Below are 87,206 nucleotides of genomic sequence, written 5' to 3'. Positions count from 1 at the left end.
AGGTTAGGATGGGGGGGGGTGGCTTTACGGTTTGAGGGAAAATCAAATTCGCGCAGCCCGTAGAGCCACCCTCTCCCCAACCCTCTCCCGCCGGACGGGAGAGGGGGTAGGCTGCAAGTCGCGGTATAAATTTCTGCCCAGCTACCGTCGTTCCCGCGTAGGCGGGAATCTACTTTTAACTCTCGGCAACTGTTTTTTAAACATCTGTTTCTTAGAATTTCCGATGGATTCCCGCCTGCGAGGGAATGACGGCGTAGGGGTGTTTGGCTTGGTTTGTTTATAAGAAAAGGTCGTCTGAAACCAAGTTTTCAGTTTCAGACGACCTCTTGTCGTATCGGCAACCTCGTTCCTTCCCCCGTCTGGCGGGGGAAGGTTAGAATGGGGGTGGCTTGGTAGCTTGAGGGAAAATCAAATTCGTGCAGCCCATAGAGCCACCCTCTCCCCAACCCTCTCCCGCTGGACGGGAGAGGGGGCAGGCTGCATGTCGTGGCATAGATTTCTGCCCAACTACCGTCATTCCCGCGCAGGCGGGAATCTACTTTTAACTCTCGGCAACTGTTTTTTAAACATCTGTTTCTTAGAATTTCCAATGGATTCCCGCCTACGCGGGAATGACGGCGGCGGGATGGTTAGCGTGGTCTGATTATGAAAAAAGGTCGTCTGAAACCAAGCTTTAAATTTCAGACGACCTTTTACCGTATCAGCAATCTTGTTCCTTCCCCCGTCTGGCGGGGGAAGGTTAGGATGGGGGTGGCTTTACGGCTTGGGGAAAAATCAAATTTGTGCAACCCGTAGAGCCACCCTCTCCCCAACCCTCTCCCGCCAGACGTGAGAGGGAGCAGGCTGCAAGTCGCGGCATAAATTTCTGCCCAGCTACCGTCATTCCCGCGCAGGCGGGAATCTACTTTTAAATCTCGGCAACTGTTTTTCAGACATCAGTTTCCTAGAATTTCCAATTGATTCCCGCCTGCGCGGGAATGACGGCGAAGAGGTGTTTGGTATGGTCTGCTCGTAAGAAGAGGTCGCCTGAAAAGAGAATTTCGGTTTCAGACAACCTTTAGGGATAAACCATGATTAGAGTTAGGTTTCATCCTCCTGAATAGGAAATACTATTAGCATCCCTTTTTCATTATAGATCCACATCTTTGTTTCATCACAAAATCGTTGCATTACTTTCTTCTGCTCATCCTTTGTCAGTTCTTCCCACTTAGAATCGTTTTCTTTTTTCCAATCGGGATAAATTTTTTTACTAAAATCATGCACGGTTATTTTAACAAAACTCAAATTAACATTGCTGTAAAATAGTCTCTTCCATTCAAAAAAGGATTGCCTCAAATCAGCATATGCCATATCAGCATTTTGCCAATTCGATGGTGATAAGAAACTATTTTGGAAATTGGCATAATTTAATTGAGCATTTTGTAAATTAACTGAGACTAATTGAGCATTTTGTAAATTTGCACCAAATAATTGAACATTTTGCATGTTAGCTTCAAGGAGTTGGACGTTTTGTAACTTGGCCATAGCTAATTGACTATTTTGGAGATTAGCCAATTGCAAGTCAGCTCCTCGAAAATCCACCCCAGACAAATCTAAACCTGACAAATCCCTAGTACTTTCATTTATTCCATTCAAATTAAATGCTATCCCAGCCAAACAAATATTGGGTAACATTTCGGGGAAATCGCGTAGATTTAGTTTTGTATTTTCCTGATTTAAGCTTAACAACATACGAGTTAAAGCTATTCCCATAGGGCTTCCTGCTTTTTGCCACAATTCAACCCTAATTTCTGATTTTTCTATCTCAGATAGGTTTTCTCTTTCCAATTTCTTCAAACTATCTTGCAGCATTGTCTGCCAAGCGGACTTCAACAGATTAAATGCAGGCAGGCGGAAACTTTCTCCATAATCGCCTCGAAAAAATGGTAACAGGTTATAGATAGCAGAAATCTGCAAAGCGACCGCGCCGTCCCGTTTGCTGAAAGTATCGAAACGGGCGGTATCCGGTTTTTTTGCATATTCTTCAGATTGTTCCGTCGTTTGTTCTGTAATTTCTGCCCCGTCTTTTGAGCTGCTTTTCTGTGTGGTTTTACTGACGGCTTTTATTTCTGGCAAATGCGCGCCACTAACCCATTCGGACAGTTTTTGAAATTCTTTCAGGTTAATGTCTTTGCGCTGGTTCTCGATTTGCTGTCTATTGTTTTCGTCGCGGAAATGCCAGATAACGAAAGCGACAGGGGCGGAAACAATCAGAATGATGAAGTTCCAATAGCCGACAGAATTGCCATTGCTATTGCTATTGCTGTTTTTAATAGCTACAAAATAAGCAAGCACAAAAATGATTACTGACATGGCTCCTGCACACAAAACTTTTACCGCATTGCTCTGCCCATCCAGCCGAGCCTTGCTTTTACTGATTGTTTCTGTGATTTTCTTCCAGATATTCCATTTCACCATTTTTCGTTCCCTTTATCGAATTTCAAGCCGTATCGCGTCCGGCGGCAGCCCGAATTTTATAGTATTGCGTGGAGGCAAAAAAGGAAAAGGTCGTCTGAAACTGAGTTTACGGTTTCAGACGACCTCTTGCCGTATCAGCAACCTTGTTCCTTCACCCGTCCGGCGGGGAAGGTTAGGATGGGGATGGCTTCGTGGCTTTAGGCAAAATCAAATTCGTGCAGCCCACAGAGCCACCCTCTCCCCAACCCTCTCCCGCCAGACGGGAGAGGGGGCAGGCTGCACGTCGTGGCATAGATTTCTGTCCACACGCCAATTTCAGACGACCTCTTGCCATATCAGCAACCTTATTCCTTCCCCCGTCCGGCGGGGGAAGGTTAGGATGGGGGTGGCTTTGTGGCTTGAGGCGAAATCAAATTCGTGCAGCCCGTAGAGCCACCCTCTCCCCAGCCCTCTCCCGCCGGACGGGAGAGGGGGCGGGCTGCACGTCGCGGTATAAATTTCTGCCCAACTACCGTCATTCCCGCGCAGGCGGGAATCTACTTTTAAATCTCGGCAACTGTTTTTTCAAACATCAGTTTCTTAGAATTTCTGATGGATTCCCGCCTGCGCGGGAATGACGGCGGCGGGGTGTTTGGCGTAGTTTATTCAATCAACGCAGGCTTAGAATAACTCAAGTAGCGTGGGCTTTGCCCACGAAATAATAAAAACACAACTATCCTTCGAATTAACATACGGCAAGTTTCGTGGGCAAAGCCCACGCTACTCGTTGCTGCAACTGCAACTTTGTTCCTTCCCTCGTCCGGCGGGGGAAGGTTAGGATGGGGGTGGCTTTGCGGCTTGAGGGAAAATCAAATTCGTGCAGCCCGTAGAGCCACCCTCTCCCCACCCCTCTCCCTCCGGACGGGAGAGGGGGCAGGTTGCACGTCTCGACATAGATTTCTGTCCGGCTACCGTCATTCCCGCGTAGGTGGGAATCTACTTTTAACTCTCGGCAACTGTTTTCAAACATCTGTTTCTTAGGATTTCCGATGGATTCCCGCCTACGCGGGAATGACGGTGATGGGGTGTTTGACGTAGTGTGTTCATAAGAAAAGGTCGTCTGAAACCCTCAAAAATCAGGTTTTCAGACGACCTTTTGTCTTGGCTTCAGATGTTATTTCTTCAATTCCGCCAAAATCTCGTCAACGGTTTTCTTCGCGTCGCCGAAGCACATGACGCTGTTTTCGTTGAAGAACAGCGGGTTTTGTACGCCTGCGTAGCCGGTATTCATCGAGCGTTTGAAGACGACGACTTCTTTTGCCTTCCACACTTCCAATACGGGCATGCCGGCGATCGGGCTGTTCGGGTCGGTTTGGGCTGCGGGGTTGACGGTATCGTTCGCGCCGATAACCAGCACTACATCGGTTTCAGGGAAATCGTCGTTGATTTCGTCCATTTCCAAAACGATGTCGTAGGGGACTTTGGCTTCGGCGAGCAGTACGTTCATATGACCGGGCAGGCGGCCGGCGACGGGGTGGATGCCGAAGCGTACTTCGGTGCCGTTTTTACGCAAAAGCTCGGTGATTTCGGCAACGGGGTATTGTGCTTGTGCCACTGCCATGCCGTAGCCCGGGGTGATGATGACGCTGCCGGCGTTGCGGAGCATTTCGGCGACTTCGGCGGGTTTGGCTTCGCGGTATTCGCCGATTTCTTCGCTGCCTGAGGCTGCGGCGGAACCGTCGGTACCGAAGCCGCCTGCGATGACGGAGATGAAGGAGCGGTTCATGGCTTTACACATGATGTAGGACAGAATCGCGCCGCTGGAGCCGACCAGCGCGCCGGTGACGATAAGCAGGTCGTTGGAGAGCATGAAGCCTGCTGCTGCTGCTGCCCAGCCGGAGTAGGAGTTCAGCATGGACACGACCACGGGCATATCTGCGCCGCCGATGGAGGCGACCAAGTGCCAGCCGAATGCGAGGGCGATCAGGGTCATCAGGATCAGGATGAAGCCGCTGCCGTCAACGGATACGAACACCAGCATCAGGATAAAGGATAAAACCAATGCGGCGAGGTTGAGCTTGTGTTTGGCGGGTAGTTGCAGCGGCGCGCTGCTGATTTTGCCGTTGAGCTTGCCGAACGCGACCAGCGAGCCGGTAAAGGTTACTGCGCCGATGAAGATGCCCAAATAGACTTCGACCAGATGGATGGTGTGCATATCGTGCGAAATGTTGCCCGGCTCGATATAGCTGTTGAAGCCGACCAAAACGGCTGCCAAGCCGACGAAGCTGTGCAGAAGTGCAATCAGCTCGGGCATTTCGGTCATTTCTACTTTTTTGGCTTTGTAGATGCCGATGGCGGCGCCGATGAGCATGGCGATGATAATCCAGCCGAGTCCGTGGGTGTTTTCGGAAAACACGGTAACGAACAAGGCGACCGCCATCCCCGCTACGCCGGAATAACAGCCTTGCTTGGCGGTTTCCTGCTTGGACAGCCCCGCCAGCGAGAAGATGAACAGTATCGCGGCTACGATGTACGCCGCTGTAACGAGTCCTGAAGACATGGTGATTCTCCAATTATTTGTGAAAGTAACTGTGTTTTTTAATCGGGTCGTCTGAAAACTGAATTTCGGGTTTTCAGACGACCCTAATACTTAGTGTTTTTCAAAGACGACTATGACAAATTCCCTCCGCACCAGATTGCCGCTTTTGCTGACCGCCCAATCGCGGCTTCGCTGTTCCCGAATACAGCGCAACGACAGGTTTTCCGACAGGGCGCGGATGTCGGCGGCATCGTAGAGCGCGAAGCTGTACGCGGCAAAAGGCAGTCTTGCCATAAAGTCTTTTTCGCAGAAATTCAGGCATAGCCGCCCGCCGGATTTGAGCACGCGGCTCAGTTCTGAAAGCACGCTTGGTGCGTCGTCCCAAAAATAGACGGTATTGACGGAAACGATTTTGTCGAAGCTTTCATCGGCAAAAGGTAGTGCGCCGCCGTCGTACAGCCGGTAATCCGCCAGCCCTGCTTCGAGAAACGGAGCATTGAATGCCTGCGCCTGTGCGTGCATCAACGAGGAAATTTCCAAGCCTGTGTAATGCAGGTTTTCTGCCTGCGACAAAATGTAGCCGAGCAGCCCGCCGTTGCCGCAACCCGTTTCTAGGATGCGGTCTCCGTTTTGCAGTTGCACCGCTTCAAACGAACCGAGAATCTGTGTCAGGTTGCGCAGGTTCATCATCTGCCCGAACGCTTTTCCTGCTTCGTCATGCGGGCAGCGCAGTTGGGCGGCGGTTTGTTCGGTGGACAGGTTCATAGGGTTCTCCGACTATCGGGGCGGTTGATTCAACGTCGTCTGAAAATCCGGAATGAGGGTTTTCAGACGACCTCTGTATCGGGTTGCCTATTCGCCGCCGAATTGTGCCAAAAATTCTTCTTCGGTCAGCTTGGGCGTGTCGTTTGCCAGTTCGTAATACGGGGCTTTGGCGTCGATGTAAATCTGCTCTTCCAATTTGAAATCGGCGTTGTCGGCAAACAGTCCGGCGAAGACGAAATAGCTGTCGTTTGGCAGGAAATGGTAGAACAGGTGTGTACCGCAGTTTTTGCAGAACGTGCGTTCCGCCCATTCGGACGAATGATAGCGGGCGATGTTCGCTTCACCGTCGATTTTCGGCGGCTTGGCGGCAATCAGCGAAAACGTCGCGCCGCTGCCCCAAGTGCGGCACATGCCGCAATGGCAGGCGTGGACGTGTTTGTCGTGTTCCACTTCTAAAGATACGTCGCCGCACAGGCATTTTGCTTTCATGGTCGAACTCCTTATATTTGAAAGCTGACTTCTAGGTCGTCTGAAACGGTGTTGCCAAAACTTACGTCGCTCGTTTTAGCGAAACTCGCTGAGCTCGTTTTCAGACGACCCCGCTGTCAGACAGCGGCTACAAACAGCCCGATGGTGCAGACAAATCCGCCCGTCCACATTGCCGAACGCAGGCTCGGTTTATCTTTCAGATAGCTGAAAATATAAGCGATGCGGAAGGCGATGAACGATACTGCCAAAAGGTTGATGGTCGCTTGTGCGGCGTTGCCTGTGGCGTGTGCCACCAAAACAGCGGCGGCAAACGGGGCGAATACTTCAAAACCGTTTTGCTGTGCGGCATTGGCGCGCGCCGACAAGCCTTGCGTACGGGCGAGGAAATCGCGCGGATTTCGGTTGTCCGACGGCTGAAAACCGCCCTGCGCTTTGGCGATGAAGGAACAAAACAGTGGCAGCAGCGATGCGATCAGGATGCACCAATAGGCTAAAGTCATGCTTTATCCTTTCCTAAACATATTCAACATCCGGCGCGTTACGAAGAAGCCGCCGAAGATGTTGATGCTGGCAATCAGGATGGCAATGAAGGCAAGCAGGGTAACGAAGCCGTTGCCTTGGCTGATTTGCAGCAGCGCGCCGACGACGATGATGCCGGAAATGGCGTTGGTCACGGACATCAGCGGGGTATGCAGCGAGTGGCTGACGTTCCACACAACGTAGTAGCCGATGACGCACGCGAGGACGAACACGATAAAGTGGTTCAAGAATGCGGCAGGTGCAACCGCGCCAACCCACAGTACCAACACGGCGGCGATGACGGCGGGCGTGAGTTTTTTCCACAGGGGAACGGGTTTCGGTTCGGGCTTGGCGGCAGGCGCGGCTTTTTCAGACGACGTTTGCTGCGGCTGGGCGGAAACTTGAATCGGCGGAGGCGGGAAGGTGATTTCGCCGTCGCGGGTAACGGTCATGTTGCGGATAATCACGTCTTCGAAGTCCAACGTGATTTCGCCGTCTTTGTTCGGGCTTAACAGCTTGGTCAGATTCACCAAGTTGGTGGCGTAAAGCTGGGAAGACTGTCCGGCAAGGCGGTTTGCCATGTCGGTGTAGCCGATGATTTTCACGCCGTTGTCGGTTACGAACAATTCGCCCGGTTTGGTGAGTTCGCAGTTGCCGCCCGTCGCCGCCGCCAAATCGACGATGACGGAGCCAGGTTTCATGCTTTCGACCATTTCTTTGGTAATCAGTTTGGGCGCGGGTTTGCCCGGAATGGCGGCGGTGGTGATGATGATGTCCACTTCTTTCGCCTGCTCGGCAAAAAGTTTCATCTCGGCGGCGATAAATTCGTCGCTCATTACTTTGGCGTAGCCGTCGCCGCTGCCGCCCGATTCTTGCGGGAAGTCGAGTTTCAGGAACTTACCGCCCATCGATTCGATTTGTTCCGCCACTTCCAAGCGGGTATCGAATGCGCGCACTACTGCGCCGAGCGAGTTTGCCGTACCGATTGCCGCCAGACCCGCCACACCTGCACCAATCACCAAAACCTGCGCGGGCGGCACTTTGCCGGCGGCAGTGATTTGACCGGTGAAGAAACGGTCGAAAGCATTGGCAGCTTCAATCACGGCGCGGTAGCCGCTGATGTTTGCCATTGAAGACAAAGCGTCTAAAGCCTGCGCGCGGGAAATGCGGGGCACCATGTCCATCGCCAGCGCGTTCACTTTCTTGGCGCGCAAGGCTTCGACCAGAGCCTCGTTTTGGCGCGGCCACAGGAAGCTGACGATGGTCTGCCCTTCTTTGAGCAGCGGCAGCTCGCCTTCGGACGGCGCGTTGACTTTGTAAAGCAAAGGGCATGCCCAAACCGTTGCTTTGTCGGCAACGGTCGCGCCTGCCGCTTGGTAAGCGGCATCATCCAAACTTGCCGCCAAACCTGCGCCGCTTTCTACAACGGTTTCAAAGCCCAGTTTGCTCAACAGGGCAACGGTGGCAGGCGTACAGGCGACGCGGGTTTCGCCGGATAATGACTCGCGTGGGATACCGATTTTCATCTCTGAATCCTTTTTTGGGTTGTCTGTATATAAATGTTAATATATTTCGGATAATCCCCTTATAGCGAATTTTCAATGGACTGGCAATAGTTAAGCCGACAATTCGACATTTCATCCTTGTATTCCCTTACAAATACTGCCGTCTGCGTTTAAAATCATTTTCCGATTACAGGCTCTGACCGCCGTAACACTCTTCGCTGTTTCACTATATAATCCGCATTTTTTGAGCCACCGCCATGCCGCACGCCCTCGTCCTTCAATTTCCTTCCGCCGAAGCCCTGCCTTCCGCCCTCCTCTCCCGCCTGCCCAAGCCTGATTACGCCGATGAAAAGCGTATGCGTTTTATTGTTGAGGAAGGGTTTTCTTTAAGCGAGGCGGACACGGCGTTACTGAGCAGCCGTCAAATCGACCACGCCGTGTTGCCCGATATGGCGTTCGGCGAACTCGGGCTGATTGTCAGCGATATGGATTCGACGCTGATTACCATTGAATGCGTCGATGAAATTGCGGCGGGCGTCGGTTTGAAAGACCGCGTGGCGGAAATTACCGAACGCTCGATGCGCGGCGAATTGGATTTCGAGCAGTCTTTGCGCAGCCGCGTCGCCCTGTTGGCGGGATTGGACGAGCGGGTTTTGGCGGAGGTTTATGAAAACGTTTTGCGGCTCTCGCCCGGTGCGGAATTTTTGTTGGACGAATGTAAGGCGCACGGCGTGAAATTCATGCTGGTGTCGGGCGGATTCACGTTTTTCACCGAAAGGCTGCAACAACGCCTCGGCTTCGAATACCAACACGCCAATGTTTTGGAAATTGAAAACGGCAAGCTGACGGGTCGTCTGAAAGGCAGAATCATCGACGCGCAGGCAAAGGCGGATTTATTGAGCGAATACCGCGACCGCCTCGGATTGCAGCCGCATCAGGTTTTGGCGATGGGCGACGGTGCGAACGATATTCCGATGCTCAAAGAAGCCGGCGTAGGCGTGGCTTACCGCGCCAAACCGAAAGCGCAGGCAGTCGCCGATGCCTGCATCAATTTCGGCGGATTGGAACGCGTCAGGGGTTGGTTTAAATAAACCGCCCGTATCGTTTGTCAGGAGTTTCCCTGTAAAGCAAAGGTCGTCTGAAAATTTTTCAGACGACCTTTTTGCTGTTTGAAATATCGTAATTACTGCGAACGGAACACCAAAGAGAACGCAGTAACAATACGCCAAAACGAAGCATCCACCCCTCTCCTAAACACGATCTTCTTCATCCCCCGTAACAACCTTATCCTTTCTTCCTAACAGACTGGAAACAGGCAATTAATCAATACAGTTATTACCGTTCTTAAAATAATTTGGCTATGCACTGAAAATATTGACTTAAATTAAACAAAATCGTTTTCTTATTCACAAACTATCTGACATTCTTTATACTACCAAAGTAGTAATTAACTACGCACAATGAACTAAACCAATAAAAGGAGCTCTAAGAATGAAACACCAGCTACTCCTTCTGCCGATTGCCTTAGCCGTATCCCAGGCTTGGGCGGACACAGACCCCGTTCCCGAAGAAACTGTTACCCTTTCCCCTGTCACCGTCACCGGCACACAACAACAAAAAGCCAATAGCGTTACTTTCAACCCCAAAGCTGCTTTGCAACCCCTCCCTGCCGGAGACGGGGCAGACCTTTTACAGTCTGTCCCCAACATGAGCATCATCCGCAAAGGCGGTAGCTCGGGCGATCCGTTGTTCCGCGGTTTGGGCGGTTCGCGCCTGTCGATTAACGCCGACGACCAGTTTATTTACGGCGGTTGCGGTATGCGTATGGACCCGCCGACTGCCTACATCCACCCGAACTCTTTCGACAAAGTCGTCGTGACCAAAGGCCCTCAAACCGTAACCCAAGGCATGGGTTTGGTCAGCGGCTCGGTGCAATTCATCCGCAAAGACCCTGATTTCAGCGAAAAACCTTACAACATCAACGCCTCCCTGACCGCTGGCAGCAACGACCGCCGCGACGGTTCGCTTGAAGCCGAGTTCGGCGGCAAATACGCCTACGTCCGCAGCAATATTTCCCATAACGAAGCCGACGACTACAAAGACGGCTCAGGCAAAAGCGTCCACTCCCATTTCAAACGCGACAGCCAAATGCTGCAACTGGGTATCACCCCGACCGAAAACACCACCATCGCCGGCACATACGAACGCAGCAGAGCCAAGGTCGCCTACGCCGACCGCATGATGGACGGCAGCAAATTCGACCGCGACGCATGGAATGTCCGCTTTACCCAACGCAACCTCACCCCTTGGTTCAGCGAACTCGAATTGCGCTACGGTGAAAGCGAAATCGACCACGTCATGGACACATACAGCCTGCGCACCATCCGCAATCCGGCAGGCAAACAGATTAAAAACGCCAACAACCCCAAACGCAACACCGACACAGGTCGTCTGAAAGCCACCTTCGATTGGGATAACCTCAACCTGCAAACCGGCGTAGATTATATGGACGACGTACACGTCGCCCGTATGGAGCGCGGCGGCGACGGTTACAGCCACAAGCCTTTTATGCCCAACCAAAGTTTCAAACAATGGGGCGTTTTCACCGAAGCCGCTTGGCAGCAAACCGACAAACAACGTTGGGTAGCAGGCTTGCGCCACGACCGTGTCAAAGCGGATTATGATTCCGCAGACGTAACCGATCCCGCCTTGAAACATCAGAAATTCAACTTGAATTCCGGTTTCTTACGTTGGGAACGTGATACGGATAACGGCTTGAAATACTACGCCGGCTTCGGTATCGCCGAACGCTCGCCCGACTACTGGGAACGTCTGCGCGCCAAAAAGAAAATCATCCATCCCGAACAAAACCGCCAAATCGATGCGGGCATCATCTGGAAACGTCCTAACCTCCATGCCTCCGTGTCCGTATTCGGCAGCGATGTCAAAAATTTCATCATACTCGAACGCCAAGGCACGGATTTAGGTGTACGCAACGTTAAAGCCTCGCGTTTCGGCGGCGAAGCCGAAGTCAAATGGACGTTTGCGCCCAACTGGGAAATCGGCAGCAGCCTCGCCTACACCCACGGCAAAAACCGTACCGACGGCAAACCTTTGGCGCAAACCCCGCCGCTCGAGTGGAACAACACCCTCGCCTTTGACAACGGCAAATACAGCGCAGGCGCGTTATGGCGTGTCGTAGCGAAACAAAACCGTTACAGCAAAGGTCAAGGTAACATCGTTGGTCAGGACATCGGCGCCTCTTCCGGCTTCGGCGTACTCTCGCTCAATGCCGGCTGGAAATTCAGCAAATACGCCACCTTGCAGGCCGGCATAGACAACGTGTTCAACAAAACCTATGCCGAATTCGTCAGCAAAGGCGGCGACCCTTCAGCAGGCACGCAAACCCTGCGCGTCAACGAACCCGGTCGTACCGCTTGGTTGAGGCTGCAAGCGAAATTCTGATGTTGAATTGAGAAAGTGAAAGGTCGTCTGAAAACCCGATTGTGGGTTTTCAGACGACCTTTTTGATGATGACTTTAAAGTCAAGCTGTTTTACAAGAGACGATGTTTTAGTGATTCAAATCATATTCAAACCATACGGAACAGTTGAAATATCGTACCAAGATGAAAGGTTGAACCCAAGCCCCTGTATTTTTACCCGCCACCACCCAGCAAATTTATAAAGGAACGAATCGGAAACCCTGTTCGTCAACCTCCAGTATGGAAGCGTAATCAGGCTTCCAATCCCCCAACACAATACGGGTGAAGCCGTCTTCCTGATGGATATGCTCACGATGGGTGTGTCCGTGAATCAACAATTGGGCATGATGCCGACGCACAATATCTGCGGTAAATTGCGGCTGAACGTCCATGATTTCCGCCGCTTTATATTGTTTGCCCTGCTTGCTGGTTCGGCGTATTTTACGGGCGATTTTCAGACGCAGGGCAAGCGGCAGGCTTAGGAACAAGTGTTGCAGCCATTTTTGGTGGACAATCTTTCTGAACTTCTGATAACGCGTATCATCGATACACAAAGTATCTCCGTGGCAAATCAAGGCGGAACTGCCGTATAAATCGACCACCGCATATTCGGGCAGCAACTTCATACTGGATTGCGCTGCAAATTGCTTCCCAATCAAAAAATCCCGATTGCCGTGTACGAAGAAACATTCAACCCCGCGCTGCACGACGGATTGAATCGCTTGAGCGACGGTTTGGGTCAATTCGGATTGCTCGTCGTCGCCTATCCAAAAATCAAACAAATCCCCCAAAATATAAACCGAACGCGCCTGCGGTGCTTTTTCGCGAATAAAGCGCAAAAACAATTCGGTCAATTCGGGATGGGATTCGCTCAGGTGCAAATCGGAAATAAAGTAAATCGGCATGGCGGGCAACAGGTGTGAAATCCTTGCCATTATAGGTTTTCAGACGACCTTTGTATATCGGCCGCCAAGGTATGCGGCATTGTCCCGCCCATTGCCGAATCCGCGTTAAATTTCTATTTTTATCCGACATTCCGACCAGCAATGATTTGAAAAACGCCAATCAGCCACATTGAACGATTTTTTGATAACTGTCTTCCTGATGCACATCGCTGACGGGAACGACGTAAAACAACTCGTTGCTGCGGACAAAACGGTTGACCAAATCCCTATCGATATCAAATACATGATGGCGCAAGCCATTCAAGCCGCGGAATATCATGGTTTTCCAATCCGCATACCCGTTGGCGTTGGGGCGGATATCGTTCATCGCGTCCAGCGCCAGCAGCTTGCGGTTTTGCTCTTCCTTGTTCAAAGGCAGGGAATAAACGGAGTGGAAATGAAAAGGCTGACCGAACATCGGCGGCAGGCTCAACATCGAGCCGGACTTGCCGATCGGAAAATCGTCGCTCAAGAAATGCAGCGTATGCAAAAACAGCGAACCTTTCCGATAATCCAGTTGTTTCAACGCCTCAACCGCAGCAATTGTCGTATATTGATGGTCTTTGTGTGCATCAATATTGGGCGACGGGCTGACAATGATGTCGGGCTGGAAGGTTTCGATAATATACGCCAGATTATTGACCAGACCGCGCCAATTCGAGCCGCCGTTCAAGCCTTTGGACAAAGGCGAAGTATTGGCACGGCGGAACAGATTGACATCCGCCGTATCCAGTTTGGTCGATTTCACATCGGCATCGGGATTCTGCTTCATGACTTGCAATGTACTGTCAAAATAGCCGAGCTGCAAAATATTTTCAGACGACACGCCCGCCAAAAGCGGCACGGTCAGGCTGTTCCATACGCGCATCCTGCCTTTTTGCAGATACTGCGCCTGCATTTGCTCGGGATTGCGCGCATACAGATTGTTGTAATGGAAGCTGCCGCCCTCCCCCGCGGTAATCGTAACCACCAACGTATCGGCAGCATGTTTTTCATATAATCCGTAAGCCGCCAATTCCGCATCATCGGCATGGGGCGCCAAGACCAGAATTTTTTTACCGCTCAAACACTCGCGCGGATAAACCGACAATTCAACTTCCTGATCAAGCAGGGACACGCGGTTGCCGCTTAATGTAATTATTCTGCTGCCATCGTCGAAGGTGTCGGTCAAATTGAGGTAGCGCGCACCGTTGCCACCATGTTCGACATACGCCCGCCATTCCCCGCGGTTGGTTTTGACGCCAATCCAAGGCATCACCAATCTGCCCAGCAACCCTGATTTCACGTTGATTCTGGCGATTACCGTATCATTCGCGCCGATGGTATCAGGCAAGATCAGCTCGCCGTCACGCAAACTGACTTTCGCCGACTTGGGCAATTGACCGTATTCGTAATCGCGGCTGACATCGTAAGCAAACTGTTTTCTGCGAATTGATGCCACAATAAAGGCAGCAATTACAAGTAGGCAAAGTATCATGCAAAATAATACTAACAATAACATTTTTTTCCCTTGTGATAATTTCCCTTATCTTATTATTTAAAAATGCGCCCGTCTTAACTTTCTAACAAACGGTCATTTTCAAAACCAAACGTCATCTTAAATAGTAATTTACAATTTGAAATCATACAGTTTTCAATTGTACGCCCCCTTCCGTTCGTAAGCAAACGCCCCTATCCAAGTTTCTAATTCCGCACCGTCCTTCCCGAATAAAATAGAAAGATGACACAACAAGCTGTCGCCACAATGCAAAGGTCGTCTGAAACCATCTATGCCATCACGTCCATCCTGTTTCTCGCCATATTTGAAACAAAAAAGCACGCACCAACCTTTCAGACGACCTTCTCTATTCTTGGATTTTAATAGAGTGCAAAAAAACAAACCGACCGCTTTATCTCGCGGTCGGTTTGTTTTTTCATTATAAAACGTCGTCTGAAACTGTTTTCAGACGACGTTTTGTCTTACCACATCAATATTGAAGGCTCCGGCGTCACCTGATAACCATCCTTGCGCAATTTCTCAATCAAGCCTTGTTCAGACATCAGGTGCATGATACCCACAGCAAACACCGTTTTCTTTTTAGCAGATATCTCTTTGATTTTCGGCAGCCAAATTTGATTGCGCTTAATCAGCAAATCGCTACGCTCCCAAGACAAAACGGGAATAGCATCAGGATATTTTTGAGCAAATTCCTGCTCAAATTCAGCTTCTGCCAAAGGTAATTCTGCAAAATTTCCCTTCTCGTAAAGGTCAAAGAGGTGTTTGATTTCCTGATCATTATACTCGTTCACTGTCATCAACATTTTGATCATCAACTTTTCCGGCTGGCTGGCAAACATTTGAGAGATATCCGTCACATCCTCTAAAGCGAGGCGTTTTTTGCCGGACTCTTGTGCCGCTTTCGACAACAAAATATCCACACCGGTATGGTTGCTGTATCCAGGCGGATGCAGACTTAAAGAAAATATGGACACCGCCCAAGGATGCATGTAGTCGATGTACAGTGCTATCTCAGCCAACTCCGGATTTTTCATAAAATCTTGTTGCAACCGTTCAAAATTCTTATCACCCAACTTGGATCTCAAAGAATCCTGACTATAACTATTCCGAATAAGCTCTTGATGTTTCTGTACCTCTGCATCATTGAGTTCCGGCAGCGTATCGACTTCGGTGACCAACTGTTCGGCTGATGCCAGCAGATTCTTTGCATCTTTAGACAAGGTGGCATTAGGCTTGCCGATATGAATAGTACCGACCAAATAAGAATCCGGCTGCCCCGATTTACTAATTTTCCAAACATTACTGGTTAATTTAGGAGTATCCAAATTCAATTCAGGACGGATAACAATAGTAGCCGCCTTTTTTGAGTCTGAGACAGGTACATCCGCAACTTTACATGCAGACAACGGCACAATCGCCAAACAAACAGCCAACAGAGACAATAATTTATTCATCTTTTCCTCTTCATCATTATGAAATGTGGTAACAGTATAGTGTATAGAGGGTTAAGTTTAAAATAGACCGGTATGTTAAATAAAATACCCGATTTTATTACCAGATTTGAAAACTATTTTGCCCCTTACCTATCAAACTGCCCTAATGAACAAAATGGCTTCTTTGCACACCCCGAACAACACCGGCTATTGATCCGTCAATAAGGAAAAGGTCGTCTGAAACCACCCGACTGATGATACAATTTCGCCTGAATATCCACTTCGGAACACGGTCATGAGTCTCTACGCCATCGCCCACATCATCCACCTCTTTTGCGCCATTGCCTTTGTCGGCGGCGTATTTTTCGAAATGCTGGTCTTGTCCGTCATGCACACCGGTCGCGTATCGCGCGAATCGCGCCGCGAAGTCGAACGCGCCATGTCCTACCGCGCCGTCCGCGTTATGCCGCCCGTCGTCATTACGCTTTTCATCAGCGGCATCGTCATGGCATTCAACCGCTACCTGCCCTTTTTGAGCGAACCCTTCGCCACCTCACTCGGCACGCTCCTCGCCCTCAAAATCCTGTTGGCAGTCAGCGTCCTCGTCCATTTCGCCATCGCCGTCGTCAAAATGGCGCGGCACACCCTAACCGTCGGCTGGTCCAAATACATCCACGCCGTCGTGTTTACCCATATGCTGTTGATCGTATTTTTCGCCAAAGCCATGTTCTACCTGTCTTGGTAAGCGGTTTTCAGACGACCTATTTACCATCAGAGGTCGTCTGAAAACAAAGAACAAATACAAAATAACCCGCAAAACCAGTATGACCAAGTCAGCCGCCCTACCCCCTCTTCCTCATCAGCTGGGGCTGATTATTCAAAATTAAAAGGCAACAAGGTTCATATATAGTGGATTAAATTTAAATCAGGACAAGGCGGCGAAGCCGCAGACAGTACAAATAGTACGGCAAGGCGAGGCAACGCCGTACTGGTTTAAATTTAATCCACTATAAAACCGATATATTTCTTGCTTCCCAAGCCTGAGGAAATTTGTCTCTTTGAGCAAGAGTGAGCAAAAATGTTGTATCGCTAAAATCCATTCATAAGAAAAGGTCGTCTGAATTTTGAACTGCCCCCCAAATCTTGGACACTCATAAAAGCCTATTCAGGCGCTCTGTGTAAGCTGGGTTCTGTATGCGACAGGACTCAGCTTTTTCAATTTCAAACTGCAACGCTCGCGGTTGTAGTAATCCATATAGTCATCTATCTGCTTCATCAATTCATCTACCGTCAATTCACCTGCGTTATAGAAACACTCCGTCTTCAACACCGCAAAGAAGCTTTCCATCGGCGCATTGTCCCAACAGTTCGCCTTACGCGACATGCTTTGAACCATGGAATGTTGGGCAAGCAATTTCCTATATCCCGCCGTACGGTACAGCACACCTTGGTCGGAATGCAGCATCGTTCCCTTATCAGTCAGACGGGGTGCGGCTTTTTCGAGCATTTCCTTCACCATTTCGCTGTTAGCATTGCGGCTCATGGCGTAGGCGACGATCTCGCGGTTGAACAGGTCCAATATCGGCGAGAGGTACAGTTTGCCGTCCTTTCCTTTGAGTTCGGTCACGTCGGTCAGCCATTTTTCGTTGGGCTTTTGGGCTTTGAACCGACGTTTGAGGAGGTGTTCCGATATTTCGCCCATGGCGGGATGGCGGTAGGCTTTTTTCGCCCGTATGAGGGCTTTCAGTTCCAACTGCTTCATCAACCGCGCCACTTTTTTGCGGTTCCAATCCAATGCTGCGGCAATGCGCCTTTGCCCGTAGCGTCCTTTATGCCGTTTGTAGGTTTCGACAAGAAGGGCTTTGTCGGCTGCGTCAGGGTCGGGTCGGTCTTGGTGGTGGTAGTAAAAGCTGCTTTTGGGCAGGTTTGCGATGTGCAGCAGGTATTTGAGCGGGTGTTGCGCCCTCAGTGCTTGGACGGTTTGGCTTTGTCCTTTGCGGTCTGTTTTTGGCTGAGGGCTTTTAACTCCTTTAGGTAGGCAACCTTTGCGCGCATATAGCACAACTCTTCGATAAGCTCTGCCTGTGTTTTTTCGTGGTCGGGTTTGTCGGCGATGAAGGGGTTTTTGCGGTGGTCGGTCATGGTTTTGGATTGGGGATGTTCGAGTGCGCCGATGCCGCCTTCCTGATAGGCGCGTATCCATCGTCGCAGGTGGGTTCTGGAAATGCCGTAATGATCCGCGGTACACTGTTGGCTGCGTATGTGCAGGTAGTGGAGTACGGCTTGGTATTTGAAGTGTAATGTATATTTGGTCATAAAAAAACTGCACCTTTTGAGTTGGAGGAGATGTGTCCAACTTTTGGGGTGCAGTTCATTTTTTCAGACGATCTTTTCTATGGATAAGCGGCAAACCGACTCTGCTATTTTGTTGGGCTTACCTGCCTTTTATTAAAAGGCGTCATCATCATGCACGATGACCTTATTGACATAAACCGGCTGCACCGGCGTTTCTTCATGCAAGGTAGGCGACTCTGTCTGTGGCACAGATGTTTCGGTAGTCATTGGGTTTGCTGACAACGTGTTGTGCACAGAATGAGTTTCTTCGCGTTGGATATCTACTTGCGGCGCCAAAGGCTCATGCTCTACCGATGGAGACTCCTGCTTACCGGTTTCAGGCTTCACTTCGGATACGGTAGTGGCCTCTACCGGCTGATTTTCCGATGGCAAAACCACTGGAGCCACGGGCTCAGATACGGACGAATGTTCCTCTACATCAACCACTTTTGTCGACACTTCTTCCACTATCGGAGCTTGCGTAGTTTCTGTTGTTACCCGTGTTTCTACTGTTACAGGCGCTTCCGTTTGGGCTGGTGTTTCTACGGTTTCAGAAATTTCAGTCTTAGTTGGCAGCGTTTCTACCTTTTCAAGTGGTTCAAATTGGGTTGGTGCTTCTACCGTTTCATGCGTTTCCGCTTTGACCGACACTTCTACCGTTTCAGATACCTCTGCTTTAGCCGACGTATCAATTTCCTTGTTTTCTACGGTTTTTTTCTCAATTGGCGCAGTTGTATTTGATACTTCCGGTGTCGCCGAGCCAGCATTTGTGCGATCAGATTTCTCGGTATCTGTCTGTTTGGCATCCTCAGTTTTCACACTTTCTTTAACAAGGTCGTCTGAATTTGTATTGTCTTCAGACTTTTTACTGTCTTCCAATTGATTAGTCTGTGTAACTTCAGGATAAGGAATCGGCTCTTCTGACTTGCCTGCCGTTTCTTCCGGTTTGTCCTGTTCTGCCTTAGCTTGTTGGGATTCCGTAGCCTTTAATTTCGAATTGTCTTGTTTAGACTCAGGCTTCTCTCCTGTCGAACCTGATTTCTGCTGAGTAAGCGGATACTCTCGAATAACGACTTCGGCAGGCGGGGTTTCGGTATGCGGTACATGGCAGCTCTCGCCCATTTTGATGAAATCAATCCCGGAAATCAAAAAATTGGTATTTTCCAGATTTCCTCTCAGCCCGACATAGATTGGTGTGTTTTCAGGCGTATTTTTTCTGACGCTGATGATTTCCGCTGCGGCTTCATAGCCGTTTCCGCTACCGGGGAGCAAAGTGTAATTGTTTTTCAAATCACAACTTCGAATCCGGACATAATTGTTTTGAGTGACCAACATGCCTTCCAGCTCTTTGGCAAAGGCGGTTTGAGCGGTTGCTGAAAGCAACACGCCGCAAGTAAGGAAAATGTGTTTAACCATATTTTATTTCTTAATTTTCAAAGTAATCTATTCACACCAAAGAAAGCTTATGTCCGGCTGCGTTTAACGGAAACCGTCCCCTCAGGCATAAAATAAGTGTCTATAACTACCGCACCCGCGTTTTCTATTTCGCATTCCAGCTGATAACATAAAACCATGATATTGTCTTTGGATTCAGTGAGGTGGATATCCAAGTTCCTTAATCTCGGCTCGTATTTCAACAAGGTTTTCCTCATAAAATACCGCAAGTCATGCGCGCTGGACGGCAGGTTTTTATAAACCATGCTGAGATCGGGAATCCCATAATCCGGCAGATGTTTCAAGGAACCGCTCCTGCTGTTAAGAATGCGTTGGATATTGTCCAAAACACTGCGAACCAACTGGAAGCTGCCCGGCAGGTCATCTATCGGCAAACCGTCGGAATAAAATCCGGTCAGTTTCTCATAGAGTGCGGCATCCATTATTTGACTTTCTTGACCGTCTCTTGAAGCAGGACTTTGTTATCCACCAATTCGATAACGACCGGTTTTTTATTGGTCAGCTGCTTTTTGGTAATCAACATTTTCCAAGTCTGCTCTTCCCCTACTTTGTTGTAGAAAGCGACAACACCGACATATTTGGTGTCTTTATTCAGCGTTTCATCAAAGCTGATGGTCTCCCCCGGCCGGATGGTATATTGCTTGTAACCTTCCGCCAGATCGTTGCTTAAGATGGTTTTGTCTTGATTGAGCAAATCACGATATGAGGCAACTTCATAATTTTGCTTGTCTTTCAATTGATAAACTCGGACGACTGTCGACAGCGACTGCCCGCGCTCGTTTTGATTCAAACCGTTTCGTGCGATCAGGTCGATTTTCAAAATCTTGAGTTTGGTATAAAAAACGCTTTTCGTTGCTTCAACCGTTCCATCTTTCATGCCTTGCCAAATCCCGCATCCTGAAAGCATGGCGCATAAAAGGGCTAATGAGCAGACTGACGTAATTCTGGTTTTTTTATTCATGATTTTCCGTTTTCTTGAAGTTAGTTTGAGTAAGTATAGTTCGCTATTTTTATTTGTTTGTCTTGGTACATCGCACCTAAACCGGTATTAATCCCCAATATTTGTTTTTTTTCCAAACGGCTTTTGGGTATCCATTGTTTTTTAATATTTAGGTAAACACTCGCATCAAAACGACGACCCAAATAGAGTTTTAATAATTCGAGCAATTTTTGGTGTAATTGCTGCTTTGGCAACAGAAGCTGCGCGTTGTCAAATGTATCAGGCGTAATTTCAATGCGCACCAAATGACTGTAATCTTTTATCCGCCCGCCCAAAGATGCACTCCCTCCGTCTAATCGCAAACCGGCTTTCCCCAGTTTGCGGTCCTTTTCCAAAATGACCCATTGCGGCTGAAACTCTTTTACGTTCACATCGGCAAAGGGAAGCAGATATCTGACGATGCTGACAATCCCTTCTTTGGTTCGGGTTCGCTGGTAAAAAATACTGAACAATCCCAAAATCCTGCTATCCAGCAGAGGATGCATGAATTTGCCGTTGACCATGCCTTGCCCGATAAGGTGCAGAAGTGAACGCGATAGGTCATCTTGCCCCTCCCGTTGAAACAGAAACGGATAACGGTATTTTTTCCATGCTTGGAAAAACAGGGTCGTGATTCGGTGGTTAAAGATATCTAAAAATGCCGCCAGGCTTTCACTGCCGTCTTTATGCGTCGCAATATCGTTCAGGAAGTAATCCGGCAAAACTGCATCGACGCCGTATAAACCTAAAAATGTCGTCCTGACGGTCGGCAAATCGGCTTCTGCGTCATATTCAACCGATGCGATTTCCCCCGAAGGGAAAGATAAAGATTTTACCCTTCTAAATCTTACGGTTGACTCGACAGCCTTTTCTTCATTTCCTTCGGCAAGAGTTTCTAAAACCCGGCAAAATTGGAAGAAATTCATCGTTGCCGCATTGCGTACAATAAACTCCCCCAATTTCTCTTGGAAGATTTCAGACGACCCGCTTTCGCGCTGCGCTTTATTTCTAGGAATCTCCCATAAAGGAAGCGTCTGCCTGCCGTTATTTTCTTTAGCGCTTTTGTGCGCCGTTTCTAAAACCGTGTGATAGTTGTTTTGCTGTCTTTCCATGTATATGTTTTCCCGGATGGCAGAGAAACAATGCTGAACCGGGTAAACAGGTTCAAATCAGCATACATTGCAAAAAATTCGTTCAATAATTCTCCGAACAAATAAATTTCCGCCTCACCGCTAAATGCGGTCGAATCAAATGTTACGGTAATATGAATTCCGCGGTGGACTGCGCCACGCTCGATTCTCTGTACTGTTTCATGTTTGACATCAACAATACCATTCAGTCTGCGCTTGTTCAGCTCGTCTTCAGTCCAGTCGTAAATGGACAATGCCCCTTTCAAACTGTCGACATTCAATAGTGATAAATAGTTGGGTGACAAATGGGACAATATACGCCATTGGAATCGATCCTCTGTCGGCGGATAGCAAGACAATGTCGGCGTGGTAAGGTTTCTGACCATTTTGACATTTGGTTCGGCGATATCGTCGTCTTGAATCTGGGTCTCCCTCAGACTTTTACGCGGCAAAGCGCCATTTGTCCCGACCACCTTCAATGAAAGCGTCTCGGTAGGCAATATGTCTTTTCTATCCCACAACAATCCGCCAAGCATGATAAATGTTTCATGTCTTCCTGATACGCCTTGCTTGACTTTGGTATGGAAATACCTTTCTGGCGCATCATATTTCATCAATCCGCCACGATGCTGGAATGAGGAAAAAGGAATATAGGGATAACGCTTACCTGTTTCATGATTAACCGCCTCTACCTCTTCGACGGAATAAACTTCAACAGCCATACCTTCATGTAGTAACGGCTTAACAGGATATTCGAACGCCTTATGATCTACTCGGATAGGCTCTGCTTCCATATCAAACAGATTGATGGCAGACACGCAGTTCAATTTCAAGCAGTCAGGAGGGAATCGAAGCTCTGAAGGGTATTGCTTGGAAAGAACCACATTCACGCTAAACTCATTAATCCGTTCCGACCACGCTCCGGCATCGATGCCTACTAAATCAATAAAGAAAAACTTTTGTTTGAAACAAAAATATTCCAGCAATAGTTGGTAGCCGCTGAAGCTGTTATTGACTTTCTCCCACAATCTTTCATCTTCAGCAAATCCGACTGCCTTAAACTGTATATTGTCGGCAGATGGCAATTCGGCATGATGAAGGCTGATTCGCGCTGTCTGATTCAACAAAGCATGACGCAATGCGAAGGCAATCGGTTCATCGGCGGAAATATAAATTCTGATTTTGGAAAAATCTAAATTTTCTTTCTGTATTTGTCGGTGGATACCAAAAGTTAATTTGATGACGCTTTGACCATTCGCATCATAATCCAACAATGTATGCAATATGCTCAAAGGCTGGAGCGCAACATCAGCAGTGGTCCGATACAAGCATCTGGTCAATCTATCGTTGATATTGATAGGTTCGGACTGAACGGACAATCCTTTTTTGACGACCTGTCCTCCTTGCAACTTTTTATTGTCCGGAATTAATTCCAAAACAGTCAGAGAAGGAATCATCCTCAGATAATGCGGCCACAGCATATGGACCAATCCCTCCGTCAATTCCGGAAAGTCATCATCTAATTTTTGTCTGATTCTCCCTGTCAAAAAAGCAAAGCCTTCAAACAGCCTTTCTACATAAGGATCACGTGTACCTACCCTGTCTAAATTCAGCATTGCGGCACGATCAGGATGGGCTTTTGAAAACTCTAATCCCGCCTCTTTGAGATACCGCATCTCTTCTTCATAATAGCGTAATGTGGGATCTGACATAATATATGCTTAATAAATTAATTCCAATGCACGGACAACATCCGCCTGCATCAATTCTGTCCGTAAAAATTCGAGCTGTTTGACAGCCTCAATATCTTTATTATCAAGGTTTTCACTTAATAGTTGATACCAAAGGGAATACACTTCAAACGTAAAATGTTTGTCCCACTCTTTAACTGTCAACACTTGCATCTGCTTCGAAGCTTGCTCCAACAGTTTCACAGCCCATTCCGCTTTTTGGGCGTTTACAGCCAACCGAGCCATCATCAACCATTTCTTAACCTGCCCCGAACCCGCCTGCCACTCTGGTAATGTTTCCAACCAAGCAAATGCAGCGTCTAAACCGTATTCTTGCGTTTTCAACAGCGCCTGTTGCCAGTAACTTTCTTGGTTTTCCTCCTGAGATGACGGTTCTAACACTGCCTTTTGAATGGCTTGGCTATTCGTCTGCTTGCGCGTAGACGACATGACTTTTTGTTCCAGCCACTTAAGCGTATCGGCCGATACAAACGGGAATCCGTTATCAAAACTTAAACCGGTCAGGCCTTCGCATCGGGTCAATAAGGATTTCAACTCAAATAGCGAAGAATCAACTTGGGAAAGATATAAACCACCTAATGCCTGCTGACCTTGCCATGCGTAATATTGCAAATCCAGCCAATAGTGATTAGCACCTTCCAAAAAAGCCGCTTCCACTTTATCGAGCAAATCGCGCCATTGCTGCTCCTGAACCAAACGATTCAAGTTTGCCAATAAATCTGCCCTCGGAGCCTTCAACCGCGTCTGACCGTTTTGATGCGGAGGAATGCCGTTTAATCCACCCCAACGGACGGCCCGAATCATCTTATTTGCAGACCAATAACCATCATCCTGCTCCCTCAAGTAGGCAGCGTTAATCCTGACTTGGTCAAGCAAGGCTTTAGAAGAGTTAACCTTTGTGACAGTCAGACTTTCAGACGACCCTCGACTCTCTTGATGAATTTGTGGCGTTGCCACTTGCTCAACAGGCGCACTGGTCTCCTGATTTTGACTTGAACTTGTTGGAGAAGATGAAAAACGAACAGATGACTCTTCAAAATATTGCAACAATGGAAATAAGCTGGGGCGTACTGCCTCTTCCCATCCCTCAAAGTAATTTTGCAACAACATCAAAGCCGATAATGTCCGCTTAAGCTCCGTAGAATCGGATAATCCTACTTCTTTAAGCGTATCCAACACCCTTTCACCGGACAACCAATTTAATGCATTACGTTTTTGTACCGGTTTTTTCGGCCACAGCGACTGATCGAATTTTTGCAGCAACCCGCACAAAATCTCCAAGCCGTCTGAAAAACCTGCCAAACCTCTGTCTCTCAGCGAGGCAAAAATGTAATAGGTTGCCACCCTCAGGTCTTTAGATTCACGCTTCAGCAGGCGTTCTGAAGCATCCAAAATCAATCGGTAATCCATACCCGAAAGTTTGGCCAACTCAATTTTGATGGCTTCAAAATCATCTGCATAGGCGACATCCTCGCCACAAGGATGGTTGTCTGAAACAGGCTCCAACCATTCTTGCCAGCGATGGATATTGTTATCGGTGATAGATGTACCTTCATCACCGAGTATCGGCTTTACCCATTGGGGTAATGTCATCATTATTTAACCTCAAAAATCTTATTCGGCAGATGGATATTTTTCAGATCCAACAGTCCCAACGGTCCCTTACCGGAATTGGTTCGCATATAGAAGCGCATCAATTTGTCTTTTTCCAATGGGAACTCGACCAGATAGGTACTTCCATCAATCGGTGTAACCCTAGATTTTTCAAGCATACGGATGAAACCGAAACGTCCGCTGATTTCCTGAGTTTTACGCATACCTTCTGCCTCGGTTTCCCAAGAAATACGCAAACCGGCATTGCTGACATCGCCCGGCCATTTAAATGGCTTCCATTCTGTCTGTTGGTTGAAATAATTCAATGATTGACCATCAACAACCAAGTCGAACTGAACAATTCCCTGAGTAGATGTCGGCTTAAGCTCAAAGCTGTAACCACCTTCTCCGTTAACGAAGAAATCCTCAGAAATCGCACTCAATTTATTCAACTGTTGCAACAGTCCAGAATTGACTTTCAATTCGCTTCCCGGCGCGACGATCCATTGATTGCCTTGTTTGGTCAAAACGCCTGCCAATTGAGTCGTTACAAACTGATTCAATGCACCTTTGTTGATATCCAAGTATTTTGCCAATACGGGAATCGAAACTTCTGTTTCTGATTTGGCAAACGGATATCTACCACCCAATTCGGACTGCATAGGATTAACAAAATTGCTTGCCCACAGATTATTGATATCTTTTTGGGCTACGCCTGCAATCGAATCCCATACGGAATTAAATGGCAAGACAAAAACGTTGCGCGCAAACGGCAGCAATCTGTCGCCCACACCAGCCTCAATCAAACGTGCATACTGCATACCTTCAAGAAATTCATTGTCTCCGCCATTCAAAACACCTTGTACGGCCGATCTGGCTACGCCACCGGTATCGGAAGAAGACGCCATTTGAATCAAGCGTTGTTTAATGGTCGTCACTCGCTCAAGGTAGCGCTGCAGGCTCAAATCGCTCTTCGGATTGATTTGTGCGTCAATCAATTGCAGCAGGTTTTCAAATTCTGCTTCCAACGGTCCTGCCAGATAATCATTGACTTTACCTTCCAGGGCGTTGATGTTTTCAGCCTGTGAATTTAATACCGTATCGGCAACTCTACGCGAGCGGGAAGACAGCTGTCTTGCCGCCGCACGTTTTGCAGCATCGGCAACCGCCGGATTTACGTCAATTTTTTTGCTGTCCAATTGGCTGCTTTCTTTTACAGCATGGAATAATGCCACCAATGGGGAACGCTGAGGATCTGCATAAACGTGGAACTGATTGACCGCATCCAAATTGGTCGTTCTTGGCTGCCATGTAATACTGTTCATCATGTCATACCAAGCCGCAGCATATTCTTTGAAATAACGCTCTTTCAGACTGTTGATGGCAGCTTCCGTTACCGGTGCCTGATGCAGGTTTCCACCCAACACCCAGTCAGTATTCTTGCTGTCTTTAACAGCTTGATCCAAAGCAGGCTTGACGTGTTTTTCCCAGCCTTCGACCGTATACACGCGAGGCAAAGGTTTGCCGACAGTCCAAATGCCTTTCAAATCCTTATTCAACAGCTCTGCCAATGTAATGGTTTTCAGCTTGGCATCCGTACCTTGTACGATGCGTTTGTATAACTGTTCACTGCCTTGGTCGCGGTTGATCCAATCCACCAGAATCTGACGGCTTCGTGATACCAATTCAGGTTGCTCGGTTTCAAGCCAACCGGAATGAGTAGCCATGCGAGGTACAAAGAATTGAGCCAAAATTTGTGCATCTTTGGTAGAAACATTCTGTGCTGACAACATTTCCACCAGTTTTTTCGTCAGGAATTCAGCATCTTTTTTGTCTTTGGTTTTCTCTACATGAGACGTCAGCATCAAATATGCTTTCAAGTCCTGATAAGAACTGTCTTGCAGCGCGAAGTCGTCCGGAATCTGCCCTTCTAGCATAGTCAAACCATCTAACTTATTCGCGAAGAATACGGTAGCTGGGCGGCTGACGACATCTTTAACCAAAATACCGTATTTACGATACGCGGCAGCCAACAACTCTTTTCTATGTTCATAGCCCAAGAACTTGGCTGTATATTGCAAGAAATCCCTGCCGGATTCCATTTCAGTAATACTCTGTTGCAGTTTGACTAATGCAGCAACTTTTTCCGAGCGTGATTTTGCCTTCTGAATGCTTTCCAAATCAGCATTCAGACGACCTATATCTTGATAACTGCTGTGCGCCCCCACAGCGAACACACTACCGATCAGCAAAGCTACGGCACTCATTGCCAAATAGGTTTTTTCCGTTTTGGACAAATGCAGTTTCTTACCTGAACCCAAAACAGACAGGTCGTTAAACGCACGGTAAATCAAATCTCCTGATTGTTCAGGATTATTGGTTTGAATAAACGAAACGCCGGCAACTGTATCCAGTTTTCCCAAACTCCGTTTTTCAGCAGCAATATGATCCGCCAAAGTTTGACTGTGGGCAGGCAACGTAGCAGACAGTTTCGCAATAGGTGTTTGGCGCAAATCTTCCTCAATCAGCTGCGTACCCAATGCTGCCAACTGGTTGGCAAACTGATCCAATTCTTTCGCCAACTCCGTTGCCGATACAGTCGAACCATATTTCAAAGCATGGCTGATGGCTGATGGCATTTCATCGGTTTCATTGGTCAGATACACCTGATTAATCGGCAGCTTCCATCCGAGTTTCTTCATTAACTCGGTCAATTGCGCAGCATTTTCGTGAATTGAGGATTTTGCTTGAAGAGAGACAATGCCTTCGGCTGGACGTTTACCCACACCCCTCAGATATTGCCAACCGCCTGCAGGCTCCATGGCTTGTGCATCAATCCAAATAGCCGATGCGGTTTCCACCCACAACTGACGGCGGATATCCGGCAAAGAGGCTTCCAGCAAGGCAGTATCTTGGGTGACCACAAAAATCCAAGGCTTACGGTGTTTTTTATATTGCTTGGTCAGCAAGTGGATATGTCTCAACTGCTCCCAGCGTTCCGTCACACCGATTAAATGGGTAGATTCCGCACTGTCACCGCTTAAATCTTCGGGATTCAGATGCTTCAAATTAGAATGTCTATCGGACACGCCTGACCAAAGCATTCGTGTCAACAGAGGGATAAAGAATATCAACGAGGTCACTACTGTGATACATGCCCAAACAACCGCTTTGGCTGCAGATGTATCGATTCCGAATTTATGACCTAAAAAGTAGAGTAAGACTGCACTGACGATGCTTAGAATAATAACCACTATGCCAGTAAAAATTGGCTTCATAATAACTTCCGAAAAATAAACTTAAAATCTAAAAACTTAATCTGTATTCTGAATACCAGAACTTTTGAATTATTGAGATGAAAGGCTGTTTACCAAACCTGCCCCGAATCAGGTATGCGCCCCTAAAAACCTGCGACACTAAAAGGATTATTCAATTTTGTATCTTATTTCCGACAATCTGGCACTTTAGCTCCTTGCAGATTCCCTTCCCCTAGTCGCTTCCGACAGTCGGCATACTGCTGATCAAAGCGCAGCCGCATGCAGTTTTACAACCGTCCACAGCAACATCACGCCCCTTAAACGACATATATTGACTGCCTTCGATAATCGGATTGGTTCCATGCCCGGGTATGGGGCAAGAAACCAAATCGCCTACCAGAGCGGCAGGCTTTCCTTCAATGACCATATCCGAAGACGCTTGAACCACAACGCCTCCATGAGTAGTTGAATCTCCCAGCCTGATAATACCTTTCATAGTTTTTACCTTTTTAAAAAATTTACTCATCATATCAAAAAATAAATAAATTAGTAACTACCGTTAAATATCAAATTCATACCGCTTATCAAAAGGGCTATAAAACAGGCAAATTTACGATAGTTTGAGTGCTAATCGATTTTTTAAAATAATGAATAAAGCCATTTCCATTCAAATATTTATGACAAATTAACTTCATACCGAATCAAGACAGGACAACACCCGACCGGTTTTAAAATTAACCCGCTCTAGAAAAAATATAGTGGATTAAAATAAAAATGAGACAAGGCGACAACGCCCGCCGTGTACGGGTAGTACATAAGGGCGTTGGCAACGCCGTATCATTGCAATTTTAATCCACTATAAACAAAACAATTTTCAGACGACCTCTTAAGGCAACCTGACTTGCTCATTTCAAAAATTAATTAACCGTCCACAATGGGACGGTTTTAAGTTTGAGGATAGGAGATTTAAGGAGAAAAGCGCTTCAAGGGCAGACTTCTTCAAGCTATTTTTACGCTTAAAGATGTTGTGTGATGAGAAACCCGCAGCCGTATCAGATGCTTGGTTTACGTTATGGCGCAACAATGGGTGGTGGATAGCCGTGTGCGTCAATTTCAGACGAGGCGAGCCACGGGGTATGAACGAGGTTGGCGGGCAGATGCGCCAACTCGGGGATATAGCGGCGGACGAATGTGCCGTCGGGGTCGAGCCGGCGGGCGGTTTGGATAATGTCGATAGAACGCCTGCGGGCGTTGCGGGCGGCGGTTTGCCAGTTGCCCTCGTTCAACGCGGGGTCAAAATCGGTTTGCTGCGCGGCAAACCAAACGATGCCGTGTTCGGACGGTTGATGCAGGATGCCGCACAAAAATTCCGCTGTTAGGGAGCGCAAGGCGGGATGCAGCCAGCCGCTCGATTTCAGGCTGCGCATGGCGGCATCGATAAGCGGGAAGCCTGTTTTCCCCTGCCGCCAACATTCCGTCAGGTCGTCTGAAAACGGTGCAGATTCGGCATCGGATTCAGGCTCGATGCGGGCGCGGTGATAAGCAAGCTGCTGATAGAAATCGCGCCGTATCAAGTTATCCAACCACGCATCTGCGCCCTGCCCTGCTGCCTCGACCGCTAACACGCGCGGCGAAATGCAGCCCGCGCTCAGATACGCGCTCAAGCGGCCGGTGCCTTTTCTGGCGGGGAAATCCTTCATAATCGGATAAAACTCGATATTTTCTTCAAACTTCTGCCATTGTTTATCCGCTTCATCTTCGCCGCCGCGCTGCGCGGAAACCATATCCTGTTGCCCGTTCCACGCTGGAAGCGGCGGCATTTCGGCTGAGGTCGTCTGAAAAATTTCGGTTTGACGGCAAACTGCATCCTGCCCGCCGAACCGCTGACGAAACAAAGCCAGCCACGCTTCTTTATAATGTGGGAAATCGGTGTAAGGTGCGCCGTGGCTGCCCATGATGTCTGCCTTGGCAAATACGGCACGGTCGTTAACGCGCTCGAACGCAACGCTTTGTCCATCCAAAATCCGCCAAATGCGGTTATCTTGCTCGATTTCAGACGACGTATAGGCTTCGTCGGCAATTACGGTCTGAACATTCAACTGCGTCGCCAAAGCCTGCAATTCTTCCACACGGTTCACCGCATACAAAGCCACGCCGCGCGCCGCCAGAGAGCCATGTAAAGCCGCAGCCGCCTGATAATGAAACCAATCCTGATGCGGATTGGGGATTTCAGACGACCCCTGCGCCACCCACACGCCTGCCACAGGCAATCCCCGTTTCACGGCGGCGGACAACGCGGCGTTGTCGCGTATGCGCAGGTTGCGGCGGAACCAGACCAATGTATGTGCTTGCATGGCGATGTCGTCTGAAAGGGATAAGGCGTTTGATTTTAGCAGAAATTTTAGAGTCCTAAGAAGGTGGCGGAAGGCGGGGAGGTCGTCTGAAAACGCTAGGACGCGCCATTCGCAAAAGCTGTTTGCTGTTTCAAACTGTGCGATACTCCCTATTCCGAACCTGCCCTAAAACTCAGCCCCCTCCCTCACTCAAATATAGTGGATTAACTTTAAATCAGGACAAGGCGACGAAGCCGTAGACAGTACAAATAGTACGGCAAGGCGAGGCAACGCCGTACTGGTTTAAATTTAATCCACTATAATCGGCAAACCGCAGGCTCATTGTTCTACCCCATCCTATCGCTCAAAAAATGCCAAACATCGCACACGCTTTCAGACGACCCCTCATCGCCCTATCTCACGACATTGCCGTTCGTCATACCATATCCCATCCCTTTCCCATTTCCGTTATATTCCGTCACTTTGTAAACCCGAAGGTCGTCTGAAAATATGTTGGGCAAACTGGATACTTGGCTGATGGAACACCCGAAACGGCATGATTTGCTCGGTTGGCGGCGTTTTGCGGTCGAATTTTGGTTTTTCGGACTGAAAGAAGCACGCGCCTGTTTATTTGCAGGTCTGTTTTTCATTGCCATGTTCCTGATTCCGAAAACAGGCTGGCTGGGGATTTCACGCTATGACCTGCTGCTGGTTTTTGCAGTCTCCGTACAGGCTGCGATGTTGTATTTCAAGCTGGAAACGTGGGATGAAGTAAAATCGATTACGCTGTTTCACTTAGTGGGCTTTGCTTTGGAGTGGTTCAAGACATCGGGCGACATCCAATCTTGGAGCTATCCGGACGAGGCGTATACCAAAATCGGCGGTGTGCCGCTGTTTGCGGGCTTTATGTATGCGGCGGTCGGCAGCTACATCATTCAGGCTTGGCGGCTCTTTAATATCAAAATCAAAAGCCATCCGCCGTATTGGTTGAGCACATTGTGCGCGCTGGCAATTTACGTCAATTTTTTCACCCATCACTATCTCGGCGACTACCGCTGGTATCTCGCCGCCTTTGCACTCGGGCTTTATGCGCGGACAACTGTTTTATACACGCCCTATGACACCACCCGGAAAATGCCGCTGCTGCTGTCTTTCGTCCTGATCGGTTTTTTCATTTGGCTGGCGGAAAATTTGGGGACTTTGTTCGGCGTTTGGCGTTATCCCAACCAAATCGGCGCATGGGCATCGGTGCATATCAGCAAATGGAGTTCGTGGGCTTTGCTGGTGATGATGACGTTTACCATCGTGGCGAATTTAAAACACGTCAAACACACCATCAGCGTTTCTAAAGATTAAGAAATGCCGCCATAAAAACTTTAGAACCAATCCGCACGACGCTACCGTTGGTGACAGCTTGAGGTCGTCTAAAAACGCATTGCAACCATTATCGATATTCCGATGACGCGGTTTGCTTTCAGAAGCAACGCTAAAACCAAAAGGTCGTCTGAAAACAGAAGTCCATACCGGATTCCGCTTTTCAGACGACCTTTATAGTGGACAGGAACGATAGACTTTCCAAGTCTGAAGCTCAACGCCACGCGGCGACAAACTCGTTCCAATGCTGCTTGTCCTGGGCCTGTCCGGTCAGGTAATGCTTCAGCCGTTTGACTTCCACTTCATACTCGTCCGCATCCAAAGCGCCGCTCATCAGGCGAAAGCGCAGGAACATCAAATAAGTGTTTGCCGCATCGGTTTCGCAATAATCGCGGATGTCTTTCAGACGACCTACGTGGAACGCCTCCCAAACTTTGCTGCCGTCCATGCCCAATTTGCCGGGGAAACCGCAAAGTTTCGCCATATCGTCCAGCGGCACATTGGCACGCGGCTGGTACAGAGCGAGCAAGTCCATCAGGTCGCAATGGCGGTTGTGATAGCGGCTGATGTAGTTGTTCCACTTGAAATCGCGGCTGTCGCCAAAATCGCCCTCGCCCATATCCCAATAACGCGCCGCCGCAATACCGTGTATCAGCGCGCGGTAATGCAGGACGGGCAGGTCGAAGCCGCCGCCGTTCCAGCTCACCAATTGCGGCGTATGGCTTTCGATAAGGTCGAAAAACTTGGCGATCATTTCCTCTTCGCTGTCGTGCATTTCGCCTATGGTGCCGACGTGTATTTTGTCCTGCCCCCAGCGCATACAGCAGGAAATGGCGACCACTTGGTGCAGGTGGTGCTGCATAAAGTCAGAGCCGTTTTGGGCACGGCGTTTCTGCTGGGCGAACAAGACCACCTCGTCGTCCGGCAAAGAAGCAGGCAGATCGTACAACAGGCGGATGCCGTTCACATCAGGCACGGTTTCAATATCGAAAGCCAAAATCGGGGTCATGGGCGACTCCTCAAATTCAATCAAAACAGATTAAAACAGACAACAGGATAACGGCATTGTGGCATGTTTCCGCATTTATTGACAGTCAAATCACACCGCCGACCCGCCATTCCATCTGCCTGTACACCTACCCAAAACACTGTCAAAACAGTAAAATCCCCCTTTTATCCCAATCCGAAACATAAGCCATGCTCACCTTCCAACAAATCATCTTCAAACTGCAAACATTCTGGGCAGACAAAGGCTGCACCGTCATCCAACCTTTCGACATGGAAGTCGGCGCCGGTACTTCCCACCCTGCCACCTGCCTGCGCGCGCTCGGCCCCGAGCCTTGGTTTGCCGCCTACGTCCAACCCAGCCGCCGCCCCAAAGACGGCCGCTATGGCGACAACCCCAACCGCCTGCAACACTATTACCAATTCCAAGTCGCCCTCAAACCCGCGCCCGCCAATATCCAAGACCTCTATCTCGATTCCCTGCGCGAATTGGGCATCGACCCCAAAGTCCACGACATCCGCTTCGTCGAAGACGACTGGGAAAACCCCACCCTCGGCGCATGGGGCTTGGGCTGGGAAGTCTGGCTCAACGGCATGGAAGTAACTCAGTTCACCTACTTCCAACAAGTTGGCGGCATTGACTGCACCCCCGTACTCGGCGAAATCACCTACGGCATCGAACGCTTGGCGATGTACCTGCAAGGCGTAGAAAACGTCTATGACCTCGTTTGGGCAAAAACGCTGGACGGCAACACCGTCACCTACGGCGACGTGTACCACCAAAACGAAGTCGAACAATCCACCTACAACTTCGAATACAGTGATGCCGACTGGCTGCTGCGCCAGTTCAACGACTACGAAGCGCAAGCCAAACGCCTGCTCGCCGAAGAAAACGCCAGCCTTGCCCTGCCCGCCTACGAGCTGGTCCTCAAAGCCGGACACACCTTCAACCTCTTAGACGCATGCGGCGCCATTTCCGTGACCGAACGCGCCACCTACATCGGCCGCATCCGCGCCCTCAGCCGTATCGTGGCGCAAAAATACGTCGAAAGCCGAGAAGCATTGGGCTTCCCGCTGATTAAATCCAAATCCTAATAGGTGTTGATATGTTCCGCAAAACGCTTGCTGCCGCAGCACTGTCCCTCGTTTTCTCTGCAAATGTTCAGGCTGCCCCTTTATCGTTTCAATCCAAAACCTTGGAAGCCAAATCCTGTGACGGTAAAGACAGAGATGGCAAACCCCTTTGCCATCAACTTACCGTCGGCTATCCGATTACGGGCGACAAGCATTTGGATAACTGGGTCAGAAAACAAATGGGGGGCAAACTGCCTACGCAGAAATCGGTTCAGACGACCTTAATACGCGACAAAGACGTAAAGGAGACCAATAAGGAAAACCAAAAACTCCACAAAGCCGGTGAGTATCCTTGTGCTTTGGACTATATAGATACGTTGGAACTGGAAGGCTATACGCCCAATTATGCCGTTTTCGGAAAAGAAGACTGGGAATACAATTGTGGCCCGCACGGATACGGCGTGCACACGCTGACAGTATTGAAGCGCGGCATTGCTAATCCAAAGCCTCTTCAATTGAACGACATCTTATTACCCAATCAAGAAGGAAAACTGACACACCTGCTTGAAGAAGCCTATGTCAAATACCTGAAGGAAAATAGTGGTGACACCGAAGAAGAAGCACGTAATTACATTAGTGGATACAATAGTGACAAATTTTCCGCTACGGAAAACTGGCGTTTCGATAAAAACGGTTTGACTTTCCTGTATCAAAGTTACGAAATCGGTGCATATGTTTTAGGCAGACCTGAGTTTACTATCCCCACTAAGGATTTGCAGGGAATCGTGAAACCTGAAATCTTGAAGGAAGCGGAGCATTTCATACAACCCAAAAAATAATTAAGGAACCGGTGTAGATTATCTCCCCTCAGCTTCTGACCGATTCAAGTATTTGCAGTTAATCGTCAAAAAAGGTCGTCTGAAAACCTAATTTGGTTTTCAGACGACCTTTTAGCTTTGGCAAATCAAGCCTGACGGTTTATCGTTTGCCACGCGCCATAAGCGTTTATAGTGGATTAACTTTAAACCAGTACGGCGTTGCCTCGCCTTGCCGTACTATCTGTACTGTCTGCGGCTTCGTCGCCTTGTCCTGATTTAAAGTTAATCCACTATAGTTTATTTGAACCACCGCGACAGCGCCGGAATCCGCGACAGCAAAGCCGTATCTAAAATCCAAATCACAGCGATGGCGGCGATGGCGGTCGGGAACAATACCGCCACAATCAACAGCGGCACAGCCATTGCCCACCATACCGGCAGCTCGATTTTCTGCGCCGGAGGAACCAGTCCGCCCGCTTTGGCAGGGCGGCGTTTCCACCACATCACGCAGCCGCTGACGCAGATGAAGATGACCGCCAAGCAGAACAAAACGTTCGCCAACACGCTCCACCAGCCCAGCGTCCCCATGTGCAGCGCGATGCTGGCCGCCATGAATTTGCCGAAGAAGTTGTAATCGTCGAAACGGATGTCGGCCAGGATTTTGCCGCTGTATTGGTCGATGTGCACCGTGCGGTCGGCGGTCGGGCTGATCATGTCGTAGCTCATCGAATCCTGCGACAGCGTCCACACGCCCGTTTCTCCTTTGGGCAGGTTGAGCTGGTAGCGGCCTTTGAAACCGATTTCGCGGGCGAAGCGGTCAACCGTTTCCAAAGTCATCGGTTCGCTCAGATTGATGCCGTTTTCGCCCTTCGTCGTACCGGAAACAGGCATGGGCGTGAGTTCCAGAATCCACGGTACTTCTTTGGTTTTGCCGTCGTTCAACACATCGCCGTGGGTCGGCACGACGGATACGGGGTTCGGTTCGACCCCCCATTTGCCGGCGGGGAATTGGCTCCACGACTGAACGAACTTACCGCCCCAAATGCCCGCCCAAGCAACACCCGACAGGCAGAACAACAATAAAATCAAAGAAACCCAAGTGCCGAATGCGCCGTGCATGCTACGCCACCACGAGCGTCCTTTGCCCGTTTGCGGCACAAGCATGGATTTCAGGCTGCGCTGTTTCGCCCACCACAAATAAATCCCCGTAATCATCATCAGGATGGTCAGCGACGCGGCGGTTTCTATCAGATAATCGCCCACCGTGCCGAGCATCATATCGCCGTGGATTCCGTCCATCGTGTGATACCAGCCCTCATTGCGCGGCATGGAACTGACGACTTTCGCCGTGTAAGGATCGACGGCGACCATGGTCGCTTTGTCGTCGTTGTTCACGCGGAACACGGCAACCATATCGTCGGCGCGCGGCGCGATATATTGCACCACCGAAGCGGTTTCAGGGTTCACAGACTGCCGCGCCGCTTCCGCCTGCGCCGACAAAGGCTGCACCTGCGCCTGCGGGGTAACGTGTATACGCTCACCCTCTTTGCCGGTAATGTTGGCGAATAGCAGCATTCCCAACCCTGTGATGGCAAGCAGTGTCAGAAAGGGGGCGACCAGAAGTCCGAAATAAAAATGCCACCGCCACACGGTCAGATAGCGGCGGTTCGCTTGTTGTTCGGAACGAGGAGTAGGTTTGGTTGTGTCCATAAATTCTCTCTGTTGTTTTGAGCGGATTGAAATAAAACGCCAAGCTCCTGCCTTGCCTGTTTATTTAAATCCACCGAGAAAAACAGCAATCGAAATACGCATCGCTGCCATTTTTTACATAACGGTCTTCAATCGGGCATTGGCAGATTCAGACTAAAAAGTGAATCTACAACAATAGATTATAAACCAAAAGCACTAATACTTTATGAGTATAATTAAATTTTCGGATATTAACAATTTTTGCAAATAAAGCCGTAACAAAAGACGATACCTTGGGAAAGACAATAAAGAAGAAAAAATAGTTCGACATAAACACAGACTTGTCTCAAACCATCAGGCAGCAAAAGCCATCCCAAACCTCAAGCACGCCCAAACACACCTCAGATTTCCACCCATATTCAATAAATACCGCCAAGTCCGTTTTATGACAAAGGTCGTCTGAATCAAACTATACTTTCAGACGACCCCTATTCAATCACGGAGCTTATCCATGACCATCCGTCTGACTACATTATCCCTGATCCTTGCCGTCGCAGCCTGCACGCCTACCGCGTCCCCATCGGCAGAAACTTCGCCAACCGTTACCAAAACCGCCATCGACACCGCCTACTGGACAGAACAGCCCTATTGCAGCGGCCGCTATCAATTGCGCCTGCCATCCAAACGCCGTCATGGCAGTACGCATCTTGGTTACAACGGCTGGAGCGTGATGGTCATGTTTAATGATTGGAATAGAAACGTTAGGACTATCAAGAGGTTCAAACATAGTGGGTATGATGGAACCGATATTGTCGTCGATACCCGCACTCTGATTCCGGATCGGGCGATGATGCAGGTAACGCGCGGGGGATTCCATTGGGAAAATATTATCGGGAAGGACGGTATGCCCTACGAAGCCGACTTATATTTCAAGCTGGATAATGATGACGCTTATATCGTACGCAGTTTTTTCTATATCCCCGCCGAAAACGGCAAAGCTCCTGCCAACTGGAAAGCCCAAGAAAAAGAAGCGATCAACACCATAGAGAAAAAATTCCGCCAAGAAATTCTCAGCGGTTTGAAAACAAGACAGGAATTTGAAGTGCCAAATAAACACGGCATCTGCTTGATAGGCGGTTTTATCGCCGATGACGGTAAAAAACCGTTTGAAGTTCATAGCACCGTCGAATTTGCCAAGCAACATGATATGAGTCTGGAAATCATGCATGGTGACGTGTTGAAAGCAGGTGAGCCGACGCTGTTGAAACGCAAGGTTAATTTAGATAAGGGTGTAATGGTTAAAGCCCTAACGCACACCATCCGCCAAGGAAAACGCACCATCAACGGCATGTCCGGCGAGGAAAAATTGGTGAAATGGGGCGGCAACACATATATGTTCTTTTGGGAGCGTGACGGCGGTGATCCGCGTATCATGATACAGTTCGGCGCGGAGAAGAAAGACGGGACGAAGCGCAGCGAAGCCGAAGTGCTGGCGATTTGGGATACGGTTTTGCCGACTTTGAAACCTGTGAAGCAATAGCGATGAAAAGGTCGTCTGAAAACGCAGCCTCCATGGCATCAAACCTTGAGCATGGTTTTCAGACGACCTGCTTCTATCTTTCCCTTGATCATCTATACGCTCAGCCAATCCCAAAAATAAAAAAGCACGGTAATCAACCGTGCTTTTTGTAAAACAAAACTGCTTATTTGTTTTTGTGCGAACGAAGATAATCCAAGGTTTTGAGCTGGGCAATCGCTGCGGCTAAGGCTTTGTGCGCTTCAGCCAGCGATTTATCGTCTTTGGCTTGAGAAATGCCTGTTTCCGCCGCCTTCTTGGCAGCTTCCGCGCGCTCCCGATCCATCTCGGAACTGCGTACGGCAACATCCGCCAACACAGTAAGTTGGTTGGGCTGCACTTCCAGCACTCCACCGGAAACGGCAACAAGAACTTCTTCGGCTTCGCCCGGCACGGTCAAACGCAATGCACCGGGACGTACCAAACTCATAATCGGCTCGTGTCGCGGATAAATACCGAGCTCACCTTGAACAGTCGGAACCACTACAAAACTGGCTTCGCCTGAATAGATGTTCTGCTCGCTACTTACCACTTCAACTCGCATGATGCTCATGCCGACCTCCTTAGTTTAAGGTTTTCGCTTTCTCGACCGCTTCTTCGATACCGCCTACCATGTAGAAAGCTTGTTCAGGCAGATGGTCGTATTCACCGTTCAAGATAGCTTTAAAGCCGGCAATGGTGTCACGCAGCGATACATATTTGCCGGGAGAGCCGGTAAATACTTCGGCAACGTGGAACGGTTGCGACAGGAAGCGTTGGATCTTACGCGCGCGCATCACGGTCAGTTTATCTTCGTCTGACAATTCGTCCATACCCAGAATGGCGATAATATCGCGCAATTCTTTGTATTTTTGCAGAGTAGATTGTACGCCGCGGGCTACGTCATAGTGCTCTTGACCCAATACCATCGGATCCAGTTGGCGTGAAGTAGAGTCAAGCGGGTCAACTGCAGGGTAAATACCCAAAGATGCAATATCACGGCTCAATACGACGGTAGCGTCCAAGTGGGCAAATGTCGTTGCAGGAGACGGGTCAGTCAAGTCATCCGCAGGTACATATACGGCTTGGATGGAAGTAATGGAACCTGTTTGGGTAGAGGTAATACGCTCTTGCAGACGACCCATTTCTTCAGCCAATGTCGGTTGGTAACCCACCGCTGAAGGCATACGACCGAGCAATGCGGATACTTCTGTACCGGCCAGAGTGTAACGGTAAATGTTGTCCACGAAGAACAATACGTCGCGACCTTTGCCGCTTTCGTCTTTTTCATCACGGAAGTATTCGGCCATAGTCAAACCGGTCAAGGCTACACGCAGACGGTTACCCGGAGGTTCGTTCATCTGACCGTAAACCATCGCCACTTTGTCCAATACGTTGGAATCTTTCATCTCATGGTAGAAGTCGTTACCTTCACGGGTACGTTCCCCCACACCGGCGAACACGGACAAACCGCTATGGGCTTTGGCGATGTTGTTAATCAATTCCATCATGTTTACGGTTTTACCTACGCCGGCACCACCGAACAGACCTACTTTACCGCCTTTGGCAAACGGACACAGCAAGTCAATCACTTTAATGCCGGTTTCCAGCAGCTCGGTAGTAGCGGACAACTCATCAAATTTCGGAGCTGTCTGATGGATGGCACGGTGTTTGTCGGTATCAATCGGACCTGCTTCATCAACAGGTGTACCCAACACATCGACAATACGTCCCAAAGTACCTTTACCTACTGGCACAGTAATCGGCGCACCTGTATTGCTTACAGTCATGCCGCGTTTCAGACCGTCCGAACTACCCATTGCAATAGTACGAACCACGCCGTCGCCCAGAAGCTGTTGTACTTCCAAAGTCAGGCCGTTCGCATCCAATTTCAGGGCGTCGTAAACATGCGGAATGGCATCGCGCGGAAACTCCACGTCAACTACCGCACCAATAATTTGTACGATTTTGCCTTGGCTCATTATCGTATCCTAATTTCCTGTTCAGGTTTCAGACGACATTAAACTGCCGCTGCACCTGCTACAATTTCTGACAATTCCGTGGTAATCGCAGCTTGACGCGATTTGTTATATACCAAACGCAACTCTTTAATGGCATTGCCTGCATTGTCGGTGGCCGCTTTCATCGCCACCATACGCGCAGCTTGCTCTGATGCCATATTGTCACTCAATGCTTGATAAACCACAGACTCTAAATAGCGGCGAACCAGATATTCCAACACAGCGATAGGACTTGGTTCATAACGATATTCCCAACTGAATGAAGAATAGTTATTCTCGTCTTCTATCACATTTTCGCCGATCGGCAGCAGAACCTCCAACCGTGGTTCTTGACGCATGGTATTAACAAAACGCGAATATACCAAATGTATTTTATCTAACTCATGCTTCTCGTAACGTTGGAAGATTTCAGTCAATGGACCAAGCAGCAATTCCATTTTTGGGGTATCCCCCAAATTAATCGCACTGGCAATAACGTTCAAACCGATGCTTTGACAAGCGGCTAAGCCTTTACTACCTAAACAGACAACATCAACTTCAATGCCCTGCTCTTGGTATTCTTGGACTTGCGCTAAAAATTTCTTCAAAACATTCGCGTTCAAACCACCGCAAAGACCTTTATCAGAGGTGATTAAAATGAAACCCACCCGACGTGTTTCACGATGAGGTGCCAATAATTTAATACCATGATCTTCATTGGTTTGCGCCAAATGACTCATAACTGTCCGCACTTTTTCGGCATACGGACGCGCTAAGCGCATCCGTTCCTGAGTCTTCCGCATTTTAGAGGTTGACACCATTTGCATCGCTTTAGTGATCTTTTGGGTATTTTGAACACTACGGATTTTGGTGAGAATCTCTTTTCCGACTGCCATTTCAGACTCCTTTCATTTCAGCTCTTAGGCTTGGTAAGCATAAGAAGATTTGAAAGAATTCATGGCTTCAGTCAATGTTTTTTCACTTTCATCGGACATCGCACCTGATGCGTTGATTGCTTCTAAAACACCAGGATGCTGAGTGCGTACAAAGCTCAAAAATTCCGCTTCGAAAGCCAATGCCTTGGGTACTGGTACATCTTCGTAAGAACCATTATTAATGGCCCACAAAGTCAAAGCCATTTCGGCTGTATCCAAAGTGCTGAATTGTTTTTGTTTCATCAATTCAGTAACCACTTCACCGTGTTGCAGCTGTTTGCGTGTAGCTTCATCCAAATCGGAAGCAAATTGCGAGAAGGCTGCCAACTCACGATATTGAGCGAGTGCCAAACGGATACCGCCACCCAATTTTTTAATTACTTTAGTTTGCGCTGCACCACCTACGCGCGATACCGAAATACCGGCATTAATCGCAGGACGGATACCAGCGTTAAACAAGTCAGTTTCCAAGAAAATTTGACCGTCGGTAATCGAAATCACGTTTGTCGGTACGAATGCAGATACGTCACCGGCTTGGGTTTCAATAATCGGCAATGCAGTCAAAGAGCCTGTTTTACCTATCACTTCGCCATTAGTCAGTTTTTCAACTTCGTGTTCATTTACACGAGCCGCACGTTCCAACAAGCGGGAGTGCAGATAGAAAACGTCGCCAGGATATGCTTCGCGTCCGGGTGGGCGGCGCAGCAACAGGGAAATTTGACGGTAAGCAACAGCTTGTTTGGACAAGTCATCATATACGATCAATGCGTCTTCACCGCGGTCGCGGAAGAACTCGCCCATAGTACAACCTGCATAAGGTGCGATATATTGCAGAGCGGCAGCCTCAGAAGCAGTCGCAGCAACCACAATCGTGTGTTCCATTGCACCATGCTCTTCCAATTTGCGTACTACGTTAGCAATAGAAGATGCTTTTTGACCGATTGCGACATAAATACAAATAACGCCTGTACCTTTTTGGTTAACAATAGCATCCAATGCTACGGCTGTTTTACCTGTTTGACGGTCACCAATGATCAGCTCACGTTGACCGCGACCAATCGGAACCATTGAGTCAATGGCCTTCAGACCAGTTTGCATAGGCTGGTCAACCGATTTACGGGCAATCACACCTGGTGCAATTTTTTCAATGGGTGCAGTAGAAAATGTGTTGATCGGACCTTTGCCATCAATCGGACGACCCAGTGCATCTACAACGCGACCAACCAATTCACGACCGACAGGTACTTCCAAAATACGACCGGTACAAGTAACTGTGTCGCCTTCTTTAATATGTTCGTATTCACCCAACACTACGGCGCCGACGGAGTCACGCTCCAAGTTCATCGCCAAACCGAAAGTGTTACCCGGGAATTCGAGCATCTCACCTTGCATTGCGTCTGACAAGCCATGAATACGAACAATACCGTCTGTTACAGAAATAACCGTACCACGGGTACGTACTTCTGTATTTCCAGACAGATTTTCAATTTTAGCTTTAATCAAATCGCTAATTTCAGCAGGATTAAGCTGCATGAAAACTCTCCTAATTTGTCATAGTCGCATACAGGGCATTCAATTTACCCTGCACCGACAAATCCAAGACCTGGTCACCCACTTCAACTTTGACACCGCCGATTAACTCAGGCGCAACTTCAGTTGTAATTTGCAACTCACTGTCAAAGCGTTTTTTCAATATTTCAGCCAACTCAGCCAGTTGATCTTCAGTCAATGGATAAGCGCTGTAAATTACAGCAGACTTAGTATGATTGAATGACAAGGTTAAAGCTTGATATTGAGCATAGACTTCAGGCAATACGGGCAAACGTTTTTGCTCTGCCAAAACAGTAATGAAATTTTTCAATTCATCACTTTTTAACTCAACGAGTTCGGCAAGCACATTTACCTTTTCAGAAGTATTTGTTTCAGGTCGCTCAATCAAAGAAATGACTTTCTCATTTTGAACAACCGCGGCTAATTCTTCCAGTCCGCCCAACCAAGACTCAATTTGGTTTTTTTCCTGCGCCAGATTGAATAATGCTTTCGCATAAGGTCTGGCAATCGTTGCGAACTCAGCCATAAGATTACAGCTCCTGTTTTAAGGCACTGAGCAACTGCGCATGTTTGGAAGTATCAACTTCACTGCGCAAAATAGACTCGGCACCTTTAACTGCCAACGCAGCAACTTGTTCACGCAAAACTTCGCGTGCACGATTCATTTCTTGCTGCGCATCGGCTTTAGCTTGTGCTGTAATCCGCACCGCCTCGACAGAAGCTTGTTCTTTCGCTTCTTCTACGATTTTGGCGGCACGTTTTTCGGCGTTAGCTACCATTTCGGAAACTTGGTTACGCCCTTCAGCCAAGAGTTCTGCAACTTTCTTCTCTGCCTGTTCAAAATCGCTCTTACCGCGCTCGGCAGCAGCCAAGCCTTCGGCAATTTTTGCGGCACGCTCATCTAATGCTTTTGCGATCGGCGGCCACACAAATTTCATGGTAAACCAAACCAAACCGAAAAAGACGATGATTTGAGCGAATAAGGTTGCATTAATATTCACGTTAGTTAACCTTCGTACTAGTGTTAATCAAACAGACCAAAGTCTAAACAGACCAAAGTCTGTACCTAGACGGAACACGCCGTTTGATTATGCACCAAATGGTTTAACGAAGGCGAACAACAGCGCAATAGCCACACCAATCAGGAATGCAGCATCAATTAGACCAGCGATCAGGAACAATTTAGTTTGCAGCGGACCAATCAATTCAGGTTGACGCGCAGAAGACTCCAAATATTTGGAACCAACCATTGCGATACCGATAGAGGCACCCAATGCACCCAATGCTACGATCAAACCACATGCAATTGCTACCAAACCCATTTTTTACTCCTTGAGAAAACAAAGAAAGTTAATGAAAAACTACCTAATAATTAATGTGCATCATGAGCTTGTCCGATATAGACAAACGCCAAGGCCATAAAGATAAATGCCTGCAGGGTAATCACCAAAATATGGAAAATTGCCCATGCCAATCCGGCAAGGATGTGGAAACCAAACAGAATCGGATCCAACACTTCAACGCTTCCAGATGATGCCCAAGCACCACCCAGCAAAGCAATCAGGAGGAACACCAGCTCACCGGCATACATATTACCGAACAACCGCATACCGTGAGAAACTGTTTTAGAAAGGAATTCAACAAGATTCAAAAGAAAGTTGGCGGGAGCAAGTTTGGCGCCAAACGGAGCGCTGAACAACTCATGAATCCAACCACGAACACCTTTGATTTTAATATTGTAATAAATACAAATTACCAAGACACCGATAGCCAACGCCAAAGTAGTATTCAAATCTGCAGTCGGCACAATGCGCAGCAATGCATGATGGTTACCTGTAATAATGTTTTGCCACAGCCACGGGAACAAATCCACCGGCAGCATATCCATGGCATTCATCAGGAAAATCCATACGAACAGGGTCAAGCCCAACGGAGCAATGGCTTTTCGGGATTGTTCGTTGTGAATAATGCTTTTACACATATCATCCACAAATTCAAACAAAATCTCGACAGCAGCCTGAAAACGACCGGGTACACCTGCTGTCGCCTTCTTGGCTCCACGCAAAAGTAGGAAACTGCCGATTACGCCCAACAATACAGAGAAAAATATTGCATCGATATTAATAAAAGAAAAATCAGCAATATTGTCCAAGCCCTGTCCTTTAGCTACATCGGAAAGGCTGGTTAAACTTTGCAAGTGGTGCGTGATGTAATCAGTAGCAGTAATTTTGTCACCTGCCATAATGCTTCACTCTCAACGATACTAAAAAAACCAAATGGCTGACACCGAGCAATCCGAACAAGAACGGAAAGAATATCAAAGACTGATGCCAAACCATAAATACGGCAAGCATCATCACCAGCGACAGCACTACTTTTAAAACTTCCCCAATAATGAAAGCCTTACCATGATACAAAGGATTACGTTTGGAAAGTTTTAAAAGTAAAACTGCGAAAGCGGAAGGGACAAGGTAGGAAAACCCACCTGCAACAGCAGACCAAAATCCTGCCAAACCTGAAAATGCGGCGCTAATCAGCGCAACCGCTGTCAAAACCAGAATTTGTAAGATGAGAATCTGCTTCATAAAAACGGGAAATCCCGACAGTAATGCGAGGCTAAATATAATCAAGAAGCCTATGTACGTCAAGCAATATGTTAATCTTTGTGAGTCTATATCTGACTTCACCTTAACGTAAGGCAAAGAATTCGCATTATATCACGCATTACATACAATTACAGACATTGGTCGGCTGAATTGTCGATATTTCCATCTTAATTTTAAAAGAAGGTTATCTGAATGTTTCAGACGACCTTCACCATCAAGCTTTATGAAAGTTTCTTATTTATTTTGCTTAAAATAAAACAAGGCAAGTTAGCAAACATCCGGGCAATGAAATTAAGAAATCTAAATCTTCTTTGCTCAAAAGTCCGTGACTCAGCGCATGACCGATGTCAATATGAATCATGGCTCAACAACTGCCCTTCCCTCTTGTTTCAGACGACCTCCTACTCTCAAACGTCGTCTGAAACCCGTTTCCACTCCAACGCCGAGTCGTACAAGGCTTTTTTGCCTTCTCCGGTAATTTTGGCGGCAAGTTCGGCGGCCTGTTTGGTGGGCAGTTCGGCGGCGAGGATTTTCATAACGTTTTGCGCGGCTTCGGGCAAGGTATCGTGTTTTTCACGAAGCGCAGGATGGAGGATGAGCACCATTTCCCCGCGCGCTTGATTGCCGTCATTTTTTAGGGTCGCCTGAATTTCAGTAACCGAGCCGCTAAGAAAGGTTTCGAAGGTTTTGGTGATTTCTCGGGCGAGAGTCAGGCTGCGTCCGGGGAAGAGAGCCGCCATGTCGGCAAGGGTGGCTTCGATACGGTGCGGGGTTTCAAACATCACAACGGGAAAATCAGCCTGCGCCCATTTGGCGAGCAACTTCTGCCGTTCGCCGGATTTCGGCGGCAGGAAACCGTTGAAATAGAAATTAGGTTCGGTAACGCCTGCGACGCTCAATGCGCCCATGATCGCGCTCGCGCCGACAACGGGGACAACTTTAAACCCTGCCTCGCGCACGCGGCGGGCGAGTTTCGCACCGGGATCGCAAACCGCAGGCGTACCCGCGTCAGAAACTTGTGCGACGGTGAGGTCGTCTGAAAGATGGTTGATGATTTTGTCCGCCATCTGCTGTTCGTTATGCTCGCGCACGCTGACGAGCTTGCCCTGTATGCCGTATGCACTCAGAAGCTGTGCGGTAACGCGCGTATCTTCGGCACAGATGATGTCGGCTTTTTGCAGGACGGCGAGCGCGCGCAGGGTGATGTCCGCCAAATTGCCGATGGGCGTGGCGACAACGTATAATGTCCGTTTTTCAATACTGTCGGCGGCTTTTTGAAGGTGTTTTTGAAACATGGCTTTATCAGGTCGTCTGAAAACAATATAACGATATTATACGGGGTAAACTTCCATGCGTCTGAACCACAAACAAGGGGCGGCGGGCGAAGATAGCGCGCTGGCGTTTCTTCTTTCGCAAGGCTGCAAACTCGTGGCGCGTAACTGGCACTGCGCTTACGGCGAAATCGATTTGATTGTCAAAAACGGTAACATGATTCTGTTTGTTGAAGTAAAATACCGCAAAAATCAGGGTTTCGGCGGTGCCGCATACAGTATTTCGCCGTCTAAGTTATTGAAACTGCAACGGTCTGCGGAGTATTATCTGCAACAAAACGGCATGACGGATACCGCGTGCCGCATCGATGCGGTACTGATAGAAGGAAACCGCCCACCCGAATGGATAAAGAATATTACAGGTTGACGATATGACGACTTTACAAGAGCGCGTTGCCGCCCATTTCGCCGAAAGCATTCTTGCCAAGCAGGAAGCCGAAAAAGTGCTGGTCGAGCCGACTGCTCAAGCAGCCGAATTGATGCTGCAATGCCTGATGAACGACGGCAAAATTTTAGCCTGCGGCAACGGCGGTTCGGCTGCCGACGCGCAGCACTTCGCCGCCGAAATGACCGGACGCTTTGAAAAAGAGCGGATGGAACTTGCCGCAGTCGCGCTGACGACGGACACTTCCGCGCTGACCGCCATCGGCAACGACTACGGTTTTGACCATGTGTTCAGCAAGCAAGTGCGCGCGCTCGGACGCGACGGCGACGTTTTGGTCGGCATCTCTACCTCCGGCAACTCCGCCAACGTTATCGAAGCCATCAAAGCGGCACATGAACGCGATATGCACGTCATCGCCATGACCGGCCGCGACGGCGGTAAAATCGCCGCTATGCTCAAAGACACCGACGTACTGCTCAACGTCCCCTACCCGCGTACCGCCCGCATTCAGGAAAACCATATCCTGCTGATACACGCCATGTGCGACTGCATCGACTCCATGTTGCTTGAAGGAATGTAAGCCTTTTTCAGACGACCTTTTTTTAAAGGTCGTCTGAAACATATCCGCCGAACCCATCATCAAGGAAAAAATATGAACATCAAACGCCATACCGCACCCGTTCTGACCGCCCTCCTCCTCAGCCTGACACTCAGCGGCTGTGTCGGCGTACTCCTCGGCGGCGCGGCAGTCGGCACCAAATCCGCCGTCGACCGCCGCACCACAGGCGCGCAAACCGACGACAACGTAATGGCAGTGCGCGTCGAAACCACTGCCCGCTCCTACCTGCGCCAAAACAACCAAGTGCAGGGTTATACCCCCAAACTCAACGTCGTCGGCTACAACCGCCACCTGCTGCTGCTCGGACAAGTCCCCACTGAAGGCGAAAAACAATTCGTCGAACAAATCGCCCGCGCCGAACAAGCCGCCGAAGGCGTGTACAACTACATCACCGTCGCCCCCCAAGGACGCACCTTCGGCGACGTAACCAACGACACATGGGGCACATCCAAAGTCCGCACCGCCCTTTTGGGCCTCAAACCCACCACGCAGGCGCGCGTCAAAATCGTGACCTACGGCAACGTGACTTATGTGATGGGCATCCTGACGCCTGAAGAACAAGAAAAAGTTACCCAACGCGTCAGCACCACCGTGGGCGTACAAAAAGTCGTTACCCTGTATCAAAACTACACCCAGCAGCCATAGGATTGTTCCTTGACTGAGAGGTCGTCTGAAACCCAATTTTGTTTCAGACGACCTATTACGATACAATCCGCCCGATTGATTTCATTTTTACCGATTTATCATGTCCAAAACCCCTAAATCCTCATTTCAACTCAAACCCAAACATTTAATCAGAGCCTTTTTCGGCGTCTGCATCATTGCCGTTGCCGCCTTGGTCATCGGCGTCATCAGCACCATCAAAAGCCACGACTCCCAAGAACGCGAAGCCATTAAAAACAAACCCGTTCCCAAAGACACCCCTGTCGAAGTCTGGCGTCCCATCGGCGCTCCCGAAGAGGACAGAACCAAGCCTGCCGCCAAAGCCGAGCTTGACGACGACGAAAAAACCGATTCCCGCAATCCCGTCATCCCGCCTAAAAACAAATCAAACGGCAAAAACAGCAACACCACCCCGACTGAGGACGAAGCCTCAGAAGATAAACCCGCCAATAACAAAGCAAACGCCAAACCCGCTGTAACCGAAACGCCCGATACCGAAGAAAAAACGCCGCGCAGCACACCCGCCGCAACAGGCAACAGACGTACTCCGTCGGAACAACCGACTGAATCCAAACCTGCGGCAAAACCCGAACAACGCCAACCCGAAGCAGCCAAGCCGGCACCTAAGCCGACTCCGAAGCCTAAGGCTCCTTCCAAATCCAAAGAAGTCATCGACAATCTATTCTAGTGCGGACTGGCGTTCGGCTTTAATCTGAACTTCCGGCATCAGTCGCGAATCCAAAAAAGCCGAAACGTCCGCACGCCTCGTTGCAGTGTGCCAAAAGCAAGCTGCCGACTCATCCCCTTCCCTTTCAGACGACCTTTGTGCCGCACTAAGGTCGTCTGAAACCATCAAGGAAACAACATGAACGAAATCATCATCAAAACCCCCGAAGAAATCGAGAAAATGCGCGAACTGGGCAAACTCGTCGCCGAAGCCCTCGACTACATCGGACAATTCGTCAAACCCGGCGTAACCACCAACGAAATCGACAAACTCGTTTACGACTACCACGTCAACGTACAAGGCGGCTATCCCGCCCCCCTGCACTACGGCAACCCGCCCTACCCCAAATCCTGCTGCACCTCCGTCAATCACGTCATCTGCCACGGCATCCCCGACGACAAGCCGCTCAAAGAAGGCGACATCATCAACATCGACCTGACCATCAAAAAAGACGGCTTCCACGGCGACTCCAGCCGTATGTTTACCGTCGGCAAAGTCTCCCCCATCGCCCAACGCCTGATTGACATCACCCACGAATCCATGATGGCGGGCATCGCTGCCGTCAAACCCGGCGCAACCTTGGGCGACATCGGCTACGCCTGCCAACAAGTTGCCGAAAACGCAGGCTATTCCGTTGTACAAGAATTTTGCGGACACGGTATCGGACGCGGTTTTCACGAAGCCCCGCAAGTCCTGCACTACGGCCGCAAAGGACAAGGCGTCGTCCTGAAGCCCGGCATGATTTTCACCATCGAGCCGATGATCAACCAAGGCAAACGCCACCTGCGCATCCTAAACGACGGCTGGACGGTCGTGACCAAAGACCGCTCCCTCTCCGCCCAATGGGAACATGAAGTTTTAGTGACAGAAACCGGCTACGAAATCCTGACCATCAGCCCTGCCACCGGCAAACCCTAATCGGGCAAACCATCATCCTGTTTTCAAAGCAAAAAAGGTCGTCTGAAACGCAAACAAGGTTTTCAGACGACCTTTTTAAATTGTCCCTACCAGAACTCAACAGCAGAATAATGCTTCTGCACCATCCTCAGCCAAATCAATCATTATCAAAACCCATTCTCGACTATCCAATTCAAGGCTAAACATCGGACTGAAATATAAACATATCCGCTCATTTCCACTGCACTCTCTCTACAATTTCATGCAAAACAATTATGTATTATAAATAATGTCAAACGCAACATTCCCGATACGACTGTTTATTTATGTAAAATATTATTCTTGCTAAATTACTATCCTGTTGTTTTAAATGTTTTTTCTTCTATAAAATATTTAACTTGGAAATATTTAGCCAATTTATGAAGAATTCTACAAAACTTCTTTCGAATATACTGTCTAACAATTCAGTATAGATAGTTTTTTATGTCGCAATTAATGATTTCCTCTGTAAGGAACCTTGCTACTGAAAACTAATTTGCGCCCCTTCCCAATGTGAAGAAGCAGATTCTTGCTTATCAACAAACAATACAGAAGAAAAAGGAATTTTCATGAAGTCGTTTGAGAAAATTGACAACATCCGCGATATCCGCAAAAAACTCGGTTTGAACCAAATGGACTTTTGGAGCCGTATCGGCGTAACCCAATCCGGTGGTTCACGTTACGAATCCGGTCGCAATATGCCCAAACCTGTACGCGAGCTGCTGCGCTTGGTACACATCGAACGCGTTGACTTGGCAAAAGTAAACCGCGACGATTTGGCGATTGCCTCCCTGCTGAAAAACCGCGACCCTGAGTTGTACGCTTCCTTGAAAAAAGAAGCCAAATCCGACAAAGGCAAATAAGCCCGTTTCGATTTGTTTCAAAAAGGTCGTCTGAAACGATATTCCGTTTCAGACGACCTTTTTGCGCTATAATCCGCAATTATTTTTTAAACAGACGTTTGCCCGCAAACCCTTTTACAGACAGCATTTTTTACCATGTTAGACAAATACAATCCCGCCGAAATCGAATCCAAACACTATCAAAACTGGGAAACCCAAGGTTATTTCCAGCCCGATATGGATTTGACCAAACCGTCTTTTTCCATCCAACTGCCGCCGCCCAACGTAACCGGCACGCTGCACATGGGCCATGCCTTCAACCAAACCATTATGGACAGCCTGACCCGCTACTACCGCATGAAAGGCTGCAACACCGCCTGGATTCCCGGCACCGACCACGCGGGTATCGCCACGCAAATCGTGGTTGAGCGTCAGCTTGCCGCGCAAAACGTGTCCCGTCATGATTGGGGTCGTGAAAAATTCTTGGAAAAAGTGTGGGAATGGAAAGAAGTTTCTGGCGGCACAATTACCCAACAAATGCGACGCGTGGGCTGTTCTGCCGACTGGACGCGCGAGTATTTCACGATGGACGATGTGCGTGCTGAAACCGTGACCGAAGTGTTTGTGCGCCTGTATGAGCAAGGCTTGATTTACCGCGGCAAACGCTTGGTGAACTGGGATCCCGTGCTTGGTACAGCAGTATCGGATTTGGAAGTGGAAAGTGTGGAAGAACAAGGCTCTATGTGGCACATCCGCTATCCGCTGGCGGACAATCCCGCCGAAGCCGTTATCGTGGCGACCACCCGTCCCGAAACGCTGCTGGGCGACGTGGCCGTAGCCGTCAATCCTGAAGACGAACGTTATACCCATTTGATCGGCAAAGAACTAATCCTGCCGCTGACCGGCCGCACCATCCCCGTGATTGCCGACGAATACGTTGAAAAAGACTTCGGTACCGGCTGCGTGAAAATCACGCCTGCGCACGACTTCAATGACTACGAAGTCGGCAAACGCCACGACACGCGCCTGATTAACGTGTTCGATTTGGAAGCCAAAGTGCTGGCAAACGCCGAAGTGTTCAACTTCAAAGGCGAAGCGCAACCAGGCTTTGCCCTGCCTGAAAAATACGCTGGCTTAGACCGCTTTGCCGCACGCAAACAAATGGTTGCCGATTTGCAGGAACAAGGCTTGTTGGTCGAAATCAAAGCGCACACACTGATGACGCCGAAAGGCGACCGTACAGGTTCGGTCATTGAGCCGATGCTGACTAGCCAATGGTTTGTCGCCATGTCCGCTACGCCAAACGGCGGCGAGCCTGACAGCGAATTCAAAGGCCTGAGCCTCGCCGACAAAGCCAAAAAAGCCGTCGACAGCGGCGCGGTACGCTTTATCCCTGAAAACTGGGTCAACACCTACAACCAATGGATGAACAACATCCAAGACTGGTGTATCTCGCGCCAACTGTGGTGGGGTCATCAAATCCCTGCATGGTACGACAACGAAGGCAATGTGTACGTCGCCCACAATCAGGCGGAAGCCGAAAAACAAGCCGGCAAAACAGGATTGACCCGCGAAGAAGACGTATTGGACACATGGTTCTCCTCCGCGCTCGTGCCGTTTTCCACGCTCGGCTGGCCGTCTGAAACCGATGAACTCAAAGCCTTCCTGCCGTCCAACGTCTTGGTAACCGGCTACGAAATCATCTTCTTCTGGGTGGCGCGCATGATTATGATGACCACCCACTTCACCGGCAAAGTACCGTTTAAAGACGTGTACATCCACGGTATCGTGCGCGACCACGAAGGCAAAAAAATGTCCAAATCAGAAGGCAACGTCATCGACCCCGTCGATTTGATTGACGGCATCGACTTGGACAAGCTGCTGGTGAAACGCACGACCGGTCTGCGCAAACCCGAAACCGCGCCGAAAGTGGAAGAAGCCACGAAAAAACTCTTCCCAGAAGGCATCCCCAGCATGGGCGCGGACGCATTGCGCTTTACCATGGCAAGCTACGCCAGCTTGGGGCGTTCGGTCAACTTCGACTTCAAACGCGCCGAAGGCTATCGCAACTTCTGCAACAAAATCTGGAACGCCACCAACTTCGTCTTGATGAACACCGAAAACCAAGACTGCGGCTACGGCGTAACCGCCACCGAACCGCGCGGCTACTCCTTCCCCGATATGTGGATCATAGGTCGTCTGAATCAGACCATCGAGCAAGTAACGCAAGCCTACGAAACCTACCGCTTTGATTTGGCGGCGGAAACCCTGTACAGCTTCGTATGGAACGACTATTGCGACTGGTATTTGGAACTTGCCAAAGTGCAGCTTCAAACCGGCTGCGCCAGCCGCCAGCGCGCCACACGCCATACCTTATTGCGCGTACTCGAAGCCGCCCTGCGCCTACTGCATCCGATTATCCCCTTCATCACCGAAGAACTGTGGCAAACCGTTGCCCCCATGTGCGACGCCAAAACCGCCGACAGCATCATGCTCGCCCGCTTCCCTGAAGCCGACCGCGAACAAATCGTTCAGACGACCTTCGAGCAAATGACCGTGTTGCAGGATTTAATCGGCGCAGTCCGTAACCTGCGCGGCGAAATGGGCATCCAGCCCAACGTGAAAGCCCCACTGTTTGTCGAAAGCGCGGACGACTTGGCAGACTACCTCAAGTACCTGCCGATGATGACCCGCCTGACCGAAGCACAGCAAGTCGCCGCCCTGCCCGAAAGCGAAGACGCCCCCGTCGCCGTCTGCAACGGCGCGCGCCTGATGCTGAAAGTCGAAATCGACAAAGCCGCCGAAACCGCCCGCTTGAGCAAAGAGGCCGAGAAGCTGCAAAAAGCCTTGGACAAACTCAACGCCAAACTCTCCAAACCCGGCTACACCGAAAAAGCCCCCGCGCATCTGGTGGAAAAAGACAAAGCCGATTTGGCGGAGTTGGAAGACAAAATGGCGAAAGTTCAAACTCAGTTGGCTAAGTTGAAGGACTAAATCAGCCCTGCATTTGAAGAACAAAGGCTACCTGAAAACCAAAAATGGTCTTTCAGGTAGCCTTTGTTTCGTTTGGTTTTACCTACTCTGCTGCAGCCTTCAACTCCATCGCCCGGGTATAAAACGCGTGGGCATCCATTCCCGCCTCTGCAAAGGCGGCCATCGGAATAAAATAGACGATGTTACGGTCAATATAAAACAGCAGGAATGCTTGGTCTTCGATGATACGTTCCACGCCTGCCCAATGATGGAAATGCCTGCTGCGCCCTGCCTCCTCCTGAGTAAGGCCTTCGGCTGAAAGGATGACGGAGAAACGTCGCCCATCCAGAGGATGGCTGACTATGCGGGTAAAGCTGCGATATATCCAACGCTGCTCGAAATACGTTACCATGGTGGTGGCGTAGATGAGACCCGCCATTATCCATAGGGAGCTGCCGTCGTCCCCAGCTTTATACAGACAGTACTCCAAACTGTCAGTTTGCGAATCGGCAAACAGATAGCAGTTTTGAATATAAGTATTTAAGTATTGTTGATGCCGTTAAGCAACCAACAAGCAAAGACGAATAGACTACCCCACACCAGCAGGAACGCAGCCGAACCAAACCAATATTTGCGCCGCCAAGCAGGCTCTATATAACGCAAAAGCCGCTTTCCCGCATAGCGTCTGTCTTGATCGGTAGGAGAGAAGGATATTTGCAGGTGTTCAGTTTGCTGGAGGTCTGTGTCCATAGCGTATCCCAAGATTGCTGGTTATTCAGGCAACCCCATTTTATGTGAAATAAGCCGCGTAGGACAGTTTTATCGATGCAAAACCGACCTTTCCTACGGCTTAAACCTTCTTGAAAAGGTCGTCTGAAACTTGGTTTCCGTATCTTTTATCACTTTTAGCGGGCCTTCCCACTACGGTCAGCGCGGTTTACCGCATACGCTGCAATCGGGATTTTTATGGACGCGGAATGTCTGCCATTTGGCAGTGAGTGCGTTGTAAACCGTCAGTTTGCCGTGTGCCGGTTCGCCTGCGCCGGTGAGGATTTTGAGGGCTTCGGCAGCTTGGGTGGCGCCGATGATGCCGACCAGCGGGGAAAACACGCCGAACAAGGCGCAGGCGCCGTCGTCGGCGGTATCTCCGTCAAACAGGCAGGCGTAGCAAGGGCTGTCAGGAAAATCGGGACGGTACACGGCAATTTGTCCTTCAAAACGCACGGCAGCGCCGGAAACCAGCGGGGTGCGTGTGGCGACGGCGGCGCGGTTGATGGCTTGGCGGGTGGGATAGTTGTCGGTGCAGTCGAGGACGATGTCGGCGGTGCGCATGAGTTCGATCAGGCGGGCTTTATCCAGTTTCTCGGTCAATGCGGTAATGTCGCACGCGCTGTTGACGGCTTTCAGACGACCTGCCATCACTTGCGCTTTGGCTTGTCCGATATCGGCTTCGGTGAAAGTGGTTTGGCGTTGGAGGTTGGTGTCGTCTATGGTGTCGTGGTCGGCGATGATGAGTTTGCCGACGCCCGAAGCGGCAAGATACGGGAGGGCTGCCGCACCCAGCCCGCCGCAGCCGACGACGAGGACGCAGGCAGCAAGCATTTTTTCCTGCCCTTCGATACCGATTTCGTCGAGAAGGATGTGGCGGCTGTAACGGAGCAATTGTTGGTCGTTCATAATGGGTCGTCTGAATGTTGTATCACGGATGGAATCGGCAAAACGGGCAACGCCGTCCCGATGTTGGCCTCCTGTTGTATCCATCCGTATGCCTCATGCCAAAGGTCGTCTGAAACCTCAAACCGGTTTTCAGACGACCTTTTTGTTTGTTCAATCAGAAATCGATGTTTTCGTAGGCATCGTCGAATACGAACGGACCGCGTTCGCCGCCGCTTTCGGATTCGAGGTGGATGCGGGTCATCATCATGGACTGGTCGACTTCTTTCATCATGTCGTAGATGGAGATGAGGGCGATGTTGACGCCGGTAATGGCTTCGGTCGTGATGCTTTTGCCGACTTCCGAGGAAACGGTTACGGTGGCTTTGACGTAGGCGAGTTCGATATCGACATCGAAATCGACGCGGACGTGTTGCAGGGGGAGGGGCTGGTAAAGCGGGACAAGCAGCCCGACCTGCTTGATGCCTTGGACGGCGGCGATACGGGCAACGTTGAGGATGCCTGCGTTTTGGGTGGCGTTTTCCGCCAAAACTTTGATGGCGGAAGTACTCATGTTGATGGAGCCGCCTGCTACGGCGGTGCGGACGGTGGGTTGGCGTTTGTCGTTTTCGCGTACGGAATTGAAGTTGAACATACTGTGCCTGCGTGAAAATAGGATTTTATGTCGTAGTATTTTACGGGATTTCTGCGCTTCGGACTATGCTGCGGATACGAACGGCAGAATAATCGGACTGAAATGCACGGACGGTTTTGTTAAGGAATTAACGGCTCGGCTTGTGCGGACGCGGGTTACATCAAGTTTCAGCGTTTTGCAACACCTTTTCCGATGGCGGTTTCAGACGACCTGCTATACAATGTTTTACGTTTGTTTTTGAGATAAATAAATAAAGAGAGAAAATCATGCAACTGCATATCCTGAACAATCCCAAGGACGCCGCTCTGGCAGCAGACGCGGAATTTTTAAAACAGTCTTTGTACAAACTTCTGCACGAAGAAGCTTCGCCTTTGGTGGTGGAAACGGTCAAGCTGTTGTCCACTTCGGACGACAGCGCGGCTTTGATTGAGAAGGTTTTGCCGCAACTGGACGAACAGCAAACCCACGACCTGACACTTGCCTGCGGTCTGTTTGCGCAGATTCTGAACATCGCCGAAGACGTCCACCACGAACGCCGCCGCCAAATCCACGAAGAGGCGGGACACGGCGGCGCGGAAGGCAGCTTGGCGGAAACGGTACGCAAACTCAAAGCGGCGAAAATCGGCGGCAAGGCGGTTCAAAAACAATTAAATACGACCAATGTTACCGCCGTTCTGACCGCGCACCCGACCGAAGTGCAACGCCAAACCGTGTTGAACTTCAACCGCCGCATCCGCGCCCTCCTGCCCCGCCGCGAACGCTGCACCCATGCCGACGCGCTGGCGGAATTGCGTCGCGAAATCGACACTATTTTGCTGGGCTTGTGGCAAACCAGCGAAACGCGCCACCACAAACTCAGCGTCAACGATGAAATCAACAACGGCGTATCCATCTTCCCGATGAGTTTCTTCGAGGCGCTGCCCAAACTCTATCGCAGCATGGAACGCGAATTTCAGACGACCTATCCTGATGTTGACGTGCCCGACATCTTAAAAATCGGCGGCTGGATAGGCGGCGACCGCGACGGCAATCCGTTCGTATCTGCCGAAACCTTGCGTTTCGCTTTCCGCCGCCATGCCGACGCGGTGTTCCGTTTTTACCGAGGCGAACTCGACAAACTCTACCGCGAGCTGCCGCTTTCCGTCCGCCGCGTCAAAGTCAACGACGACGTGATGGCGTTGTCCGACGAATCGCCCGACGAAGAAATCGCCCGCACCGAAGAGCCGTACCGCCGCGCCATCGCCTACATTATGGCGCGCGTCATGGGCAAAGCCCGTTCGCTCGGTTTGGGCATGGGCTGCAAATTCGGCTTCATGATGCCTTATGCCTCCGCGCAAGAGTTTTCAGACGACCTCCACAAGCTGCAACGCTCCCTACGCGACAACGGCAGCGCACTTTTGGGCGAAGGCAGGCTCGCCGACCTGATCCGCTCCGTGTCCGTGTTCGGCTTCCACATGATGCCGCTCGACTTGCGCCAACACGCGGAAAAACACGCCGATGTCGTTGCCGAACTCTTCAAACACGCCGGTTTGGAAGACTACGCCAGCCTTTCCGAAACGGAAAAACAAACCGTCCTGCTGCGCGAGCTGAAACACCAGCGGCCGCTGTCCAGCCCGTTCATCACTTACAGCGAACACACCCGCCGCGAAATGGCGATTTTCAACGAAGCGCGCAACATCAAAGACGAATTCGGTGAAAACGCCGTTACCCAAAGCATCATCTCCAACTGCGAACAGCCCAGCGACCTGCTCGCCCTCGCGCTGCTGCTTAAAGAAAGCGGTCTGTTGACAGTTGAAAACGGCAAACCGCAAAGCCGCATCAACATCGTCCCCCTCTTCGAAACCATCGAAGCCCTCGAAAACGCCTGCCCCGTCATGGAAACCATGTTCAGCAGCAAATGGTACCGCGACCTGCTGCAAAGCCGCGACAACATTCAGGAAATCATGCTCGGCTATTCCGATTCCAACAAAGACGGCGGCTACGTGACCAGCTCTTGGTGCCTCTATCAGGCGGAATTGGGCTTGGTCGAACTCTTCAAAAAATACGATGTCCGTATGCGCCTCTTCCACGGCCGCGGCGGCAGCGTCGGACGCGGCGGCGGCCCGTCTTACCAAGCCATCCTCGCCCAACCCGCAGGCAGCGTAGCCGGACAAATCCGCATCACCGAGCAAGGCGAAGTCATCACCGCCAAATACGCCGACCCCGGCAACGCCGTGCGCAACCTCGAAACCCTCGTCGCCGCGACGCTCGAAGCCAGCCTGCTGCCCGATCAAAAAGACCCCGAACCCGCACTCATGCAGGCATTGTCGGACGTATCGTTCAAATACTACCGCGAGCTGATTACCCACCCCGACTTCATCGACTATTTCCTGCAAACCAGCCCCATACAGGAAATCGCTACCCTCAACCTCGGCAGCCGTCCCGCCAGCCGCAAGACCTTGGCGCGGATACAGGATTTGCGCGCGATACCGTGGGTGTTCTCATGGATGCAAAACCGCCTCATGCTGCCCGCGTGGTACGGCTTCGGCAGCGCAGTGGAAAGCCTGTGCGAAGGCAAACCCGAAACCCTCGCCGCCCTGCAGGAACACGCGCAGCACAACCCATTCTTCCAAGCCATGCTCTCCAATATGGAACAAGTCATGGCGAAAACCGACATCACCCTCGCCGAAAACTACGCCGGCTTGAGCGAATCGCCCGAAAAAGCCGCCGTCATCTTCGGCATGATTAAGGAAGAATACCAACGCAGCCGCAAAGCCCTGCTCGACCTTTTGCAAACCGACGAACTCTTGCGCGACAACCGCAGCCTCGCCCGTTCGCTCGCCCTGCGGATTCCGTACCTGAATGCGCTCAACGGCCTACAAGTCGCCATGCTCAAACGCCTGCGCAAAGACCCGCACGACCCGCACACCCTCCTGATGGTGCACCTGACCATCAACGGCGTGGCACAAGGTTTGCGCAATACAGGTTAAGGCAGCACGAAAAAAGGTCGTTTGAAAACCGTTTCAGACGACCTTTAGACCAAGCGCAAACCGTAACGCGGGCTTTATTTGAGAAAGCCCATACTGTTCTGCTGCATCACTGTGTTTACCGGGGTATGGCAGCCGCTTCGGCGTTGCGGATGATCAACGTACTGACACGCCTTAGCGCGGTATAGTGGATTAAATTTAAATCAGGACAAGGCGACGAAGCCGCAGACAGTACAAGATAGTACGGAACCGATTCACTTGGTGCTTCAGCACCTTAGAGAATCGTTCTCTTTGAGCTAAGGCGAGGTAACGCCGTACTGGTTTAAAGTTAATTCACTATACTGCCCCATATCGCCGCACCATAACATTTCAGACGACCCCGAGGTCGTCTGAAACACAAAAACAGCTTACGTCAAGGGAGCCATCATTATGTCTGACATTGTCTTTATATTGTTATTCGGCAGGCTTCAACCCCACAGGACAACCGACTCATCCGACTCGCCCGTCCCCTTTTGGCATTCGGCGGCAGGCTCGGCTTTGATTTATTTATGCATACGCATAGTGACAATCATCGTTCATGATTCGATTTCCAAAGCCATTGACAGCCTCCCCCTCATCCTGTTTCAAACCATCTGCATGTTCGGCTGCTTGCTTTTGTATTTCAAAATGTTGCGTACCACGACCAACCCGAAACGCCGCCGGTTTATCTATTGGGGACTGGGCATTCTTTCAGGTATAGCCTTAACCCTACTGACCGAAAAATTGTTTTCTTTGGCAAACTTATTTATTATGCATTGACTGGAGGGGCAATAGGATGAATGCCGCTCCTCTTTTTCAGACGACCTCGAGGTCGTCTGAAAACAAAAACATCTTACTCCAAGGCAATAATCATGTTAGACATTATATTCATATTAACATTCGGCAGACTTCAAGCCTCAGGAACACTAGACTTTCCCGACAAGCTCTATCCCATCTGGAAATGGGCGGTAGGCGCGGGTGTACTTTATGCCGTGATAATGACACTGATAAGCTACGTTTTTTACTCATTCTTCTCTCCCTTCAGCTTGTTACTGACTGCCGCCGTGTCATCTGCCTGGTTCGCACTCTATTTCAAACTGCTGCGCACCACCACTGACAAACCTACACAGCACCGATCTATTTACTGGGGTGTCGGCATCGCTTCGGCATTTTTACTACCCTTCGCTCTAGGCTTTCTTAACGCATTGGTGCCCCTTCCGCAATAACCCTTTTCAGACGACCTTTTCCACACTTCCGCATACCATGCCGACCAAACCGCCCGCCTACCACATCACGCACAAAATCCGCCAAACCCGCCGCATCTCGCGTAAAAGCATTGCTTTTCTGTTCCTGCTGGCAGGTTCGGCACTGGTTGCGCTGACCGCCCTCCTGTTTGCTTGGATGGCGGATTTCGCGTTGGAAACGAACGCGGAGCTGGTGCAAAAATATCCTTGGTTTGCCTGGGTCGCCCTGCCCTTCGGGCTGCCGCTCATCGTCTGGATCACCCGCCGTTTCGCCCCCTACACCTCCGGCAGCGGCATCCCGCAAGTGCTCGCCAGCCTCGCCCTGCCCTACGGCGCTAACAAAACCCGCCTGATCCGCCTCCGCGAAACCCTCCTCAAAATCCCGCTGACCTTCCTCGCCATGTGCGCAGGCGCGTCCGTCGGGCGTGAAGGGCCGTCCGTCCAAGTCGGCGCAGCAGTCATGAGCGCGTGGGGCGCATGGTGCAAAAAACACGGTTTCGCCTTTCGCGGCATGCAGGAAAACGATCTTATCGCCGCAGGCGCGGCAGGCGGTCTGGCCGCCGCGTTCAACGCCCCGCTGGCAGGCGTGATTTTCGCCATCGAAGAACTCGGGCGCGAAGTCATGCTGCGTTGGGAGCGGCAAATCCTGCTCGGCGTCCTCGCCGCCGGTTTCATCCAAGTCGCCATCCAAGGCAACAATCCCTATTTTTCAGGCTTCAGCGGCGGCGCGCTCGACAATATGCTCGGCTGGGTATTGGGCTGCGGACTCGCGTGCGGCATCGCAGGCGGACTGTTCGGGCGCACCCTGTATCTCGGCGCCACCGCCTTCGCCCCCGCCAAATGGCGCGAACACATCCGCCGCCATCCCCTGATTACCGCCGCCCTCATCGGCATCCTGCTCGCCGCCATCGGCACGCTTTACCAAGGCAAAACCTACGGCACAGGCTACCACGAAGCCGCCCAAGCCCTGCGCGGCATCCACGAAGCCCCCGCCGGACTCGCCGCCGCCAAATGGTTCTCCACCGTCCTGACCTACTGGACAGGTACGCCCGGCGGCATCTTCACCCCCTCCCTGACCATAGGCGCAGTCTTGGGCGAACGCATCGCCACCCTCACCGGACTCGCCCAAGGCACCCACGTCCTCGTCCTCATCTGCATGGCAGCCTTCCTCGCCGGTGCCACCCAATCGCCGCTCACCTCCGCCGTCGTCGTGATGGAAATGACCGGCGGACAAAACCTCCTCTTCTGGCTGCTCATCGCCTGCATCTTTGCCTCACAAGTCTCCCGCCAATTCTCCCCTCGCCCCTTCTACCACGCCGCAGGCACACGCTTCAAACGGCAGGTGGAACAAAGCGGACAGAAGTGAAGCACGATATCAACGATGCAGGAATGCGTAGGAAAGGTCGTCTGAAATGTTTAGCGATTCGTGGGCATAGCCCACGCTACGAAGGCTATTGGCAACACAAAAAACGTAGCGTGAACTCCGTCCTCGAAAATGATTGACACAAAAAGGTCGTCTGAAAACCCGATATAGGTTTCAGACGACCTTTATGTTTGAACCGGCTATTGTTTTTAGGGACGGTAGCATCCGTAACGTTGGCTTTATCCATGAAGATAATTAGAGAATAGACCGTCTAAAATTTTGGATCGCGAGCAAAGCCCACGTTACAAAGTTTGTTGGCAACACGTGGGTTCTACCCACGATAATGATGAATATAGTGGATTAAATTTAAATCAGGACAAGGCGAGGCAACGCCGTACTGGTTTAAATTTAATCCACTATACAAAGACGAAGGTCGTCTGAAAAACTCAATATCAAGTTTTCAGACGACCTTTCCTACTGATGAGGCTTTACTTACCCAACCATAAAGCCAAGAAAAAACCCTCGGCAGAACCGAGGGTTTGAAAATTTGGTTGCGGGAGCAGGATTCGAACCTACGACCTTCGGGTTATGAGCCCGACGAGCTACCATGCTGCTCCATCCCGCGTCAGAAAGTAGAACTATACAGATACTTGAAAACGCTGTCAAGTATTTGTCGCCCAATTTGAGCAATTCATTAACCATTCAAATTCGCAACGGCAAAACCAATTCCAACAATCTCATGATTTTAAAAAGCTTAAACCAAAATTCGACCCATCAGCGTTAATCAAAACCCCATCGTAAACTATCCAATCTCAAAGAGCCTTTAAAGATGGTTACAACCGGTTTTGGCTTTTCACTGTTGATACAAAGCTTATATTGGAAGACCTAACGGATTGTAAAACACACTGAAATATAGATTCTCAAAGATATCCTGATCGTTTGAGTTTTGCTGATACTGCCCAAGCCCTATTAAGCCGACAGCCCATATCAGACAAATCATGATTGCCAACCTGACAATCAGGCGCTGTTTGTGCGGCATAAGGCTACACAGCCAATCTGCACATACAAGCATACCCGACATCACCCAAACTACATATCCCCAGCCAAATACACCAGATAACCCAAATATCGACCCCGGTATCATCAGGGTTAACATTAAACAGGGTAACAAAGGCAAGATCTCTTTCTCATCATTCAATCTGATATATAAAACAATAAAAATTACATTGGCAAATGTAGGCCAACCTAACGGAAGCCAAAGGAAAAATAAGCCTGCCGACCAAACTAGCAAACCCATAGCTCCATTCACGGCAGGCAAGCACAAGGATAAGATGAACAGTATCTGCGCCATCCTTCTCAAGAATTTGCTCAAACTCAGGTCATAGTCGAGTGGCAGTAGATTCCCCTGCATATTATTTCCTTATACGATAAATGGCAGCTAATCAAAGGTCGTCTGAAACCTTGTTTTAGAATTTCAGACGACCTTTTGCCTTTGCTTCAATCCAATGTTTTTATTTCTTGGCTCTAAAGCCCAACAGATGTTGCGTGGTGGCAAGCCATGCGCCGAAGACGCCCAAGGCGATGACGAAGCCGAACACCAGCGAAACTTCGCTGAAATGGAAGAAACGCCAGCCGATATTGAGTCCGTAGGGTTTGAAGATGGCATCGACCAACGGGCGCACGGCGGAAAGCAGCCAGCCGCACAGTCCCAAGCTGACGGCGGCGGAGAAGATACTCTGCCACATGGCTTGATAAAGGAAGGGGCGGCGGATGAACGATGCGGGCGCGCCGAGCAGCTTGGTGATTTCGATTTCTTCTTTGCGGCTTAGGATTTGCAGACGGATGGTGTTGTGCGCGACCAGGACGAACGCCATACCCAGCGTCAGTGAAAGAAACCATAAAATTTTGCGGATGAACTCGTTGATTTGATACAGCGTTTGCACCCATTCGGTGTCCATGGTGGCGGATTCGACCATGGGCAGCTTGACCATATCCTGATAAATCGCCTGCATTTGTGCGGGCGGCGTAGCGGGGTCGGGCGTTACGATAAAGGCGTCGGGCAAGGGATTGCCGTCGAGCATGGAAACGAGGTTTTGGTCGAGGTTGGATTGCAGCTCTTCCAAGCCTTCCTGCTTGCTGATGAAACGGATTTTGTTGAGGCGGGCATCGCGTTCCAACAGGTTGCGGACGGTATCGCTGTCGGCTTTGGAAGCATCGGTTTCCATATAGAGCGTGATTTGCGGTGACTCGTTGAGCTTGCCTAAAACGCTTTGTCCGCTTTGGATGGCCAAATACATGAAAAGCGGCAGGGTCATGGCGACGGCGAGCATCAGGAGAGTGAGCAGCGTGCCGACGGGTTGGCGCAGGAGTTGTTTGAGCGCAGTACGCGCGGATTCGACGTGCAGCGAGACGTAGTGGATGATGCTCATGCGAGTCGTCCTTTCGAGAGGCGCAGGATGCGGTGGCCGTAGTCTGCCATGAGGGTTTCGTCATGGGCGGCGACGATGACGGTGGTTCCTGCTTCGTGGAAGGTTTTGAACAATTCCATGATGTCGAGCGCGTAGGCGCGGTCGAGGTTGGCGGAGGGTTCGTCGGCAATCAGGAGGCTCGGTTGGTGGACGACGGCACGGGCGATACACAATCGTTGCTGTTCGCCGCCCGACAGGGTTACGGGATCGTCCAATTCGCGTCCTTTCAAGCCGACTTTTTCAATAGCGATGCGGGCGCGCTCTTCGGCTTTGCGCGGCTGATAACCGATAATCCGCAGCGGCAGGATGACGTTTTGCAGGACGTTGCGGTCATAGAGGATTTTGTGGTCCTGGAACACGATGCCGATATGTTGGCGCATGAAGCCGATTTGGTTGTCGCTCAATTCGCCCAAGTCTTGGTTGTTGAACCACACTTTGCCTTTGCTGGGCTTGGTAATACCGGAAATCAGCTTGAGGATGGTGGACTTGCCGGAGCCGGAATGGCCGGCGATAAATATCATTTCGCCTTTTTTGATTTGGAAGCTGACGTTTTTCAGGGCTTCAAAACCGCCGGGATAGGTTTTGGAAACTTGTTCGAAACGGATCATAAGGTATTCCTGGAAAGGGGTCAGGACAAACTTATCCACAGTTAATCCACAAAAGGATACGCTATCGGAGATAGGTCGTCTGAAAAATAGGATATGTGCCGAATTATAAAGATTTCGGCGTTTTTTTGATAGTTTGCTCGGATATGGACGGCGGTAGGCAAAGCGTCGGACTGACGGCTTTACAACACAATATTACAAGTGTGATTGTCGCCACCATTTTATAGTGAATTAACTTTAAACCAGTACGGCGTTGCCTCGCCTTAGCTCAAAGAGAACGATTCTCTAAGGTGCTGAAGCACCAAGTGAATCGGTTCCGTACTATCTGTACTGTCTGCGGCTTCGCCGCCTTGTCCTGATTTAAAGTTAATCCACTATATTCAACCGTATTTATCCACAAATCTCCTAAAACAGAGAGGTCGTCTGAAAATTTTCAGACGACCTCTCGAACGCCAAAAACCGCGTATCCGACTGAATGGCAGATACGCGGTTTGAGATTTGAAGCACATATTCGGGGCTTGCTTCCTAACCGTGCAGACAATATAAAGTGCAAGCTTAATTGATGTCCAAACGTTCCATACGGTAGCGCATGGAGCGGAAGCTGATGCCCAAAAGCTTGGCTGCCTGAGTGCGGTTGTAACGGGTTTGCTGCAACGCTTGTTCGATAATGCCGCGCTCGATTTGGTCAAGGTAATCTTGAATCTGCATGGTGCGCGGGTCAAACGGCGGAAGCGGCTGGTGATCCAAAGTTTCGCCTTTTCGTGTTTCGGAATCGGCGATGTCGTCGAGATCAAGGTTTGGATGGTCGTTTTTCGGTGTCGGCGTATTTTGGATTTGCAAATCATCCAGTTGGATAACTTGTCCGACAGTCAGAGCGACGGCGCGTTCGAGGATGTTTTCGAGTTCGCGGAAGTTGCCGGGATAGCTGTAATGCAGCAGGGCTTCTTGCGCTTTGGGGCTGAGTTTGTAGGTTTGCGTACCGTGGCGGTGTTTGTAGAGTAGGTACAGAATCAGCGCGCCCAAGTCCTCACGCATTTCGCGCAGGGGCGGCATGTGCAGGGTAACGACGTTGAGGCGGTAATATAAGTCTTGACGGAATGCGCCGCTGTCAACAAGGGCTTCGAGGTTTTTGTGGGTAGCGCAGATGATGCGGACATCGACGAAAGTTTCGCGGGCATCACCGATGCGGCGTACAGCTTTTTCTTGGATGGCGCGCAGGAGTTTGACTTGCATGGCTAGCGGCAAGTCGGCAACTTCGTCGAGGAACAGCGTACCGCCGTCGGCGTGTTGGAAAAAGCCGAGACGGTCTTGGTCGGCGCCGGTAAAGCTGCCTTTTTTGTAGCCGAAGAATTCGCTTTCCATCAGATTTTCAGGAATCGCGCCGCAGTTGACGGCGATAAAGGGCTTGTCAGCACGATCGGACAATTCGTGGATGGTACGCGCAGCCTGTTCTTTACCGGTACCCGATTCGCCGGAAATATAAACGGGCACGCCGCTGCGGGCGAGGCGGCGGATCAGGTGGCGGACTTCGACCATTTGGGGCGAACTGCCGAGTAGCCGCGGCATATCTTCTTCGCCGCCCAATTCCGGCACGTCTTCGTTCGAACGCATGGCGATTTCGCCGGTGGCAAAGCGTTCTTTCATCGAACGCAGGCCTTCAGGAACGGTAACGGAGCCGCTCAAATCGCGCTTGGGCGGTTTGGGCGGAGTTTTCGGTTTGTTGAATGCGGCGGCGACGGGTGCAGACGGTTTTTCTATCGGCGGCTGGGCAATCTCGTCCGTACTGTTGGAAACGGAAACGGCGGATTTAACCAGCGAGCGCAGTTGGGAAAGGGTAATCGGTTTTTGCAGGTAGTCGAACGCGCCCGCATTCAGCGCTTCGACCGCCTGGTCGGCATTACCGAAGGCGGTAATGACCGCGACAGGGGTGTCGAGCATGAGTTCGTCTATGTATTGGACGACTTCGAGACCGGAGCCGTCGGGCATCCGCATATCGGTCAAGACGAGGGAGTAATCGTTGTTGTCGAGCTTGTCTTTGGCATCTTCTACGCCGACGGCGGTCTGCACGCGCAGCCCCATCTTCATCAGCGTCATTTCCATCAAGTCACGGATGTCGGCCTCGTCGTCGACGACCAATACTGGGTCTTGCAGCTTACTCATTGTGTTCTCTCGGTAAAATCAGTTCAAATCCGTTCATTTCGGGGTGGTAATGGAGTTGACCCATATTGGCGTGCGCCAGTTCGCGGGCAACGTACAATCCCAATCCCGTACCCTGTTTTTCAGTGGTGTAGAACGGCTCAAAGAGATGGTTGCGGACTTCGGGCGAAATGCCTTTGCCGTTATCGGCAACGACGATGGAAATGTGCATTCTGCCGCTGGGACGGATCAGGACGGTAATCGCATTCTCGTCCTGACGGCTGTGTCGCCAAGCGTTATTGCAGAGGTTCCACATGATTTGTTGGATGTGCATCACATCAGCGAGGACGGTAAGGTTGTTGCCGTCCATGTTCATGCGCAGGCAGCCGATGGCTTCGGAATTGTTGAGCGTGAACTCTTGTTTGAAGTCGAGCCAGAATTTCATCAGGTTAATCGGCTCGCGGCTGATGTTATCGCGTTTGTTGAGCAGTGAGATGTCTTCCAACATTTTATCGATGCGCTGGATGTTGCTGTCGATGATGCCGCAAAGCTTGGCTTTAACGGGATCGGGTTCGGCATCGTCATCACTTTCTTGCAGCAAATCGCTGGCGTGGCGGATGGCGGACATCGGATTGCGGATTTCGTGGGCGAGGTTCGCGGTAAGCTGTCCGAGCGAGGTGAGCTTGGTGGACATGGCCTCTGCCGCGACTTCACGCAGCGAACGGACATACAGCATGAGCAGTTCCGTCTGTTCCTGAATCAGCGGGACGGCGCGGACGTGCATGGCGTGTTGGAAGATGTGGATATCGGTTTCAAACGGTTTGTCGGGGTGATATTGCCAACGTGTAACCAATTCGCCGAACACGACTTCCTGCTGGTCAACCACCAAACCGGGGAAATAGGTTTTTGCCTGTTTGTTGAAAAGCCAGACGCGCTGGGTGCTGTCGATGACGATAACGGCTTCCTGCACGCGGTTGAGAACGAGGCGGTTCAACCCGCTGATGCGGCGGTAGGCAAGCTGATGGCGGCTGGCGGATTCGGTCGCCTGCTCCAAATAGCGGGCGGCAAACGAAGTCAGCATGGCAACAAGATAACACGCGCCACAGAGCAGGACCGTAGTAATCAGGGGCTGCGTATCCCAATCAAACGGATGCAGGCGGATGCTGCCGTCGAGCAGTAGATTGAAGAAAAACAGCATGGACGCATAACCTGCGTACAGCATGGGGTAATGCCCGTAGCTGAGGAGGCAGGACGTCGCGACGAAAGGAAGGACAAGGATGCCGAAGCCCGAATCGACTCCGCCGGCGATATACACCAGTATCATCATCATCGAAATATCGACGACTGCGCTGGCATTGGGCAAATCCAAAGTCTGCCATTGCCAGTCCGGACGGGCGACGGATAACAAGATGAGGAAGGAATACAGCGCTGCCCAACTGTAAAATTCGACGGGCGGGAATGACATGCCGACATGGGCACCACTGCTGTAAACGCCGAAAGCATGCATGACCAACAGCGGCAGCACGATGGCAATACGGGCGATATTGATTAAACCGGGTATCCGCTCGCTCAGGTTTCCCAGTTCCTGAAAGCCGGATTTACTCATATCCGCAACCCTTTTTGTTTATTTTTATCATTATTAGTACCTGTTTTGAAATCGTTCTGCGATATTTCCGCAGACGGTCGTAAATATTTTTTTAATTTTGTCAGCATAACATAAAACGACCGTGTTTTCTAGGTTTTCAATGTGTTACCGCGCCTTTTGTTGTTTATGCGGAGGCAGCGGACAAAGTTTTCAGACGACCTGAGATGTCCAAAACCTTCCCTTTTTTGCCGCGTTTGCCGTCGATGTCGCAAATACGCAATTTTTCCTGATGCACCGCACCGCGCTTGCCGACGGTTTCGACGATGAATTCCGCAGACGTGGTAACAAGGACGTGTTCCAAAGACGCGCCGTCGGTCAGCGACATCAACTGCAAACCGCGCCCTTTGGGCATGACTTTAAGTTCGCCGATGGAAAACGCCAAAAGGCGGTGGTCGCTGCTGGCCAGTACGATTTTGCAGTCGGGATTGATGAGAGAAGAGGCATAAACCGCAATCGGCGGCAGGACGGTTTCGCCGCTGTCCACGGTCATCACCACTTTGCCCGCTTTCACGCGTCCGACCATGTCGCCCAGCTTGGTGATGAAGCCGTAGCCGCCGCTGCCTGAGAGTAGGTAATGCTGTTCGGGCTGTCCGGTGAGCATAGCGACGGGTTTCGCGCCGTTTTGCAGCTCGATTAACGATGAAACCGGCACGCCATCGCCGCGTCCGCCGGGGATTTCGGCGGCATCAAGCGTGTAGGTTCTGCCCAATGAATCGAGGATGACAACGGGTAAAACGGTGCGGCCTTCAAGGGTTTGTTTGAGGCGGTCGCCTTCTTTGAATGCGGTTTGGCTCAAATCAAGGTTGTGCCCGGCACGGCTGCGTATCCAGCCTTTTTCCGACAGAATCAGCGTAATGGGTTCATTGGTGGTGGTTTGTGTCAGCACTGCGCGTCCGGCTTCTTCCACCAGCGTGCGGCGCGCGTCGCCGAACTGCTTCATGTCCGCCTGCATCTCTTTGATAATCAGCTTGCGTTTTTCGTTTTCGTCGCCCAAAAGAATATTCAGACGACCTTGTTCTTCGCGCAATTCGTTCAATTCTTTTTCGAGTTTGAACCCTTCCAAACGCGCCAACTGGCGCAGGCGGATTTCCAAAATGTCTTCGGCTTGAATTTCGGTCAGCCCGAACGCCGCCCTCAAATCAGTTTTCGGATCGTCTGACTCGCGGATAACTTTAATCACTTCGTCGATATGCAGAAAGACTTTCAGACGACCTTCGAGGATGTGCAGCCGTTTTTCCACTTGGTTCAAACGGAATTTCAGACGACGTGTTACGGTCACGACGCGGAAATCCAACCATTCCTGCAAAATCGTTTTCAGGTTTTTCTGCGCGGGGCGGTTGTCCAGCCCCATCATCACCAAGTTCATGGACACATTGCCTTCCAGCGAAGTCTGTGCCATCAGCGTGTTGATGAAGGTATCAGTATCGATGCGGCTGGATTTCGGTTCAAACACAAGGCGCACGGGATGTTCGCCATCGGACTCGTCGCGCACGCGGTCGATTAAATCCAGCATCAGCTTTTTGGTGTTGAGCTGGTCTTGGTTGAGCTGCTTTTTACCCGCTTTCGGTTTCGGGTTGGTCTGCTCTTCGATTTCGGCAAGGATTTTGGCAGAATTGGCGTTCGGCGGCAGCTCGGTCACAATCACGCGCCATTGCCCGCGCGCCAGCTTCTCGATTTCGTAACGCGCACGCACGCGCACGCTGCCCTTGCCGGTTTCGTAAATCCGGCGCAATTCGTCCGCCGGCGTGATGATTTGACCGCCGCCGGCAAAGTCGGGAGCGGGAATATATTGCATCAGGTCAGCGGTTTCCAGCGTCGGCTTCTTCAACAGCGCAATCGCCGCCTGCGTGACTTCGTTCAAATTGTGCGACGGAATTTCAGTCGCCATGCCTACCGCGATGCCTGACGCACCGTTGAGCAACACCATAGGCAGGCGGGCGGGCAGGTGCAGCGGTTCGTCAAACGCGCCGTCGTAGTTCGGCACGAAATCCACCGTCCCCTGATTGATTTCGGACAACAGCAATTCCGCAATCGGCGTCAGCCGCGCTTCGGTGTAACGCATCGCCGCCGCCCCGTCGCCGTCGCGCGAACCGAAGTTGCCGATGCCGTCGATTAAGGGATAGCGCAAGGTAAAATCCTGCGCCATCCGCACCATCGCTTCATAGGCGGAACTGTCGCCGTGCGGGTGGTATTTACCCAAAATCTCGCCGACCACGCGTGCCGATTTCACCGGCTTCGCCCCCGCCGTCAAACCCATATCGCGCATGGCAAACAAAATGCGCCGTTGCACGGGCTTCTGGCCGTCTGAAACTTCAGGCAGCGCGCGGCCTTTGACCACGCTCATGGCGTATTCGAGATAGGCGCGTTCGGCGTACTGACCTAACAGCAGGTAGTCTTCGCCGACGGGGGATGGGACGGAAACGTGTTCGTTCATAAGGAAGCTGGAATGAAAGATAAAGGAAGGTATTGTAAAGGATAGCGAATGAAAATAAAAATGTCGGGGCATGGTTTCGCCACGTATCTTTTTATAGTGGATTAAATTTAAATTAGGACAAGGCGACGAAGCCGCAGACAGTACAGATAGTACGGAACCGATTCACTTGGTGCTTCAGCACCTTAGAGAATCGTTCTCTTTGAGCTAAGGCGAGGCAACGCCGTACTGGTTTAAAGTTAATCCACTATATTTTTGAATGGAATTGCTGACAATCTAAATGGATTTGAGGTCGTCTGAAATGTTTTCAGACGACCTCTATAAACATCATGCTACATTTCAAAAGCGGACATCAAGTTTTTTCACGTTCGTCCAACAGTAAAAACACCATCAGCGACAGCAGCATCAAAACCGTCGTCAACACCATTGCCCGCGCATAATTGTCTGCCCCTGCCCTACCCAGATACGAATAAATCAAAGTGGTCAGCGTCTGCCACTCAGGGCGCGACAAAAACAGCGTGGCGGCAAACTCTCCGATACAGGTTGCCGCAGCCAAAGTCAAACCGCGTCGCAAGGCGGGTCTCAATAATGGAGCGGTCACATACAAGGTCGTCTGAAAAGCATTTGCCCCCATACCGCGCGCAGCCGACACATAATCTTCAGGCAAATCGTCCCAAGCCGCCAGCACATCTTTTGCCACAAACGGATACGCCAGCAGCGCATAAGTAGCGACCAACAAAGGCAGCGATGCCGTCCATTGCGGATAAAGCAGCAATATACCGGCGGCAATGCAGACAGGCGAAACCATAAACGGCAAAAACACCAAACCGCGTACCCACGCCACCCGTCGCGCAACCGCCGCATACATCACCCCCAACACAACCGCCGTCAAAACCGCCATCCCCGAAAACCGCAGCGTATTCCATCCCGCCGCCAAGGTTTCCCGTTCCAACAACACGCCCCAAGACCCGCCTGCCGACGCCGCCAGAAAAACCACCGCCGCCAAAGGCAGCAGGCAACACAGCAGCAACACCATTAAAGAAAAAACCAGCAAAACACGTTCGCCGAAAGATTGCGGACGATGCGGCAGCAAAGCACGAACCGCCTTATCAGAAGCCGTTTGCCGGCTCAAATACGCATACAGCAGCCCCGCCAGCGCCGTCACACCCAACACCATCCACACCAAAACCGACGCCTGAGCCATATCCAGCTCATACATCACCAACTGATAAATTTCCACCTCAACCGTCGTATAACGGCTGCCACCAAGCAACAAAGCCAGTCCGAAACCCGAAAAACAATACAAAAATACCAAACAAGCCCCGCCCGCCAACCAAGGGCGCAACACCGGCCATTCCACAAAGCAAAACCGCTGCCAAGCCCCCGCACCTAGTGTCTGCGCCGACTGCAGCCTAGCCTGCGGCACCTGCAAAAATCCCTGATACGCCGCGCGCACCAACACAGGCAAGTTGAAAAATACATTACCGTAAAGCAACAAATACGGCGTATCCTGCCAGCCCGCCCACAACACACCGTTTGCCCCGAACAAAGCCAACACGCCGACCCCGACCACCAAAGTCGGCATCACAAACGGCAGCATCAAAAGCCGCAAAATCATCTCACGCCCGCGAAACGACAACCTCGCCAACGACCACCCCACCGGAATCCCAAGCAGCAAAACCAGCACACAAGTGACCGCCGCCTGAACCACCGTCCAAACCAAACGATGCTGCATATAATCATCAGCCAATACCAATGACCAAGCCGACCCGTCATAAGCCGCCATTGCCACCAATGGCGCAACCACCATCACCGCCAAGAAGCCCAAAGGCAGCAGCGCAAGCAAAACAGTGGTAGGAAACAAACGAAACGGAGTTTTCATGGAACAGGTACGCAGGGACTAAAACAGCTATTGTAACGAATACGAAGCAAAGGTCGTCTGAAAACTTTCAGACGACCTTTGTGAAAGTTGGGTTTCCAATTCAATCTACACCTGTTATGTAAACAATGCGGTGTTTTCTTACATCTTTTTTCTTTAGTATTTTATCCTGATTTAAACCGAAACCAATATATCCGCTAGTCGTAGTCGAAAGGTTCGAATTCTTCGTCCAGCCGTTCGCATGAGATGAACCGTTGTTCGGCGGCACTGGTTTCTTCGTCACTCAACATGAACAATCCGCCCCATCGGTCTTTTTGATAGGTTTTTTGATAGGTTTGTCGGAGGAATTCATATTGTTCGGCGGAGAGGTAGGGGCGGTGGCTTTCCAATTGGGCAAACAGTTGTCTGCGGTAGTCTTCGGGAGAGGTATCTTCTTCGGGGAAATAGTCCGCTTGGGCTTGGAGCAGCCTGCGGAAGATGAAGTCTGCTAAGTTTGCGGCTTCTACTACACTGAAGTCGTCGTCGTGATACAGGCGTGTGATACATGGTTCGCCTTTTTGGCGGTAGTCGAATGCGTAGTAATCGCCGTTACCCGCTTCGGCAAAGGCGATGAGTTTGCCACGGTATTCGGGTTTTAAACTCCTCCATTCACTGTCGTCGCATAGCTGTTCGTTGATTCCCTGCAATTCGTCGGTGTGAGGCAGTTCAAATGCTGAGCCGACCAACAGTAGGGGCGGATGCTTGAGTAACTTGGGAAAGGTGTCGCTATACCAGTTTCTGCCAGCCTCTCCCCAGTCCAACATACCGTCGGCTGCGAGGCGTTTGTATAGGTTGGGCAGGGAGATGCCGTATTGTGCTTCGGTTTGGCTGATGAAATCCTGATAACTCATGATGTTTCCTTTGTTAAGCTGATTTTGGTTTTGAACTTCATTGAAGCCGCGTTTTCAGACGACCTCTTTCCTTTCCCATTTTATAGTGGATTAAATTTAAATCAGGACAAGGCGACGAAGCCGCAGACAGTACAGATAGTACGGAACCGATTCACTTGGTGCTTCAGCACCTTAGAGAATCGTTCTCTTTGAGCTAAGGCGAGGCAACGCCGTACTGGTTTAAAGTTAATCCACTTTACCGTCCGCCGTTTAAATAAGGCCTTGCCTGAAGGATGACGAGTTTTCCGCCTGCGAAAGCCCATTCTATGTCTTGTTCGCCGTTGCCGAAAAGCTCTTTGATTTGCTGGCCGGCTTGGTCGAGGCGGCGGATTTGGCCGTGGTTCATGACGTTGCCGCCGGTGATCGGTACTTCCCTGACGCCGCCGTTTTCATCCAGTTGCAGGGCGGTGGTTTCGTTGGAGGAGCTGAGGCGTTGTACTGAGTCGTTGCGGCGGTTGTAAACGGCTTGTTCCGCCACCCGTTTTCCTTCGACCACGCGAATGCCCAGCCCTCGTTTGGCGGCGATGTAGGAAGTGTTTTTCTGCGCGGTATCGTAGGGATTGACGGTAACGAGTACGCCGGAGAGGTCGGCATTGATGCTTTGCTGGACGAAGACGCTCATTTTCACGCTGTCGTGCGGCAGTCCGGCGATGCGTCGGGCTTCGTACGCGCTGTAATTGAAAACGGAAGCCCAAGATTGTTTCACTGCTTCCGCCAATGCGTTTTCGCCGGTTACGTTCGGCACGGTGGTGTACAGCCCTGCGCCGCTGAAATTCGGCAGGTCTTCGGAATTGGACGAGCTGCGGACGAACACGCCTTTGCTGTTTAACTGGCTGCGCCATTGTTCCGCCCAGGTGCGTTTCCATTCGGACGGGATTTCGGCATCGGTGATTTTTTTCTGCAATGCGAGCAAGGCGGTGCGGCGTTTGCGGTTGTCACCGCCGCTTTGCGATTCGATTTGCGCCAGTGTTGCCGCGTTGATGCCGAGTTTGTCCATCATGGCGCGGTAATAGGCGAAGGGGATGCAGAATCCGTCGGGGACGTTGCTGCCTGCGATATGGGCGCGGATATGGCCGAGGTTGGCGGCTTTGCTGCCGCAGTAACGGCTGTCTTCACGGCGCAAGTTGGCAAGCGGCCGCAGGCTGTAATCGGAAGTGTCGGGCTGCGGCAGGGAGAGGTCGTCTGAAAATGTTTTGGCGGCAGTGTTTCGGCTGATTTGGGCGACCCGGTATTGTTTCGCGTCGGCTGCCAATTCGATACGGCGGCCGATATAGGGCGCGAGGATTTTTTCCGCGTCTTTGAGGTAGATGTTGGGAATGCCCCAGCCGCGCGCCAAGACGTTCACATGCGAAAGCGCGGTGGACGGTTTTTCGCTGATGATGCCTGCTACGGGCGGCAATACCAGCGGCACTTCTTTCAAGATGATGATGTCGTCCGCGCCGACATCGTAAAGGTCGTCTTCCTGAGTGATGACGCGCAATGTGCCTACCGCTTTCCCTCTGTGCAACGGCAGATAAGGGAAATTCTGTATCAGGCTTTCTTGGGTTACGAAGGGGACTTTGCTTTGCGCGGCAACGGTTTCCTGCCACAGGGAATTGGTTTTGTAGCGCAGCGGGGCAAAGAAACTGTCTTTCAGACGGCCTTCTGCCAATTTCAGTAATTCGGGTGTGATTTTGTCGCCTTCCCAAAATTCGTAAACGTATTCTTGAGTGCTGTTCTGCCAGCTGATGGTGCCGAACAGGAAGCGGCAGTTCGGGCTGCGGTATTGTTCCAACAATTCTTTGCGCGTCGGCATCGGCTTCAAAATCTCGGCGAGATAGGTTTCGTGCAGGCGGTATTTCGGCGTGTTGATGTAGTCGGTGCGGTTGTTGTCTTCGCAGTCGATAAGGAAGAGGACGTGCGGGATTTCGTATTCGCTGTCTTGTTCGTAAACGCGCGAAAGCAGGTCGAAATCGGCGCGGTTGCGGATGGCGGACAGCGCGGGCGTTTGCGTTTTAACCGGCGTGGCGGCTTGGCGTTTGTCAGACTCAAAATAAGAAGGCTTGCGCGCGATCGGCGCGGCGGTATCTACGGCTGCGGAGTCGGGTTGGCAGGCGGCGAGCAGGAACAATAGTGAGAGGCAGACGCTGGCTTTCATGACAATGGCAATAATAAAAAAACGGATTGTAGCAACAAAAGGTCGTCTGAAAACTCAAATCTGGGTTTTCAGACGACCTTTTTCTTAACCCAACCCTTTTAAACCATCGCTTGATACAACGCAATCATCAGCGGCATGGTGATGACGCACAGCAGCGTGGTGATACCGTAAATTGCACTGGCTTTACGGGCGTTTTGACCATAAACCATCGCCATTTGGGTAACGGTGGACGCGGCGGGGCTGACGGTAGCGAGGAAGCTGATGAGGACGACGGTATCGCTGTGTCCGCCAATGTGGGCTATGCCTGAAACTTTGACAAACACCAGCAGAATCAGCGGGATAAGTATCAGACGCAGGAGGGCGACGAGGTAAATCCGTTTGGAGAGGACGATTTCTTTGAGCGGCAGCGAGGCAATCAGCATTCCGGCAACGAGCATGGCGACCGGGCCTATCATGCTGCCGACGGTGGCGAGCGTGTTGTCGATGATGTGCGGCAGTTTGATTTGGAAGGCAAACATGAACACGCCGGCAAAGATGGACAGGATGTTGATGTTGGTGAATACGGTTTTCCACGCAAGATTGCCGCGCCCACAAAGCAGCAGGCGCAGGTGCGTCCAGAAAAGGAACATTTGGACGATGATGAAGCCGCTGGTGTAAATCACCCATTGCGGTCCGAAAATGGACATCACCAGCGGGATGATGAGGTTGCCGGAATTGGTGTAAACCGTGGCGGCGTGTTCGAGCGTATCGAGCTTGAACACGGTTTTGAAAAGCCTGCCCAGCGCGATCAGTAGGATGTGGAACACGACTGCTAGGGCAACCGAGAGCTTCAGTCCGTCAATGATATCGGGCGTGTTCTCGATTTGGAAGGCGTGGATCATCACCGACGGACTGATGAGGTAGAGCGCGATGACGGAGAGCGTGCGGCTGTGTTCGGAATTCAGGAGCTTAAACTTCACCAACGCCATGCCCATCAGGACAATCAGGGTCAGCTCGGTGATTTTGCCGGCAAGGAGCAAGGCGGTTTCCATGAGTGTGGCACATTGTGGGAAAACGGAAATTTTACGCTTGCGCGCCAGTGCGGACAATGTATTCGGAACATGGTTTCGGACGACCTTTCCGTGTTTACCACTGTATTCAAAGGGCAAAGGTCGTCTGAAAACCCAACGCTCCGATTTTCAGACGACCTCCCGCCCTGCTCCGTCTTATTCACGCGCAGAAACGGCAGAAATAACTGCGTGTTGCCTTCGGCAAAATGTTGACAATTTTTCACCCGACAGCAAGGCGTTTTCAGTATAATACCGCCCGCAAATTTCCTTTTTTTTTGAAAAGCATAAATCATGACTACTTCAAATCAAAATGTGCTGGAGCGTATATTCAATTTACGCGCAAATGGCACAAATGTGCGCACGGAGCTGATGGCAGGTCTGACCACCTTCCTCGCCATGTGTTACATCATCATCGTCAATCCGCTGATTCTCGGCGAAACGGGCATGGACATGGGCGCGGTATTCGTCGCCACCTGTATCGCTTCCGCCATCGGCTGCTTCGTGATGGGCTTCGTCGGCAACTATCCGATTGCACTCGCACCGGGCATGGGTTTGAACGCCTACTTTACTTTCGCCGTCGTCAAAGGCATGGGCGTACCCTGGCAGGTGGCTTTGGGCGCGGTTTTCGTTTCCGGCATTATTTTTATTTTATTCAGCTTTTTCAAAGTGCGCGAAATGCTGGTGAACGCGCTGCCTATGGGTTTGAAAATGTCGATTGCCGCCGGTATCGGGCTGTTTCTGTCGCTGATTGCACTCAAAGGTTCTGGCATTATCGTTGCCAGCGACGCGACTTTGGTGAAACTGGGCGACATCCACCAACCCGTCGCGCTCTTGGTGCTGGCAGGCTTCGCTATGGTGGTGGCTTTGGGGCATTTCCGTGTCAAAGGTGCGATTATCTTGACTATTCTGACACTCACAGCCATTTCCACCCTGCTGGGCTTGAGCGATTTTAAAGGCGTGGTCGGCGAAATTCCGAGCATGGCGCCGACTTTCATGCAGATGGATTTCAATGGTCTGTTTACCCTCAACATGGTCAGCGTGATTTTCGTCTTCTTTCTGGTCGATTTGTTTGACTCCACCGGCACGCTGGTCGGCGTTTCCCACCGCGCAGGCCTGCTGGAAGACGGCAAACTGCCTCGTCTGAAACGCGCCCTGTTCGCCGACTCGACCGCCATCGTCGCCGGTGCCGCACTGGGTACGTCTTCAACCACGCCGTATGTCGAAAGCGCGGCGGGCGTGTCCGCAGGCGGCCGCACGGGACTGACCGCCGTAACCGTCGGCGTATTGATGCTGGCGTGTCTGATTTTTTCGCCGCTGATTCAAAGTATCCCCGGTTTCGCCACCGCGCCCGCACTGCTCTACGTCGGTGCGCAAATGCTGCGCAGCGCGCGTGAAATCGACTGGGACGATATGACCGAAGCCGCTCCCGCTTTCCTGACCATCGTGTTCATGCCGTTCACCTACTCGATTGCCGACGGCATCGCTTTCGGCTTCATCAGCTATGCCGTGATTAAACTTTTATGCAACCGCGTCAAAGACGTGCCGCCTATGGTGTGGATAGTTGCCGTATTGTGGGCGTTGAAATTCTGGTATCTGGGCGGCTGATGCCGTTTTCAGGTTAGCTGTTTCATTCCCCGCAATAGCAAAAGGTCGTCTGAAAATTTTCAGACGACCTTTTTTGGTTTTTAAGATGCAATGAATATTTAAAACTTCGCACTATCGTTCCGCTCAATATTCAAAGGCATCAATCAGCCAATGCTTAAAACCATTCTTTCTTACCGACAACATAAACTTGTTCAAATTCTTCCGGCGTAGATGTCAGGTATTTAAAGATGTCGAAGAGAGATAAACCGACAACAGCTATCAAAGCAGGATAGACAAAAAACATACCCACCACGCCAATCGCCAAATAGATGATACCGGCTTTGTTTAAGCCCAAATAGAATTTATGCGCTCCGAAGCAACCTAAAAAGAACGCCAAAGCCGCGGCGATGATGCGTTTGTTGGTAGTAGGAAGGGATTGCAGAGGTGTATTTTCGGACATTTTTTCTCCAAACGGATAGTCAAAATTAAGAAAGTGTTTTTAAGTATAGCAGAATAATGATATTAATTTCACATAGATTCTATTTTTATCGAATAACAAACCTATAAAATTTCGTAAATTTATGTTACAAAAACCCTAATTCACAGCTGAAATATGCGATTTTATATACATTTTTAGCATATTATACTTACTACCTTTATTTATCTTTTCGATTTATCCGCATTCCTTAGCCAACCCGCCCTGCTTAAAGTTTCAGACGACCTCGACACTGCTTTTGACTCTGCCGCGCCTGTCTAGTTCAGATTTAAAAATGAAACAACACCAAACTCAGCGCAATCACCGCCATGCCGGACGTCAACCCGTAAACGGTTTCGTGTCCGTCGGAATAACGCTTGGCGGCGGGCAGCAATTCGTCCAACGCAAGAAACACCATCACGCCCGCAATCACGCCGAACACTGCGCCGAACACGAAAGGCGATAAAAACGGCTTGAGCATGGTGTAGCCCAAAACCGCGCCCAAAGGTTCGGCAAGCCCTGAAGCGAGGCAGGCGAGGACGGTTTTTTTGCGGTTGCGGGTGGCGAAATAAACGGGCGCGGCAATGGAAATGCCTTCGGGAATATTGTGTATCGCAATCGCGAGCGCCAGCGGCATTCCGACGGCGGGATTTTCCAGCGTGGCGAAAAAAGTTGCCAAACCTTCGGGGAAGTTGTGCGCGGTAATCGCAAACGCCGCCATCATGCCGACGCGGGCGATGTGGCGGCGTTTGTTTTCCTGAAAGGCGGGGTCGTGCGGGTCGAGCGTTTCATGCGGGTTCGGCACAAGGCGGTCAATCAGCGCAATCGCCCCCATGCCTGCCAGAAAAGCCAGCGTCGCGGCGGCGAAGGCTTTGTCTTTGTCGTAAACCTGCCCGAAGGCTTCGCTGGATTTGTTGAAAATCTCCGTCAGCGACACATACACCATCGCCCCGCCCGCAAACGCCAACCCGAACGACAATACGCGCGGGTTGGGCGTTTTGGAAAACATCACCAACCCGCTGCCCAATACGGTAAACAATCCGGCGGCAAGGGCGATGCCGAAGGCGGTGATGAGGTTGGTTGAGCTGATATCAGGCATCGTCTTAAGTCATTAACACAATAAAGAAATCAGCCTAACATATTTTCCCAAATTAGAGAATAATTATTATTTTTATTTATATTGCCAAGAGCAATGTCGGATTAGAAACGTCGGCAAATACACAACCCATCTTACGATAAAAACCATTCCAACCATTTTCCTTCCCCAAACGGCAACAAAGCGCGCCATCCGCCAGTCCGAAACGCCGCCGGATTTTCCATACAAATGGAAGAAATGTTATGATTTTGCAATCTTCCCTCTTTCAGACGACCCCATGCGGATGATGTGAAAGGTCGTCTGAAACACATTCAAACCCCTCCGAAACGAGACATTCATGACCCTGCAAATCGGTATCGACTTAGGCACGACCAACAGCCTGATTGCCCAGTTCCACAACGGCGAAACCCGCCTGATTCCCAACCAACACGGCCATTTTCTGACACCGTCGGTCATCAGCGTCGCCGAAGACGGCAGCATCCTGACCGGCATCGCCGCACGCGAACGCCTCTCCACCGCCCCGACGCTGACCGCCTCGGCGTTCAAGCGATTTATGGGAACGGATAAAACTTTCCATTTGGGCAAGCGCACGTTCCGCGCCGAAGAATTGTCCGCGCTGATTTTAAAAAGCCTGAAAGAAGATGCGGAAGCCTTTTTGGGAGAACCGGTATGCGATGTCGTTCTGACCGTTCCCGCCTATTTCAACGCCATCCAGCGTCAGGCAACGAAAAACGCGGCGCAGATGGCAGGTTTAAACGTCTTACGTTTGCTCAACGAGCCGACTGCCGCCGGTCTTGCCTACGGTTTGCAGGAAAAACCCGACGACACGCGCTTTTTGATTTACGACTTGGGTGGCGGGACATTTGACGTATCCGTACTCGATTATTTCGACGGCGTCGTCCAAGTATCCGCCAGCGCGGGCGACAACCATTTGGGCGGCGAAGATTTCGTCAACGTCTTGCGCCAGTGCTTCCTGAAAAAATGTACGACACTGACGTCGTCTGAAAGCGACAAACTGGCGCAAAACAGCGAATTGTGGCAGGTATTGGAAACTGCCAAGCGCAAACTCGGCGAAGACATGCAGACCGAAATCCGTTTCCATGACGGCGACACGGTTCACTCTGCCGTCATCAGCCGCGAGGAATTCCAAGAAGCCGCCACGCCATTAATGGGTCGCCTGCGTCAACCGCTGGAACGCGCATTGCGCGATGCCAAGCTGCACCCTTCGCAAATCGACGGCATCATCTTGGTCGGCGGTGCGACGCGGATGCCGATGATCCGTCATTCCATTGCCCAATTGTTCCGCCGCATCCCGCTTGTTTCGGTCAATCCCGACGAAGCCATTGCACGTGGCGCGGCGGTGCAGGCGGCGCTGATTGCGCGTAACGAAAGCGTGGAAGAAGTCGTCCTTACCGACGTTATGCCCTTCTCGCTCGGCACGGAAGCCGGCATGGACATCGGCCAATACGTTACCGGACGTTTTTTCCCGATTATTGAACGCAATATGCCCGTTCCCGTTTCGCGCGTCGAAACTTTCATCACTTCCCACGACGGGCAGAAAGTGATTTTGGTCGATGTTTTGCAGGGCGAATCCATGTTGGCCAAAGAAAACCTGAAACTGGGCGAACTGTCGGTCAACGTCCCGCCCAAGCCGAAAGGTCAGGTATCGATAGACGTCCGCTTCAGCTACGACGTCAACGGGCTTTTGGAAGTCGACATCAGCAACCGCGACCTGAATCTGCACATGAATCAGGTTTTCCGTCAAAACAGCCAAAACCTGACGCCTGAAGAAATCGAAGCCTCCCTGCGCAAACTTGCCGCCTTGAAAATTCATCCGCGCGACCAGCAGCACAATATCTATTTGTTGGAAAAAGCCAAACGCCTGTACGAAGAATTTCTCGGCGACAACCGACACATCATCGCCGCAGAAATGGCGCGTTTTGAAGCCGTATTGGAAACGCAGGACGCAATCATCATCCAGAGGGCGCAACAGCAATTTAGCGAATTTTTAAACCGTTTCGACGGCGGCTGGCTGCTGTAAGCGCATTGCTTTTTTCAGCGAGCACGCTGGACAATGAAACATAAAAACCATTGGAAACAAAAATTTATACAATACCGGTAAAAATAAGTTGACACCTTCCAACGGCATCCATATAATGCACCGCTTATCGGGTCGTTAGCTCAGTCGGTAGAGCAGCGGACTTTTAATCCGTTGGTCGAGCGTTCGAATCGCTCACGACCCACCAAATTTAAAAAGCTGAGTTGAAAAACTCAGCTTTTTTATTATCTTTCGGATACACGCACGCCAAACCATACGGAAACGCCGTACCGGTTTAAACCGAATCCACCAGACAATCACGGTCGTCTGAAACGCCGCCATCGTACAAAACCGCGTTTTCAGACGACCCCGCCAACGCCACTCGGAATTCACATGATCAGCAGACTGACCGGCAAGCTCATCGAGAAAAACCCGCCGCAAATCGTCATCGACGTCAACGGCGTCGGCTACGAAGCCGACGTATCCATGCAGACCTTCTACAACCTACCCGCTTTGGGCGAAACCGTGCAGCTTTACACCCAGCTTGTTGTCCGTGAAGACGCGCATTTATTGTTCGGCTTTGCGACTGCCGACGAGCGGGCGACGTTCCGCCAGTTGGTCAAAGTCAGCGGCATCGGCGCGAAAACCGCGCTGGGCATACTCTCCGCCATGTCCGCCGACGAGCTTGCCCGCGCGGTTGCCGACGAAGACATCAAACGCCTCTCCTCCGCGCCCGGCATCGGCAAAAAAACCGCCGAACGCATGGTTTTGGAACTGCGCGGCAAACTGGTTTCCCATGCCGCTGCCGACGGGCTTTTTGCCGCCGCACCTGCTGCCGACGAAACGGACGACATCGTCAACACCCTGATTGCGCTGGGTTACAACGAACGCGAGGCAAAAGCCGCCATCAAGGGCATTCCCAAAGGCACGGAAGTCGGCGAAGGCGTGCGCTTGGCGTTAAAAAATCTGTTGAAATAAAACATACCCAGCCTTGCCGTCAAAACGCGGCAACCATAGAAAGAGGTCGTCTGAAAACCCGATTCAGGTTTTCAGACGACCTCTTCTTTACGTCAAACCGCTTACGCGCCGCGTTTTTCCAAAGCGGCTACGGCGGGCAGCTCTTTGCCTTCCAAGAATTCGAGGAACGCGCCGCCGCCGGTGGAGATGTAGCCGATTTGGTCGGTAACGCCGAATTTGGCAATCGCCGCCAGCGTGTCGCCGCCGCCAGCAATCGAGAAGGCTTTGCTTTGGGCGATGGCGTTTGCCAATTCTTTCGTGCCGCCTGCGAACTGGTCAAACTCAAACACGCCGACCGGACCGTTCCACACCACCGTGCCGGCGGCTTTGAGCAACTCGGCAAGCGCGGCGGCGGATTTCGGACCGATGTCCAAAATCATATCGTCTTCGGCAACGTCGGCAATGTCTTTGACGACCGCTTCGGCATCGGCGGCAAAGGTTTTGGCAACGACGACATCGGTCGGCAGCGGTACGGAGCCGCCTTTTGCCGCCATTTTCGCCATGATTTTTTTGGATTCTTCCACCAAATCATGTTCCGCCAGCGATTTGCCGATGGCTTTGCCTTCCGCCAACAGGAAGGTGTTGGCGATGCCGCCGCCGACGATGAGTTGGTCGACTTTGTCCGCCAGCGATTCGAGGATGGTCAGTTTGGTGGACACTTTACTGCCGGCGACAATCGCCACCATCGGGCGCGCGGGCTGTTTCAGGGCTTTGCCCAAAGCGTCGAGTTCGCCCGCCATCAATACGCCGGCGCAGGCAACGGGCGCGGCTTGGGCGACAGCTTCGGTCGAGGCTTGGGCGCGGTGGGCAGTGCCGAACGCGTCGTTGACGAATACGTCGCACAAGGCGGCATAGGCTTTGCCCAGTTCCAAATCGTTTTTCTTCTCGCCCTTGTTGATGCGCACGTTTTGCAGCATGACGACATCGCCCGCGTTCAGGGCGGGTTTGTTTTCACGCCAGTCGTTCAATACTTTCACGTCTTTGCCCAACAGGCCGCCCAAGTGCGCGGCAACGGGCGCGACATCGTCTTCAGGATGGAACTCGCCTTCGGTCGGGCGGCCCAAGTGGGTCATCACGATAACGGACGCGCCGTTGTCCAAGCAGTATTTGATGGACGCGAGCGAGGCGCGGATACGGGTGTCGTCGCTGATTTTGCCGTCTTTGAACGGCACGTTCATATCGGCGCGGATGAGGACGGTTTTGCCCTGCACGTTTTGTTCGGTCAGTTTCAGAAATGCCATGATGTATCCTTTGTGAAAATTGGAAACGGAAATGGGAATGTTCTCAATTATCCGCGAACGGGGCGTATCGGTAAAGGCGGGATTTGCCTGCGCTTGATTTGCGTCAGCGGCAGCGTCGATATAAGGTCGTCTGAAAACGTGGTTTGTATGCAGTATAGTGGATTAACTTTAAACCAGTACGGCGTTGCCTCGCCTTAGCTCAAAGAGAACGATTCTCTAAGGTGCTGAAGCACCAAGTGAATCGGTTCCGTACTATCTGTACTGTCTGCGGCTTCGTCGCCTTGTCCTGATTTAAAGTTAATCCACTATAAAAAACCAAATCCTTCCTTTCAGACGACCTCTCGCCGAATCTTTGCTAAACTACACGAAAATACGTTCACATCCTCAAAACTATGCTCACTTACACCCCGCCAGACCCACGCCAACCTGCCAAAACCCATGAAAAACCCTGGCTCTTACTGCTGATGGCATTTGCCTGGCTGTGGTCGGGCGTGTTTTCGCACGACTTGTGGAACCCCGCCGAACCCGCTGTCTTTACCGCCGTCGAAGCCTTAGACGCAGGTGCGACGCCGTTGGTTGCCCATGTGTTAGGGCAGCCGGATTTTCAGATTCCGCCCGTCTATTTGTGGGTGGCGGCGGCGTTCAAACACCTATTGTCGCCTTGGGCGGCGGATTCTTATGATGCCGCGCGTTTTGCGGGCGTTTTCTTCACGATTATCGGACTGACCGCCTGCGGTTTTGCCGGATTCAACTTTTTGGGCAGACACCACGGACGCAGCGTCGTCCTCATCTTGATCGGCAGCATCGGACTGCTCTCGGTCGCACACTTCCTCAACCCCGCTTCCGCCGCTTTTGCCGCATCGGGCATGATATTGTGCGGCTTTTCATTGGCGCAACGCCGCGTCATTACCGCCTCGCTGCTGCTGGGCGGCGGCTGGGCGTTGCTGTCGCTTTCATCGGGCTATCTGATGACCGCCGCGCTGATGTTTTTAGCACCCGCCCTGTTGCTCGATGCGCAATGGCGCGTCAAACGTTATTACCTGACGCTGGTCGGCGCGTTTGCCATCGGACTGCCGCTGTTGACGGTTTACCCGCTCATCTTCTCCAGAATACAGCCCGAACTCTTTTCCTTCTGGCTGCAACATCATTCGCTCGGCGCATTCGGTGGTTTGGGTGGTTTTCAGACGACCTTCAGCCTGTTCTATTACCTGAAAAACCTGCTCTGGTTCACGCTGCCCGCGTGGCCGCTCGCCGCATGGACGTTAAGCCGCCCCCGCATACGCGAAAAAAACTGGAGCGTATTGTGCATTTCGTGGTTCCTCATCGTCCTCAGCATTCTTGCCGTCAGCCCGCAACGCCTGCAAGACAACCTCGTTTGGCTGCTGCCCCCGCTTGCCCTGCTCGGCGCGGCGCAACTGGACGGACTGCGGCGCGGCGCGGCGGCGTTTATCAACTGGTTCGGCGTCATGGCGTTCGGACTTTTCGCCATCTTCCTGTGGACGGGCTTCTTCGCCATGAACTACGGCTGGCCTGCCAAACTCGCCGAACGCGCCGCCTATTTCAGCCCGTATTACACGCCCGACATCGACCCGATACCGATGGCGGTCGCCCTGTTGTTTACCCCGCTGTGGCTGTGGGCGATTACCCGCAAAAACATCCGCGGCAGACAGGCAGTGACCAACTGGGCGGCAGGCGTTACGCTGGCATGGGCATTGCTGATGACCCTGTTCCTGCCGTGGCTCGACGCCGCCAAAAGCCACGCGCCCGTCGTCCTCCAAATGGAAGCCGCCCTCTCTCCCGAACTGAAACAACGGCTTTCAGACGACCTAGAATGTATCAGCATCGCCAACGAAGACCACCGCGCCCGTATCGCTTGGGCGCAATACAGCAACTTGAAACCCCATATCGACGACGCTGCCTGCCGCTACCGTCTGGTGCAGCAGCCTAAAAACACCGACGCACCGCCGGGCTGGACGAAAATCTGGCAGGGCGCGCGCCCGAGAAACAAAGCGGAAGGCTTCGCCTTACTGGAGAAAGCGGAATAACTCTGCCATACACATGAATGACAAACGTCGTCTGAAAATCAGTTTCAGACGACGTTTTTTCATGAGGGTTTGAATATCGGAAGCATCGTTTGCAAGAATGCGTCTGACAGGTATTTGATAAACACAAAGGTCGTCTGAAAAACCCATATTCAGGTTTTCAGACGACCTTTTATGCTTCAAATCCCGCGTTATTGCAGACTGTGTTCCAATGACACGCCTGCCGCCCAGCCGGTTTTGGGGTCTTTGCTTTCTTTGACTACGCCTGAGTTGAACGAGAGAGTCGTGCGTTTGGAGAATTTGTATTCGGTGTTGAACGCGAGCTGTTTGTAGTTCTTGCCGGTATCGGAGCGGCCGTAGGCGACGCCGAGTTTCGGGGTGATGTTGCCCATGGTGTAGCCGGCGGTCACTTGGAAATCGCGGGTGTTGGTATTGGTTTTGGTTTCGTCTTCCCAGTGGAATTTGTCGGCGACATTGCGGGCGTACATCATGCCGGCGGCGAGGTAGAGGTTGTCTTTGTCGTAGCCGACTTTCATGGAATGAACCTGTCTGTCTTTCGTATCGTCAGGCGAACCGTTGCGGGCGTATTCGAGGGCGTAGTGGGCGTTGAAGCCGTTGGTCGGGTGTTTGTAGTGCAAGCCTACGCCCGCCATCCAGTCGCCGTTGCGTTTCCTGTCTTTGTATTTGTTGGCACCGGGCGCGATTTGGACGCGGTAGTTGAAGCCGTTGTCGAAGGTTTTGGATTCGTAGTTCAGGGCGATTTCACGGCCGCCGAAACGGGTCATACGCCCCATGGTTTGGGTGTGGTTGTTGCCGTTGAACGCGTCTTGTTCGCCGGTCAGGTAGTGCATGGGGGTACTGAGCCAGCCGGCGCGGACGGTACCGAAATCGCCGCGCAAACCGATATAGGAGTCGTCCGTACTCCAGCCGTTGTAGTCGAAGGCGACGAATGAATTGACGCCGTAGATGAGCTTGAGGTCTTTGTCGAGTTTTTCACTGCCCATAATCC

General features: G+C 50.8%; 72 protein-coding genes and 2 tRNA genes (1 of these 74 cut by a window edge). 23 read left to right on the top strand and 51 right to left on the bottom strand.

Features of this window, described 5'->3' with window-relative positions:
- Positions 1-1,080 precede the first annotated feature (1,080 nt).
- From DBZ16_RS13355 to DBZ16_RS13330, 6 genes are all read right to left on the bottom strand, one after another.
- Positions 1,081-2,457 (bottom strand): pentapeptide repeat-containing protein, encoded by a 1,377-nt coding sequence (locus tag DBZ16_RS13355; RefSeq protein WP_107814340.1) that lies wholly within the window; start codon positions 2,455-2,457, stop codon positions 1,081-1,083.
- Between the two features lie 1,153 nt (positions 2,458-3,610).
- Positions 3,611-4,996 (bottom strand): Re/Si-specific NAD(P)(+) transhydrogenase subunit beta, encoded by a 1,386-nt coding sequence (pntB, locus tag DBZ16_RS13350; protein WP_107814339.1) that lies wholly within the window; start codon positions 4,994-4,996, stop codon positions 3,611-3,613.
- Positions 4,997-5,086: 90 nt separating this feature from the next.
- Positions 5,087-5,740 carry a class I SAM-dependent methyltransferase gene (locus DBZ16_RS13345; RefSeq protein ID WP_107814338.1) on the bottom strand — a complete coding sequence of 218 codons (654 nt, stop codon included), beginning with the start codon at positions 5,738-5,740 and terminating at the stop codon, positions 5,087-5,089.
- 87 nt (positions 5,741-5,827) lie between these two features.
- Positions 5,828-6,229, bottom strand: a complete 402-nt coding sequence (locus tag DBZ16_RS13340) for a GFA family protein (protein ID WP_107814337.1) — start codon at positions 6,227-6,229, stop codon at positions 5,828-5,830.
- Between the two features lie 116 nt (positions 6,230-6,345).
- Complete coding sequence (locus DBZ16_RS13335) at positions 6,346-6,729, bottom strand: MAPEG family protein (protein WP_003744140.1); 384 nt, start codon at positions 6,727-6,729, stop codon at positions 6,346-6,348.
- 3 nt (positions 6,730-6,732) lie between these two features.
- Positions 6,733-8,274, bottom strand: coding sequence for a Re/Si-specific NAD(P)(+) transhydrogenase subunit alpha (locus tag DBZ16_RS13330; protein ID WP_107814336.1), 1,542 nt, complete (start codon positions 8,272-8,274; stop codon positions 6,733-6,735).
- 236 nt (positions 8,275-8,510) lie between these two features.
- Here DBZ16_RS13330 and serB point away from each other — a divergent pair, with 236 nt between their 5' ends.
- Positions 8,511-9,344, top strand: coding sequence for a phosphoserine phosphatase SerB (serB, locus tag DBZ16_RS13325; protein ID WP_107814335.1), 834 nt, complete (start codon positions 8,511-8,513; stop codon positions 9,342-9,344).
- A 400-nt stretch (positions 9,345-9,744) separates the two neighbouring features.
- Positions 9,745-11,718, top strand: coding sequence for a TonB-dependent copper receptor (locus DBZ16_RS13320; RefSeq protein ID WP_107814334.1), 1,974 nt, complete (start codon positions 9,745-9,747; stop codon positions 11,716-11,718).
- 215 nt (positions 11,719-11,933) lie between these two features.
- Here DBZ16_RS13320 and lpxH read toward each other — a convergent pair whose 3' ends face one another.
- The 3 genes from lpxH to DBZ16_RS13305 all read right to left on the bottom strand — a co-directional run bounded on the left by lpxH (position 11,934) and on the right by DBZ16_RS13305 (position 15,632).
- Positions 11,934-12,641 carry a UDP-2,3-diacylglucosamine diphosphatase gene (lpxH, locus tag DBZ16_RS13315; RefSeq protein ID WP_430914365.1) on the bottom strand — a complete coding sequence of 236 codons (708 nt, stop codon included), beginning with the start codon at positions 12,639-12,641 and terminating at the stop codon, positions 11,934-11,936.
- 160 nt (positions 12,642-12,801) lie between these two features.
- The gene (locus DBZ16_RS13310; RefSeq protein ID WP_107814332.1) at positions 12,802-14,181 is read right to left on the bottom strand and encodes a PIG-L deacetylase family protein; all 1,380 of its coding nucleotides are present in this window, start codon (positions 14,179-14,181) and stop codon (positions 12,802-12,804) included.
- 458 nt (positions 14,182-14,639) lie between these two features.
- On the bottom strand, positions 14,640-15,632 hold the full coding sequence (locus tag DBZ16_RS13305) for a TraB/GumN family protein (protein WP_107814331.1): 993 nt from the start codon (positions 15,630-15,632) through the stop codon (positions 14,640-14,642).
- 274 nt (positions 15,633-15,906) lie between these two features.
- Between DBZ16_RS13305 and DBZ16_RS13300 the strand changes: the two genes are divergently transcribed.
- Positions 15,907-16,356 (top strand): CopD family copper resistance protein, encoded by a 450-nt coding sequence (locus DBZ16_RS13300; protein WP_107814330.1) that lies wholly within the window; start codon positions 15,907-15,909, stop codon positions 16,354-16,356.
- Between the two features lie 420 nt (positions 16,357-16,776).
- Here DBZ16_RS13300 and DBZ16_RS13295 read toward each other — a convergent pair whose 3' ends face one another.
- From DBZ16_RS13295 to DBZ16_RS13245, 11 genes are all read right to left on the bottom strand, one after another.
- The gene (locus tag DBZ16_RS13295; RefSeq protein WP_107814329.1) at positions 16,777-17,673 is read right to left on the bottom strand and encodes an IS3 family transposase; all 897 of its coding nucleotides are present in this window, start codon (positions 17,671-17,673) and stop codon (positions 16,777-16,779) included.
- Positions 17,577-17,927, bottom strand: a complete 351-nt coding sequence (locus DBZ16_RS13290; protein WP_240600384.1) for a helix-turn-helix domain-containing protein — start codon at positions 17,925-17,927, stop codon at positions 17,577-17,579. Before DBZ16_RS13290 ends, DBZ16_RS13295 begins: the two co-directional genes overlap by 97 nt.
- A gap of 132 nt (positions 17,928-18,059) precedes the next feature.
- On the bottom strand, positions 18,060-19,361 hold the full coding sequence (locus DBZ16_RS13285) for a hypothetical protein (protein ID WP_107814327.1): 1,302 nt from the start codon (positions 19,359-19,361) through the stop codon (positions 18,060-18,062).
- Between the two features lie 47 nt (positions 19,362-19,408).
- On the bottom strand, positions 19,409-19,822 hold the full coding sequence (tssE, locus tag DBZ16_RS13280) for a type VI secretion system baseplate subunit TssE (RefSeq protein ID WP_070497196.1): 414 nt from the start codon (positions 19,820-19,822) through the stop codon (positions 19,409-19,411).
- Positions 19,822-20,361 carry a type VI secretion system lipoprotein TssJ gene (tssJ, locus tag DBZ16_RS13275; RefSeq protein ID WP_003765178.1) on the bottom strand — a complete coding sequence of 180 codons (540 nt, stop codon included), beginning with the start codon at positions 20,359-20,361 and terminating at the stop codon, positions 19,822-19,824. The genes tssE and tssJ overlap by 1 nt, the downstream gene beginning before the upstream one ends.
- Before the next feature lie 20 nt (positions 20,362-20,381).
- Positions 20,382-21,491: a type VI secretion system baseplate subunit TssG gene (gene tssG / locus DBZ16_RS13270; RefSeq protein ID WP_107814326.1), complete on the bottom strand. Its 1,110-nt coding sequence runs from the start codon at positions 21,489-21,491 to the stop codon at positions 20,382-20,384.
- Positions 21,455-23,221: a type VI secretion system baseplate subunit TssF gene (tssF, locus tag DBZ16_RS13265; protein ID WP_107814325.1), complete on the bottom strand. Its 1,767-nt coding sequence runs from the start codon at positions 23,219-23,221 to the stop codon at positions 21,455-21,457. Before tssF ends, tssG begins: the two co-directional genes overlap by 37 nt.
- 9 nt (positions 23,222-23,230) lie before the next feature.
- Positions 23,231-24,856: a type VI secretion system protein TssA gene (gene tssA, locus DBZ16_RS13260; RefSeq protein WP_107814324.1), complete on the bottom strand. Its 1,626-nt coding sequence runs from the start codon at positions 24,854-24,856 to the stop codon at positions 23,231-23,233.
- Positions 24,856-28,131, bottom strand: coding sequence for an ImcF-related family protein (locus tag DBZ16_RS13255; RefSeq protein WP_107814323.1), 3,276 nt, complete (start codon positions 28,129-28,131; stop codon positions 24,856-24,858). Before DBZ16_RS13255 ends, tssA begins: the two co-directional genes overlap by 1 nt.
- A gap of 211 nt (positions 28,132-28,342) precedes the next feature.
- Positions 28,343-28,606 (bottom strand): PAAR domain-containing protein, encoded by a 264-nt coding sequence (locus DBZ16_RS13250; RefSeq protein WP_049231213.1) that lies wholly within the window; start codon positions 28,604-28,606, stop codon positions 28,343-28,345.
- Between the two features lie 574 nt (positions 28,607-29,180).
- Positions 29,181-30,464, bottom strand: a complete 1,284-nt coding sequence (locus DBZ16_RS13245; RefSeq protein ID WP_107814321.1) for an FAD-binding domain-containing protein — start codon at positions 30,462-30,464, stop codon at positions 29,181-29,183.
- 489 nt (positions 30,465-30,953) lie between these two features.
- Here DBZ16_RS13245 and DBZ16_RS13240 point away from each other — a divergent pair, with 489 nt between their 5' ends.
- Positions 30,954-31,799 (top strand): DUF817 domain-containing protein, encoded by an 846-nt coding sequence (locus DBZ16_RS13240; protein ID WP_107814320.1) that lies wholly within the window; start codon positions 30,954-30,956, stop codon positions 31,797-31,799.
- Between the two features lie 232 nt (positions 31,800-32,031).
- Here DBZ16_RS13240 and DBZ16_RS13235 read toward each other — a convergent pair whose 3' ends face one another.
- Entirely contained in the window at positions 32,032-32,826 is a 795-nt protein-coding gene (locus DBZ16_RS13235) for a 3'-5' exonuclease (RefSeq protein WP_070514352.1), read from the bottom strand.
- 188 nt (positions 32,827-33,014) lie between these two features.
- Between DBZ16_RS13235 and glyQ the strand changes: the two genes are divergently transcribed.
- Together glyQ and DBZ16_RS13225 are read left to right on the top strand one after the other, a co-directional pair.
- Positions 33,015-33,917 (top strand): glycine--tRNA ligase subunit alpha, encoded by a 903-nt coding sequence (gene glyQ / locus DBZ16_RS13230; protein ID WP_107814319.1) that lies wholly within the window; start codon positions 33,015-33,017, stop codon positions 33,915-33,917.
- 11 nt (positions 33,918-33,928) lie between these two features.
- Positions 33,929-34,735: an RsiV family protein gene (locus DBZ16_RS13225; protein WP_107814318.1), complete on the top strand. Its 807-nt coding sequence runs from the start codon at positions 33,929-33,931 to the stop codon at positions 34,733-34,735.
- A gap of 276 nt (positions 34,736-35,011) precedes the next feature.
- Here the strand turns inward: DBZ16_RS13225 and DBZ16_RS13220 are convergent, their stop codons facing one another.
- Positions 35,012-36,424 carry a PepSY-associated TM helix domain-containing protein gene (locus DBZ16_RS13220; protein WP_107814317.1) on the bottom strand — a complete coding sequence of 471 codons (1,413 nt, stop codon included), beginning with the start codon at positions 36,422-36,424 and terminating at the stop codon, positions 35,012-35,014.
- Between the two features lie 490 nt (positions 36,425-36,914).
- On the opposite strand from DBZ16_RS13220, the gene DBZ16_RS13215 reads away from it, so the two are divergent.
- Positions 36,915-37,943, top strand: coding sequence for a T6SS immunity protein Tli4 family protein (locus DBZ16_RS13215; protein WP_107814316.1), 1,029 nt, complete (start codon positions 36,915-36,917; stop codon positions 37,941-37,943).
- Positions 37,944-38,106: 163 nt separating this feature from the next.
- On the opposite strand, the gene DBZ16_RS13210 is transcribed toward DBZ16_RS13215, so the two are convergent.
- From DBZ16_RS13210 to rsmI, 10 genes are all read right to left on the bottom strand, one after another.
- Positions 38,107-38,532 carry a F0F1 ATP synthase subunit epsilon gene (locus DBZ16_RS13210; protein WP_003741652.1) on the bottom strand — a complete coding sequence of 142 codons (426 nt, stop codon included), beginning with the start codon at positions 38,530-38,532 and terminating at the stop codon, positions 38,107-38,109.
- 10 nt (positions 38,533-38,542) lie between these two features.
- On the bottom strand, positions 38,543-39,940 hold the full coding sequence (gene atpD, locus DBZ16_RS13205) for a F0F1 ATP synthase subunit beta (protein ID WP_049228626.1): 1,398 nt from the start codon (positions 39,938-39,940) through the stop codon (positions 38,543-38,545).
- A 38-nt stretch (positions 39,941-39,978) separates the two neighbouring features.
- Entirely contained in the window at positions 39,979-40,854 is an 876-nt protein-coding gene (atpG, locus tag DBZ16_RS13200) for a F0F1 ATP synthase subunit gamma (RefSeq protein ID WP_107814315.1), read from the bottom strand.
- Positions 40,855-40,878: 24 nt separating this feature from the next.
- Positions 40,879-42,426 carry a F0F1 ATP synthase subunit alpha gene (gene atpA, locus DBZ16_RS13195; RefSeq protein WP_107814314.1) on the bottom strand — a complete coding sequence of 516 codons (1,548 nt, stop codon included), beginning with the start codon at positions 42,424-42,426 and terminating at the stop codon, positions 40,879-40,881.
- Between the two features lie 10 nt (positions 42,427-42,436).
- Positions 42,437-42,970, bottom strand: a complete 534-nt coding sequence (locus tag DBZ16_RS13190; protein WP_107814313.1) for a F0F1 ATP synthase subunit delta — start codon at positions 42,968-42,970, stop codon at positions 42,437-42,439.
- A 4-nt stretch (positions 42,971-42,974) separates the two neighbouring features.
- Positions 42,975-43,445 carry a F0F1 ATP synthase subunit B gene (locus DBZ16_RS13185; RefSeq protein ID WP_019270018.1) on the bottom strand — a complete coding sequence of 157 codons (471 nt, stop codon included), beginning with the start codon at positions 43,443-43,445 and terminating at the stop codon, positions 42,975-42,977.
- 87 nt (positions 43,446-43,532) lie between these two features.
- Positions 43,533-43,766: a F0F1 ATP synthase subunit C gene (atpE, locus tag DBZ16_RS13180; RefSeq protein WP_003760443.1), complete on the bottom strand. Its 234-nt coding sequence runs from the start codon at positions 43,764-43,766 to the stop codon at positions 43,533-43,535.
- A 50-nt stretch (positions 43,767-43,816) separates the two neighbouring features.
- Entirely contained in the window at positions 43,817-44,686 is an 870-nt protein-coding gene (gene atpB, locus DBZ16_RS13175) for a F0F1 ATP synthase subunit A (protein WP_107814312.1), read from the bottom strand.
- Entirely contained in the window at positions 44,676-45,029 is a 354-nt protein-coding gene (locus DBZ16_RS13170; protein WP_070497397.1) for an ATP synthase subunit I, read from the bottom strand. The genes atpB and DBZ16_RS13170 overlap by 11 nt, the downstream gene beginning before the upstream one ends.
- A gap of 428 nt (positions 45,030-45,457) precedes the next feature.
- On the bottom strand, positions 45,458-46,345 hold the full coding sequence (gene rsmI, locus DBZ16_RS13165; protein WP_107814311.1) for a 16S rRNA (cytidine(1402)-2'-O)-methyltransferase: 888 nt from the start codon (positions 46,343-46,345) through the stop codon (positions 45,458-45,460).
- A gap of 55 nt (positions 46,346-46,400) precedes the next feature.
- On the opposite strand from rsmI, the gene DBZ16_RS13160 reads away from it, so the two are divergent.
- From DBZ16_RS13160 to DBZ16_RS13125, 7 genes are all read left to right on the top strand, one after another.
- Positions 46,401-46,748, top strand: a complete 348-nt coding sequence (locus DBZ16_RS13160) for a YraN family protein (RefSeq protein ID WP_070497169.1) — start codon at positions 46,401-46,403, stop codon at positions 46,746-46,748.
- Between the two features lie 4 nt (positions 46,749-46,752).
- Positions 46,753-47,346 (top strand): phosphoheptose isomerase, encoded by a 594-nt coding sequence (locus DBZ16_RS13155; RefSeq protein WP_107814310.1) that lies wholly within the window; start codon positions 46,753-46,755, stop codon positions 47,344-47,346.
- Positions 47,347-47,418: 72 nt separating this feature from the next.
- Complete coding sequence (locus DBZ16_RS13150) at positions 47,419-48,030, top strand: BON domain-containing protein (RefSeq protein WP_107814309.1); 612 nt, start codon at positions 47,419-47,421, stop codon at positions 48,028-48,030.
- A 100-nt stretch (positions 48,031-48,130) separates the two neighbouring features.
- Positions 48,131-48,736 (top strand): ribonuclease E, encoded by a 606-nt coding sequence (locus DBZ16_RS13145; RefSeq protein ID WP_107814308.1) that lies wholly within the window; start codon positions 48,131-48,133, stop codon positions 48,734-48,736.
- Positions 48,737-48,913: 177 nt separating this feature from the next.
- A complete protein-coding gene (gene map / locus DBZ16_RS13135; protein ID WP_003768885.1) occupies positions 48,914-49,693 on the top strand; it encodes a type I methionyl aminopeptidase in 780 nt (259 codons plus the stop codon).
- Positions 49,694-50,280: 587 nt separating this feature from the next.
- Complete coding sequence (locus tag DBZ16_RS13130) at positions 50,281-50,574, top strand: helix-turn-helix domain-containing protein (protein ID WP_003744960.1); 294 nt, start codon at positions 50,281-50,283, stop codon at positions 50,572-50,574.
- Positions 50,575-50,709: 135 nt separating this feature from the next.
- On the top strand, positions 50,710-53,547 hold the full coding sequence (locus DBZ16_RS13125) for a valine--tRNA ligase (RefSeq protein WP_107814306.1): 2,838 nt from the start codon (positions 50,710-50,712) through the stop codon (positions 53,545-53,547).
- An 82-nt stretch (positions 53,548-53,629) separates the two neighbouring features.
- Here DBZ16_RS13125 and DBZ16_RS16445 read toward each other — a convergent pair whose 3' ends face one another.
- The 4 genes from DBZ16_RS16445 to DBZ16_RS13110 form a co-directional block, all read right to left on the bottom strand.
- Positions 53,630-53,965 (bottom strand): YcxB family protein, encoded by a 336-nt coding sequence (locus tag DBZ16_RS16445; RefSeq protein WP_240600382.1) that lies wholly within the window; start codon positions 53,963-53,965, stop codon positions 53,630-53,632.
- Positions 53,966-54,066: 101 nt separating this feature from the next.
- A complete protein-coding gene (locus tag DBZ16_RS16440; protein ID WP_240600380.1) occupies positions 54,067-54,276 on the bottom strand; it encodes a hypothetical protein in 210 nt (69 codons plus the stop codon).
- A gap of 177 nt (positions 54,277-54,453) precedes the next feature.
- Positions 54,454-55,203, bottom strand: coding sequence for a HesA/MoeB/ThiF family protein (locus DBZ16_RS13115; protein ID WP_107814305.1), 750 nt, complete (start codon positions 55,201-55,203; stop codon positions 54,454-54,456).
- A gap of 154 nt (positions 55,204-55,357) precedes the next feature.
- Positions 55,358-55,834, bottom strand: coding sequence for a cyclic pyranopterin monophosphate synthase MoaC (locus DBZ16_RS13110; RefSeq protein WP_107814304.1), 477 nt, complete (start codon positions 55,832-55,834; stop codon positions 55,358-55,360).
- A gap of 266 nt (positions 55,835-56,100) precedes the next feature.
- On the opposite strand from DBZ16_RS13110, the gene ppc reads away from it, so the two are divergent.
- The 4 genes from ppc to DBZ16_RS13085 all read left to right on the top strand — a co-directional run bounded on the left by ppc (position 56,101) and on the right by DBZ16_RS13085 (position 61,428).
- On the top strand, positions 56,101-58,803 hold the full coding sequence (gene ppc / locus DBZ16_RS13105; protein ID WP_107814303.1) for a phosphoenolpyruvate carboxylase: 2,703 nt from the start codon (positions 56,101-56,103) through the stop codon (positions 58,801-58,803).
- Between the two features lie 426 nt (positions 58,804-59,229).
- Positions 59,230-59,598: a hypothetical protein gene (locus tag DBZ16_RS13095; protein WP_107814302.1), complete on the top strand. Its 369-nt coding sequence runs from the start codon at positions 59,230-59,232 to the stop codon at positions 59,596-59,598.
- Between the two features lie 92 nt (positions 59,599-59,690).
- Positions 59,691-60,044, top strand: a complete 354-nt coding sequence (locus tag DBZ16_RS13090) for a hypothetical protein (RefSeq protein WP_060974580.1) — start codon at positions 59,691-59,693, stop codon at positions 60,042-60,044.
- Between the two features lie 37 nt (positions 60,045-60,081).
- Positions 60,082-61,428, top strand: coding sequence for a chloride channel protein (locus DBZ16_RS13085; RefSeq protein WP_107814301.1), 1,347 nt, complete (start codon positions 60,082-60,084; stop codon positions 61,426-61,428).
- A gap of 545 nt (positions 61,429-61,973) precedes the next feature.
- Here the strand turns inward: DBZ16_RS13085 and DBZ16_RS13080 are convergent.
- The 11 genes from DBZ16_RS13080 to DBZ16_RS13015 all read right to left on the bottom strand — a co-directional run bounded on the left by DBZ16_RS13080 (position 61,974) and on the right by DBZ16_RS13015 (position 76,686).
- A tRNA-Met gene (locus tag DBZ16_RS13080) sits at positions 61,974-62,050 on the bottom strand.
- Positions 62,051-62,296: 246 nt separating this feature from the next.
- A complete protein-coding gene (locus DBZ16_RS13075) occupies positions 62,297-62,836 on the bottom strand; it encodes a hypothetical protein (RefSeq protein WP_107814300.1) in 540 nt (179 codons plus the stop codon).
- Between the two features lie 100 nt (positions 62,837-62,936).
- On the bottom strand, positions 62,937-63,854 hold the full coding sequence (gene ftsX, locus DBZ16_RS13070) for a permease-like cell division protein FtsX (protein ID WP_003758748.1): 918 nt from the start codon (positions 63,852-63,854) through the stop codon (positions 62,937-62,939).
- Positions 63,851-64,501 carry a cell division ATP-binding protein FtsE gene (gene ftsE, locus DBZ16_RS13065; protein WP_003765335.1) on the bottom strand — a complete coding sequence of 217 codons (651 nt, stop codon included), beginning with the start codon at positions 64,499-64,501 and terminating at the stop codon, positions 63,851-63,853. The genes ftsX and ftsE overlap by 4 nt, the downstream gene beginning before the upstream one ends.
- A 552-nt stretch (positions 64,502-65,053) precedes the next feature.
- Positions 65,054-66,658: a sigma-54-dependent transcriptional regulator gene (locus DBZ16_RS13055; protein ID WP_107814299.1), complete on the bottom strand. Its 1,605-nt coding sequence runs from the start codon at positions 66,656-66,658 to the stop codon at positions 65,054-65,056.
- Positions 66,651-68,240 carry a sensor histidine kinase gene (locus tag DBZ16_RS13050; RefSeq protein ID WP_107814298.1) on the bottom strand — a complete coding sequence of 530 codons (1,590 nt, stop codon included), beginning with the start codon at positions 68,238-68,240 and terminating at the stop codon, positions 66,651-66,653. The genes DBZ16_RS13055 and DBZ16_RS13050 overlap by 8 nt, the downstream gene beginning before the upstream one ends.
- Positions 68,241-68,403: 163 nt before the next feature.
- Complete coding sequence (gene parC / locus DBZ16_RS13045; RefSeq protein WP_107814297.1) at positions 68,404-70,713, bottom strand: DNA topoisomerase IV subunit A; 2,310 nt, start codon at positions 70,711-70,713, stop codon at positions 68,404-68,406.
- 349 nt (positions 70,714-71,062) lie between these two features.
- The gene (locus DBZ16_RS13035) at positions 71,063-72,592 is read right to left on the bottom strand and encodes an ABC transporter permease (protein ID WP_107814296.1); all 1,530 of its coding nucleotides are present in this window, start codon (positions 72,590-72,592) and stop codon (positions 71,063-71,065) included.
- Positions 72,593-72,786: 194 nt separating this feature from the next.
- Positions 72,787-73,479 (bottom strand): SMI1/KNR4 family protein, encoded by a 693-nt coding sequence (locus tag DBZ16_RS13030; RefSeq protein WP_107814295.1) that lies wholly within the window; start codon positions 73,477-73,479, stop codon positions 72,787-72,789.
- Between the two features lie 235 nt (positions 73,480-73,714).
- The gene (locus tag DBZ16_RS13020; protein ID WP_107814294.1) at positions 73,715-75,655 is read right to left on the bottom strand and encodes a PEP/pyruvate-binding domain-containing protein; all 1,941 of its coding nucleotides are present in this window, start codon (positions 75,653-75,655) and stop codon (positions 73,715-73,717) included.
- 98 nt (positions 75,656-75,753) lie between these two features.
- Positions 75,754-76,686: an AEC family transporter gene (locus DBZ16_RS13015; protein ID WP_107814293.1), complete on the bottom strand. Its 933-nt coding sequence runs from the start codon at positions 76,684-76,686 to the stop codon at positions 75,754-75,756.
- 309 nt (positions 76,687-76,995) lie between these two features.
- On the opposite strand from DBZ16_RS13015, the gene DBZ16_RS13005 reads away from it, so the two are divergent.
- Positions 76,996-78,309, top strand: coding sequence for an NCS2 family permease (locus tag DBZ16_RS13005; protein ID WP_107814292.1), 1,314 nt, complete (start codon positions 76,996-76,998; stop codon positions 78,307-78,309).
- Between the two features lie 154 nt (positions 78,310-78,463).
- On the opposite strand, the gene DBZ16_RS13000 is transcribed toward DBZ16_RS13005, so the two are convergent.
- Positions 78,464-78,748, bottom strand: a complete 285-nt coding sequence (locus DBZ16_RS13000) for a TM2 domain-containing protein (protein WP_070498571.1) — start codon at positions 78,746-78,748, stop codon at positions 78,464-78,466.
- Positions 78,749-79,052: 304 nt separating this feature from the next.
- The gene (gene zupT, locus DBZ16_RS12995; RefSeq protein ID WP_003779999.1) at positions 79,053-79,862 is read right to left on the bottom strand and encodes a zinc transporter ZupT; all 810 of its coding nucleotides are present in this window, start codon (positions 79,860-79,862) and stop codon (positions 79,053-79,055) included.
- A gap of 334 nt (positions 79,863-80,196) precedes the next feature.
- On the opposite strand from zupT, the gene DBZ16_RS12985 reads away from it, so the two are divergent.
- From DBZ16_RS12985 to ruvA, 3 genes are all read left to right on the top strand, one after another.
- Complete coding sequence (locus DBZ16_RS12985; protein ID WP_107814290.1) at positions 80,197-81,900, top strand: molecular chaperone HscC; 1,704 nt, start codon at positions 80,197-80,199, stop codon at positions 81,898-81,900.
- A 129-nt stretch (positions 81,901-82,029) separates the two neighbouring features.
- Positions 82,030-82,105, top strand: a tRNA-Lys gene (locus DBZ16_RS12980).
- 185 nt (positions 82,106-82,290) lie between these two features.
- Positions 82,291-82,875: a Holliday junction branch migration protein RuvA gene (gene ruvA / locus DBZ16_RS12970; RefSeq protein WP_003758809.1), complete on the top strand. Its 585-nt coding sequence runs from the start codon at positions 82,291-82,293 to the stop codon at positions 82,873-82,875.
- Positions 82,876-82,976: 101 nt separating this feature from the next.
- On the opposite strand, the gene DBZ16_RS12965 is transcribed toward ruvA, so the two are convergent.
- A complete protein-coding gene (locus tag DBZ16_RS12965) occupies positions 82,977-84,155 on the bottom strand; it encodes a phosphoglycerate kinase (protein ID WP_070498560.1) in 1,179 nt (392 codons plus the stop codon).
- Positions 84,156-84,547: 392 nt separating this feature from the next.
- Between DBZ16_RS12965 and DBZ16_RS12960 the strand changes: the two genes are divergently transcribed.
- Complete coding sequence (locus tag DBZ16_RS12960) at positions 84,548-86,200, top strand: ArnT family glycosyltransferase (protein WP_107814288.1); 1,653 nt, start codon at positions 84,548-84,550, stop codon at positions 86,198-86,200.
- A gap of 188 nt (positions 86,201-86,388) precedes the next feature.
- Here DBZ16_RS12960 and DBZ16_RS12955 read toward each other — a convergent pair whose 3' ends face one another.
- Positions 86,389-87,206, bottom strand: partial view of a porin gene (locus tag DBZ16_RS12955; protein WP_003779990.1) — the 3' portion only. 166 nt of this gene lie beyond the right edge of the window; 818 of the gene's 984 nt are visible here — the last part of the coding sequence; the start codon falls outside the window, past its right edge — the gene reads right to left on this strand; the stop codon is at positions 86,389-86,391.

This window comes from Neisseria sicca (genome assembly GCF_003044565.1).
Taxonomy (GTDB): domain Bacteria; phylum Pseudomonadota; class Gammaproteobacteria; order Burkholderiales; family Neisseriaceae; genus Neisseria; species Neisseria sicca_A.
This window is presented reverse-complemented; position numbering and strand designations above follow the sequence as displayed.

What these genes read in the sequence shown, in the direction of transcription:
- DBZ16_RS13355 (WP_107814340.1), bottom strand. Translation starts at nt 2,457, where the DNA reads ATGGTGAAATGGAATATCTGGAAGAAAATCACAGAAACAATCAGTAAA.
- pntB (WP_107814339.1), bottom strand. Translation starts at nt 4,996, where the DNA reads ATGTCTTCAGGACTCGTTACAGCGGCGTACATCGTAGCCGCGATACTG.
- DBZ16_RS13345 (WP_107814338.1), bottom strand. Translation starts at nt 5,740, where the DNA reads ATGAACCTGTCCACCGAACAAACCGCCGCCCAACTGCGCTGCCCGCAT.
- DBZ16_RS13340 (WP_107814337.1), bottom strand. Translation starts at nt 6,229, where the DNA reads ATGAAAGCAAAATGCCTGTGCGGCGACGTATCTTTAGAAGTGGAACAC.
- DBZ16_RS13335 (WP_003744140.1), bottom strand. Translation starts at nt 6,729, where the DNA reads ATGACTTTAGCCTATTGGTGCATCCTGATCGCATCGCTGCTGCCACTG.
- DBZ16_RS13330 (WP_107814336.1), bottom strand. Translation starts at nt 8,274, where the DNA reads ATGAAAATCGGTATCCCACGCGAGTCATTATCCGGCGAAACCCGCGTC.
- serB (WP_107814335.1), top strand. Translation starts at nt 8,511, where the DNA reads ATGCCGCACGCCCTCGTCCTTCAATTTCCTTCCGCCGAAGCCCTGCCT.
- DBZ16_RS13320 (WP_107814334.1), top strand. Translation starts at nt 9,745, where the DNA reads ATGAAACACCAGCTACTCCTTCTGCCGATTGCCTTAGCCGTATCCCAG.
- lpxH (WP_430914365.1), bottom strand. Translation starts at nt 12,641, where the DNA reads ATGCCGATTTACTTTATTTCCGATTTGCACCTGAGCGAATCCCATCCC.
- DBZ16_RS13310 (WP_107814332.1), bottom strand. Translation starts at nt 14,181, where the DNA reads ATGTTATTGTTAGTATTATTTTGCATGATACTTTGCCTACTTGTAATT.
- DBZ16_RS13305 (WP_107814331.1), bottom strand. Translation starts at nt 15,632, where the DNA reads ATGAATAAATTATTGTCTCTGTTGGCTGTTTGTTTGGCGATTGTGCCG.
- DBZ16_RS13300 (WP_107814330.1), top strand. Translation starts at nt 15,907, where the DNA reads ATGAGTCTCTACGCCATCGCCCACATCATCCACCTCTTTTGCGCCATT.
- DBZ16_RS13290 (WP_240600384.1), bottom strand. Translation starts at nt 17,927, where the DNA reads ATGACCAAATATACATTACACTTCAAATACCAAGCCGTACTCCACTAC.
- DBZ16_RS13285 (WP_107814327.1), bottom strand. Translation starts at nt 19,361, where the DNA reads ATGGTTAAACACATTTTCCTTACTTGCGGCGTGTTGCTTTCAGCAACC.
- tssE (WP_070497196.1), bottom strand. Translation starts at nt 19,822, where the DNA reads ATGGATGCCGCACTCTATGAGAAACTGACCGGATTTTATTCCGACGGT.
- tssJ (WP_003765178.1), bottom strand. Translation starts at nt 20,361, where the DNA reads ATGAATAAAAAAACCAGAATTACGTCAGTCTGCTCATTAGCCCTTTTA.
- tssG (WP_107814326.1), bottom strand. Translation starts at nt 21,491, where the DNA reads ATGGAAAGACAGCAAAACAACTATCACACGGTTTTAGAAACGGCGCAC.
- tssF (WP_107814325.1), bottom strand. Translation starts at nt 23,221, where the DNA reads ATGTCAGATCCCACATTACGCTATTATGAAGAAGAGATGCGGTATCTC.
- tssA (WP_107814324.1), bottom strand. Translation starts at nt 24,856, where the DNA reads ATGATGACATTACCCCAATGGGTAAAGCCGATACTCGGTGATGAAGGT.
- DBZ16_RS13255 (WP_107814323.1), bottom strand. Translation starts at nt 28,131, where the DNA reads ATGAAGCCAATTTTTACTGGCATAGTGGTTATTATTCTAAGCATCGTC.
- DBZ16_RS13250 (WP_049231213.1), bottom strand. Translation starts at nt 28,606, where the DNA reads ATGAAAGGTATTATCAGGCTGGGAGATTCAACTACTCATGGAGGCGTT.
- DBZ16_RS13245 (WP_107814321.1), bottom strand. Translation starts at nt 30,464, where the DNA reads ATGCAAGCACATACATTGGTCTGGTTCCGCCGCAACCTGCGCATACGC.
- DBZ16_RS13240 (WP_107814320.1), top strand. Translation starts at nt 30,954, where the DNA reads ATGTTGGGCAAACTGGATACTTGGCTGATGGAACACCCGAAACGGCAT.
- DBZ16_RS13235 (WP_070514352.1), bottom strand. Translation starts at nt 32,826, where the DNA reads ATGACCCCGATTTTGGCTTTCGATATTGAAACCGTGCCTGATGTGAAC.
- glyQ (WP_107814319.1), top strand. Translation starts at nt 33,015, where the DNA reads ATGCTCACCTTCCAACAAATCATCTTCAAACTGCAAACATTCTGGGCA.
- DBZ16_RS13225 (WP_107814318.1), top strand. Translation starts at nt 33,929, where the DNA reads ATGTTCCGCAAAACGCTTGCTGCCGCAGCACTGTCCCTCGTTTTCTCT.
- DBZ16_RS13220 (WP_107814317.1), bottom strand. Translation starts at nt 36,424, where the DNA reads ATGGACACAACCAAACCTACTCCTCGTTCCGAACAACAAGCGAACCGC.
- DBZ16_RS13215 (WP_107814316.1), top strand. Translation starts at nt 36,915, where the DNA reads ATGACCATCCGTCTGACTACATTATCCCTGATCCTTGCCGTCGCAGCC.
- DBZ16_RS13210 (WP_003741652.1), bottom strand. Translation starts at nt 38,532, where the DNA reads ATGAGCATCATGCGAGTTGAAGTGGTAAGTAGCGAGCAGAACATCTAT.
- atpD (WP_049228626.1), bottom strand. Translation starts at nt 39,940, where the DNA reads ATGAGCCAAGGCAAAATCGTACAAATTATTGGTGCGGTAGTTGACGTG.
- atpG (WP_107814315.1), bottom strand. Translation starts at nt 40,854, where the DNA reads ATGGCAGTCGGAAAAGAGATTCTCACCAAAATCCGTAGTGTTCAAAAT.
- atpA (WP_107814314.1), bottom strand. Translation starts at nt 42,426, where the DNA reads ATGCAGCTTAATCCTGCTGAAATTAGCGATTTGATTAAAGCTAAAATT.
- DBZ16_RS13190 (WP_107814313.1), bottom strand. Translation starts at nt 42,970, where the DNA reads ATGGCTGAGTTCGCAACGATTGCCAGACCTTATGCGAAAGCATTATTC.
- atpE (WP_003760443.1), bottom strand. Translation starts at nt 43,766, where the DNA reads ATGGGTTTGGTAGCAATTGCATGTGGTTTGATCGTAGCATTGGGTGCA.
- atpB (WP_107814312.1), bottom strand. Translation starts at nt 44,686, where the DNA reads ATGGCAGGTGACAAAATTACTGCTACTGATTACATCACGCACCACTTG.
- DBZ16_RS13170 (WP_070497397.1), bottom strand. Translation starts at nt 45,029, where the DNA reads ATGAAGCAGATTCTCATCTTACAAATTCTGGTTTTGACAGCGGTTGCG.
- rsmI (WP_107814311.1), bottom strand. Translation starts at nt 46,345, where the DNA reads ATGTTTCAAAAACACCTTCAAAAAGCCGCCGACAGTATTGAAAAACGG.
- DBZ16_RS13160 (WP_070497169.1), top strand. Translation starts at nt 46,401, where the DNA reads ATGCGTCTGAACCACAAACAAGGGGCGGCGGGCGAAGATAGCGCGCTG.
- DBZ16_RS13155 (WP_107814310.1), top strand. Translation starts at nt 46,753, where the DNA reads ATGACGACTTTACAAGAGCGCGTTGCCGCCCATTTCGCCGAAAGCATT.
- DBZ16_RS13150 (WP_107814309.1), top strand. Translation starts at nt 47,419, where the DNA reads ATGAACATCAAACGCCATACCGCACCCGTTCTGACCGCCCTCCTCCTC.
- DBZ16_RS13145 (WP_107814308.1), top strand. Translation starts at nt 48,131, where the DNA reads ATGTCCAAAACCCCTAAATCCTCATTTCAACTCAAACCCAAACATTTA.
- map (WP_003768885.1), top strand. Translation starts at nt 48,914, where the DNA reads ATGAACGAAATCATCATCAAAACCCCCGAAGAAATCGAGAAAATGCGC.
- DBZ16_RS13130 (WP_003744960.1), top strand. Translation starts at nt 50,281, where the DNA reads ATGAAGTCGTTTGAGAAAATTGACAACATCCGCGATATCCGCAAAAAA.
- DBZ16_RS13125 (WP_107814306.1), top strand. Translation starts at nt 50,710, where the DNA reads ATGTTAGACAAATACAATCCCGCCGAAATCGAATCCAAACACTATCAA.
- DBZ16_RS16445 (WP_240600382.1), bottom strand. Translation starts at nt 53,965, where the DNA reads ATGGCGGGTCTCATCTACGCCACCACCATGGTAACGTATTTCGAGCAG.
- DBZ16_RS16440 (WP_240600380.1), bottom strand. Translation starts at nt 54,276, where the DNA reads ATGGACACAGACCTCCAGCAAACTGAACACCTGCAAATATCCTTCTCT.
- DBZ16_RS13115 (WP_107814305.1), bottom strand. Translation starts at nt 55,203, where the DNA reads ATGAACGACCAACAATTGCTCCGTTACAGCCGCCACATCCTTCTCGAC.
- DBZ16_RS13110 (WP_107814304.1), bottom strand. Translation starts at nt 55,834, where the DNA reads ATGTTCAACTTCAATTCCGTACGCGAAAACGACAAACGCCAACCCACC.
- ppc (WP_107814303.1), top strand. Translation starts at nt 56,101, where the DNA reads ATGCAACTGCATATCCTGAACAATCCCAAGGACGCCGCTCTGGCAGCA.
- DBZ16_RS13095 (WP_107814302.1), top strand. Translation starts at nt 59,230, where the DNA reads ATGTCTGACATTGTCTTTATATTGTTATTCGGCAGGCTTCAACCCCAC.
- DBZ16_RS13090 (WP_060974580.1), top strand. Translation starts at nt 59,691, where the DNA reads ATGTTAGACATTATATTCATATTAACATTCGGCAGACTTCAAGCCTCA.
- DBZ16_RS13085 (WP_107814301.1), top strand. Translation starts at nt 60,082, where the DNA reads ATGCCGACCAAACCGCCCGCCTACCACATCACGCACAAAATCCGCCAA.
- DBZ16_RS13075 (WP_107814300.1), bottom strand. Translation starts at nt 62,836, where the DNA reads ATGCAGGGGAATCTACTGCCACTCGACTATGACCTGAGTTTGAGCAAA.
- ftsX (WP_003758748.1), bottom strand. Translation starts at nt 63,854, where the DNA reads ATGAGCATCATCCACTACGTCTCGCTGCACGTCGAATCCGCGCGTACT.
- ftsE (WP_003765335.1), bottom strand. Translation starts at nt 64,501, where the DNA reads ATGATCCGTTTCGAACAAGTTTCCAAAACCTATCCCGGCGGTTTTGAA.
- DBZ16_RS13055 (WP_107814299.1), bottom strand. Translation starts at nt 66,658, where the DNA reads ATGAGTAAGCTGCAAGACCCAGTATTGGTCGTCGACGACGAGGCCGAC.
- DBZ16_RS13050 (WP_107814298.1), bottom strand. Translation starts at nt 68,240, where the DNA reads ATGAGTAAATCCGGCTTTCAGGAACTGGGAAACCTGAGCGAGCGGATA.
- parC (WP_107814297.1), bottom strand. Translation starts at nt 70,713, where the DNA reads ATGAACGAACACGTTTCCGTCCCATCCCCCGTCGGCGAAGACTACCTG.
- DBZ16_RS13035 (WP_107814296.1), bottom strand. Translation starts at nt 72,592, where the DNA reads ATGAAAACTCCGTTTCGTTTGTTTCCTACCACTGTTTTGCTTGCGCTG.
- DBZ16_RS13030 (WP_107814295.1), bottom strand. Translation starts at nt 73,479, where the DNA reads ATGAGTTATCAGGATTTCATCAGCCAAACCGAAGCACAATACGGCATC.
- DBZ16_RS13020 (WP_107814294.1), bottom strand. Translation starts at nt 75,655, where the DNA reads ATGAAAGCCAGCGTCTGCCTCTCACTATTGTTCCTGCTCGCCGCCTGC.
- DBZ16_RS13015 (WP_107814293.1), bottom strand. Translation starts at nt 76,686, where the DNA reads ATGGAAACCGCCTTGCTCCTTGCCGGCAAAATCACCGAGCTGACCCTG.
- DBZ16_RS13005 (WP_107814292.1), top strand. Translation starts at nt 76,996, where the DNA reads ATGACTACTTCAAATCAAAATGTGCTGGAGCGTATATTCAATTTACGC.
- DBZ16_RS13000 (WP_070498571.1), bottom strand. Translation starts at nt 78,748, where the DNA reads ATGTCCGAAAATACACCTCTGCAATCCCTTCCTACTACCAACAAACGC.
- zupT (WP_003779999.1), bottom strand. Translation starts at nt 79,862, where the DNA reads ATGCCTGATATCAGCTCAACCAACCTCATCACCGCCTTCGGCATCGCC.
- DBZ16_RS12985 (WP_107814290.1), top strand. Translation starts at nt 80,197, where the DNA reads ATGACCCTGCAAATCGGTATCGACTTAGGCACGACCAACAGCCTGATT.
- ruvA (WP_003758809.1), top strand. Translation starts at nt 82,291, where the DNA reads ATGATCAGCAGACTGACCGGCAAGCTCATCGAGAAAAACCCGCCGCAA.
- DBZ16_RS12965 (WP_070498560.1), bottom strand. Translation starts at nt 84,155, where the DNA reads ATGGCATTTCTGAAACTGACCGAACAAAACGTGCAGGGCAAAACCGTC.
- DBZ16_RS12960 (WP_107814288.1), top strand. Translation starts at nt 84,548, where the DNA reads ATGCTCACTTACACCCCGCCAGACCCACGCCAACCTGCCAAAACCCAT.